Annotated in this window: 97 protein-coding genes, 1 tRNA gene and 1 pseudogene (1 of these 99 only partly in view); 53 read left to right on the top strand and 46 right to left on the bottom strand. The window is 35.4% G+C overall.

The annotated features are described in order from the left end of the window. The first annotated feature begins 114 nt into the window (after positions 1-114). The 5 genes from A8L32_RS08775 (at position 115) to A8L32_RS08755 (ending at position 5,107) form a co-directional block, all read left to right on the top strand. Positions 115-711, top strand: coding sequence for a TlpA family protein disulfide reductase (locus tag A8L32_RS08775; protein WP_075590411.1), 597 nt, complete (start codon positions 115-117; stop codon positions 709-711). A gap of 3 nt (positions 712-714) precedes the next feature. Then, on the top strand, positions 715-1,197 hold the full coding sequence (locus A8L32_RS08770; protein ID WP_075590410.1) for a TlpA family protein disulfide reductase: 483 nt from the start codon (positions 715-717) through the stop codon (positions 1,195-1,197). Continuing rightward, on the top strand, positions 1,194-2,651 hold the full coding sequence (locus tag A8L32_RS08765) for a DUF6029 family protein (RefSeq protein ID WP_075590409.1): 1,458 nt from the start codon (positions 1,194-1,196) through the stop codon (positions 2,649-2,651). The genes A8L32_RS08770 and A8L32_RS08765 overlap by 4 nt, the downstream gene beginning before the upstream one ends. A 294-nt stretch (positions 2,652-2,945) precedes the next feature. Next, the gene (locus A8L32_RS08760) at positions 2,946-3,323 is read left to right on the top strand and encodes a BlaI/MecI/CopY family transcriptional regulator (protein ID WP_075590408.1); all 378 of its coding nucleotides are present in this window, start codon (positions 2,946-2,948) and stop codon (positions 3,321-3,323) included. A 176-nt stretch (positions 3,324-3,499) separates the two neighbouring features. Further along, a complete protein-coding gene (locus A8L32_RS08755; RefSeq protein ID WP_158027215.1) occupies positions 3,500-5,107 on the top strand; it encodes a M56 family metallopeptidase in 1,608 nt (535 codons plus the stop codon). A 302-nt stretch (positions 5,108-5,409) separates the two neighbouring features. On the opposite strand, the gene A8L32_RS08750 is transcribed toward A8L32_RS08755, so the two are convergent. After that, positions 5,410-5,652 carry a putative signal transducing protein gene (locus tag A8L32_RS08750; protein WP_075590406.1) on the bottom strand — a complete coding sequence of 81 codons (243 nt, stop codon included), beginning with the start codon at positions 5,650-5,652 and terminating at the stop codon, positions 5,410-5,412. 16 nt (positions 5,653-5,668) lie between these two features. Continuing rightward, entirely contained in the window at positions 5,669-6,058 is a 390-nt protein-coding gene (locus A8L32_RS08745) for a DUF302 domain-containing protein (protein ID WP_075590405.1), read from the bottom strand. Between the two features lie 510 nt (positions 6,059-6,568). Between A8L32_RS08745 and A8L32_RS08740 the strand changes: the two genes are divergently transcribed. Then, the gene (locus tag A8L32_RS08740; RefSeq protein WP_075590404.1) at positions 6,569-7,297 is read left to right on the top strand and encodes a hypothetical protein; all 729 of its coding nucleotides are present in this window, start codon (positions 6,569-6,571) and stop codon (positions 7,295-7,297) included. Between the two features lie 344 nt (positions 7,298-7,641). On the opposite strand, the gene A8L32_RS08735 is transcribed toward A8L32_RS08740, so the two are convergent. The 3 genes from A8L32_RS08735 to pdxB all read right to left on the bottom strand — a co-directional run bounded on the left by A8L32_RS08735 (position 7,642) and on the right by pdxB (position 12,613). Continuing rightward, positions 7,642-9,519: a leucine-rich repeat protein gene (locus A8L32_RS08735; protein WP_075590403.1), complete on the bottom strand. Its 1,878-nt coding sequence runs from the start codon at positions 9,517-9,519 to the stop codon at positions 7,642-7,644. A 442-nt stretch (positions 9,520-9,961) separates the two neighbouring features. Next, complete coding sequence (gene gnd / locus A8L32_RS08730; protein WP_075590402.1) at positions 9,962-11,413, bottom strand: decarboxylating NADP(+)-dependent phosphogluconate dehydrogenase; 1,452 nt, start codon at positions 11,411-11,413, stop codon at positions 9,962-9,964. A 63-nt stretch (positions 11,414-11,476) separates the two neighbouring features. Next, complete coding sequence (gene pdxB, locus A8L32_RS08725; RefSeq protein WP_233145472.1) at positions 11,477-12,613, bottom strand: 4-phosphoerythronate dehydrogenase PdxB; 1,137 nt, start codon at positions 12,611-12,613, stop codon at positions 11,477-11,479. A 245-nt stretch (positions 12,614-12,858) separates the two neighbouring features. Here pdxB and A8L32_RS23715 point away from each other — a divergent pair, with 245 nt between their 5' ends. The 5 genes from A8L32_RS23715 (at position 12,859) to A8L32_RS08700 (ending at position 22,400) form a co-directional block, all read left to right on the top strand. Next, complete coding sequence (locus A8L32_RS23715) at positions 12,859-15,531, top strand: TlpA family protein disulfide reductase (RefSeq protein ID WP_083631237.1); 2,673 nt, start codon at positions 12,859-12,861, stop codon at positions 15,529-15,531. A 164-nt stretch (positions 15,532-15,695) separates the two neighbouring features. Next, the gene (locus tag A8L32_RS08715; protein WP_075590400.1) at positions 15,696-16,076 is read left to right on the top strand and encodes a hypothetical protein; all 381 of its coding nucleotides are present in this window, start codon (positions 15,696-15,698) and stop codon (positions 16,074-16,076) included. 183 nt (positions 16,077-16,259) lie between these two features. Further along, entirely contained in the window at positions 16,260-18,446 is a 2,187-nt protein-coding gene (locus A8L32_RS08710) for a TlpA family protein disulfide reductase (RefSeq protein WP_083631236.1), read from the top strand. 192 nt (positions 18,447-18,638) lie between these two features. Next, positions 18,639-21,617: a histidine kinase gene (locus A8L32_RS08705; protein ID WP_075590398.1), complete on the top strand. Its 2,979-nt coding sequence runs from the start codon at positions 18,639-18,641 to the stop codon at positions 21,615-21,617. Between the two features lie 36 nt (positions 21,618-21,653). After that, on the top strand, positions 21,654-22,400 hold the full coding sequence (locus A8L32_RS08700; protein ID WP_075590397.1) for a LytR/AlgR family response regulator transcription factor: 747 nt from the start codon (positions 21,654-21,656) through the stop codon (positions 22,398-22,400). A 4-nt stretch (positions 22,401-22,404) separates the two neighbouring features. On the opposite strand, the gene A8L32_RS08695 is transcribed toward A8L32_RS08700, so the two are convergent. Further along, positions 22,405-23,076, bottom strand: a complete 672-nt coding sequence (locus A8L32_RS08695) for a DNA alkylation repair protein (protein ID WP_198931745.1) — start codon at positions 23,074-23,076, stop codon at positions 22,405-22,407. Positions 23,077-23,231: 155 nt separating this feature from the next. On the opposite strand from A8L32_RS08695, the gene A8L32_RS08690 reads away from it, so the two are divergent. Together A8L32_RS08690 and A8L32_RS08685 are read left to right on the top strand one after the other, a co-directional pair. After that, positions 23,232-23,918 carry an SIR2 family NAD-dependent protein deacylase gene (locus A8L32_RS08690; protein ID WP_075590396.1) on the top strand — a complete coding sequence of 229 codons (687 nt, stop codon included), beginning with the start codon at positions 23,232-23,234 and terminating at the stop codon, positions 23,916-23,918. A gap of 21 nt (positions 23,919-23,939) precedes the next feature. After that, positions 23,940-24,584 (top strand): porin family protein, encoded by a 645-nt coding sequence (locus A8L32_RS08685; protein WP_075590395.1) that lies wholly within the window; start codon positions 23,940-23,942, stop codon positions 24,582-24,584. Positions 24,585-24,659: 75 nt separating this feature from the next. Here the strand turns inward: A8L32_RS08685 and A8L32_RS08680 are convergent, their stop codons facing one another. Next, on the bottom strand, positions 24,660-25,352 hold the full coding sequence (locus A8L32_RS08680) for a ComF family protein (RefSeq protein ID WP_075590394.1): 693 nt from the start codon (positions 25,350-25,352) through the stop codon (positions 24,660-24,662). 310 nt (positions 25,353-25,662) lie between these two features. On the opposite strand from A8L32_RS08680, the gene A8L32_RS08675 reads away from it, so the two are divergent. The 4 genes from A8L32_RS08675 (at position 25,663) to A8L32_RS08660 (ending at position 29,403) form a co-directional block, all read left to right on the top strand. Continuing rightward, positions 25,663-26,031: a carboxypeptidase-like regulatory domain-containing protein gene (locus A8L32_RS08675; protein WP_075590393.1), complete on the top strand. Its 369-nt coding sequence runs from the start codon at positions 25,663-25,665 to the stop codon at positions 26,029-26,031. Positions 26,032-26,273: 242 nt separating this feature from the next. Next, positions 26,274-26,735: a toxin-antitoxin system YwqK family antitoxin gene (locus A8L32_RS08670; protein WP_075590392.1), complete on the top strand. Its 462-nt coding sequence runs from the start codon at positions 26,274-26,276 to the stop codon at positions 26,733-26,735. 154 nt (positions 26,736-26,889) lie between these two features. Beyond that, on the top strand, positions 26,890-27,804 hold the full coding sequence (locus A8L32_RS08665; RefSeq protein WP_075590391.1) for a DUF362 domain-containing protein: 915 nt from the start codon (positions 26,890-26,892) through the stop codon (positions 27,802-27,804). Between the two features lie 3 nt (positions 27,805-27,807). Continuing rightward, the gene (locus A8L32_RS08660; RefSeq protein WP_083631234.1) at positions 27,808-29,403 is read left to right on the top strand and encodes a 4Fe-4S binding protein; all 1,596 of its coding nucleotides are present in this window, start codon (positions 27,808-27,810) and stop codon (positions 29,401-29,403) included. A gap of 50 nt (positions 29,404-29,453) precedes the next feature. Here A8L32_RS08660 and A8L32_RS08655 read toward each other — a convergent pair whose 3' ends face one another. Continuing rightward, positions 29,454-30,119: a DUF2461 domain-containing protein gene (locus tag A8L32_RS08655; protein ID WP_075590390.1), complete on the bottom strand. Its 666-nt coding sequence runs from the start codon at positions 30,117-30,119 to the stop codon at positions 29,454-29,456. 148 nt (positions 30,120-30,267) lie between these two features. On the opposite strand from A8L32_RS08655, the gene A8L32_RS08650 reads away from it, so the two are divergent. Continuing rightward, the gene (locus tag A8L32_RS08650) at positions 30,268-30,939 is read left to right on the top strand and encodes a 2-C-methyl-D-erythritol 4-phosphate cytidylyltransferase (RefSeq protein WP_075590389.1); all 672 of its coding nucleotides are present in this window, start codon (positions 30,268-30,270) and stop codon (positions 30,937-30,939) included. Here A8L32_RS08650 and A8L32_RS08645 read toward each other — a convergent pair. From A8L32_RS08645 to A8L32_RS08630, 4 genes are read right to left on the bottom strand one after another with little or no spacing between them, the layout of a single operon-like run. Beyond that, positions 30,920-31,753, bottom strand: a complete 834-nt coding sequence (locus tag A8L32_RS08645) for a metal ABC transporter permease (protein WP_075590388.1) — start codon at positions 31,751-31,753, stop codon at positions 30,920-30,922. The two genes, A8L32_RS08650 and A8L32_RS08645, sit on opposite strands and share 20 nt — an antisense overlap. Positions 31,754-31,763: 10 nt before the next feature. Then, positions 31,764-32,513, bottom strand: a complete 750-nt coding sequence (locus tag A8L32_RS08640; RefSeq protein WP_075590387.1) for a metal ABC transporter ATP-binding protein — start codon at positions 32,511-32,513, stop codon at positions 31,764-31,766. Between the two features lie 2 nt (positions 32,514-32,515). Further along, the gene (locus A8L32_RS08635; RefSeq protein ID WP_075590386.1) at positions 32,516-33,397 is read right to left on the bottom strand and encodes a metal ABC transporter solute-binding protein, Zn/Mn family; all 882 of its coding nucleotides are present in this window, start codon (positions 33,395-33,397) and stop codon (positions 32,516-32,518) included. Between the two features lie 24 nt (positions 33,398-33,421). Further along, on the bottom strand, positions 33,422-33,868 hold the full coding sequence (locus tag A8L32_RS08630; RefSeq protein WP_075590385.1) for a Fur family transcriptional regulator: 447 nt from the start codon (positions 33,866-33,868) through the stop codon (positions 33,422-33,424). A gap of 164 nt (positions 33,869-34,032) precedes the next feature. Here A8L32_RS08630 and A8L32_RS08625 point away from each other — a divergent pair, with 164 nt between their 5' ends. Then, positions 34,033-34,470: a DUF4395 domain-containing protein gene (locus tag A8L32_RS08625; RefSeq protein WP_075590384.1), complete on the top strand. Its 438-nt coding sequence runs from the start codon at positions 34,033-34,035 to the stop codon at positions 34,468-34,470. On the opposite strand, the gene A8L32_RS08620 is transcribed toward A8L32_RS08625, so the two are convergent. From A8L32_RS08620 to A8L32_RS08595, 6 genes are all read right to left on the bottom strand, one after another. Next, positions 34,467-35,324 (bottom strand): LytR/AlgR family response regulator transcription factor, encoded by an 858-nt coding sequence (locus A8L32_RS08620; protein ID WP_075590383.1) that lies wholly within the window; start codon positions 35,322-35,324, stop codon positions 34,467-34,469. The two genes, A8L32_RS08625 and A8L32_RS08620, sit on opposite strands and share 4 nt — an antisense overlap. 428 nt (positions 35,325-35,752) lie before the next feature. Next, positions 35,753-36,226, bottom strand: a complete 474-nt coding sequence (locus A8L32_RS08615) for an aminoacyl-tRNA deacylase (RefSeq protein ID WP_075590382.1) — start codon at positions 36,224-36,226, stop codon at positions 35,753-35,755. Between the two features lie 203 nt (positions 36,227-36,429). Beyond that, positions 36,430-37,116 carry an inorganic pyrophosphatase gene (locus A8L32_RS08610; protein ID WP_075590381.1) on the bottom strand — a complete coding sequence of 229 codons (687 nt, stop codon included), beginning with the start codon at positions 37,114-37,116 and terminating at the stop codon, positions 36,430-36,432. 130 nt (positions 37,117-37,246) lie between these two features. Then, positions 37,247-38,785 carry a YifB family Mg chelatase-like AAA ATPase gene (locus A8L32_RS08605; RefSeq protein ID WP_075590380.1) on the bottom strand — a complete coding sequence of 513 codons (1,539 nt, stop codon included), beginning with the start codon at positions 38,783-38,785 and terminating at the stop codon, positions 37,247-37,249. Between the two features lie 161 nt (positions 38,786-38,946). Beyond that, positions 38,947-40,254 carry an acetyl-CoA hydrolase/transferase family protein gene (locus A8L32_RS08600; protein WP_075590379.1) on the bottom strand — a complete coding sequence of 436 codons (1,308 nt, stop codon included), beginning with the start codon at positions 40,252-40,254 and terminating at the stop codon, positions 38,947-38,949. Between the two features lie 235 nt (positions 40,255-40,489). Then, a complete protein-coding gene (locus A8L32_RS08595; RefSeq protein WP_075590378.1) occupies positions 40,490-40,822 on the bottom strand; it encodes a TraR/DksA family transcriptional regulator in 333 nt (110 codons plus the stop codon). Between the two features lie 111 nt (positions 40,823-40,933). Between A8L32_RS08595 and rluF the strand changes: the two genes are divergently transcribed. Together rluF and larC are read left to right on the top strand one after the other, a co-directional pair. Beyond that, complete coding sequence (rluF, locus tag A8L32_RS08590; RefSeq protein ID WP_075590377.1) at positions 40,934-41,665, top strand: 23S rRNA pseudouridine(2604) synthase RluF; 732 nt, start codon at positions 40,934-40,936, stop codon at positions 41,663-41,665. Positions 41,666-41,684: 19 nt separating this feature from the next. Further along, positions 41,685-42,497, top strand: coding sequence for a nickel insertion protein (gene larC, locus A8L32_RS08585; RefSeq protein ID WP_075590461.1), 813 nt, complete (start codon positions 41,685-41,687; stop codon positions 42,495-42,497). A gap of 221 nt (positions 42,498-42,718) precedes the next feature. Here larC and A8L32_RS08580 read toward each other — a convergent pair whose 3' ends face one another. After that, positions 42,719-43,426: a Crp/Fnr family transcriptional regulator gene (locus tag A8L32_RS08580; protein ID WP_075590376.1), complete on the bottom strand. Its 708-nt coding sequence runs from the start codon at positions 43,424-43,426 to the stop codon at positions 42,719-42,721. A gap of 286 nt (positions 43,427-43,712) precedes the next feature. On the opposite strand from A8L32_RS08580, the gene A8L32_RS08575 reads away from it, so the two are divergent. Beyond that, positions 43,713-44,126: an OsmC family protein gene (locus tag A8L32_RS08575; RefSeq protein WP_075590375.1), complete on the top strand. Its 414-nt coding sequence runs from the start codon at positions 43,713-43,715 to the stop codon at positions 44,124-44,126. A gap of 51 nt (positions 44,127-44,177) precedes the next feature. On the opposite strand, the gene A8L32_RS08570 is transcribed toward A8L32_RS08575, so the two are convergent. Then, on the bottom strand, positions 44,178-45,248 hold the full coding sequence (locus A8L32_RS08570) for a cupin domain-containing protein (RefSeq protein ID WP_075590374.1): 1,071 nt from the start codon (positions 45,246-45,248) through the stop codon (positions 44,178-44,180). A gap of 110 nt (positions 45,249-45,358) precedes the next feature. Between A8L32_RS08570 and A8L32_RS08565 the strand changes: the two genes are divergently transcribed. From A8L32_RS08565 to pdxH, 4 genes are all read left to right on the top strand, one after another. Then, positions 45,359-46,156: a hypothetical protein gene (locus tag A8L32_RS08565; RefSeq protein ID WP_143525042.1), complete on the top strand. Its 798-nt coding sequence runs from the start codon at positions 45,359-45,361 to the stop codon at positions 46,154-46,156. Positions 46,157-46,237: 81 nt separating this feature from the next. Next, complete coding sequence (locus A8L32_RS08560) at positions 46,238-46,975, top strand: TylF/MycF/NovP-related O-methyltransferase (protein WP_075590372.1); 738 nt, start codon at positions 46,238-46,240, stop codon at positions 46,973-46,975. Positions 46,976-46,980: 5 nt separating this feature from the next. After that, positions 46,981-49,254: a patatin-like phospholipase family protein gene (locus A8L32_RS08555; protein ID WP_075590371.1), complete on the top strand. Its 2,274-nt coding sequence runs from the start codon at positions 46,981-46,983 to the stop codon at positions 49,252-49,254. Positions 49,255-49,306: 52 nt separating this feature from the next. Continuing rightward, complete coding sequence (gene pdxH / locus A8L32_RS08550) at positions 49,307-49,939, top strand: pyridoxamine 5'-phosphate oxidase (RefSeq protein WP_075590370.1); 633 nt, start codon at positions 49,307-49,309, stop codon at positions 49,937-49,939. Between the two features lie 72 nt (positions 49,940-50,011). On the opposite strand, the gene A8L32_RS08545 is transcribed toward pdxH, so the two are convergent. Together A8L32_RS08545 and gldA are read right to left on the bottom strand one after the other, a co-directional pair. Continuing rightward, the gene (locus tag A8L32_RS08545) at positions 50,012-50,533 is read right to left on the bottom strand and encodes a hypothetical protein (protein ID WP_075590369.1); all 522 of its coding nucleotides are present in this window, start codon (positions 50,531-50,533) and stop codon (positions 50,012-50,014) included. 45 nt (positions 50,534-50,578) lie between these two features. Further along, on the bottom strand, positions 50,579-51,484 hold the full coding sequence (gene gldA, locus A8L32_RS08540) for a gliding motility-associated ABC transporter ATP-binding subunit GldA (protein ID WP_075590368.1): 906 nt from the start codon (positions 51,482-51,484) through the stop codon (positions 50,579-50,581). A 105-nt stretch (positions 51,485-51,589) separates the two neighbouring features. Here gldA and ispG point away from each other — a divergent pair, with 105 nt between their 5' ends. The 5 genes from ispG (at position 51,590) to A8L32_RS08515 (ending at position 58,328) form a co-directional block, all read left to right on the top strand. Continuing rightward, positions 51,590-53,419 (top strand): (E)-4-hydroxy-3-methylbut-2-enyl-diphosphate synthase, encoded by a 1,830-nt coding sequence (gene ispG, locus A8L32_RS08535; protein WP_083631233.1) that lies wholly within the window; start codon positions 51,590-51,592, stop codon positions 53,417-53,419. A gap of 162 nt (positions 53,420-53,581) precedes the next feature. Then, positions 53,582-54,367, top strand: a complete 786-nt coding sequence (locus A8L32_RS08530; protein WP_075590367.1) for a hypothetical protein — start codon at positions 53,582-53,584, stop codon at positions 54,365-54,367. 202 nt (positions 54,368-54,569) lie between these two features. Further along, positions 54,570-56,018, top strand: coding sequence for an asparagine--tRNA ligase (asnS, locus tag A8L32_RS08525; protein WP_317044951.1), 1,449 nt, complete (start codon positions 54,570-54,572; stop codon positions 56,016-56,018). A gap of 245 nt (positions 56,019-56,263) precedes the next feature. Beyond that, the gene (gene rpoN / locus A8L32_RS08520) at positions 56,264-57,712 is read left to right on the top strand and encodes an RNA polymerase factor sigma-54 (protein ID WP_075590366.1); all 1,449 of its coding nucleotides are present in this window, start codon (positions 56,264-56,266) and stop codon (positions 57,710-57,712) included. A 10-nt stretch (positions 57,713-57,722) separates the two neighbouring features. Next, a complete protein-coding gene (locus A8L32_RS08515) occupies positions 57,723-58,328 on the top strand; it encodes a hypothetical protein (protein WP_083631232.1) in 606 nt (201 codons plus the stop codon). 50 nt (positions 58,329-58,378) lie between these two features. On the opposite strand, the gene trxA is transcribed toward A8L32_RS08515, so the two are convergent. The 11 genes from trxA to A8L32_RS08460 form a co-directional block, all read right to left on the bottom strand. Continuing rightward, positions 58,379-58,696 carry a thioredoxin gene (gene trxA, locus A8L32_RS08510; protein ID WP_075590364.1) on the bottom strand — a complete coding sequence of 106 codons (318 nt, stop codon included), beginning with the start codon at positions 58,694-58,696 and terminating at the stop codon, positions 58,379-58,381. A gap of 221 nt (positions 58,697-58,917) precedes the next feature. Then, a complete protein-coding gene (locus A8L32_RS08505; RefSeq protein ID WP_075590363.1) occupies positions 58,918-60,036 on the bottom strand; it encodes an endonuclease/exonuclease/phosphatase family protein in 1,119 nt (372 codons plus the stop codon). Continuing rightward, positions 60,036-60,929, bottom strand: coding sequence for a rhomboid family protein (locus tag A8L32_RS08500; protein WP_075590362.1), 894 nt, complete (start codon positions 60,927-60,929; stop codon positions 60,036-60,038). Before A8L32_RS08500 ends, A8L32_RS08505 begins: the two co-directional genes overlap by 1 nt. A gap of 45 nt (positions 60,930-60,974) precedes the next feature. After that, positions 60,975-61,733, bottom strand: coding sequence for a rhomboid family intramembrane serine protease (locus tag A8L32_RS08495; protein ID WP_075590361.1), 759 nt, complete (start codon positions 61,731-61,733; stop codon positions 60,975-60,977). A 90-nt stretch (positions 61,734-61,823) separates the two neighbouring features. After that, positions 61,824-63,752, bottom strand: a complete 1,929-nt coding sequence (gene mutL / locus A8L32_RS08490) for a DNA mismatch repair endonuclease MutL (protein ID WP_075590360.1) — start codon at positions 63,750-63,752, stop codon at positions 61,824-61,826. Positions 63,753-63,840: 88 nt separating this feature from the next. Beyond that, positions 63,841-64,161, bottom strand: coding sequence for a hypothetical protein (locus A8L32_RS08485; RefSeq protein ID WP_075590359.1), 321 nt, complete (start codon positions 64,159-64,161; stop codon positions 63,841-63,843). A gap of 140 nt (positions 64,162-64,301) precedes the next feature. Beyond that, positions 64,302-67,160, bottom strand: a complete 2,859-nt coding sequence (locus tag A8L32_RS08480) for an alpha/beta hydrolase family protein (RefSeq protein ID WP_075590358.1) — start codon at positions 67,158-67,160, stop codon at positions 64,302-64,304. A 120-nt stretch (positions 67,161-67,280) separates the two neighbouring features. Then, positions 67,281-67,661, bottom strand: a complete 381-nt coding sequence (locus A8L32_RS08475) for a hypothetical protein (RefSeq protein ID WP_075590357.1) — start codon at positions 67,659-67,661, stop codon at positions 67,281-67,283. A gap of 43 nt (positions 67,662-67,704) precedes the next feature. After that, entirely contained in the window at positions 67,705-69,738 is a 2,034-nt protein-coding gene (locus A8L32_RS08470) for a chemotaxis protein CheA (protein ID WP_075590356.1), read from the bottom strand. A gap of 91 nt (positions 69,739-69,829) precedes the next feature. Continuing rightward, positions 69,830-71,878, bottom strand: a complete 2,049-nt coding sequence (locus tag A8L32_RS08465) for a methyl-accepting chemotaxis protein (RefSeq protein ID WP_075590355.1) — start codon at positions 71,876-71,878, stop codon at positions 69,830-69,832. Positions 71,879-71,929: 51 nt separating this feature from the next. Further along, positions 71,930-72,415 carry a chemotaxis protein CheW gene (locus A8L32_RS08460; RefSeq protein ID WP_075590354.1) on the bottom strand — a complete coding sequence of 162 codons (486 nt, stop codon included), beginning with the start codon at positions 72,413-72,415 and terminating at the stop codon, positions 71,930-71,932. A gap of 420 nt (positions 72,416-72,835) precedes the next feature. Here A8L32_RS08460 and A8L32_RS08455 point away from each other — a divergent pair, with 420 nt between their 5' ends. The 5 genes from A8L32_RS08455 to A8L32_RS08435 all read left to right on the top strand — a co-directional run bounded on the left by A8L32_RS08455 (position 72,836) and on the right by A8L32_RS08435 (position 82,218). Continuing rightward, positions 72,836-74,278: a PAS domain S-box protein gene (locus A8L32_RS08455; RefSeq protein WP_075590353.1), complete on the top strand. Its 1,443-nt coding sequence runs from the start codon at positions 72,836-72,838 to the stop codon at positions 74,276-74,278. A gap of 21 nt (positions 74,279-74,299) precedes the next feature. Next, on the top strand, positions 74,300-74,947 hold the full coding sequence (locus tag A8L32_RS08450; RefSeq protein WP_075590352.1) for a response regulator transcription factor: 648 nt from the start codon (positions 74,300-74,302) through the stop codon (positions 74,945-74,947). A 14-nt stretch (positions 74,948-74,961) separates the two neighbouring features. Beyond that, positions 74,962-77,880, top strand: coding sequence for a hybrid sensor histidine kinase/response regulator (locus A8L32_RS08445; protein ID WP_075590351.1), 2,919 nt, complete (start codon positions 74,962-74,964; stop codon positions 77,878-77,880). Positions 77,881-77,996: 116 nt separating this feature from the next. After that, entirely contained in the window at positions 77,997-79,184 is a 1,188-nt protein-coding gene (locus A8L32_RS08440) for a hybrid sensor histidine kinase/response regulator (protein WP_075590350.1), read from the top strand. Positions 79,185-79,212: 28 nt separating this feature from the next. Then, entirely contained in the window at positions 79,213-82,218 is a 3,006-nt protein-coding gene (locus A8L32_RS08435) for an ABC transporter substrate binding protein (RefSeq protein ID WP_075590349.1), read from the top strand. A gap of 80 nt (positions 82,219-82,298) precedes the next feature. Here A8L32_RS08435 and scpA read toward each other — a convergent pair whose 3' ends face one another. The 3 genes from scpA to mutA form a co-directional block, all read right to left on the bottom strand. Next, a complete protein-coding gene (scpA, locus tag A8L32_RS08430) occupies positions 82,299-84,455 on the bottom strand; it encodes a methylmalonyl-CoA mutase (RefSeq protein ID WP_075590348.1) in 2,157 nt (718 codons plus the stop codon). A gap of 48 nt (positions 84,456-84,503) precedes the next feature. Beyond that, positions 84,504-84,857, bottom strand: a complete 354-nt coding sequence (locus A8L32_RS08425) for a four helix bundle protein (RefSeq protein ID WP_075590347.1) — start codon at positions 84,855-84,857, stop codon at positions 84,504-84,506. 66 nt (positions 84,858-84,923) lie between these two features. Further along, positions 84,924-86,789, bottom strand: coding sequence for a methylmalonyl-CoA mutase small subunit (mutA, locus tag A8L32_RS08420; protein WP_075590346.1), 1,866 nt, complete (start codon positions 86,787-86,789; stop codon positions 84,924-84,926). 307 nt (positions 86,790-87,096) lie between these two features. On the opposite strand from mutA, the gene A8L32_RS08415 reads away from it, so the two are divergent. Continuing rightward, positions 87,097-88,797: a PAS domain-containing sensor histidine kinase gene (locus A8L32_RS08415; RefSeq protein WP_075590345.1), complete on the top strand. Its 1,701-nt coding sequence runs from the start codon at positions 87,097-87,099 to the stop codon at positions 88,795-88,797. 3 nt (positions 88,798-88,800) lie between these two features. Here the strand turns inward: A8L32_RS08415 and A8L32_RS08410 are convergent. Further along, positions 88,801-88,968, bottom strand: a pseudogene (locus A8L32_RS08410) (helix-turn-helix transcriptional regulator); the annotation flags it as partial. 40 nt (positions 88,969-89,008) lie between these two features. Then, positions 89,009-89,452, bottom strand: a complete 444-nt coding sequence (locus A8L32_RS08405) for a DMT family transporter (RefSeq protein WP_233145471.1) — start codon at positions 89,450-89,452, stop codon at positions 89,009-89,011. A 295-nt stretch (positions 89,453-89,747) separates the two neighbouring features. Between A8L32_RS08405 and A8L32_RS08400 the strand changes: the two genes are divergently transcribed. Then, positions 89,748-90,623 (top strand): UDP-2,3-diacylglucosamine diphosphatase, encoded by an 876-nt coding sequence (locus A8L32_RS08400; RefSeq protein WP_075590342.1) that lies wholly within the window; start codon positions 89,748-89,750, stop codon positions 90,621-90,623. Between the two features lie 28 nt (positions 90,624-90,651). Further along, positions 90,652-91,665 carry a glycosyltransferase family protein gene (locus A8L32_RS08395; protein WP_075590341.1) on the top strand — a complete coding sequence of 338 codons (1,014 nt, stop codon included), beginning with the start codon at positions 90,652-90,654 and terminating at the stop codon, positions 91,663-91,665. A gap of 37 nt (positions 91,666-91,702) precedes the next feature. On the opposite strand, the gene arsC is transcribed toward A8L32_RS08395, so the two are convergent. The 4 genes from arsC to A8L32_RS08375 form a co-directional block, all read right to left on the bottom strand. Further along, the gene (gene arsC, locus A8L32_RS08390; RefSeq protein ID WP_075590340.1) at positions 91,703-92,044 is read right to left on the bottom strand and encodes an arsenate reductase (glutaredoxin); all 342 of its coding nucleotides are present in this window, start codon (positions 92,042-92,044) and stop codon (positions 91,703-91,705) included. A gap of 23 nt (positions 92,045-92,067) precedes the next feature. Then, positions 92,068-93,163 (bottom strand): peptide chain release factor 2 gene (gene prfB / locus A8L32_RS08385; RefSeq protein ID WP_143525041.1). Its coding sequence is split into 2 segments (ribosomal slippage): positions 92,068-93,099 and positions 93,101-93,163, totalling 1,095 coding nucleotides; the frame shifts between segments, so codons are not numbered across the junction. Between the two features lie 42 nt (positions 93,164-93,205). After that, a complete protein-coding gene (locus A8L32_RS08380) occupies positions 93,206-94,573 on the bottom strand; it encodes a S1 family peptidase (RefSeq protein WP_158027214.1) in 1,368 nt (455 codons plus the stop codon). 542 nt (positions 94,574-95,115) lie between these two features. Beyond that, positions 95,116-95,192 (bottom strand) — tRNA-His (locus A8L32_RS08375). A 133-nt stretch (positions 95,193-95,325) separates the two neighbouring features. Here A8L32_RS08375 and A8L32_RS08370 point away from each other — a divergent pair. The 5 genes from A8L32_RS08370 (at position 95,326) to lon (ending at position 101,949) form a co-directional block, all read left to right on the top strand. Further along, a complete protein-coding gene (locus A8L32_RS08370; protein WP_075590337.1) occupies positions 95,326-96,012 on the top strand; it encodes a DNA alkylation repair protein in 687 nt (228 codons plus the stop codon). Between the two features lie 96 nt (positions 96,013-96,108). Further along, a complete protein-coding gene (locus A8L32_RS08365; RefSeq protein ID WP_075590336.1) occupies positions 96,109-97,578 on the top strand; it encodes an aminotransferase class V-fold PLP-dependent enzyme in 1,470 nt (489 codons plus the stop codon). Between the two features lie 163 nt (positions 97,579-97,741). Further along, a complete protein-coding gene (locus A8L32_RS08360) occupies positions 97,742-98,950 on the top strand; it encodes a GNAT family N-acetyltransferase (RefSeq protein ID WP_075590335.1) in 1,209 nt (402 codons plus the stop codon). A gap of 144 nt (positions 98,951-99,094) precedes the next feature. Then, entirely contained in the window at positions 99,095-99,358 is a 264-nt protein-coding gene (locus A8L32_RS08355; RefSeq protein ID WP_075590334.1) for a type B 50S ribosomal protein L31, read from the top strand. Between the two features lie 167 nt (positions 99,359-99,525). Beyond that, positions 99,526-101,949 carry an endopeptidase La gene (gene lon, locus A8L32_RS08350; RefSeq protein WP_075590458.1) on the top strand — a complete coding sequence of 808 codons (2,424 nt, stop codon included), beginning with the start codon at positions 99,526-99,528 and terminating at the stop codon, positions 101,947-101,949. Positions 101,950-102,030: 81 nt separating this feature from the next. Here lon and A8L32_RS08345 read toward each other — a convergent pair whose 3' ends face one another. Further along, positions 102,031-102,837, bottom strand: a complete 807-nt coding sequence (locus tag A8L32_RS08345; protein WP_075590333.1) for an ADP-ribosylglycohydrolase family protein — start codon at positions 102,835-102,837, stop codon at positions 102,031-102,033. Between the two features lie 326 nt (positions 102,838-103,163). Between A8L32_RS08345 and A8L32_RS08340 the strand changes: the two genes are divergently transcribed. The 7 genes from A8L32_RS08340 (at position 103,164) to A8L32_RS08310 (ending at position 112,269) form a co-directional block, all read left to right on the top strand. Then, on the top strand, positions 103,164-104,282 hold the full coding sequence (locus tag A8L32_RS08340) for an AI-2E family transporter (RefSeq protein WP_075590332.1): 1,119 nt from the start codon (positions 103,164-103,166) through the stop codon (positions 104,280-104,282). A 174-nt stretch (positions 104,283-104,456) separates the two neighbouring features. Next, the gene (locus A8L32_RS08335; protein WP_075590331.1) at positions 104,457-105,596 is read left to right on the top strand and encodes a cytochrome c3 family protein; all 1,140 of its coding nucleotides are present in this window, start codon (positions 104,457-104,459) and stop codon (positions 105,594-105,596) included. A gap of 53 nt (positions 105,597-105,649) precedes the next feature. Then, entirely contained in the window at positions 105,650-108,634 is a 2,985-nt protein-coding gene (locus tag A8L32_RS08330) for a Fe-S-cluster-containing hydrogenase (RefSeq protein ID WP_075590330.1), read from the top strand. Continuing rightward, entirely contained in the window at positions 108,634-110,013 is a 1,380-nt protein-coding gene (nrfD, locus tag A8L32_RS08325; protein WP_075590329.1) for an NrfD/PsrC family molybdoenzyme membrane anchor subunit, read from the top strand. Before A8L32_RS08330 ends, nrfD begins: the two co-directional genes overlap by 1 nt. Continuing rightward, positions 110,003-110,542 carry a DUF3341 domain-containing protein gene (locus A8L32_RS08320; protein WP_075590328.1) on the top strand — a complete coding sequence of 180 codons (540 nt, stop codon included), beginning with the start codon at positions 110,003-110,005 and terminating at the stop codon, positions 110,540-110,542. Before nrfD ends, A8L32_RS08320 begins: the two co-directional genes overlap by 11 nt. Beyond that, on the top strand, positions 110,535-111,707 hold the full coding sequence (locus A8L32_RS08315) for a hypothetical protein (protein ID WP_075590327.1): 1,173 nt from the start codon (positions 110,535-110,537) through the stop codon (positions 111,705-111,707). Before A8L32_RS08320 ends, A8L32_RS08315 begins: the two co-directional genes overlap by 8 nt. After that, on the top strand, positions 111,691-112,269 hold the full coding sequence (locus tag A8L32_RS08310; RefSeq protein WP_075590326.1) for a c-type cytochrome: 579 nt from the start codon (positions 111,691-111,693) through the stop codon (positions 112,267-112,269). The genes A8L32_RS08315 and A8L32_RS08310 overlap by 17 nt, the downstream gene beginning before the upstream one ends. Positions 112,270-112,273: 4 nt before the next feature. Here A8L32_RS08310 and A8L32_RS08305 read toward each other — a convergent pair whose 3' ends face one another. Together A8L32_RS08305 and A8L32_RS08300 are read right to left on the bottom strand one after the other, a co-directional pair. Next, on the bottom strand, positions 112,274-112,951 hold the full coding sequence (locus A8L32_RS08305; protein ID WP_075590325.1) for a hypothetical protein: 678 nt from the start codon (positions 112,949-112,951) through the stop codon (positions 112,274-112,276). A gap of 109 nt (positions 112,952-113,060) precedes the next feature. Further along, entirely contained in the window at positions 113,061-113,672 is a 612-nt protein-coding gene (locus tag A8L32_RS08300) for an NUDIX hydrolase (protein ID WP_075590457.1), read from the bottom strand. A gap of 7 nt (positions 113,673-113,679) precedes the next feature. On the opposite strand from A8L32_RS08300, the gene pyrE reads away from it, so the two are divergent. Together pyrE and A8L32_RS08290 are read left to right on the top strand one after the other, a co-directional pair. Further along, entirely contained in the window at positions 113,680-114,312 is a 633-nt protein-coding gene (gene pyrE, locus A8L32_RS08295) for an orotate phosphoribosyltransferase (RefSeq protein ID WP_075590324.1), read from the top strand. A gap of 65 nt (positions 114,313-114,377) precedes the next feature. Continuing rightward, entirely contained in the window at positions 114,378-114,788 is a 411-nt protein-coding gene (locus A8L32_RS08290; protein WP_075590323.1) for an SRPBCC family protein, read from the top strand. Here A8L32_RS08290 and A8L32_RS08285 read toward each other — a convergent pair. Then, positions 114,766-115,343 carry the 3' portion of a biotin--[acetyl-CoA-carboxylase] ligase gene (locus A8L32_RS08285; protein WP_075590322.1) on the bottom strand. The gene runs 187 nt beyond the window's last position, so the window shows 578 of its 765 coding nt (coding positions 188-765); its start codon lies off the right edge, out of view; it ends in the stop codon at positions 114,766-114,768. The two genes, A8L32_RS08290 and A8L32_RS08285, sit on opposite strands and share 23 nt — an antisense overlap.

Here is a 115,343-nt window from a genome sequence, read left to right as displayed (position 1 = left end):
TATGTTTGGTGTTAAGGTTGCTTATTTAGAATCAATATAAAAAAGATGGTGTTTTTTGTAAGGAAATATAAATAGCTCCGACTCATTGTGTACAAATCTTAAAAACATACAACAATGAAAGCAATTAAATCAATTTATTTAGCACTTATACTCGTATTAGCAGTTACAATAGTATCATGTGATTCGGGAGATGACCCTAAGCCTGAAAAAACTTCAAATCCTACAACTGGAGGTGATGGCATGGGTGGAGGTGATACTTCTGGCGGTGATACTGGTGGTGGAACAACTGCTACAGCTGCCCCTGATTTTAGTCTGCAAAATCTAACTGGAGAAACAGTTTCTCTGTCTGCTTTAAAAGGTAAAGTGGTGGTGCTATTCTTTTTTGGTAACTCATGCCCGGCTTGTAAAGCGTCTGCTCCAAGTGTGCAGTCAAAGTTAGCCAATGCATATAGTTCAAATGATAAGGTGGTAGTTCTTGGTTTAGACCAATGGGATGGTACAAAGTCTGCGGTACAAGGTTTTAAAAATTCAACAGGCGTAGATTTTGATTTACTTTTAAATGCTTCAAGTGCGGCAAGTTCTTTTAGTACAACGTACGATCGTTTAATTGTGGTGGATAAAGAAGGATTTATCCGTTTTAAAGGAAGTCGTGCGGCCAGTAGTGATGCGAATGATGCAAAAGATACTGTAGAAACATACCTAAACAACTAGCTTATGCTGCTCAGACATATATTTATAGCACTAGTTGTAATGCTAGGCTTAAGCGCAAACGCCCAGGTAGTGAGAGATTTTAAAACCAACACCCTAAGTAATGAAGTACGTAGCTTCGAAGATTTAAAGGGTGATCAGTTAACAGTACTTGACTTTTGGGCTTCGTGGTGTAGGCCTTGCATTAAGGCCATGCCTAAGTTAGAGAAGGTTTATCAAGAGTATAAAGATAAGGGAGTGGCTGTAGTGGGGGTTAATATTGATGGTCCCCGAAGCTTCTCGAAAGCAGCTCCTCTGATTCATTCTTTAAAAATATCATATACAAATATTAGTGATATTGAAGGTAAATTGAAGGATGAGTTAGAAGTAAGCTCTATGCCCACCTTGCTCATCATCAAAGGGAATAAAGTAGTGTATCGCCACGAAGGTTATGCTGCTGGTGATGAAGAGGAATGGCGTAAAAAAATTGAAAAACTACTCGCACAATGAAAATCAGATTAGTTTTAGCATTCACCATTGTCATGTTTTCGTCGATGGTGAATGCTCAATTTTCAGGAACTGCCCTAACAGAATATCAGTATGGGAAATTACCTAATGAAAAGGCGGATGAATTTAACTCGATTTATAGTCGGGTAAATTTGAACTACACCTTAAACGAATTTAAGTTTGGAGCTGGTATGCAGTTGTATCAATCTCCTTATGGCGATCGTAACTACATTGACTTAGCTCAGGCACGAGCCAGTTATCAAACCAAACGTATCTCGGTTCAACTCGGAAATTATAGCGAAATTCTTGGTAAGGGAATTCTACTCAGGAATTATGAAATTCCAGGTGCTGTTATTGAAGATTTAAGCTTTAGATCGAAGCAATACTTTTATACAGATATGTTGGGTGGTGCTTTTAATTATAAGATGGATAAGTGGTCGGCAAAGGTTTTATGGGGTTATGCCTTAAATAATCTACAGCCTCCAACCGAAGAATGGGAGCAACGAAGGCCAGATGAGGTGTTGGGTGCAGAATTTACTTACAATATTGGTAAGCAAAAAGTAGAGCTGTCAGGGTTGAGCTTGAGCAATCAAGTAGAAGAAAGTTATTATGCCATGGGTGGTTTAACGGGTAATATTTTGCCCGACCTAAGCTACTATGTGGGATATGCGGATTATTTGGGTGGAACAGGTAAGTCGGTTGAAGAGCAAGATGCTTTTGCGATCTACGGAAATATTGGATGGTCTTTAAATAATTTTGGGCTAAGTTTGGAATATAAGAAGTATCAAAATTTTTTAATTGGCAATGGCATTAATGAGCCGCCTGCATTGGTGCGAGAGCATAGCTATAAGTTACTGAATCGAAGTACGCATGTGTTGCAACCAGTCAATGAGAGTGGTATTCAGTTAGAAGCATTTTATCAGCCAGGTTTATTTTCGTTAATCACATTTAACTACACCTATGCCAGAAACGATTTTGCAAAGATATTTGATTATAACGAATGGTTTCTAGAGTATTCTGGCGTTGTTTTTCAGGAAGGAGATATTAAGCTTTTTGCCGATTATGCTTTAGATCCTTTTAAAGATGAGGATAATCGTGTAACGGCTGGTTTCTACTTGGATAATCCTGTTTCGGATACATGGGGATTAATAATTGAAGGTGAAGCACAGGGTTTTGAGCGACCAGATGCCTATGTGAATAACTACTTGTTGGGTCTGACGGTTCGTAATAAATCTAAATTGTACTTTGGTTTAAATACCGAATGGAGTAACGATAGATATATTTCCGAAACCGATAAAATATGGATTGGAGGAAATGCGCGTTATAAGCTGAATTCGAAAAATACTTTTCAATTATTTGCCGGAGAACGTCGAGGTGGTCCTGCCTGTAGTGCAGGAGTGTGTTACGAAGTGCTCGATTTTAAGGGTGTAGAATTACGTTGGACAGCTAGGCTATAAGGGAGCAGGGAGAAAGGAAAAAGGGAATAAGGTTTATGGTGTAGGGTTAAGGGTTGATAGTAGTAGAGCATGTCAAAGGTTATTATTTATTGGCTTAATTAAAGAGAGTCCAATGGACGTAGTCTATAGCGCATAGCAACGATTTAGGACAATATTTATTTAAAATGCATGAAACGAGGGCCTTATTAAAAGTTCTCGTTTTTTATTTTCAACAAATACTACAAACATAGTTTGAATACTATAAAAATAGTATTAGGTTTGTAGTAGAGTAATTTTATCTTGAAATAAAAAAGGATGAAACAGTTAACAAAGGCCGAAGAGGAAATAATGCAGATATTATGGGATAAAGATGAAGCCATAATAAAGGATGTTGTAGCTGCATTTAAAGAAAAGAAACCAGCATATAATACCGTTGCCACTGTGCTTAAGGTGTTAAAAACAAAAGGTTTTGTTGATAATAAAGCGGTAGGCAATACTTATGTCTATTTTCCCATTGTGAGTAAGGAATACTATTCGTCGCACCAGGTAAAGCACCTTTTGCACAATTATTTTGGAGGAAGCTTTGCCCGTTTAGCCACCTTCTTTGCTAAAGATAATAATATGGATATTGCCGACTTAGAAGCTATGCTTAAAGAGGCTGAGGATAGTAATACCAATACTACCTTGAAATGAGTCTTATTCTTCCGTTATTTTTAATTCATACTTCGTTAAAAAATATCGCCGTAGCTATGGCTATGTCTCAATTTTTCGCCTTGTCTGAATTAAAAATATCCAAAACAATTCTAGGCTCATTCCAAATTAGAATTGGTATAAGTAGTAAAACCCTAATCCTTTCAAAAATTTGAATGATGGAACATATACAGGCCATATTGCTTAAATCATCCGTTGCCCTAGCTGCTTTTTTGTTGGTGTATTATACTTTTTTACGTAAAACTTCTGACTTTAATATTCACAGAGCTTTTTTAATGGTGGGCTTGGGACTTGCCATAGTACTGCCCTTTGTAAATATTACTTATCCAGTTTATGTACAGATGGAAATGCCCGAGTATCTAGAAATAGCAACAGATACTGGAGTAGAGACTATAGCGGTTGCAACACCCGATATTGTTTCTGTGGAAAGAACAGATTGGAGTAATATATTATTCTGGATTTATTGCGCTGTATCAAGTCTCTTTATAATTCGGCTAATGATTTCTGTGATATTTGGTATCAGACTAACTTATAAAGCCAAAAAAGTAAAATGGCGTGATACCTATTTGTATATCCACAGTAGCGTAAATAATCCGATGGTTTTTGGAAACCAAATATTTTTAAAAGATTCCACATATCTGCAGCCTGAGAAGGAACAGGTATTAATTCATGAACAAATTCATCAGCAACAAAGGCATTGGGTGGATATGTTAATGAGTGAATTATTATTGGCCATGGCTTGGTTTAACCCCTTGGCCTATATCTATCGAAAAACCGTACTCAATAATTTGGAGTACATCGCCGATCGTGGCGTATTAAATACCGGACTGCAGTTAAACACGTATATACAATCAATTTTATGTGAAACGATGGGAGCGGAAACCATTGTGCTAGCCAATCATTTCCGTACCTCCCAAAACAAACAACGACTAAAAATGATGAAAAATGTAAAACAATCCAAATACGGAAAATGGAAGTTATTGACCATACTCCCATTGCTGGGCATAATGCTTTGGGCCTTTAGTGAACCTGAGTATGTTTCCAAAGACGAAGTGCAAGCGCAAGTCTCTAACATTGAGCGAACAGAGCTTGTTAAAGGTAGGGCTTTACAGACCGATACTTTGGAAGTAAGACAAGAGGACGGTACATATCAGCAGCAAATTGTTGTGGGAGGTTTGCGTGATGTTAATGTTGTTATTAAAGGAACCAACTTGGGAACTTTTACTAATGACGATGGAAAATTTGAATTAAAGATGAATGTAGGAGATGTTCTTGTTTTTTCTCATCTTAGTTTTAAAACAAAGGAGATTAAATACACAGGCCAAGAGTATATTGGAGCAGCTTTAGCTGGAGCAAGTCCAAGAGTTTTAAAATCTGAAAAGTATAGAGCAAAGTATTTTGGTAAGGCTAATAATAATATCAAACTGAAAGAAGTAAATACGAAACCTTCAAATAGTAAAGGTGATGAAATGTTTATGGCAGTAGAGGAATTGCCTCAATACAAATATGGTATGGAAACGTATTTTGCCCAGCTATATAGTAAGTCTGCCAAAATTGCTAAGGAAAAAGGATTTAAAGGTAGTGCAGATGTTAGGTTTTATGTAGACCAAAGTGGAAATGTAAACTGGCCTGCTGTATCTGGAGATAGTGAAGCGGAGCTCAAGGAAGCTGCCGTTAAAATCGTAAAAGAACTCAATGATTGGATTCCAGCTAAACAAAGAGGGAACGCCGTATCTTACTCTTATTCTGTAAAAGTAGAGTTTTAAATAAATCAACAATCAAGGGTTTTACTTATGTGAAACCCTTGTGAAATATTCAATGATGAGGCTTGGGTAGTGCGATAAATCCTTTAGCTCTTGCTCCTTAAGAGCAAGATTTAAAGTCTCTTAGTTTCATCGGGCGTTGCCAAATGCTATTGCTTAAACCCCTTTGGGGTAGCGATTAGGAGTTTAGAAAACAAAGCCGATCTTTTAATAAAGTCCAAGGGAATTATAGCAATAACCCATCGCAACGCTATGGGAACCTAGCATAATACAAATCAACGCTCCAAAGGAGTATAAGCGATTTATTAAACCATTAAATCCTTGTATCCATGCTCTTTAATTACTTCACTAGCCTTAGCATAATCTGTCAGGGTAACGCTAATGGTAATATCATCCTGAGCGGCAGAGCCTATGTAAGTATTGATAAAAGAGGATGCCGGATTGCTGGATTCTAATAAGGAAAATATACCAGCTTCTTCAAGAATCCGTTTAATCTCTTCTGCAATTATTTTATCGCTGATTTGTAATAGAGGTTTTATATCTGTCATTGGAATATTGGTATTTTTACAGCTTCTCAATCACACGTTTTAGTTTATCAACTATGGTTCCTGCAATTTCTCCCAAGGATTCATTTTCTACTGCTTGCATAGAAGCAATGGGGTTGATAGCGGAAATGGCTACGTCGTTATCTTCGGTTTCTTGCACCACCACATTGCAAGGAAGCATGGTGCCGATGTTTTCTTCTGCACTTAAAGCTTTATAGGCATAATGCGGGTTGCAGGCTCCTAGTATGCGATATTGCCTAAAATCCTTATCCAGCTTCTTTTTAAAAGTAGCTTTTACATCAATATCTGTAAGTACGCCAAATCCTTCTTCCTTAAGTTCGTCAGTCACACGGTCAATAACCTCCTCAAAACTGACGTCTTTTAATGTTTTTCTGAAATAGTAGCTCATGGTTATATCTGTTTTTATTAGTGGTTTACTAAATGTACGGCTAATAATTACGAATCTCAAGGGCTAGATTGATTAATGGCTTTTTGTTTTCTGCTCATAGATTGTGAGATGTTTTGCTCTTGCTCCTTCGGAGCAAATGTTTATAGTGCTTCGCTTCATCGGGCGTTGCCCAATGCTGTTGCTTATACCTCTTTGGGGTAGTGTATAAATATTACAAGCATTCTGCACCTTTTGTAGAAAGGTCCAACAGAATTAGGGATGTAGCCCATTGCTACAGCTTAATCTCGTTTTTGGTGAAATTTGTACATTGCTTGATTTTTGTTCTTCTATCTCGGTCTCTTATAAAAAGTCCAACGGACTTATGGCAATAGCCCATAGCAACGCTATGGGAATCTAGCGGAATGCAAATCATCGCTCCAACGGAGCATAAGTCTTGTGTAAAAGCACATACAATTTTTGCCTATAATTAAGGATTAATTATTTTTATAGATAAATAAAAACCATCCTGTTATGAGCGAGTTATCCATAAAAGAACAATTACTACAAGAAGCCTTTGCTATACCACGCAAAGAGATTAAACGACTAGGAATGCCTTATGATACTTTTTTGCAAGAGAGTAGTGAGCTTATTCAGTGGGCAAAGCAGGATGCAGAACAGCTTCAACAAGTAGGTTTCGAATCATCAAAATTACTACAGGCCGAAATTCTTCTGGAGCTGGCAAAAGAAGAACATACCAGGTATGCAAATAAGAGTAAATACCCTAAGCAGTCAGTGAGCAATTGGGAAGCAGATAAAAAGCGAGGTGTTGAGCTGGTTAAGAAATTGATGCATGTGTTTAAATTTGCCTTTAGACATGATAAAGAAAAACTGGGTTCTATTTCTTACATAAAACAGCCTTATGCCAAATTTGAAATACGCTCGCACTTGGATTTTTTAACATTGATTGGCAGAAAGAGCATTCCTCTTTTGAGTGCGGTTAATTTTGATATAGCTCTTTTAGATGAGGCTAAGCAGCTAGCGGAAGAAATAACAGAATCTCATGCCCGGATGAATTCGGATACACTGGTTAATTTCGATAAACTGAAAAGAGATCAGTTAATCTATCTACTAAAAAACAAGCTTAAGGAGCTTCGCGCATGCGGAAAGTATGTATTTAAGTCTAAGCCAAATCGCTTAAAGGGTTATCAAAGTAACTATGTGAAAGTGCAGAATAATAAACGCCGTAAGAAACTCGACTAATATCATTTGTGTATCAATAATAAGTGTCAGTATTTCAATATTTAGGATAAGTAATTCAAAATAATTAGTTGGGACATCAACATAAATGTAATGTAGATCAGATAAAAAGTATGGTATATCTATATACCAATCAGTAAAAGTGATATACTAATAAAATATGATGATTTACAATATAAATAAAACGATTTACTGAAAGAATATAATGATATATGAATGAAATTATATGAATTGTAAAATATTCAAAAGTATATATCGAGCATCAAATCATGTATAAACTATACAAAAATACAACAAGGCTGCCCAAATTAATGAGCAGCCTTGTTGTATTTTATATGAGTATTGTTTTATCTGCGAATAATAGTCTTGCGAGTAGTATTTCCTATTTTAACAATGTAAGTGCCATTGTTTAAATCTCCGACATAGATAATTTCTTGAGCGGATGTGGCCATTAAACGTTTGGCCAATGCGCCTGTGGTTGAGAAAATATAAATATCTTCTAGGTTAATGTTTCCTTTAATGTTAATTCTGTTGGTGGCAATGGTTGGATATATATTAAGCTTGTTAGCTGAAGAGGATTCATCCATATTTGTTGTAATATCAAATTTAGCCCAAAGTTCAATATCTTCAATACTACCTTGTGGTATGGAAGTTATTTCGTTAGTAAAAGAGGCTTCTGTATACCAACCACTAAAGTCGTATCCTGCTTTACTTGCATCGGTAAGAGTAATTTCTTCGGTTTCAATATCATAATTGCTAGGGTTGCTGTGGCTGCCTCCATCTAAATGATAAGTAATTGTATATGTAATTAAATTTTCTCTTAAGTTAGCCGTCGAATATACATCTGTCAATTCAGTTACAGCTTCAGTGCCCCCATTAGTCCAATAGGTAGTATATCCTTCTTTGTTATTTACAGGCAAAGCTATACTGCTAACACCTGAAGCGCTAAAAGCCCAAGAGCCGATGTATTCCATGGTGTTGGGTAAAATAACCTCGGTAAGACTATTCACGTAAAAAGCTCTACGCCCAATTGATATGAGTTCATTTGGAAACGTAACGGATGTTACTTTGCTTGATTCAAATGCATATGTCATGATGTCCTTAACTGTATTGGGTATAAAGTCAATAACTCCTCCAGGGCCACCATAACTTACTAATTTGCTCGTATTGTCCGATCCATCTGTGTTACGAGCATAAAATAAGGCATTGGATGATAATCCATTTACGGTAGTAATTTCATTAGCAGTAAAAGATCCAGCACCTAAAGATGTAACCGTGGTGCCGATATTTACATTACTAAGCTTGTTTTTGAAAAATGCCATGTCACCTATGCTTTTAACGGAAGGTGGAATTGTAAGATTAGTAATTTCATTATTATGAAAACACCAGTCGTCAATTGTTTCAACTGAATTACCGATAGTTACCGATGTTAGTTCGTTATAAGCAAAGGCTGTGTTTCCTATAAATTTTACCGTGTTTGGGATGACAATCTCTGTTAGGTCGCACCAACGCAGCGCAGAAGCTTCGATGGTTTCTAAGGCTATTGGAAATACAAAACGATCCAAATGAACGCTGTTGAATATCCCTTCTCCTAAGGTAGTTACCGTATTGGGTATAAAATCTATTTCAGCACTAACACCTCCATAACTTACAACTTTTGTTACATCTTCGCTACCATCGGCATTACGAGCAAAAAATAGTCCGTTAGAAGGAGCACCATTTACGGTAGTAATTTCATTTCTATTAAAAGCACGTGAACCAGAATACTGAAAGGATGCTGGTAAAGTTACGCTTGTTATCTTATTGTATGAAAAAGCTTCACTGGCTATATTGGTTAATGAATTAGGCAACACTAAGGAGGTTATTAGGTTGGCGTGAAATGCACTGGAACCTACATAAGTTAAGGTGTTAGGAAAATCTATTTCGGTTAATTTATTGCTGTAAAATGCACGTGAGCCAATTGAGGTTAAAGCGTTAGGAAGTGTAACATTGGTTAGCTCTTTGTCATTAAATGCATTAGAGCCAATTTGTAATACGGTATACTCTACTTCATCAATGGTAAAGCTGTTAGGTATTTTAATGTTCTTCTCCGTTGTATTGTTGTAAGCTGTAATGCTTTTACTACTGGTGTTAAATGTTACGTCATTGGGTGTAAGTGTGTATTGGGCATAGGTAATACTAAATATAAAGCTTAATAGTACTAGTGATAGTAATTGTTTAGTCATAGTAAAATATTTATAGTTGATTTTTATGTGTGTTGAAAAGTGTTAATCAGAATTGTCTGGGCTCTTTATGTTAAGTTTTGTCCAGTATAATTATTCTAAATGTCGGCTATGTTACGCCGGAACAATAATAAAGTTGCGTATAAATAGAGTGATTGAAGAATAAATCATATTAGAATAGTATTTATCAATATAGTGCCGAGTTTCTCGCTTTAAGTGATACCTCTGAGTTGTTAATTTCTCCTCCTTTTTTGAAGGAGCAGTACAGCGAAACAAGAGTGGGGAGATGGTTTGAAACACCATTGTAATATTGGTATTACCAAATAAAGTACAAATACTACAAAGCTTTTACTATTGAATACAACAAAGGCTGCCCAAATGAATGAACAGCCTTTGTAAATATCTAATAATTTTAAGTCTAACGATCTATTGTCTATTGATCTAATTAAACATCATAAGTAGTAGAAGCTGTATCGCCTCCACGACCAGTCCAGTTGGTGTGGAAATACTCACCTCTTGCTTTGTCTACTCTTTCGTAGGTATGCGCACCAAAGTAATCGCGCTGTGCTTGTAATAAGTTAGCAGGCAATGTTTCGGTTCTGTAACCATCAAAATAACTTAAAGCGCTGGAGAAGGTAGGAACAGGAATACCGTTCATTACCGCTTGTCCAACTACCTGACGCCATCCTTCTAAAGCTTCAGAAACCTTACCTTTAAAATAAGGATCTAACAATAGGTTGGGTAATTCAGGATTGTTATCGAAAGCCTCTTTAATATTTTTTAAGAACGCAGAACGAATAATACATCCACCACGCCACATTAAAGCGATTCCACCATAGTTTAAATCCCAGTTGTTTTCTTTAGCTGCCTCGCGCATGAGTACATAACCCTGTGCGTACGATACAATTTTAGAAGCAAAAAGAGCATCTTTAATATACTTGATAAACTGCGTTTTGTCGCCTTCAAATTTTTTGATTGGAGAACCCAATACTTTGGCCGCTTCTACGCGCTCAGCTTTTTGAGCCGATAAACAACGTGCAAATACCGATTCGCCAATAAGGGTTAAAGGTACACCTAGGTCCAAGGCCGAAATGCCGGTCCATTTACCCGTTCCTTTTTGTCCTGCTGCATCTAATATTTTCTCAACTAATGGTTCACCATTTTCGCGGTAAGCCATAATATCGCGTGTAATTTCAATCAGGTAACTATCTAGGTCGCCTTTGTTCCACTCTTCAAAAATGTCGTGCATTTCGTCGTGGTTTAGTCCCACAAACTCTTTCATGATATGGTAAGCTTCGCTGATTAATTGCATATCGCCGTACTCAATACCATTGTGTACCATTTTTACAAAGTGACCAGCACCATCTTGTCCCACCCAATCGCAGCAAGGCACACCATTCTCTACCTTAGCCGAAATATTTTGGAATATATCTTTAACAAAAGGCCAAGCTTTATCGGAGCCTCCTGGCATTAACGATGGACCCGTTAAGGCACCTTCTTCGCCACCAGAAACACCAGAGCCTACATATAATAAACCTTTATCTTCTACATATTTAGTTCTGCGAATAGAATCTGGGAAATGAGAGTTTCCACCGTCAATAATAATATCTCCTTCTTCTAGGTGAGGAATAATCTGATCGATTAAGGCATCCACAGGAGCTCCTGCCTTTACTAGCATCATAACCTTACGAGGACGCTCCAAAGAAGCTACTAACTCCTCAATAGAATGCGTTCCGATAAAGTTTTTACCAGCACCGCGACCATTTACAAACTTGTCCACTTTTTCGGTGGTTCTATTATATACAGCTACAGTGTAGCCTTTGCTTTCCATGTTTAAAACCAGGTTTTCGCCCATTACGGCCAACCCAATTAATCCTATGTCTGCTTTTTTACTCATGTCAGTCTATTTTTATATGGGAGCTTAAAAGTAGTATTTTAAGCCATGATATATCTTGTTTTTTTAGATAAGATGAACAGCCTTAAAACCTATTTTGTTCAGGCATGTGGCCATTTCTTGTGTGCCATTTTTTAAGGATACCTTATAAGCATGAAATTCCCTGCGAATGGGGTACGATCCTCTCAGGTGCTCAAAAGTTTCAGGATGGGTTCTAAAGCGCGTATCATCTTCCTGTATCGAATAAGTATGAAGAACTGCTTTTATCCAAACCTCTTGCAAGTTTAATTCGCTAGCATCAATGTTTATGCATGCCTGCGCAGGTGCGGGAATGCTATCGGGATACCAATTTTTTAAAGGTAAATCGAAATGTTTACTGATGGCCTGAACGCTGTTGGCGGTTCCGTTGGCTTTTCCATCGGCCGAATATCCAGCAATGTGCGGCGTGGCTATGATGGTTTTGTCCAGTAATTCCAAGTTCATTTCAGGTTCATTTTCCCAAACATCTAAAACAGCATTACCAATCAACCCTTTATTTATTGCTTCCAGTAAATCGCTGTTGTTAATAATTTCGCCCCTCGAACTATTTATGATGATGGCATCTTTTTTACACTGCTTAAAAAGAGCCGTATTACCCAGGTGGTAAGTAACATCTTCTCCATCTCGCTGTAGCGGAACATGAAAAGTGATGAAATCTGATTTTTCAATTAACTCATCCAGCTCAACAAAACTCTGCGATCCTTCTTTTCTTGCTCTGGGCGGATCATTTAGTAAAACCTTTATGCCAACAGCTTGTGCAAAATCAGCTACTTTACTGCCTACGTTACCAACACCCACAATACCTAGTGTTTTATCGGTTAAATCAAACTTAAGTTGATGAGCAATGGTGGCCAATGTAGCTCCAATGTATTGCTTTACCGATCCTGAATTACAGCCAGGCGCATTGGTCCATGCTATGTTATTACTTTCGCAGAAGGCCGTATCAATATGATCAAAGCCAATGGTGGCTGTGGCAATCATTTTTACCTGACTTCCAGCTAAGTTTTCTGAACTACATTTGGTGCGTGTTCTGGTAATTAATGCATCCGCATTTTTTATAGTATCCGCATCCGTTTTTGCTCCTGCCAGGTAAGTGATATTTGCATATGGTTCAAGTATCCCTTCTAGAAAAGGTATTTTATTATCGGCAATAATATTAATCATTGAAAACTACTTTGTGCAAATGTAACAAATAAATATAGGGCTACTTAAATATTAACTATTGTTTGCAGAGTAAAACGGTAGGTTATAAGTAGAATAGGTAAAATCATACCAATTGCTCAATAAATCATACCGATTATACATTCCTTCGATTTACCCCCCTATAAAAGCCTTAATATTCATGCGTAATAATATTATGTTTGAGTACTTTCAGTGCTCAATTTTTAATGACCTAAAAAAAATAAATTATGAAACGACTTTCGTTGACCTTATTAACCCTATTGTGCTTTATGGGTATGCACGCCCAAAAAGTAATTAAAAACCCCAGCCAAAACTATTCTACTGCGCCTGGTTTAAGTATCGATCAGATACAGCTAAATGAAACAAGTACTGCTGTTAGCATTAGTTATAAAGGTAGACCTGGAGCTAGCTTTAATATTCCTAAGAAGACATATATATGCGATGTAAATGAGGAGGATAAAAAGTTATATATCCAAAGTTGTGATGGCTTAAACCTGGGTAAGTGGGTTAAAATACCTGAAAGCGGCACCTTTAAGTATACACTGCATTTTGCTGCGTTGGGAGATGACGTAAAAGCCATAGACCTACGTGAAGAGTTTGGCGGTTGGCACATATACGATATTCAACTGAGTGGAATTAAAGAAGCCTCGCTTATACCGGATAATATGCAAGGCGTTTGGTATAATAAAATAGGAGGCGATTTAAACATATGTTTGTACAATAAAGAGGCTTTTTACAAAGGTAAGCATTGGACTTATGGAGATGTTTCTATCGATAAAAAAGGAAATGGCTTTATAGAGTTAAAGAATAATGAAGGAGGTATTAAGCTATTAGTGAATAGGAAAAAAGGAAAAGCCAAATATACCATTACTAATCTATATCCATTAGAGACTTATTGGGAGGAAGAAGAAGAAGAAAATTCAAATATCACATCAAGATCTTCAAAAGCCAGTTTCAAATACCCCAGAGGTAAAGATGGTGAATTATTGATTGGAGAATCAATAGCTGAAATGACTACTCTTTGTGATTCAAAAAAAGAAGTTGTGTTTTGGGGAATAGCAGAGCGTGATTTTCCTTTAAATAGCATGAAATTTAACAAGGGCTCTTCCATATATTCTGGTTGTATAAGTGCATACAAAAAACGTTACGGTGAGCTCGAAATATTGGTTCATGTAAACAATATTCTTACAGGGAGTCAGGATGAGTATTCGGCCAAAGTAGGAGATGGAGGTTTATTTTCGGTTGAAGTACCTATGCTGCATGGCAATATCGTTTACGTGCGTTCTAAAGCTTGGAATGGATCTGTTTACTTAGAACCAGGACAACAAGTTTTTCAGATTCTAGGAAAGGGTAATCCTAAATATTTAGGTGAGCTAGGTAGAGTGAATAATGAATTGTTTGCGATGAGAAACTTGAATAGCCGTACTTATCAGGAAGTACTTAAAAAAGTGCTAAATATGTCGGTGAAGGAATTTGTAGATTTTCATCAGTTCTACCTAGAGAAGGATTTAACTAAATTGGATGCTTTTGTAAAGAAGAATTACATCAGCCCCAAGGCTGAGCAGATTAAAAGATACGACCTTATTTATATGCATAACTCTGCTAAGTTCGAATACAAATGGAAATATGATCAGGCCTATCGTAAAAAGCATGATATTCCGCGTAAGCAAAGAGATTTGGGTGTAGATATTCCGAAGTATACCAAGGAGGAAGTAAGCTTTATAGATAATGCTTTAGTCAATGATTCAATGGCTTTGATTGGTGGTAGCTATAGTTCGTTTATTAATAGAATTAAGTATTTCTCGTTTTTTGGAATCTTGCATTATAAATATGGAGATGTATACAATATTGCAAATGGAGTTAAAAAATATGGATATGAGTTAACGAACGAGGAAGAAGCTTTAATTGATTCTTTAGCTCCGTATCAAGATGTATTTAAAGAACTGGATATTTTTATGGAGAGTGATGCAAATACTCGTTTTGTTCGAAAATATCATAAAGAACTACGTAATATTTATAGGAAAACGAAGGGAAAACACAAACCCGAGGAGTTGCCTCAGTTGCTTAAGGATGAAGGTGCCACATTAGATGCCGTGGATGAAGGTTTTTGTAATGATAAACTGACTCTTTTTAACAGACCAGATGTTGAATATGCACAAGAACACCGCAAAAAATATGCAGATGAAATTAAAGCCTTTACTGATAAATATAAAAAACTAGACAAAAGACTTAATGTTGATGCAAAAATTGAGTTCAGAGATAATGGTTTAAAAGAAAATTTTGGGGTTGAGCCTGGCTTTGCTGCCGATATTATGACTAGTCAGGATATTTTGCGTAAAGTGGTGAATGAATACGAGCCGTTAGCTGAAGAGGACTTAGGTTATCGACTTGAGCATATTTCTAACCCTTTTGTTCAGCAATATATTCAGGATACTAACCAAGAGGTGATTGCTAAAATTGAAGAGAATAAGAAGAATGGAACGGTTGCGGTGAATGAGATGCCAGAAGTTGAAGATAATACCGAATTGTTTGATGCCATTATGGCTAAATATAAAGGTAAGGTAGTGTATGTAGATTTTTGGGCTACATGGTGTAGCCCTTGTCGCTCGGGTATTAAAAAAATAGCTCCCTTAAAAGCACAAATGGCCGATGAGGATGTGGTGTTTGTATATCTATCTGCAGCTTCTTCGCCTCAAGGTGCATACATGAATATGTTACCCGAAATAAAAGGAGAGCATTATAAATGTACCCAAGAGCAGTGGGACGCATTGTGTAAACAGTTTGACGTTGCTGGTATTCCGCATTACGTATTGGTAGATAAAAATGGAAAAGTGGCCAAGAATAACTTCCGTTTGCATAACAATCAGGCTATAAAACAATTGATCAATAAATATTTGTAATACATCATCTTGCTTGTCCAACGAGGCCCCTTCGTTGGGCAAGCATTTTCCCGAATAAACAGAGCTTGTAACCGTTGATGAGTTAAAATCAACCGTTTGTCGGAAACCCTTATTGGCATAATTTAATTCTATATATTTTTAACTCACAAATAATTTAACAAACCATGAATACCCATTCTTTTAACCCAGAAAGCGTCTATTTAGCTTTTTACGCCAGCATCTTTATGAAAATAGTTATTGCCGTAATTTTGGTATATGTTTTCGTAATTATTGTCAATTTTTTAAGAGATAAGTTTCTCTCCAAAGAACAAATTAGTAGTGACCCACAAATCATAGATTTGGTAAATATCTTACAAAAGCTCTTTTATTTTAGTGGGTTTGGATTTGTATTAGGTAATATTTTCCAGGTAGTGCTATCCGCTATTGTTAGAGAGCCTTCTGAAGATTGGAGCTGCTTGTGTTTTGGACTAATTCTTATTTTTATGGGTATTGGATTTAAAGCTTCTATTAAAATACTGACAAAAAATAAAGAGGAAAATAATTAAAATCACCATAACTACAGGGAAATCGCTTATAGTTTTCTAACACCTTTCATTTGCCTTTGCACACCCTTTTATTCCCTAAAGGGATCTGCGCACGAGGCTCCTTTAGGAGATTTAGAGGTGAGCGAAGGAAATAATTGTTTAAAAGCATTTTCCCTGATTATTTTTTAATCAAATTATTTAACCATGAAAAATCTAATTCTAACAGCCCTTGTTGTGCTGATGTCGGCAAGTATGCTGGCACAAAAAAACAAAACCATTGTTAACCCTTATTATGAGTTTAAAAAGTCGGGTATTTACAACGTATCTAAAATTGAATTATCAAAAGAAGAAACACGAGTTCACCTTCAGAGTAGATTCTTACCTAATTGGTGGGTGGTGATTAATGATGAGATGAAACTTATTGATGAGGAAAACAAGGAAACATATACCATAAAGTCGGTTGAAGGAGCTGAGTTTGGCGAACGCCTCTCTATGCCTGTTTCTGGAGACAGCACTGTAGTACTAATATTTCCGCCGTTAATTAAAAAAACCAAGCAGTTTAATTTTGATGAGGATATCTTTGGTATTTCCTTGGATGAAAAGAAAGCTGGCTTGCGACCATATTACTCTTTACTTCCTGAGGAAATAAATACTTGGTTAAATAAAGAGGTAGACAAGTGCAGTAATGCAGCGCTTAAGGATTTTAAATCGGATAACTTTTTTACCGAAGATAAAGGCAGGATTGTAGGGTATATTAAAGGCTATTCGGTAAAATCAAAACTTACAACAGGGGTTATATATTTAAGTAATTACTTAACTAGAGAGGATTACCCAATGGTTGTTGAGGTTCAGCCAGATGGTCGTTTTGAGGTAGAAATACCTTTAATTTCACCTTTGTATTCTAATATTCAATTTGATAGAAAATCAATCCCATTTTATTTAGAGCCAGGACAAACTTTAGGTATGATACTTAATTGGGAAGACTTTTTAAATGCAGATCGCTTTAGGCATAAAGATTATCATTTTCCAGACACGGGATATAAAGGCAAGTTGGCTAAGGTGAACAACCAATTGTTGCGATTTGAGTTTGAGGGCAAGCATTTTCATAAGTATTACTACATGAAAAAGAACATGAGCCTTGAAGAAAAAGTAGCTCTTTATAATCAGCAAAAGGATATGGAGATGGCTAAGCTGAAGTATTACGGTAAAATGTGGAATATAAATATGGAAAAAACATATACTATTTTACGAAACGAAATTATATTAACCCATGCCGAAGCAATGCTTGATATAGAGATGCGCAGAAGCATGGAGGCACGTAAAGATAAAGAAAACAAAGAACTACAGGAGCCTTTGCCCGATTCGTTTTACGACTTTATGGGTAATGTTCCTTTAAATGATCAATCCTTAATAATTAGCGATAAGTTTAAAGTTTTTATCAATCGTTTTGAGTATTCCAACTTGGTAATGAAGCATAGAAATGAAGTCGCGAAAAAGTATCCTTTGGAGTTAGGATTTTTTGAGTATCTCTTAAAAAATGAAGTGCTTTTATCAAAAGAGGATAGAGCCTACTTAGAATTAGCTGAAAAAAAAGATAAGACTCCTGAAGAAATGGAGCACTTAAAGGACATGCAGATAAGTTTTTCTGTGTTAAAAGATAGGTATAGCGATAGCTTTTCTACATGGAATACAATGGCGATTGCCCATTACGATAAGGTTTCTGACAAAATGTGGGAGTTGGCTAAAATTGAAATGACCGAGCAATATGGTGCTGAAGATAATTTAGTGTTGGATATAGCTACCTTACGAACCTTAAAGTATAAGTTTAAACAGATAAATGCTAGCAATGCTCAAGCATTATGGGGCGAATTAAAACAAAATATTGATAATGATTATTTAGTTTCTACAGGAGATGCTCTTTATAGCCGTACTTATGATGGAGCCAATGCTAATGCATACGCTTTACCACAAGGAAAGGCTGCGGATATATTCAATAAAATAATAGCGCCACATAAAGGTAAAGTATTGGTGGTTGACTTTTGGGCAACTTCGTGTGGACCTTGTGTAAGTGGCATAAAACGAATGAAAGAAACGCGCAAGCAATATGCAAGCAATCCAGATGTTGACTTTGTGTTTATTACCAACGATAGAAGTACGCCCTTAAGCAAGTATGATAAGTTTGTGAAGGAGCAAGATTTGATAAATACATATCGCATAAGCAATAATGATTACTTGTATTTGCGTCAGTTATTTAAGTTTAATGGCATTCCGCGTTATGTGGTTATTGATAAAGATGGTAAGGTGCTGAATGATAACTTTAATATGTATCAGTTCGAAAAAGAAATAGCAAAGCTACTGGTTTCGGACAAAGAGGATTTAAGCCAAAAATAATTGTGTGGATTTTTTTAGGTTTGGGGATAGTGTGTCTGCGGCACCTATCCCTTTTTTTGTTTTAAGGATTATAATTTTACCGCAAAATAACTCACTTACACCACTTATACATTTAAGCAATAAATAATGATTGCAAGCCCTTATTTTCATACTCGTTAAACAATATTATCTTCAAACGATAAATCCAAAGCTATGAATCGAGTATTGCTAATTTTAATTCTACTTTCTATAATTCCTCAATTAAAAAGCCAGCAGAGGCTGAAGAAGGGGGGTGTGTACACGTTTAAAACTAGTACTTATGAAAATTGGGAAAATGAAACTGAGCAAACGGAAGGTTTGTATACCTCCTATTCTACCTACAAAATATTAGATGTTTATAATAACCACTATAAAGTTCAATATTCTGATAGTACAATTTTTTCATACCAAAGGCATAAGAGTATAAAAAGTAATAAATGGTTTTCGTCTTCAGCAAACCATTCAGAATTAAGTCAAAACTCAAAACGAAAATACAAAAAGAATAAATACACCATAGCGGAGTTAGATACCATCAAGTTTGATATGTCATTTGCAGGAATAATTTCAAATGTTGAAATAAAGGATTCTTTGATTACCCTTTTTCCAGAGATGAAGGTTTCTATACAATCTGATATTGTAAAAGCAGTGAAATTTCCACTTTTAGAAACTCCTAAAAACCTTCATGTAAATGAGCAAATTACCATCGAGGAAAATGAACTTATAGTTACCGAAATTAACAAGAACTATATAACACTTTTAGAAAAGGAACAAACTGGTCAGGCCATAAATAGGGTTGAATATACGATAGATCCTTTAACAGGGATTATTATCGAGAAAACGGATGCTTATGATTTAAACGGTCAAAAGCATATAATAAACAAACAAGTATTTCTTCCTAATTTAATAGAAAGTCATCAAACAAAATGTGTTCATAATTTCTTGGAGAAAGATACAACCTTCGTCAATCCTAATGTGACCATCAAGGGGAAAATACTTAATCCTGAGATGGGTGAAAAGGTAGTTGTTGAATGGTTTAGTGATAATCCAGCTACGAAAGATATAATGCAAGTAATAAGCAACATAAATCCGGATGGAACTTTTGAGTTAAAATTTCAGGTCGATAAAATTCAAAAAGTTAAGTTCACTCATAAGAGGGATGCCAACTTTTATGTACTACCAGGTGACGATTTATATATAACGGCTGACTTAAACCAATTCAATAAAACTATAAGAGCAAATGGAGTTGGTAGTAATCATGTTAATTACTTTTTTAATGCTGCTCTTCTTAATAAAAAAGAAAAGCTTCCTTTTACTTCTCAAAATGAAAATACCAAACAATATATGGATATGTCTTATATGAGTTTTAAAAGCAAAGTGGAAGAGTATATCGATAAGCGAATAGAATTTCTTAATCTGTATAAAACACAATTAGCTCCTGAAGTATATCTTGCTGAATATTATGAAATAATAACAACGGGAGTTAGTAGTTTAATAGGTTTTAAGCTATCAAAAGAAGTCCTTAATTCTATTGCTTTAAAAGGGAGTGGAAAGCAATCTGCTCCAGAAGAATATCTTGAATTTGAAGAATGGATCCACCTTGATAATGATTTGATGTCCTTTTTCGAAGGGTATGATCGTTTTCTATGGAAATACGTCTTTTCTCATTTTGTAAAGAAAACGTATAAAGCTTCTGGAAAAGGAAATGTCCAAGATCCATGGGTTGGTAATAAATATGATTTTTGGCATCAAGCTAACTATGCTTACAGTTCAAAGTTCTTTAGTGGAATGACTCAACACACCCTTAAATACAAAATCGTATCGGGTGCCATTAAACATAGAAGCGTTAATACCTACACTCAACTTTACAATCGTTTTATGGAGGAATATCCTAATTCAAAAAATGCTATAATATTAACACAAGCCTTTGAAAATGCACAAAATTCTAGAGTAGGGAAACTGGCCTACAACTTTTCAATGGAGGATATTGATGGTAACAAGATAAAGTTATCCGACTTTAGAGATAAAGCGGTATACTTATCTTTTTGCGATATTGAATCTGATTTTTTTAAACCATCTGCCGAAAAATATAGGGATACCTTAAAGACTTTATTCGGAGGCCAAAATATCGAATTTTTGTATGTTTTTCTTAATGGAGATGATCCTTCCGTAAGAGAATATGTGAAAAAATTTAAGGTAGATGGCACAAAATTAATTGCAAGTAATAGAGATGAATATTTATTAAGGAATAGCTTTCTTTATAAAGGGACTCCTCAAAGCCAAATTATTGACAAGAATGGAACTCTTGTTAAGATATTTGCACCTGGTATATCTAAACTAGTAAAGCAACCTAACTTACTATTTGATTCCATAAAAGGAAAGGCAAAAATAGAAGACCCTGAGTATACCATCCGTATTCTAAAAGCCATATTAAGCATAATTGTATTTCTTCTAGTTGTTGTTTTTATTGCATGGGGTCTATACCGTCGTCGTACCAAGAGAAAAATTAGTGAAGCCGCCATTAATACCAAAGTCCGAGAGCTAGAGCTTACTGCCATTCGTGCACAGATGAACCCGCACTTTATGTATAACTGTTTGAATTCTATCCAAAATCTGGTGCAGAAAAAACAAAACGATGAGGCGCATCAGTATCTTTCAAAATTTGCAGAGCTGATTAGGAGTGTATTAAAAAATAGTGAGAAAGAAGAAATTTCCCTGGCAACGGAATTAGAAATTATCCATAATTATGTGGACTTGGAAAAGCTGCGATTTGATATTGATTTTATTGTGGATGTGGATGAGCTTGTGGATGCTTATTCCGTATTTATACCGCCGTTAATCCTCCAACCTTTAGTTGAAAATGCCATACTGCATGGTCTTGCGCCAAAACAAGGAGAACGCAAACTAGCAATTAAAATTAACAAAGAACAAGAGGATATCATTTGTGTATCGTTAACAGATAATGGTGTTGGCAGAAATACTGAACGGGAAAAACCCAAAACATCCAATGGCAAGGGTATTAAATTTAGTCAGGAACGTTTAGATTTACTGGCCGATAAATATGGAACCGCTTACCATATGCAAATTGAGGATTTAAAAGATGATAATGGAAAAGCACTCGGAACAAAAGTTCAGATTTGTTTTTCAGAGGAGTAGAGCATTGCTTTCAGGGTGAGTTGTAAAAAGAATATGATGGAAACGATAAAATCTATCATCGTTGACGATGAAATAAATGGACGAGAGAATCTTCGCGGAGTATTAAAGAAATATTGTCCTGAGGTGGATGTGGTGGCTGAGGCAGATTGTGCTATTGCTGCGGTGGATTCCATTAAAGAGCACAGTCCAGATCTAGTTTTTCTGGATATAGAAATGCCTGGAGGCAATGGTTTTAAGGTGTTGGAGTTTTTTAAGCGACCCGATTTTCAAATCATTTTTGTTACGGCGTACGATCAATATGCCATTCAGGCCATTCGGTTTTCTGCTTTAGATTATATACTAAAACCCATTGATGCCATAAAGCTAAAAGAGGCCGTAGATAGATTTTTGAATTATAAGGAGGAAGAGGATTTTCGTTTAGATCAGTTTATGCAAAACAAGGAACTTAAAGCGGAAAACAAAAAGATAGCCCTTCCGTTTTCGGATAAAATAGATTACGTGGAGGTGAAAAACATTATTCAATGTAAAGGCGAAGCCAATTATACACGCGTTTATTTAAGCTGCGGGAGAGAGCATTTGGTATCAAAACCACTCATTGATTTTGAAGAGATTTTGCAAGGCTATGGATTTATTCGAACACATAAAACGCATATGGTTAACTTGACTCAGGTTAGTGCCTTTATTAAGTCTGATGGCGGTTATTTAAAAATGACGGATGATTCTTCGGTTCCCGTTTCTCGCAGGAAAAAGGATTATGTATTGGACGAATTGAAGAAATTATAATGCTTTAGCGCATTAACCTTATCGCTTCTCTGCGACTCAAGGGATCAAGTGCTGTTTTATCGACATATTCGAGTACCCATTGCGGATTCGTTCGGCTGTATTGTCGTAGAATCCAACCAATAGCCTTGTTGATAAAAAACTCCTTGGTGCCTAATAACTGTTCAATTACATATGCCAATAGTTTTGTATCCAACTCATCTTTGTAAAACAATTGGAAGATTAGGCAAGTGCGTTGCAGCCATATATTACCTGAACTAATCCATTTATCTATGTACATATCTCTTTGTTCAGGAAACTTCTTAAAGTATTCGGCCACCAATTTAGGCGCAACACCATCAACTGTATCCCACCACGATTTATTTAGTATCAGATATTCAAATAACGCTATGTCATTAAACTCAATTTGTTTTAGGTATTTGTACGATAAATCCAGAGCAAAATGCTGAAACTCTCGTTGTGGTTTTTGCCAACACTCCTTTAGTATAGTGGCTAACTCTAATTTTGGAGGAAGATAATCCTTATGCAAGAATGCTTTCTGAATCTCGCGGCGTTGGGGTGTTTTAATACCGAAGAATTCAAATTGATTTTTTAGATATTTTTTTTGTGCCGACGCATTTACTTCGTCTGCATAGCGCATAAATTCTATCTCCAAAGTATTTATATAATCCTTCATCATCAATATCAAAAAATAGTTGTAATCATTTACCAAAATAAGGTTATTTTGAATGAGATAAGTAATTTTGAATAGAATACTTTTAAAGCATCTAAATCTATTCTGGTTTGATGTAAAAGCGTAAGTGATTATTCTAATTGCTAAAAACTAATGTTATCATGGATAAACAAAAAATAGTCGTCTTTTCAGGAGCTGGCATGAGTGCCGAAAGTGGCATCATGACTTTTAGAGAAATGGGCGGACTCTGGGAACAGTACGATGTAACAGAAGTAGCGAGTCCTATTGCTTGGGAGAACTCACCGCAGTTGGTAATGGATTTTTATAATCAACGACGAAAGCAACTATTCGAATGTGAACCTAATGAGGGACATCTATTAATAGCTAAGTTAGAGGATAAGTATGATGTAGAAATTGTCACTCAAAATGTAGATGATCTGCACGAGCGTGCTGGTTCAAGCAAAATACTTCATTTACATGGAGAATTGAAAAAAGCAAGAAGCACTGCGGATGAATCCTTGGTGTATGAAATGGACCATTGGGAATTGAAACTTGGTGATGTGTGCGAAAAAGGAAGCCAGCTGAGGCCACATATTGTTTGGTTTGGAGAAGCCGTGCCAGCCATGGACGATGCCATTGAGTTGGTGCGTCAGGCGGATATTGTACTGGTGGTTGGTACTTCGTTAAGCGTATATCCAGCGGCTGGTCTTTTAAGTTATATCGAAAATAATATTCCTATTTATGTAATAGACCCAGGTAGTCCTGCGTTTACACCAAAAGAAAATATTACTTTTATAGCAGAAAAGGCTTCGGTCGGTATGGAACAATTAACCCAAAAGCTATTTTAAAACAATTGATATACCAACACTATGAAAATTACCATCTTATTTATTGCACTTCTTATTATAACAAGTTTACATACTTCGGCACAAGATTTTAAGGCTGGAGCAGTTGGTGGAATGACCTTTAGTCAGGTAGATGGAGACACATACGCAGGCTTCAATAAATTAGGTGTAGTTGCTGGTTTATATGTAGAAAGAGAGTTTTCTGAATTGTGGAGTGCGCAATTTGAGATTGTATATAAGCAAAAAGGGAGCAGGCATAATCCCAACGAATCTATTGGTGACTACACAAAATATCAGCTTGATTTTGGATATGTTGAAGTGCCAATAATTGCCAAAATTCATGTAAAAAAGTTTTCTTTTGAAGCAGGTGTTTCTTTGGGTTCATTGATTCATTCCTACGAAGGTGACCAATATGGAGAATTACCTGAATCTATATATCCATTCGAAGATTTTGAATTTTCTAGTATTACTGGAATTAACTATCAATTTCATCCTAGAATGTATATGAATTTACGTTGGTCGTATGCATTTACCAGAGTGAGAAAGGCATATGGAGGAGATTTTGATGACCAAAAACCTCCGCATTGGGGCGATGGTAAATATGGGCAGTATAATCATGTAGCCAGTTTTTCTATTTATTACGAATTCGGAGATATCTTTAATAGATAGTGTTAATAGTTGATTCGTTTATAGTCATTGGTCATTAGTTGATGTGAATCGACTTGTAACTTTAAGAACTCTCTTTTAATTGGTGGCGTAGGCCAAAGTTGCCACATGTACGGTTATGCCAGGTATTGTTTCTAGCGTGTTAGCGCATCCCTCAATAGTGGCACCTGTTGTTAGCACATCATCTACCAGTAAAACAGTTTTGTTTTCTAAAGCATTAGCATCTCTTAAGTCAAAGGTGTTTTCTATGTTTTCCCATCTTTGATATCGACTCTTGTTGGTTTGAGTGGAAGTAAAAGTTTTCTTATATAAATTATCTGGCATAATCTCGCCGTTTAAGTTTTCACAAATACCTTTAGCAATCCACTCACTTTGGTTGTATCCTCTTATGGCTAGTTTTTTAGCATGTATTGGTACAGGAATTACCCAGTCTACTTCGTCAAAATAACTGATCTCGGCTAATTCTTGACTATATCGTTTTCCAAGTTCAAAGCCAAGCTCTTTCTGGTTTCTATATTTCAATGCATGCAAAATATGCTTAACCATATTTCCATGTGTATATAATAAGTATGAAACTACTTTGTCAATATTGGTTCTGCCCCAAAACAATTGATTTAAGGGATTATTATCTGCTAAGTGAAAGTGAGATTTCGGGAGGTCTTTATTGCATTTTCTGCAGATATAATTTTCATGAGTGAGTAATGCATTACCACATATTAAGCAAACACTAGGAAAGAATAGTCTTAAAAAATCGTTGATGTAATTTTTCATGGTTTAAGGTTTGAAAATGATACATTTAAGATAACTAAAAATCGTTTAAATTAAAAGGTATAGTAAATAATAAAATTGAAGTTTGGGAGGAATTATCGTATGGATACTAGAGGCGACACATGTTATAGATGGTGTGAGAATAACTAGATAAGGTAGTCTTTACAATTTATTAATTTAATTGTAATGAGGCCTTAATATTTGGGTAACATAGGGGCTGTATGTTTGTAGTGTAAGAAATAAGAATATAAATTTTAATAAAATAAGTCTAGCAAAATTTTAAAAGCTTGTTGGGCACTAAAGAATAGAAAATATGAAAATCAAGGTTTTAATTATAGCAGTTTTAGCAGTAGTATCTTTAAATAGTTTTAAAGGTGAGAAGTCAGCCAACAAAGCAGAAACAAAAGAAGTTGCAAGTGCTGCAGCAACAACTTCAGTAAATGGAGTTATTGTTGATGAACAAACAGGTGAGTCATTAGTAGGTGTTTTAGTAAGCTTGGAAGGTACAGGTTTAGAAACTTATACTGATTTTGATGGAAATTTTTCTTTTGATGATGTTAAAGCAGGTACTTACGCTGTTAATGCCGATTTAGTATCTTATTCAAAGGTCGAGTCTAAAAAAGTGGAAGTCAAAGTAGCTGATGCAAACAAGCTAAAATTAAAGATGAAGCTTAAGAATTAACATAGGATTAACGTTGTATATAAAAAGCCACTTCTGTTTAGGAGTGGCTTTTTTATTGATTATTAACAAGATATGGTTTTGGTGTTGAATTTGTTTTAAAACTTAACATTGGAAATTTGCATCGAATGTAAATTAAAGGTTAATTTGCTATTAACAAATGGATACACACCGAGTTTTTGTTAGCGTAGCCTTGTGCTACGTAAAGTTGGGAGGCTTTGTATAACACTTTAAATTTGGAAGCCATGAGAATATTGATGACATTATTGGTTTTAGTAGGATTAGTAACTGCGGGCCAAGCACAATTAGTATTAAACGAGGAAGACGGGTTATATTATACCCAAGAAGGAGAGCTTTACACAGGAACCTATGTAGAGTATTTTACTAGCGGCAATAAGCGTATTGAAATGGCTGTTGTTGACGGAAAAAAACAAGGCGTTTCTACTTATTATTTTGATAATAAGTTAAAACAAGAAATTCGTTCTTTTGATAATAACAAAATGGACGGTGTTTGGGAAACGTGGAATGAAAAAGGTGTAAAGATTGGTGTTGCCAGCTATAAAAAAGGCATTAAGCATGGTGTATGGAAAATATACGATGAAAAAGGCACACTAAGGTACGATATGGTGTATGTGGACGGAAAGAAATCGGGCGTATGGAAAATCTATAACGAAGAAGGAACGTTAACTGCTACAAAAGAGTACTAAGAAATTTCGTTTAAGAAAAAAGCATAAAAGATAAGGGAGGTGTATATACATCTCCCTTTTTTATTTATACGCTTTTTAAATTAATTGCCAATTATCCTATACTGCTATAAAAATCATAACTTTCCATTCAAATAAAACATTTAACAACTACAATATGGAACGTAGAGACTTTTTAAGGACTGGTGTTGGTTTAGGATTGTTAACAGGTGTTGGTCCGGTGTTTGGAGGATTGGATTCTTTAATGGCAAATACTACAAATGCTAAAACCGACTTGGCTGCTGTAAGAGGTGGAGAGCCCGATGAGATGTTTGACAAAGCCATAGAAGCTTTAGGCGGAATGAATAAATTTGTTTCTAAAGGACAATCTGTATTGGTGAAACCTAATATAGGATGGGATGCACCGCCTGAAAGAGCAGCTAATACTAATCCAAAGTTAGTTGGTCATATTGTAAAACGTTGTTTTGAGGCAGGCGCTTCTGAGGTCAACGTCTTCGATAAAACTTGTAATAAGTGGGATAGATGCTACAGCAATAGCCAAATTCAAAAGTACGTAAAAGAAGCAGGTGGAAAAATGGTTCCAGGTAATACAGAGAGTTATTACAAAGAAGCCAACGTGCCTAAAGGAAAAAGCTTAAAGGACACCAAGGTTCATGATTTAGTAAATACATCCGATGTTTTTATTAACGTACCTGTATTAAAGCATCATGCTTCTACCAAACTCTCTTTGGGTATGAAAAACTTAATGGGTGTAATTTGGGATAGAAAATTTTACCATAGCAACGATTTGCATCAGTGCATTGCCGACTTTGTTACTTATCGCAAGCCCGATTTAACCATTATTGATGGCTACAATATGATGACCAAAAATGGTCCTCGTGGCGTATCTACTGCTGATGTTGTGAACCTAAAAGCCTTAATTGCTTCTACCGATATTGTGGCTACTGATGCTGCAGCTACTAAAATGTTTGGAATGGAACCTGACGAGGTAGGACACATTAAAATAGCCCATGAAATGGGTTTAGGTAATAAAAATTTAAGTGAATTAAATATTCATAGAATAAAAATTTAGTAGATGAATTTTAAGATGCTAAAAAAAACAAGAGTGATACTGGCGCTCTTGTTTTTTGCTTTTACGTTATTCTCGTTTATCGATATTTACGAGATGCTACCTGACTCGGTAGTATCCAATATTATCTTTCTTCAATTTGCACCTTCAATCCTGAAGTTTCTGCAGATTTTATCTTTATCTGCAAGTGGCTTTATTGTCATTATTTTACTTACCTTTTTTTTGGGCAGAACTTATTGTTCGGTAATTTGCCCTTTAGGCATATTGCAAGATTTCTTTTCATATATCGCTCGCAAGAGAAATAAAAAAAAGATCCTATTTAAATTTAAGAAGGCTCATCCCATTATCCGCTATAGCTTATTGGCTTTAACTATTTTAAGCTTCCTGTTTGGCGTTACTTTAGTCATCAATTTACTAGACCCATATAGCAATGCAGGAAGGATTTTTACTTACATTTTTAAGCCTGGTGTGGTTTGGGTAAATAACATTATAGCTAGTATTCTGCAAGGTCAAAAGATTTATTCCTTACATATAATCGATTTGATTACAGCGCCTTGGTCAATCACGATTTACGTTATTCTGTTTTTTGCCATTATCGCTTACTTATCTTATAAAAGAGGAAGACTGTTTTGTAACTTGATATGCCCTGTGGGTACACTATTGGGGTTGGTGTCAAAAAAAGCTTTGCTAAAAGTAAATATTCTAACGGATAGCTGCACTAAGTGCGGTAAATGTGCAAGTGCTTGTAAAAGCGAATGCATTGATCTAAAAACGCAAAAAATAGATTACTCTAGATGTGTAGCTTGCTACAACTGTTTACCAGTGTGCGAAGATGATGCCATTAGATACAACAAGCTTACGTTTAAAAAGAATAGCGTTCAACCTACAGAGGGTGAAAAAAAAATAGATAGAAGAGGAGCAATTGCTACTTTATTAACAATTACGGCTAGTACTACAATTCTAGCGCAACATGGTAATGGACATGGCAAAAGGCATGGTGGTTTTGGAAACAGACCTGATTACAAATTAGCATTAAGAGAATTTCCTGTTACACCTCCAGGTTCAAAAGGTTTAGAACGATTTAATAGTTTGTGTACAGCATGTGGTTTGTGTATCTCAGCTTGCCCTACCAATGTACTTCAGCCTGCAATAACCGAATACGGCTTAGCGGGATTTATGCAGCCTCATATGGATTATGCACATGCGGGTTTTTGTAATTTCGATTGTAATCGCTGTAGCGAGATTTGCCCTACTGGCGCCATATTACCTATCCCAATGGAGGAAAAGCAATTGACCCAATTAGGAAAAGCTGTTTTTGTAAAAAGAAATTGTGTGGTACACAGAGACGGAACCGATTGTGGTGCTTGTTCAGAGCATTGTCCTACAAAAGCTGTGGTTATGGTACCTTACAGAGATGGCTTGGTTATCCCCGAAGTGAATCAGGATTTATGTATTGGCTGCGGTGCTTGTGAGCATCCTTGTCCTGTCGACCATCCGCATAAAGCGATTTATATTGAAGGCAGCCCAGAGCATCAAATGGCAGAAAAGCCCAAAGAAGAAGAGAGTAATCATAAAGCATTAGAGGAAGATTTTCCTTTTTAGTTAAAGAAATAAAGCGGGTTGTCAATTGATAACCCGCTTTTGTTTTATTCCTAGAGGCTGTTCTTTACAGCATGATTCATAAAGTCATTGAACGGCTTCATGGTGGTGAAGGTGGTTTTAATTTTATCTTCTAAACTTTTAGATTGTATTTGTTTATCGCTTAGCTTAATGGTTACAGCGTACGATTTATTCCTAATTAAGTCAATATTGGGGTCGGTTTTATCAAAACCTTTTGGAGCTGTTTTAAGCTTCTCACCCCAAATTTCAGGAAATGTCTTTGTAAAAGTTGGCTCATCCACAATAGCTTTATATTCATCTACATTTTCAATAATTGATTCCCGGATGCTTTTTAAAACAGCAGGCTGTGGCATATAAATTCCTCCACCCATAAAACTATTGTCTGGCTCTATATGAACATAATACCCGGCATAAGGGCTTTTCCTGCCACCATGTGCTATATATGCTCCCATATTATTTTTGTACGGCTCTTTATTTTTCGAAAACCTCACATCTCGATAAATCCTAAACGTACAGTCTTTAGCATGAGGATGCCCTATTGTTTTATCAATACTATGAATAATTCCGATTAGCTGATTAGTATATTCTTCAAACGATTCTTTGGCTTGTTGATATTTGCTTTTATTATCCTGAAACCATTCTCTATTATTGTTAATACTGAGTTCTACTAAAAATTCAAATACTTCTTTAGGTACCATATCTTAAGTGCTTTTAATGTATTTACCAATTTAAAACGAAAATACACTAAAAGCAAAATATCTTATTAGAATAGGATAGCTTAATGATATGCTTAGAATGTATTTGTTATTTTTGAGGATTCAGAAATGAACCTATCTAATACGACAAATGAAAAAAGCAGTAGTAATTGTGGCAGGAGGTAGCGGTACCCGCATGAAAAGCGATTTACCCAAACAGTTTATAGAATGGTGTGGCAAGCCCATTCTTATGCACACCATAGAGCGATTTTATAAATATTCCGAAGCAATGGAAATTGTTCTGGTTTTACCCAAGAATCAATTTACCCTTTGGGATGAGTTATGCCAAAAGTATGACTTTAATATTCCGCTTCAGCTTGCCAATGGTGGGGCTACACGTTTTGAAAGTGTAAATAATGGATTAGATATATTGGAGGAGGAGTGTTTGGTTGGAGTACATGATGGGGTTAGACCTTTGGTATCATTTAATACTTTGGATAATTGTTACAAAACTGCCGAAATGGAAGGTAGTGCTATCCCGGTTACCGAAGCCTTCGAATCCATTCGTGAGGTAGATGATAACATGAATAAAGCCGTAGATAGAACAAGGTATAAAATGGTTCAAACTCCTCAGGTTTTTATTCTATCTAAACTAAAGGAAGCGTATAACCAGCCCTTTAATAGCATTTTTACAGACGATGCTAGTGTATATGAATATGCAGGAAACAAGGTTTTTTTAACGGAAGGGAATCGTGAAAATATTAAAATCACCACACCTATTGATTTATTAATTGGAGAATCTCTTAAGGATTATCTGCATTAATTAGATTCCTAATTTTTTCACCAGCTTTAATCAAGGCCCATATTAAAATTAAAGTAAAAATAATGATAGCCCCTGAAGGGAGGTTAAAATAATATGAACCAATTAAACCAGTACTTATTCCTATAAACCCAATCCCTATAGATAAGAAAATCATCTTCTTAAAATCATGAGTAAAAATGCTCGCTGTGGCTTGAGGAATGGTGAAAAGAGACAGTACTAAAATGATTCCTGCAATACGAATGCTAAAAACTATGGTAAGCGCTACAAATATAGCAGTGATGTATTTAATGAGAGTAGTATTAAGATGTGTTGTTTTTGCATATTCAGCATCAAATGCGGTATAGAGTATAGGTCTGTAAAATACCACAATACAAATGCATACAATAATGCATAAAACTAACATATATAAGATATCAGTGGTAGATACGGTTAATATATTACCAAAAAGAAAACTCATTAGGTTGGGAGCGTATCCAGGCGTTAGAAAAACGAAAATTATTCCAATAGCCATACCTAACGACCATAAAATGGCTATGGCACTATCTTCTCGAATATTTGCTTTGTTGGTAGTCCATTCTATACCTACAGCCGACAGAATAGCAAAAACTGCAGCTCCTAAAAAAGGGTTTAATCCTAAAAAGTAAGCTAAGCCAATTCCTCCGAAAGAGGCATGGGTAATACCTCCGCTAATGAAAACAATTTTGCGCGAAACGATGTATGTTCCTGCTATTCCAGCAAGAATACTGGTTAACAAGCCTGCAATTAGTGCGTTGGTAAAAAATGAATATTGAAATATGCTGAATATATCTTGCATGAATATTGACTTAGTGGTTATGAAGAACTCTGTGCGGTACTTTGCCGTGTGAAATTAATTCTATGGGACAGCTGTAGGTCTGTAAAATTTCAGATGATATTTTATTACTGTTATGATAATGCAGTTCTTCATTAACACATGCTATTGTTTTAATAAATGAGGAGATGGTACCAATATCGTGAGATACCAGTAAAATTGCCATTCTTTTATTGAGCTCTTGCAATAACTCGTATAGTTCTGCTTCAAAATGTTTGTCTACAAAGTTATTGGGCTCGTCTAAAATTAAAACTTCAGGATTGTTGATGATTGCTCTGCAAAGATAAACGCGTTGCATCTGTCCCCCAGAAAGCTTGCCAATTGCATTATTCGCATGTTGGTCTAGTTTTACGAACTGAAGCAATCTTAAAGCCTCTGTTTTTTCTTCTTTAGTGTAACGTCCAAAAAATCCTTTAGATCCCATAAGCCCAGATAAAACCACATCTATAACCTTAATCGGAAATGACTTATCGTTGGCATTTATCTGCGGAAGGTACCCAATATTTATGTTGGTATGGTCACTCGTTCCTTTATATAAAATACTTCCTGAATAAGGTGCTATTAATCCAAGGATAACTTTTAACAGGGTAGATTTTCCTCCACCATTTGGCCCAATAATACCGATAAAGTCATTGGCTTTAACATCTAAGTGGATGTTTTTAATGACAGGCTTATTGGCCATGTAGCCAGCGTTAATATTCGAAAGAGTAATGAGTGAATTCATGCTTAGTTAAGTGCTCCTTCTAATTTAGTTAATAAATCCGTCATTTCGCTATCCCATTCTAAAGACAATGGATTGACCTGGATAACCGGAACGTTTAATTCTGAGGCAATGATTTCTGCGTTGCGCTTGTCAAACTCTTCTTGAATGAAAATAGCCTTGATGTTTAATTGCTCCCCATTGTCAATGAGTTTCTTTATCCACTGTGCGCTTGGCTCTTTTCCTTTGTGCTCTATCGATATTTGATTTAATCCATAGTTTTGAGCTAAATAAGTATACGCTGGATGGAAAATATAAAAGCTCTTGTTTTTAAAGCTATCGCATTTTTGTATGTACTGCTCATTGATAGCTTGGATGGTGCCTTTCAATTCTAGGTTATTTTTACGAATACTTGCTTCTTGCTTTGGAAAGCTCTTTATTAAAGCAGCGGTCGTATTTTCTAATACTTGGAGCATGGTTTTGGGAGATGTCCAAACATGTGGATCAATTCCACCTTTGTGCACATGATCTCCATGCACATGATCTTCGCCTCTAATAAAATCAATACCTGTAGAGGTATCTGAAATTTTTAAATTTGGATTCAAATCTATTATTCTGTCCATCCAAGCTTGCTCAAATCCAATATGTCCAATACGTAGGTACACCTTCGATGAGCTTAAACTTTTAATCTGCAGAGGTGAAGGAGAATATGTTGCCGGACTACTACCTGGAGGGATAAGAACATTAACCGAGATTGAATCCCCCATTAATTTATCGACCAAGTATTTTTGTGGTAATATGCTTACGGTAATATGATCTCCTTTATTTGTAGGTGTGTTACAGCTTCCCAATAAAATTGTGATAATTAAAGAGAGTGCAGTTATGATATTTAGTTGATTGTACTTCATAATTAGTATTCCTTTTTATATTTCTTATTCCTGTATAGTGGATGTGTTATTAATTTCTTTGTTGCATATATTACAAATGCCATCTACAATTAGTTTACATTTTTCTTGAATAAACCCTTCGGGTAAATTGTATGAGTTTATTTTGTGTTGGGGCATGCAAATCACTTTGTTGCATATGTTGCAATGAAAATGCAAATGCTCTTTATTTTTATTGACATCAGTTATACTATGGTTGAAGGCATACGAAACAGTTGAACCGTTAACTTCAATTTTATGTAAAACTTCAAGTTCTACTAGTAATTTAAGATTTCTATAAAGAGTAACTCTATCAGGCTCGTTTAGCTTACTTTCAATTTCCTTCGTATTTAAAGGGTGTTTTGAGTTGCTAAGGATATTTGCTATATCTAACCTGTTAGCTGTAATCTTTATTTTTTTATGCTTAAATATTTTATGGATATCAATTGTAATCATAAGCCTTATTCATTCTTCGAAGGCAAAGATAAGTTTATTCTTTTAAATGCAACAGCGTTGCATTTAAAAGAATAAATACTAAAACTATAGGATATATGGGGTTATTGAATGGAACTTTTTTTAATTACTTTGGTTTAATACATACATAAACTAAATGATAAGATATGAAAAGTATTGTATGTCCTATATCTCCTGATAAAATTGATGAAAATATACCTCGTATTGTTGGAGGCTTGGTAGTATTCATATTATTATTATATGTATTAACTAGTTGGGTGGTTTTGCCTTCTTTTTTAGTCGTAGATTTTTATTTACGAGGTTTTAGTAAAGGGAAGTATAGTTTATTAGCATTGACCGCTCAAAGAATTAGTAAGCTGCTTCCTGTTAAAGGTAAAAAGATTAATAAAGCTCCTAAACTATTTGCTGCCCGTTTAGGTTTTGTATTTACAATAACTATCGCCTTGCTATCTTTATTCGGAGCTCCCATCGTTTCTAATTATTTGGCAGCTATGTTAATTGTTTTTGCTTCGCTTGAAAGTTTAGCTAATTTTTGTGTAGGATGTATTGTGTTTACATTTTTTGTAAAGCCTTACGCAAGTTAAATATTTCCAAAAAGTTGAAATACTTCGTTCATGTAAGTTTTAGATAATGGAACTTCTATGGGTGGGTCAGTTTCCATCTCTAATACATGTATTCCTTTATCGCGACGTATGATTTTTATTTTCTCGAAGTTCACCATGTAGGAACGATGACATCGTGTAATAGGTAGGTCTTTAATCTGCTCTTCCAGATTTTTAATGGTGTTTCGCAATAGAAATGTTGATACAGATGATTTACTGCTGTAGTAAATTGATACGTAGTTATCGGCTCCCTTTAAGTAAAGAATATCATCTAGTTTTAATGAAATACGCATGGTTCCTTTTTCATCTTTAAAAGGAATCATTGTTTTTCCATCTCTGAAAGAGTCTTCGTCCGATTCAGTAAGTTCCTTTATTCTGTGGCTTTTATCCTGCCACGAAAAGTAGAGCCATAATACAGCATATGGTAATAACAATACCAAGGTTGTATTCTGAAAAGAAACTTTAAAGACCTCGTAGAACTCCCGACTATCATTTTTAATAAAGGCCGATTCGTAAATGGTGTAAAATAAGGACATAGATATTACCTCTAGTCCAATGATAGAAAGAAAGGCCCAAAGCTTTGTTCTGATTTCTTTTCTATTGTATTGATATAATATTACTCTAGAAATAACCGCTACAAGTACACCTGTAAGAATGACTAGGCTGGAATAAAAGAATAACTCTTCTGATTTTAAATCCAAACCAAACCAGTTTCTAACATCAAATGGAGAATACAGATTGATAAAAAGCAAAGCAAAACCAGCTGTAAATAAAATCAGCCGAATGATGTTCTTTTTTAATATTAAATACGCTGGTATTTTTTGGTTTAAATCCATTAACGACGAAAGTAAATATAAATATTATCAATTGAGCCATTTAAAAAGGTAAAATTTATTCATTTTCTAGAATCTTCAATCTTAAAAATTAATCCCTCATATGATTATTTCGTCCCTAAATGCCCATTTTAAGCCCGATTAGGTAGGTGTTGTACCATTTATTTGTAGAATGGACTTAGGTTTTGTTTGTTTGTATCGCTATCAAGAAAAACATACTTGTGTAGCTGTCGTTACTTACTCTACTAAACGTAATAGAGGAATTTAACGATGAGAATGATATTTAAAAAATAACTACTATTTTTTTACCCTTTTCGATTTTGCTAGTGCAAAAGAGCTGTTTCAAAACGTTGAAGCAGCTTTTTTGATTTATAGCACTAAAAAAAGCCTTACCTAAGCAGGTAAGACTTTTTCTCTTCAAATTTAGTTTTTTAATAGCTGGCGTGATAAGCAATTTTCATAATAGCTGGTTCAACAAGTCTTTCAAAATCTTCGTACTTCATTTGAATCAACAAGCTATGCGTACCTGCATTAAAAGCTATAAATACATCTTCGCGTAGTGCTTCAGCAACATAAACGGGCATGTCGTATAAATTACCAAATGGTGGCATAGCACCAACTTCACAATTAGGGAATAAATCTTTAAACTCCATTTCAGAAGCTAAACGAATATCCTTAGCTCCAGTCGATTCTTTTAGTAGGTTAAAGTCAACTTGCATGTCTCCAGGTAACACAATCATACACATTTGCCCATCTAATTTCATGATAACGGTTTTGGCTATCTCCTTACCTGAAATATGCGCATCTGCAGCAGTGTGCTGAGCAGTATAAGTTTTGTGGTGTACAATTTTGTTAAAAGAAACATCCTCTTTTCTTAAAAAGGACTCTAGTCTTGATAGTGGCATAATTACTTCCTCCAATTAACAATGATACAATGTATAAAAGTTAAGAAATAATTGCATTAAAGTAAAGAGCGAAGGCCAGTTTATACTTTGGGTGAAAATAAAAACTCCTTACAGTATCCTATAAAAAGGAAGTTGCAAGGAGTGTTATTTTATTGAAGCTAAACTCTTAATTGTGATTAAGAGCTAGGTAGTCTTTTATTGTTCTAATAGTTAGAAAGTGCAGTGCGCAGACTGTCAAACCTAGAGTCGTAATCTTGTGCCGCAAGTTGAATTATTTCTTTTGCTTCTGCTGCATTATAAGTATGTGTAATTTCGCAATCTGCATCTAAACCTGGCATATCTTTATAGGTTAAAAAATAGTGCTTTAGTCTATTTATAACCAGTTGCGGTAGCTCTTCAATGTCTTTCATATCGCCGTATAAAATATCTCCTTTTAATACAGCGATAATCTTGTCATCAGCCTGATTGCCATCAATCATTCTGAAACCACCTATTGGCCTTGCGTGGGCAATAATGTCGCCATGGGGTATTTCCTTTTCCGTTAAAACGCAAATGTCTAATGGGTCACCATCTCCCTTGATTGATTCTCTACCTGACTTTTGCGCACAAAACTCTCCAATTTTGTCGCCGCAAAAGGTTTGTGGAATAAATCCATAAAGGGCAGGGACTACGTTAGAGTATTTTTGTGGTCTATCAATTTTCAGATAGCCAGTTTCTTTATCTATTTCATATTTAATGGTATCCGTAGGAACAACCTCAATAAAGGTGGTTACAATTTCAGGAGCTTCGGTACCAATGTTGATACCATGCCAAGGATGTGATTTATAACGCAATCCCATTAACCTTCCAATAGGGTCCATCAGGCTGTTTGTTGTAAACTCGTCTGCCATAATGATATTAATATTTAGTTTTTAAGTGGCTGCAAAAATATACAAGTATTGATTACTTGATGCTGTTGTACACGAAAAAATCTCATAAATAGCTAATTAGTTAGTTTAACCCTTGATAACAGCAATTGTTTTATCCAACCCAACCTGCTTTATCTAAATTTCTGTATTGAACGGCTTCAGCAATGTGATGTGCTTGAACTTTTTCTGCTTGCTCTAGGTCTGCAATTGTTCTGGATACTTTTAGAATCCGATCGTACGCTCTCGCGGATAAATCTAGTTTTTCCATGGCATTTTTTAATATTTGCATAGCATCCTCTGTTGGTGTGGCAAATTTTCTTTGCAATTTTGAGTTCATTTGTGCATTGCAGAATACATTATTTATGTCATGATATCTTTCACTTTGAATTTTTCGTGCATTGATCACTCTTTGGCGGATTGAACCACTTTTTTCAGAGGAAGTTGCGTTGCTTAGTTCCTTAAAAGGAACAGGAACTACTTCTATTTGTAGGTCGATTCTATCCAGTAAAGGGCCAGATATTTTGCTTAAATATCGCTGCACAACTCCTGGACTACAAACGCATTTTTTTTCTGGATGGTTAAAATAACCACAAGGACATGGGTTCATGCTAGAAATAAGCATAAAGCTGGCGGGATAATCTACGCTAAATCTTGCTCTGGATATACTAATGACTCTATCCTCTAATGGTTGTCGCATCACTTCAAGTACAGTTCTTTTAAATTCGGGTAGTTCATCCAAAAACAAAACACCATGATGCGCTAACGAAATTTCTCCGGGTTGGGGAAAACTACCGCCTCCAACTAAAGCTACATCACTAATTGTGTGGTGCGGAGAACGAAAAGGACGCTGAGTAAGTAAGGCAGTGTTATTCTGAATTTTTCCAGCAACGGAATGTATTTTTGTGGTTTCTAAAGCTTCATCTAAATTTAATGGAGGTAAGATGGAAGGAAGTCTTTTGGCAATCATTGATTTACCTGCACCTGGCGGTCCTATCATCAATAAATTATGCCCGCCAGCAGCGGCAATCTCTAACGCTCGTTTTACTGACTCTTGCCCTTTTACATCTACAAAATCTAAATCATCATTTAATAATTGCTGATAAAATTCGTCTTCAGTATCAACTTTAGTGGGTTCCAGTTTTGAATCTCCATTTAAAAATGAGGCTACTTCTTCAATGTTCTCTGCGCCATAAACATCCAGGCCTTGCACTACAGCTGCTTCTCTTGCGTTTTCTACAGGCAATATTAAGCCCTTAAACCCTTCTTCTTTTGCCCTGACTGCAATAGGAAGTACACCTTTAACTGGTTTTAAACTACCGTCAAGAGATAATTCTCCCATGATAATATAATCCGATAATAGTTCGGAGGGAATTTGATTAGAGGCAGCAAGTATGCCTATAGCTAAAGGTAAATCATAAGAGGAGCCTTCTTTGCGTATATCGGCGGGTGCCATGTTAATAACAATTTTTTTGCCTGGCCATTTAAAGTGGCTTACACCCAAAGCGGATTGAATACGTTGCTGGCTTTCTTTTACAGCATTATCGGGCAAACCGACTAAAAAGAATTTTATACCTTGAGAAAAGTGGACTTCTATAGTGATGGTTACTGCATCGATACCAGTAACTGCTGCGCCAAAGGTTTTAACTAGCATAGGAGTAGGTTTTTGGATGTAATTTACATAAATATAGTAAATATTACTACCGTAGATGCTATTTTAAGAAAGAGATTTAATGAGGTTGACGAGAAAAAAAGGCATAAAAAAAGAGGTTGTTAGGGAAAACAACCTCCTGAAAATCTATAGAGTATTTATTCTTAAATATTCTTATTTACGAAGTGGTAATGAGAACCAAAACGATCGAAAGCAGCTTTGTCAAGATCTTCTCTGTGATCTGGATGAGCAACAGAGGTGATTAATCTAGCTCTTTCTTGCATTGTTTTTCCGTAAAGGTTAACCGCTCCGTGCTCAGTAACAAACCAGTGCATGTTAGCGCGAGTAGTTACAACACCTGATCCTGGTAAAAGGATTGGAGAAATTTTAGATAAACCTTTAGCAGTAACCGAAGGCATAGCAATAATTGGTAAACCTCCTTCTGAGTAACCAGCACCACGGATAAAGTCAATTTGTCCACCTACACCTGAATAGTGAGTTGTACCAATTGAATCAGCACAAACCTGACCAGTGATATCAATAGCTAAAGCAGAGTTGATAGCGGTTACTTTGTGGTTTTTACGAATTATGTCAACACTATTTGTGTGCTTAACATCCATCATAGCAACCATTGGGTTATCATCGATAAAATCGTAAAGTTTTTGCGATCCCATTAAGAAAGATGCTACCATCTTACCTGGATCAATTTGCTTACGCTTACCGTTAACTACTCCTTTTTCTACCAAAGGAAGGATTCCATCAGCAAACATCTCTGTGTGAACACCAAGATCTTTGTGGTTTCCTAACTGTGCTAATACTGCATTTGGAATACCACCAATACCCATTTGAAGACAAGCTCCATCTTCAATAAGCTCAGCAACATTTTTACCAATAGCAACATCAGTATCAGTTAATGCACCCATGTCGTGCGAATATAATGGGCTATCATCTTCAACAAAATAATCAATCTCGTTCATTGGGAAGATAGCGTCACCCCAAGCGCGTGGTACATTAGGATTAACTAATGCAATCACAGTATCTGCACATTCAATAGCAGCTTTAGTAGCATCAACAGAAGTTCCTAAAGAAACAAAACCATGCTTATCAGGAGGTGAAACCATGATTAAAGCAACATTTACTTTAAGGTATCCTTGACGGATCAACTTTTGTGTTTCACTCAAGAAAGATGGAATATAATCCGCGTAGCCAGCTTGTGTTTGCTTACGTAGGTTACCTCCAACAAAGAATTGTTCTGATACAAAAACTCCTTCGAATTCAGCATCAGCAAAATCAACTTTATCTTCAATGTGAATGTGTTGGATTTTTACATCGTAAAACTCCTTGTTACGACCACGTTCAACCATGGCCTTAATTAGTTTGTGAGGAGTAACAGCTACACTACTTAGATGTATCCTGTCTCCCGTTTTAATTACTTTTACAGCTTCTTCTGCACTTACACTTTTATACTGCATGTTAATTTATTTAGAGATATTTTTCTTTAATTTCTCGATGAGCTGCAAAACTAAAACAAATTGCTTAATATGTAGGGCTTCAAAAATGTATTCTACAACATATTAAGTGGCTATAAGTGTTGTGCTAATTACTGAGGAATGTGTTGTTTGTAAAGGGGGTTACCGGAAAAAAGAGAGAAGTGATATCAGATTAGAAACGGTATAAATAGGGTTTGGCTGAATTAAATCGTAAAATTTATTTTTGTGCGCATTTTATGCATTTTCTACTTTCTGGCATAAGTACCAATCTACCTGGCTGAATTGCACCTTTGCAGCTAACGCATATCCCAAAGTCAGGTTCGTTTATGTGATCTAAAGCATAATGTAGTTTCTGAAGCTTTGTTTCTGACTGTCTGAGTGCAGCATCGTTTACGCTCTTGTTGTTGATGGCGTCCATCCTACTTACTCGGCCTATAGCATCATCAGGGGCTATAGCTTGCGTTAAATCTTTTAACGAGTCAATTTTTCGCTCAACAACAGCTATTTGCTTTTCTATTAATTCTTTAATTTCTGTCTTGTTTACTCGCATGCCAATGGTTTCTTTTCTATAAAGCTATAAATTTCTTTAGCCTTAGCAATATCTTGTAAATTCTTATTGCATTAAGTTTTGTTACTTTTGCACCGAATAAAGAGATATGTTATGGCAGTGAAAGAGCCTACTAGAATAAATAAGTATTTAAGTGAAGTTGGTTATTGCTCGCGTAGAGCGGCGGATAAGCTCATTGAATCAAAAAAGGTAACCATTAATGGCAAGGTACCTGAAATGGGAACTAAGGTTTGTGACGGCGACGAGGTTAGGGTAAAGGGAAAACTGATTTCAGAACCTAAGGATAAACCCGTTTATATTGCCTTGAATAAACCTATTGGTATTGTTTGTACTACAGATACACGTGTAGAGAAAAATAATATAGTTGATTTTATCAATTACCCCAAGCGTATTTTTCCTATCGGAAGGTTGGATAAACCTAGTGAAGGTTTAATTTTTTTAACCAACGATGGCGATATCGTAAATAAAATTCTACGTGCTCGTAATAACCACGAAAAGGAATATATAGTAAAGGTAGATAAGCCGATTACGGATAGTTTTATTCAAAAGATGAGTGACGGCGTTCCTATTTTAGATACGGTTACCCGAAAGTGTAAAGTGGATAAAATAGGGAAGTTTGAGTTTAGAATTGTTTTAACGCAAGGGTTAAATCGCCAGATTAGGCGCATGAGTGAGTACTTGGGGTACGATGTTAAAAAGCTAAAGCGTGTTCGTATTATGAATGTGAAGCTGGATGTACCTGTTGGTAAATGGCGATATTTAAGTAAAAAGGAACTAAGTGAGATTAATCGTCTGGTTTCTGAATCGGATAAAACGCATGATTAAAAAAAATAAAAATATTTCTATGCAATTAATATTAGATCCAACAGGAGGAATAGCTGGCGATATGTTTGCCGCTGTATTAATTTCTGCAGGTGCTGATGAAGATCAAATGCTGTATGCACTGACTGCAGCTGCGGATAAAATAGGCAAGTCAAGCATCACGACGCAAACTACAAAAGATGGTTCAACCCGATTGTTGATGGATATTCATCACAATCATGGTCATTTGGCTGCGTCAAAAGCAAGGTTATTGATTGATGAACTATGTGAGGAATTGAGCATTGGTGGTGAGTATGTTGATTTTGCCAAGAAAGTACTAGAGGTTTTAATTGCAGCTGAAAAACAAGCGCATGCCGAAAATACCTTTTTAACAGATCATCACCATGGGCATCATCACCACGATCATGGTCATGAACACAATCATGATCACGGACATCATCATCATGAACATGAAGAAGAGGCTTGGTTGCACGAAGCTCAAGATATTATCATTGATATTGTTGGTGCGGCCAAGGGGCTGCAGTTATTAGGTGCTCCAGTGGTGGCAAGCTTGCTTAAACCAGTTTCTTTAGGGGGTGGAAGAATTAAGTTTTCTCACGGTGAAATGGCTGTGCCTGCTCCGGCTACCAAAATAATTATGGATAAATATGGCATTAGCAATGCCATGGGGCCTTTGGAAGTAGAGTTATGTACTCCAACAGGATCTGCTATTCTTGCGGCACTAGGTTCTGAAATAAACGATTCTTCAAGTGTTGATGATGCGAAATTTGTAGGGAATTCAAGAGGAGGTAAAGATTTAGAAATACCACCTTTAAAATTGTACTTAATAGCATAAGGAAGCTAATAATATAACAGAGCCACTTATGTAATTATTAGGTGGCTTTTTTTGATAGAAACGCTTGATTCATCATCTCTTCTGATAGCATAATTATTAGAATTTGTAGGGCGAAAGTATAGGTAAGATATAGCGGAGAGGATATGGGTAAGATGACTGTAACAACAACAAAAGGCTACCTAAAAATAAGTAGCCTTCTGAAGGTAATGTGTTCTAATATCTTAAACGTAAACGTTTCCTATCTTAATTAACTTAGGGATATTTAGTAGTTTAATTTTTCTACCGTTCAGCTCAATTAGCTTATCCGTTTTAAATTCAGAAAGTAATCTAATAACCGATTCCGTAGCCGTACCAACCATGTTAGCTAACTCTTCGCGGGTTAAACTAATTTGTAAAGTATGATCCTGATCAAGCTCAAAGGTATCCATTAATAATAGTAATACTTCAGCTAATCTTTCGCGTACTGTTTTTTGTGCAATATCCGTAAGGAACTTGTTTGATTCTCCTAGTTCTTTACAAGTAAGTTTCATCAAACCCATTGAAAACATAGGGTTCGATTTTAAAAGAGAAGCTAATACTTCACCAGGAAAATAACAAAGAATCGTGTCCTGAATAACCTTTGTGGTACTGCACGCAAGCTCATCACTAATAACCGACCTGAAGCCAATTAAATCACCACCTTTGGCAAAGCGTATTATTTGTTCCTTACCATCAAAGCCTGTTTTAAAAACCTTTAAAATCCCTTCAACAACTAAAAAGGTACCATTTATTCTGCTTCCTTCATGATAGATTGTACTCCCCCTTTTGTGAACGGTGCTGGTCATCGATTGATTCACCGTTTCAACCTCTTCTTCGGACAACCCTTTAAATATTTCAAAAGCACGAAGATCGACAGGCTCGTTGTATGGAACACTTTGAACATTCTTCATTCCTTATATTTTAATTTTATTTTAGTCTGTAAAAATAGTGTTAATTCACAATAAAGCTAATGTTTTCTTGTATGTCAGAAAACAATAATGGCTTAAAATTGCTTTTTAAGATGAAATAAAATCTCAGAGAGTTTTATTTGCACATTCTTATGGCACAAAGATATAAATAAAGCTGTATATTTATTGGATGTCACATGGGTATAATTTCCCTTAAAAAGAGTAAGTTTATTTTATGTGATATGTTTGTTTTAACTAAATAACCTGTTGAATTTAAAAGTTAGTGATTATGAAAACTACGATAGATCTAAAGTGGTTGGAGAATATGGCTTGGGAAACCGAAGTGAATGGGCATCAACTAAAGATTGATGTTGGCGAAGATAATGGAGGAAACGATACTGGGCCTCGCCCAAAACCCTTAATGTTAGTAGCTCTTGCGGGATGTACTGGTATGGATGTGGTTTCTATTCTTAAAAAAATGAGAGTAAACTATGAAAGTTTAAATATTGAAGTAGAAGCCAATATGCGGGAGGAGCACCCTAAGTATTACGACTCTATGAAAGTGATTTTTAAATTTAAGGGCGAAGATTTACCGATGGATAAATTGGAGCGAGCGGTTCAGTTGTCGGAGGAACAGTATTGTGGTGTTTCTGCTCTGTATAAAATGGCTATCCCAGTTAGCTTTGAGATAAAAGTAAATTAAGAATACGATATTTTAGGGCTCGGAATTTAATTCGAGCCCTATTTTTTTTACTTAAAAAGTCAGTCTTCTAATAATGTCTTTTTGAGATGGGAATTGTTGTACTAGTTCATCTCTTTTTCCAATTTCAAAATCTTCAAAATCGAAACCAGGGGCTACTGCACAACTCACTAAGGTATAGCCGCAACCTTCTTTTATTTCTGCCGAAAACCAGATGTTAGGTTCTACGGTATATTGCAATTTTCCATTCATCTCTTCAGAGAGTTCAATGTGATTATAATTTCCTTTTTCATCAATCATATGAATGATTAATGGCATTCCATCATGGAAATACCAAACCTCCGGCGATTTAATTTTGTGGAAGGATGAAATTTCCTCATTGACTAATAGGTAATGAATCGAAGTAAGCGCATCTCTATCTCCTGAGAAATCGGAGTTCATACTTGATATATCAAGTTTCATATTAGATCGATATACTTCTTTAAACCAACCTCCCTCAGGATGTTTATCCAGTTCAAGGCTGTTGATGTAATGCTGCGCTTTTTCTCCTATAAAGTTTTCGGAAACACTTAGGTGGTTATTGTCCACAAAGTTTTGCAATAAAACTTGTGCCTCTGCTAATTTATCTTCCCAATGTTTAATCGAGTTTTGTCCAATAATATCGGTAACACATTTAATGCCCACAAAAGGAATGTTGTGTACTTTACATACTCTGGCCACAGCAAATGATTCCATATCGAAAACATCACCCGTTCCATCGGCAGAAGTTAAAAACGTATCCCCTGTATTGCAGGTGCTATCGAAATTCCAACCCTTAAAAAAACTGCAATGAGTAATAGTATCGGTAAAATCCTCTTCAAATGGAACGCCAAAGTTTTGAAGTTTTTCCATATCTCTGTCCACAAATTTAGAGCAAAGATGGATAGAGCCAATCTCGTACTTTAGGGTTCCAGCTGTACCAATATTTAAAACAACATCTGGCTTGTGTATTGCTATAGATCGCTCCACAGCTAATGCTGCACTTACCTTGCCAACTCCAGTTCGGCAATAATGAAATTTGCATTGAGGCATTTGTACATGAACACGTTCTTCCTCTACGGCATAAACTATTAATACATTCAACATGGCTTCGTATTTTTTACAAAATTAGCATAATATTAAAAATGATAGGTCTGCTTTTTGTTAATTAAGATGCCTTGATTAAAAAAAAACTAAACAAGCAAAAAACTATAACCATGCTTAAATACCTAAATGTAATACTTACTATTTTAGTGACCATCCCGTGTTTTTCTCAAAATGATAAAGCTCAAAAACATTACATGGGAGTAAATGTAGGGTTAGATCCCTTTAATGTTCTAAAAGTAGCAGCTAAGTCGGTTTCCAATTATATCGATGATTCACCATATCAGTACAATGAAGATGATGAAATTGGTTTTATGATTATGGTGCTAGGAGGATATTATAAATATAAGCCATATAAAAAAGTAGATTTTGATGCAGGTTATAAATTGTGTATGTCTTCTTTGGGTAATGTTGATGGGGCCGATGATCAATTTGAATATAGATACAGAACAGGAGCGGACCATCTTTTATATACGCGAGTAAATTACAATTTTGAAAATGTGCATCAAGAGGGTGTTGGACATATATCAACCTCCTTTGAGATGGGTTGCATGTGGACGCCAGGTCAGTTGCGTATATACCCTAAAGGTGAGGAGACATACGAGCAGTTTAAAATAAGAGATAATAGCCTGTTTTATGAATTTAAGGTGGGCTATAAATACGGATTCGAAAATAGTACTTTGGCTTTTAATATTGCCATTAATAATGCACCATACCAAGATGGGGTTTTAGCAGATAGAAACAGTAGAGGTTTGGATAATCAATACGAAACTGGTCCTGCTATAATGCTTGGTATAGATTATGAATTTGGTTTTAAACGAAATAAAGCAAAAGCAAAGCAAGCTAAGCGAAAACGAAAGAACAGAGATATTATTAAACAATATGGAGGAGAGACCAATAGTTTATTTTAATTCGCATCATTTCTTTAGGATTATACCTGTTTGCATCTCAATTTTTAATATTTTGTGCTCTATACAAAAGTGAGCATTTTCATGAATACTATTTTATACATTAATCTACTTATTATAAATATAGTGGCTTGGTTGGCCATTAGCTATTTTTGGAGTTTCTGGAATTTTAAATTGTTCAAGCCTTTTCAATGGCTCGAATTAACCAAACAGAAGAAAGTTTCTGGTGAGATTAAAGCTATAGAGCGAAAGTTTAAGGATAGAAATCGTTTTTATAGTATTTGGTTTATTTTAGAGGGAATTAAAAATAGAAATATTGAAGGTTGTTTGGCCGAGGTGGGCGTGTTTAAAGGTGAGACAGCAAAAGTAATTCATCATTTATTGCCTCAACGACAATTATATTTATTCGATAGTTTTTCAGGGTTACCTGCTCAGGTAATAAGGGAAGATTGCGATGGTACAGTTCGTCCGCAAACGGTTAATTTTGAACAGACCAGCAAAGAAGGCGTAGAGAAATATATCAAGGGTAATGGAAACATTGAAATTCGAGAAGGAATTTTTCCAGATACAGCTCAGGACTTAAGCGATAAAACTTTTGCATTTGTACATCTCGATGCCGACTTATATCAATCTACATTAGATGGGCTGGAGTTTTTTTATCCGCGTTTATCGCCAGGAGGTTCAATCCTTATTCATGATTATAACCACAATTGGGAAGGCGTTAGAAAAGCGGTTGATGAGTTTGAACTTACAGTTCCTGAGCAGTTTGTGGAGCTGATGGATATGTATGGTTCTGTATTGCTGACTAAAAATAAATCTTAAATATCATGCTCAAAACTTTTACCATAGTTATCGTATTGAGTTTAGTTGTGATGTCGGGTTTTGCACAAGAGTTATTGCCAGAGGAAGAACGCCCTAAAATAGGACTTGTATTGAGTGGAGGCGGCGCCAAAGGAATAGCTCATATTGGGGTGTTAAAGATTCTAGAACAACTAAATATTAGACCTGATTATATTACAGGAACCAGTATGGGAAGTATTATGGGAGGTTTGTATGCTATCGGTTATTCGGCCGATGAGCTTGATTCTATTGTGCGCATAATGGATTGGGGTTCAATACTGGTAGATAAAATTCCATTGACTAATGTAATTCCTGAAGAAAAACACGGTTATAACCGATTTCTTTTAGAATTCGATTTAACAAAGAGTGGCCCGAAATTGCCCGCTTCAATGGTCAAAGGTCAGGGTATTATGGAGCAAATGAATTATCTCGCCTGGCATGTTAGTGAGGTCGAGAGTTTTGATGATTTTCCAATCCCGTTTCGATGTGTGGCGTCCGATCTTATTTCGGGTAAACCTTATGTTTTCGATTCAGGAGATTTGGTTACAGCTATGCGCGCTAGTATGGCTATTCCATCCGTGTTTTCGCCAGTGAGTATCGATACTATGTTATTGGTTGATGGTGGAGTTTTGGATAATATGCCTGTAGTAACCTGTAGAGAAATGGGTGCTGATATCATTATAACAGTAAATGTAGGTTTTAGAGAAAAGCCTAGTAAGGATGATTTTAAAACATTGGGTGATGTTTTAATGGGGGCAGCTATGATTAGAAGTAATTACGAGGCCGATAAATCACTAAGAAAAACAGATATCTTAATATCTCCTGATCTACAGGATTATGGTGCGGCTAGTTTCTTTGATGGACCTGCTATTATTGAATTAGGAGAAGAGGCTGCTCGAGAACGCTTTGATGAACTGGCTTCTTTGGCAGATTTCTTAAGCCTTTATCCTCAAAAGGAAATTGAAAGGCCTGAGTTAATCAAAGAAATTTTTGTAGAGAAGATAAAAATTGGACCACTTAAGTATTTAGATGAGAAATTTGTTCTAGGTAAGTCTGGTTTAGAAGAAGGGAAATCCTATACAAAGGATGAAATTAATGGTGCATTGCATCAGTTAATTGGAACCATGTATATTAAAAATATTGACTACAATTTAAAAATGGGCGAGCGAGGATATATTTTAACCTTGCTACCTACTGAAACTTATAGGAGTAGATATAATTTTTCAATTAATTACGATGATACTTATAAGGTTGGAGCGGTATTTAATTTTACCCTGAGAAACCGTATAGTAAAAGGCTCTAACTTAACACTGAAATTAAATATTTCTGAGTTTCCGATAGTCAGTGGAGAGTTTATTGATTATAGAGGAGAAAAGCAGTTGGTAGGTAATTATATAAGAAGTAGATGGGAAGCTAACTCCATCCCTTATTTTACCGATGACGGGGACGAATTAGGTCGATTTAAGCAAAGTTATCTGACGGCGGAAACAGGTCTTCTATTTGCTCCTAATACCAAACGAATTATAAGAACCGGTATTTTTTATAGACGGAAGGTAAACACCTCTGGAAAAGGATTATTGGATTTGGTTTCGGATGATGTAGATAGAGTAGGGCAGTATAATTGGGGGTTACGATTAAATTATAATAAAAACTCGCTCAATGAGCAATTTTATCCAACCAGAGGTAATTTATTTGATTTTGATATAGAATATCCGTTTGGTTTTCAAACAGTGTATCAAGGTTCTGCCGAAGGAATAGACAATTTTGCTGATTTAGTAGATGTGCCCAATAGCAATTATATTAAACTCAATGCTAAATTTAAACATGTTTTACCATCAAAGACTAATTTCAATTTTTCCTACATGCTATCTCTTGGTGGAGCTACTGCAGATTTAGGTAGTATGCAGCATTTTGAAATTGGAGGATTAACCACCACGGCGAGATTGGATGATATCCCATTTCCTGGGATGATGCCCAAAGAAATTTTTGCCAAGGAGTTTGCCATGGCTATCGCTAATTTTAGATATAAAATAGGAACCAGTTTGTACGCTCAGATTTCTACTGGGGCAATTGATTATTCTTCCAACTATCCTAGTTTTAATTTTCTTCCAACTACAGAGTATTTAAACGAAGATGTGGTATTTGGTGCAAATGCCATGCTGTCTTACGATTCAATTATCGGGCCGCTTAAGTTTGGATATGGTCGCTCAACCTTACATAGAGAAAGCCGTTGGTTTTTTGCAGCAGGATTTCCTTTTTAATAAACATTTGAATAGATGTAATGTTAATCTCTTACCAAAGAAATATAACTAAATGAACAGAGATTTATCGCAGATTAGGAAAGATTTTATAAAGGATGAACTACATGCTGCAGAACTTAATAGTAGCCCTTTTTTACAGTTTAAAGAATGGTTAAACGAAGCGATTGATAAAGGCGAGCACGAACCTACTGCTATGACCCTATGCACAGTTAATACAGAAGGTATTCCTTCTGCCAGAGTAGTTTTGTTAAAAAAACTGGAGGAAGAAAGTGGCTTTTGGTTTTTTACAAATTACAGCAGCAAAAAAGGTCTGGAGCTTGAAGAAAACAAAAATGCAGCGGTCAACTTTTTTTGGGCAGGAATGGAACGTCAGGTGCGCATTACTGGGGTGGTAGAAAAAGTATCTCCTAAAGAAAGTGATGAGTATTTTTATTCAAGACCCGAGGATAGTCAGCTCAGCGCCATTACATCTCCGCAAAGTCAAGTGATTGAAAGCCGCCAGCAACTTGAAGATTGGTACGAGGAAGCCAAACAAAAAGAAATTAAACGACCAGATAACTGGGGCGGTTATGCTTTAATACCTACAGAGATGGAGTTTTGGCAAGGCCGTTCAGGCCGTTTGCACGATCGTATTCGTTATCGTTGGATTAATTCAAATTGGCAAAAAGAAAGATTGGCGCCTTGATTAATTGGTGAACCTGCTATATTCTTTCTGTGCTTGAGTTCTATTTATATTTTTCGATTTGCAGTCCTGTAATTATTGATACTTGGGGATTCCATTTGTAAAAATATACCTTGTAATAGCAAGCCATAAAACTATAATCGAAATAAATAAGAGGTTTCGTGCCCCTTGTAAATGTAGTCCTTTAAAAAGTACACTTGTCCAGAAAAATATGTACCAGGCTATTTTTAATCTTTCAATTAATAAGTCATTTTTTATCGCTTTTAACCTTATTAATTGATCAATTAAAATGACCATTAACCCACCCGCCATTAAAGAATAACCTAGTATAACGGGAAGTTTAAAAATTATAATACCTGCTCCGACGATAACAAACAAGTCTCCAAGTCGTACCAAATTTCTCTTATGATTATCCTTTATTTTTGTGGTCATAATTAGGAAGGCAAGTCCTAATAATTGAAGAATAATGTATAATACAGTAAATATGTTCCAAATAATAACACTACTAGAACCTATCGACTTTAGGAATATTCCTAAACCAACGTATATAACAAGAATTAATAATGATAAGTAAGCTAATGTTTTATTTGAACCCATTATATCTAGTTTTATAATTAGCGATAGCGGCTTGTATTCAGAAATCTACTTTGTCAACTCCCTAAATACATCTTCCATGCTTTTTTGATCTTGCGTAAGCGTAATAATCTTCTGGTTATTATTAACGGCACTATCGAAGATTTGACTTCGGATATCTTTTTTGGCAGATATTTGGAATTTGCTGGAAGTAAGACTCTTTACTTCTATTAATCCATCAATGGCGCTAAATATATTTTTCTCTACAGGATTTAAAAATTCGCAGGTTATCTCGTAAGTGCTTTTTAATGTTGAGTTAGTCAGATTGCTCGCTTTTTCGTTAGCTACAATATTGCCTTTGTTAATGATGATAACCCTTTCGCAAATGGCCTGCACCTCCTGCATAATATGGGTCGAAAGCATCACCGTTTTTTGCTGCCCTACTTCTTTAATTAAATCTCGTACTTCAATAATTTGGTTAGGGTCCAAACCTGTAGTTGGTTCGTCTAATATTAAAACCTCAGGATCGGGAAGTAAAGCCTGGGCCAAACCTACTCGTTGCCTATAACCTTTAGATAAAGCCGATATTTTCTTGGTTCTTTCAGGAGTTAATCCTGTCATATCAATAATTTCCTCTACCCTACGCGAACTTTTTTTACCCAACTTATATATGCCTGCAATATGGCTCAGGTATTCTTTTACATACATATCTAAATAGAGAGGGTTGTGTTCTGGTAAATAGCCAATTTTTTTTCGATAGGCTAAGGAGTTATCCGCTACGTTAAGGCCACAAACCATTACTTCACCTGCTGTTTGAGGTAAATATCCTGTAATAATTTTCATCATGGTTGATTTTCCAGCGCCATTGGGTCCTAAAAATCCAACCACCTCACCCGAGGCAATTTCAAAGGATACATTGTTTAATGCCTTTTGTGCACCAAACTCTCGTGTGACTTGAGAAACAGATATCGACATATATGCTTTTTGTTTGAAGTGTAAAGTTAATGAACAAACATAAGTAGGCAAATAAAATTGTAAAGGGAAAAGCTTACTTTTGTGAGGTCGTAAAAATTAAAACTAATGAGCAGTTCAAATTATTGCATCAATATATTTAAGTATTCAAGGTATAAAACTTCTGAAGTTAGCATTGGTGATTTGCACTTGGGGAATAATCATCCTATTGTTGTGCAGTCGATGACTACAACCAATACCAATCATACCGAAGAAACTGTTGAGCAAATAAAAACAATTTTTGATGCAGGTGGGCAAATGGTGCGTATGACAACGCAAGGACAGCGCGAAGCATCAAACTTAGAAAATATAAAAAAAGAGTTGCGACAGCAAGGTTATGATGGTCCTTTGGTGGCAGATATTCATTATAATCCTAATGCAGCCAATATTGCAGCGCAACATATTGAAAAGGTGAGGATTAATCCTGGAAATTTTGTAGATGGAGCCAAGAAGTTTGAAACTTACGAATATACCAATGAGTCTTATTTTGAGGAGTTGCAGCAAGTAAAAAAGAAGCTGGTACCTCTGCTGAAGATTTGTAAAGAAAATAATACGGCCATAAGAATAGGAACAAACCATGGTTCTTTATCCGATAGGATAATGAGCAAGTATGGAGATACACCTATGGGTATGGTTGAATCGTGCCTAGAGTTTTTGCGAATTTGCAAGGATGAAAATTTCCACAATATCGTTTTAAGTATTAAGGCAAGTAATGCTCGAATTATGGTACATACGGTTCGTCTTTTGGTGCAAAAAATGAAAGAGGAGGATATGAATTTTCCTTTGCATTTGGGAGTTACAGAAGCCGGTGAAGGTGAAGATGGTAGAATTCGTTCTGCAGTCGGCATTGGCGCTTTACTAGCTGACGGAATTGGAGATACCATTCGGGTATCATTAACTGAAAATCCGGAAAATGAGATTCCTGTTGCGACCGATTTAATTAATTACACGTTGCAAAAAGAGGATCATCAGCCGATTAGATCTGTAGAGGATGCAGTATATCATCCATTTAAATATGTAAAAAGAAACTCGGTTGCAATAAAAAATATTGGTGCCAGTAATGTGCCTATAGTTATTGGCAACAAAAAAACTGGACAAGACACTCCTGATTATTTTGTTGGTGGAGGAAATAATGCTTCTTCAATTATTAAATTGGAAGATTGGAAAGGTATAGAAAATAAGGAAAGTAAATACCCATTATTTTCTGTTAAAGAATTAAATGACTTACCGAATTGTGAGTTGGCATTTTTAAAGCTTACTTATTCTCAAATGGACGATGCTTTTGCCGAGTCAATTAAAAATAAAAGCAATGTAGTGATAGTCCTCGATACAGATAATGTTAATAGTGTTGCTGAGCAAAGAGCTGCTTTTTTATGGTTAATGGATCAAGAAATAGTTAATCCAGTAGTCGTTTATAAAAAATATGCAGAAAGTTTTAATGAAGAGTCTCAATTAAAAGCAGCGTGTGATTTTGGGCCCTTGTTTTTGGATGGGTTTGGAGATGGTATCTGGATAGATTACGAGGAAGAGTCAGAGCTTGGTTTAGTAAATAAAACTGCTTTTTCAATTTTACAGGCTGCGAGAGTTCGCTTTGAAAAACCAGATTACATTTCTTGTCCTGGTTGCGGAAGAACACTTTTTGGATTGCAATCAACCACCGCTAAGGTAAAGGAACAAACCTCTCATTTAAAGGGCTTAAAGATTGCAGTGATGGGGTGTATTGTTAATGGACCTGGTGAAATGGCAGATGCCGATTATGGCTATGTAGGTTCTGGTCAAGGAAAAATTACGCTTTATCATCAAAGAAAAGTAGTTAAGCGAAACATTAATGAGGAGCAAGCTGTTGATGAGTTAATCAAGTTGATTAAGCAAAATGGAGATTGGAAAGAACAAGCTTAAGTGATGATAAAAATGGAAAGTATTTGATACTAAAAACCTTCTCATTCGTCAGGAACAAATTACGAATAGTGTATTTTTATAGATAGAGAGGTATCTTTTTTTGCACGGATGGTTATGTTTTTCTAAATTGCAAAACCTTAGATAAACCCCATACTGAATTCAATGAAACGACTGGTATACTTATTTTTACTTCTTACTCTCGTAGTTTCTTCGGTTAAATCCGAAGGAATTGTACTTACAGGAACCTTTCAGGGAGATAATTTATTTGTTAAAAATCCTTTTGCACCAAGTGGTGTTGGTTTTTGTGTATATGAGGTTACAGTAAACGGACTTACTTCAACGGATGAAATAAACTCAAGTGCTTTTGAGGTGGATTTATCTGTATACGGTTTTACCACTGGTCAGCCATTAACGGTTGAAATTAAGTACAAAGAAGGTTGTCAGCCTATGGTATTGAATCCAGAGGTGTTGAATGCCCGAGCAACTTTTGAAGTTACAAGACTAGAGGTGGCGGATGATAAAGTGCAGTGGGATGCGGTTAAAGAAGCAGGTAGTTTACCTTTTGTTGTTGAACAATTCCGTTGGAATAAATGGATTGAAGTTGGGACGATTAATGGTAAAGGAGTAGTTGGCAAAAGTACTTACGAAACTAAGGTTCGCTTTCATTCAGGAGAAAATAAATTTAGAATTAAACAAGTTGATTATACAGGTAAGGCAAAATATTCTGATGACGTAACTTATGTGTCCTCAAAATCAGAAGTTACTTATACGCCAAGCAGAGTTGATGATGTATTAAACTTTTCGGCTGAAACTTTGTATGAAATTTATGATGAGTACGGCGGAATTATTTTCAAAGGCTACGGACAATCGGTAAAAGTGTCAGGTCTTAAAAAAGGAAAGTACTATTTAAACTTAGATAATAGATTAGCTACGTTTACGAAGAAGTAAGTTGTAGATTACGTAAAATTATATGAAGCCAGATATTTATCTGGCTTTTTTTATGCCTAATAACTTGGAGGTAGAGTTATATCTATCTAATTTTTAAATTGTTTGTGGGTAATAGTTAAAAAACATCAATAAATATTGCTGCAGCTAACAGTTTATTAAACAATTCATTAATTTTGTGACCTTTAAAAAATAAGAATAACAAATGGAACAGATACGCAGATCAAAAGTAGCCGCTATTCTGAAAGAAGCAGAAGTTGGCAAGGAAGTAAATGTAAAAGGATGGGTTAGAACTCGAAGAGGAAATAAATTTGTTAATTTTATTGCACTTAATGATGGTTCATCTATTCATAATTTACAGATTGTAGCGGATGTTCCTAAGTTTGACGAAGGATTAATAAAAAGAATCACTACTGGTGCAGCTATTTCTGTGAATGGAGTTATAAGCGAATCTTCGGGTAAAGGGCAGAAAGTCGAAATTCAGGCTACTTCAATTGACGTACTTGGAGACTGTAATGCAGATGAGTACCCATTGCAGCCTAAAAAGCATTCATTAGAATTTTTGCGTGAGATAGCACATTTACGTTTCCGTACTAATACATTCGGGGCGATTACGCGTGTTCGTCATTCTATGATTTTTGCAGTGCATAATTTCTTCTCTCAAAAGGGTTTCTATAATATTCATACTCCAATCATTACTTCTTCGGATGCTGAAGGTGCAGGAGAAATGTTTAGAGTAACTACTTTAGATATGAATAAGCCTCCTAAAACAGAAGAAGGTGATGTTGATTATTCTCAAGATTTCTTTGGAAAAGGAACGCACTTAACGGTTTCGGGTCAGTTAGAAGGAGAGTTAGCCGCCTTAGCAATGTCTGAGATTTATACTTTTGGACCTACATTTAGAGCGGAAAATTCAAATACAACACGTCACTTAGCTGAGTTTTGGATGATAGAACCAGAGATGGCTTTCTATGATTTAGATGACAATATGGATTTGGCCGAGGAGTTTACTAAGTATATGATTAATTATGCCTTAGAAAACTGCATGGAAGATCTGGAGTTTTTAAGCAACCGTTTGCAGGAAGAGGAAAAAGGCAAAAAAGCCGAAGACCGTTCAATGGAGTTAATTGAGAAGCTTCGTTTTGTAGTTGAGAACGATTATATACGATTAACCTATACTGAGGCTATTGAAATTTTAATGAATTCGAAGCCACATAAAAAGGGTAAATTCCAATATCCAGTAAATGGTTTTGGTAGTGACCTTCAGGCAGAGCATGAGCGATTTTTAGTGGAGAAACATTTTAAGAAACCTGTGATTCTAACAGATTATCCAATGTCGATAAAAGCTTTTTATATGAAGCAAAGTGACGATGGAAAGACTGTTCGTGCTATGGATGTGTTATTCCCTCAAATTGGTGAAATTATTGGAGGTTCTCAACGTGAAGAGAGTTACGATAAGTTATTAGAGAGAATGAAGGCTTTAGATTTACCTGAAAAGGAAATGTATTGGTATTTAGATACACGTCGTTTTGGTTCGGTTCCTCATAGTGGATTTGGATTGGGTTTTGAGCGTTTAATGTTGTTTGTTACTGGCATGACTAACATTCGTGACGTAATACCTTTCCCTCGTTCACCAAAGAATGCGGAGTTTTAGAAAGAAATAATAGATAAAATATTTATGAGAAGCAGTTAGCAGAAATGTTAACTGCTTTTTTTACATCAAAAATCACGCCAATTCGCAGTGTTATATAAAGAATTTTCAAAAAAAGCACTTTAATGTAGTCTCTTTTTGGCATTTTATCTTAATTTTGTTGTACTAGTATCCATTAATGGATAGGAGAGCACCAATCAATAACCTAATGCCTTGTTGCATCAACAATAAGTTGAAGAAAGGAGAATATGTTAAAACAGAGCTTACAACAAAAGTTGCTTCAAAAATTATCACCTCTTCAAATTCAGGTGATAAAACTGTTGGAGATTCCTGCAGCTCAGCTTGAGCAACGTATAAAGAAAGAGATAGAAGAGAATCCAGTTTTAGAATTGGATGGGGAAGGTCGTGATAAAGATTCTGATGAGCCTGAGGTGAAAGAACAGGAGGTCGAGAAGGATGAGGTTTCTATTGATGACTATATTCAGAATGAAGATATTCCATCCTATAAATTGCAATCCAGAAATTTTTCCAAGGACGATAAACATGAGGATATTCCATTTTCGGATGGAATGAGTTTTCATGAGCATTTGACGAATCAACTAGGGTTACGTATGTTAGATGAACGTCAGCGTATGATGGCTGAGCATATTGTAGGTAATGTTGATGAGGATGGCTATTTGCGCAGAGAAATTGACGAGATTATTGATGATATAGCTTTTAGTCAGAATATTGAACTGGATGAACGAGAGGCGCTGGATGTATTAGAAATTGTTCAGGATTTTGAACCACCAGGTGTTGCTGCCCGTGACCTACAGGAGTGTTTATTACTTCAGTTAGATAAGAAGGATAAAACCTTCCCAGCGGTGAATGATGCATACAATATTATAAAGTATCATTTTGAGGAGTTTACTAAAAAGCATTACGATAAAATTACCAAACGATTACATCTTGAAGAAGAGGATGTAAGAGATGCAATGGAAGAGATTCTTAAGCTTAATCCAAAGCCAGGAAGTTCTTATAGTAATCCTATGCATAGGATGGTACAGCATATTATTCCTGATTTTATTCTTGAAATAAAAAATGGTAAGCCTGAGTTATCCTTAAATACACGAAATGTTCCTGAGTTAAGAATTAGCCAGACATACTCAAATATGTTGGAGGATTATTCAGGAAATAAGAAAAACCGTTCTAAGGATAAAAAGGATGCGGTTATGTTTGTAAAGCAAAAGTTGGACTCGGCAAAGTGGTTTATTGATGCTATCAGACAGCGCCAGAACACTTTGATGATGACCATGAATGCTATTCTGCAATACCAGAAGGAGTATTTTATTGAAGGCGATGATACTAAGCTTAGACCGATGATATTAAAGGATATTGCAGAAATGACCGATTTGGATATTTCTACTATATCACGGGTTTCAAATAGCAAATATATTCAAACCAATTTTGGTATTTTTTCCCTTAAATCATTCTTTTCGGAGGGTATGCAAACGGATTCAGGAGAAGAGGTTTCTACGCGTGAGATTAAAAAGATATTATCTGAATGTATTGAAGGCGAGGATAAGAAAAAGCCTTTGACGGACGATAAGTTATCTCAAATTCTGAAAGAGAAATCATATAATATTGCCCGTAGAACGGTTGCTAAGTACCGTGAACAATTAAATATACCAGTGGCTCGTTTACGTAAAGAGCTTTAATTTTTATTCTATGTCCCGTAAAGTTGCTACTGTTTTATCGTTGTTGTTACATCCTTTATTGATGCCAACTATTGGTTTATTGGTGATATTTAGCACGCAAAGTCATGTTACCTTTATTCCTTTTGAATACAGACGACTAGTGTCAATTATTGTGCTAATTAGTACATGTGTATTGCCTTTGAGTATAATGCCATTGTTTTTGCAAATTGGGGTTATTAAATCCATGCAAATGGAAACCCCTCGGGAGCGAATAATTCCTCTTTTATCCACTGCAGCATTTTTTATACTTGGGTATTTCTTTCTCAAAAAATTTCAGTTGCCTGCTTTTATTCCATTATTCTTTCTAGGAACACTGGTGGCTGTATTGCTATCCACTACTATTACTTTCTTCTGGAAAATTAGCATTCACATGATTGGAATTGGCGGGCTTTTGGGAGCATTAGTTTCAATGAGCTTAAGATATGGAGTGAATGTAAATGTTTGGATGCTTGGCGTAATTATGATTGCCGGTGTGTTAGGAAGCAGTAGGTTGTTGCTTGGGGCGCATAAGCCCAGTCAAATTTATGCTGGCTTTTTTCTTGGGCTAATTGTAGTTTCTACTATAGTACTGATATAAAAAAAGGCCACCTATAAAGGTAGCCTTCGAAAATATCTTAATCCATACTCCTACATAAGAGCATCTAACTTAGAAGCTAAAATAGTTTTTGGTACAGCGCCAACTTGTTTGTCAACTACCTCACCATTCTTAAAGAATAAAATAGTAGGAATGTTTCTGATACCAAATTTTGCAGATGTTTCTGCGTTGCTATCTACATCCATTTTAGTGATTACTGCTTTGTCGCCATACTCATCGGCCAACTCTTTTACAACAGGAGCAACCATTCTACATGGTCCACACCACTCAGCCCAAAAATCTACCAATACTGGTTTGTCTGAGTTTAAAACTACTTCTTCAAAGTTTGCATCTGTTACTTCAATAGCCATAATGTAATATTATAAAATTTATATTTTTAGTTTCGTTTAATGCTAAACACAAAAATAGCAAATAAGTTTGTCCACAAACAAATTTTGTATGTAATCTTTTGCTTATGCTAACTGCAATTATGCATCAGGTTTGTAGTCAATTATTTGCTGCTTGAATATACAAATAAAGTTTATCAAATGTTTAATTTACGCATTTGAAATTCTTAAATAGCTTGAGCTATTTATTTTATTGGTGTTAAATCTATGGTTGTTAATATAGGATAGTGGTCGCTATAATCTACTTTAAACTTCTCATAATTATACGATTTAAAATCCTCATCATGAAAAATAAAATCAATCCGAAAAGAAGGAAGGTTTCCGTTATACGTACCTCCTAAGCCACTACCTGATTCTTTAAAAGCATCCTTTAATTCGCCTTTCACTTTTCGATAAACGTAGGAAACAGGTGTGTCATTAAAATCGCCACAAACCACACTTGGATAGGGTGAATTTTCAATATGTCTACCAATGGTTTCTGCTTGCGTAGCTCTATGCTCAAAGGCTATGTTAAGTTTTTTAAAGATATCGTAAAGTCCTCTTCGGGTGGCTTCATCGTTTTTAAACTCTAAGGTATCGATGAACTTATAATTTTCTCTTTGCAGCCTGATAGATTCAAGATGATTATTGAAAACCCTAATCTTAGTCCCATTAACATCAATATCTGTTTGTGTACTAAAATTGGTGGTATTCTTAAATAATAAAGGTTTTTTATCTATAATCGGATATTTCGAGAAAGTGGCCAGACCATACTTTTTTCCCGATTTAGTCTCAATGTTATATTCTAAGTTTTTATACTTGAATTGTTTAAACTGTGACAGAATATTGTTTTCTGAATACTGATTATTCTTATTGTTGATATAAAACTCTTGTATACAAAGAATATCAGGATTTTGGTCTTTAATAAACTGATATATCTTTTGAGGTGTTTCTTTGTCTCCTGTCCACACATATTTATCGAACATTCGAACGTTGTACGACATTACAGTAACGGGATTATCCAACTCTTTTATATCTGCTTTTTTGCCTAAGTTAAAATTAAAAACTGAACTCCATAAAGTCCAGGTTAGGGCTAAGGCAGCCAAGGAAAAAACAATACGTTTTCTTCTTTTAATAGCCCAATGAATAACAAATAAAACATTGACTACCCATAATAATGGAAATGCAAAACCTATAAAAGAAACAAAGCTGATATGAACAGGACTAACGTGTGCTCCCAGATAGGCAAGACCAATAAATACCAATGCCAACAGGTTGAGCAAGGATATAAACGAGCGTGTTATTTTATTAAAGAATTTAGGCATTAGTTTTCGCTTGCATTAAACAGATCGTCTTTTTCTTTTTTAGTCAAGCTGTCGTAACCGCTGGTTTTAATTTTATCTAAAATACGGTCTATCTCTCCTTGTTTTTGGCGTTTGTTGCTGTTGTAATCCATGTCGCTCATAGGTCTTTTATTTCGCGAGTGGGTAACTTTCATTTTTGGTTTGCTCGAAAAGGCTGTTACCAACCAATCCATAAAACGATTAAAGCGCAGTGTCAAATCTTTTCCTTTGTTGGCTCTAGAGGCAAAGTACATACCTAACAAAGCACCACCAATATGCGCTAAATGCCCTCCTGTATTCGAGAAGGATTGAATACTGATTAAATCCATCACTAACATTCCAATGGCCAAATACATAATTTTTACAGGGCCTATTAAGATGAGGTGAACTTTATAATTGGGAGCGTAACTAGCTGCGGCAAAGATAATAGCCATAACCGAAGCCGATGCGCCTACCATGGTAGGTGAATAAGCATAATTGTTTAAGGCCGGAAGTAAGTTGTACGAAATAATATAAAGTACAGCACCTGCTAAACCACCTAAAAAGTATACACCTAGTAATTGTCGAGGATTAAAGTATCTTAAAAATATTTGACCATACCAAAATAACATGAGCATATTAAATAGTATATGCATGAAATTGGCATGCATAAACATGTAGGTAAATATTGTCCACGGACGAAATAATAAATCGCTTGGATATGCTGGAACAGCAAATAAATTTTTAATCCATATACCCAAGGCTTCTTGCTGAAACATACCAAAGAAAATATCTATAAGTATGGTTACTAAAAAAGCGCCAATATTAATATAGATAAGTCGGGTTAATACCCCACCCTGTCTAAAAGAATCTTTTATTTCGTCTACAATTGCCATATTTTAAAAGTAACTATTTTGAAGCTTATTGTAAATTAAAAAATATTAAAATTGTTTCTTTTTCCAGTATTTAATTAAGAAAAAACCAAATATCATACCTCCAAGGTGTGCTAAGTGTGCAACGTTATCGGTAGCGCTATTTTGTATCATTAGATATATTTCAATTGCCCCATAGCCCATAACAAAGAATTTAGCTTTGACGGGTAGTATCATATATAAATATATTTTTTCATTTGGAAATAACATACCAAAGGCAAGCAGTAAACCAAATACAGCTCCTGATGCGCCTACAATTGGAACATGTAGAATCCTTATTAATGAAATAACAGAGCTGTGATAAGCAACGTTTATCTTTTCATTATAATCGAATCCATACTCATATATGTTTGCAACAATTTCAGGAGGCAAATTATTAGCTAACATTTTTGCTCTAATGAAACCTACTAAAACATATATTAAGCCAGCTCCAATTCCTGTAACTAAATAATAAAATAGAAATTTTTGTGTGCCCCAAACTCTTTCTAAAACTCGCCCAAACATAAATACCGCAAACATATTAAAGAAGAGGTGGGTTAAATCACCATGCATAAAAATATAAGTGATATACTGGAAAAACTTAAATTGAGGACTACCTGGTGTGTATAAACCTAAAATCTTATTTAAGTCAAATTGAGTAAAACCGATACCCGGTATATTAACCCCAGCTGAAAAAATGTACATGGCAAAAAAAGCCAAGCCATTTATGATTAATAGGTTTTTTACGACTGGAGGAATATTGCTGAAAAAACTGTTTTGTTGATACATAATTAATTTTTCAAAATTGTGATGATAGCATAACAACCATCAAGCCAAAATGATTTAGGCAGAGATGAATATGTTTTTTGCGCCACTTTGTCATCTAAAACGTATCTCTATCTCATCGTTGGATAAAATGGATACGATAGACTTGCCATCAGGAGAATAGTTGGGAACTTGACAAGCAAATAATTGTCCTACTAATTCATCCATTTCAGCATTGCTTAATGTCTGTCCCGAGCGGATGGATGATTGCTTGGCCATTAAACGAGCAATTCTTTCTTTTACATCAGTTTGTAAATTAACTTCTCCCTTTTTATAGCTCTCTATGATTTCATCCAATAGCATTTTCGGATTCATCTTTTCCATATTAATAGGCATGCCCTTTACCTCAAAAGTGCTGCTGTTTATTTCTGCCATGTCAAGGCCAAATATTTGTAAATCGGGTAATAACTCATTTACAATAATAGCATCTTCGGCATTAAACTCAAGCTGTTCAGGAAACAAGCTTTGCTGTGTCATGCTTTGCTGTGTACTTACCGACTGCATTAATCGCTCAAATAAAATACGTTCGTGCGCTCGTTTTTGGTCTACCATCATTAAACCCGATTTGCCCGAAGTAAGAATGTATTTATTTTTGAACTGAAAACAAGAAGCTCCAGAAGAAACTTCAGCATTTGTAGATCCTGATAAAATGGTTTGTTGCTCAGCTTCAGGCTCCACATCCCAATTAGATGTAGTCACCGTTTCGCTGGGAGCGGGAGTTTCAAATGGCATATTTCCTTTATCTGATTCAAAATCGTTATATAACTGTTCCCAGCCTTTGGGAGAAGATGAACTACCTTTGTACGAACCTCCTCCAGCAGATGGTGAAGGTGATGTTGATGTACTATCAAAACTGGAGGTGTCAGGCGTTGGTGTTTCAAAAGGATTGAAAAAAGGGTTCACTTCTATTTCAGGAGCATCCTTTTTTTCTGCGTCATCCGCAACAGGAATATTTACCATGTCCGCTGTATCAAAATCAATGGTAGGAACCATGTTATGCTTACCTAAACTTTCCTTAATAGTAGCATTTAATATGTGCCAAATGGCTCTTTCATCCTCAAACTTAATTTCTGTTTTTGTAGGGTGAATATTAATATCGATAATTTTAGGATCAACCTCGAAATATAAGAAATAGGCAGGAACGGTATTAGGCAAAATTAAATTTGAATATGCTTCAGTTATGGCTTTGTGTAAATAAGGATGGCGCATGTAGCGCTGGTTAACAAAGAAAAACTGGTCGCCACTGGATTTGCGAGCAGACTCTGGCTTCCCTATAAATCCGCTAATTTTTATAAGGGTAGTATTTGTTTCTACTGGTACCAATTGGTTGTTCATACCTTTGCCCAGCATATTAATAATACGCTGACGAAAGTTTGATTCTGGCAATTGGAACAAGGGCATATTGTTATGCTCTAAACTAAAACCGATATCAGGATTAGCTAAAGCAATACGCTGAAACTCGTTAATGATATGGCGAAGCTCGGTGCTGTCTTTCTTTAAAAATTTACGACGAGCAGGTACATTAAAAAAAAGGTTTTTAATGATAAAGTTGCTTCCTGTTGGGCAGTTCACCACCTCTTGGCTTTCTACTTCTGATCCCGAAATAATTAGATGGGTTCCTAGCTCATCACCTTGTTTTTTAGTTTTGAGTTCAGTTTGTGCCACGGCAGCAATAGAGGCTAATGCTTCGCCACGAAAGCCCATTGTTCTGATAGCAAAAAGGTCGTTAACCTCTCTGATTTTAGAAGTAGCATGACGCTCAAAAGCCAGACGAGCATCTGTGGCAGACATTCCACATCCATTGTCAATCACTTGCACCAAGGTTCTGCCTGCATCTTTAATGATTATTTTAATTTCAGTACTTCCAGCATCTATTGCATTTTCAACAAGCTCTTTAACCATGGAGCCTGGACGTTGAATTACTTCTCCTGCTGCTATTTGGTTGGCCACAGAATCAGGTAGTAATTGAATGATATCTGACATAAACGGAACTTATATATATAACAAAACACCTGACGAGCAGATGTTTTGGGAATCAACTATTTGTAAAAAATTATTTAAACGAAGTAGATTACATGTATTTTAAAATCCACTCGGCGCTAGACATGAGTAAATGATAAAAGAGATACATTAAACCAATTAAAATAAGCACTAGCCTCAGGTTAGAACGCTTTTTCTCTTTTCTAACCACATCAAAATGACCAGCAATTTTACGCTTCATCTTGCCTCTAACCCTGTCTTCAGTAGACCTCTCATCTTCTTCTTGCTCAATGCCAAGGTCGCTTTTTATTTCCCTTGCTCTTGCCGCACGCTCCTCCTTCGCCTCGTCATAATAAATAGGTGTATGACTAAACGTTCTGTGTCCTGCTGTTTTAATGAATGTAAATTTCATGATGACTATAATTGGATGATTGCAAATAAGTTATTGTTAAAATATGCTTTTTTACTATCAAATATTATTCCACTGCGTAACTATGTTTTTATAAATGCAAAGATACAAGTAAAATCTCAATTTGGAGCAATTGTTAATAACTACTCCACTAATTCATAACCTTGGTTCTTTCCTTTCTCAACGGCAGGAATTCCATGCTCCATCCAAACTGGTGCAGCTTTATCTTTTAAATAGTGGTCGAAAAACTGCATCATACGAATACTTAAATCAATGGAATTAGCTCTGCGAGTTAAATTGTGGTCTTCATTATTGTATGTTAGCATCCATGCAGGCTTATTTAAACGTCGCATAGCTACAAACATTTCAATACCTTGATACCATGGAACTGCACCGTCTTTATCGTTATGCATCATCAATAATGGAGTTTCTATTTGAGGAACAAAAAATAAAGGAGAGTTTTCGATGTATTTAGGAAGTTTATCCCACAATGTACCTCCAATTCGCGATTGTGTATGTTCATACTGAAACATTCTACTCATACCACTACCCCACCTAATTCCTCCATAAGCACTGGTCATATTACTTACAGGTGCTCCTGCCATAGCGGCTTTAAACATATTGGTTCGCGTAATCATATAAGCCGTTTGGTAACCTCCCCAACTTTGTCCTTGAAGCCCCATATTGTCCGTATCGATAAAATCATATTGTTGGGTTATATTCATCACGCCTCCCATAATTGCTTCATATCCACATAAGCCAGGATCACCATCTCTATATGTAATATCAGGAATAAATAGTACATATCCATTGCTTGCATACATAGACCAGTTTACGGTGGAACGGCTTGGTTTTGGCAAATAATGTCTATGTAATCTATCTGAACTGCGCTCGTAATAATATACAATCATCGGATACTTCTTTGTTTTATCCAAATTTTCAGGAGTGACCAACAATCCTTGAAGATCTTCGCCATTTAAGCCCGTATATTGTACTAGCTGAATATCTCCCCAGTTATACTCACTTTGTTGTGGATTGGTGTTAGAGATAACTTTAGGCTTGGAGAAATCCATTTCGCTAATGTATAGCTCTGGATAGTTTTTAAAGTTCCCTTTTCTCCAGATTAGTTTAGTAGCATTTTTAGCTTTGTTTGTAGATGTAAACGAAGCAGGTTCATCCATGGAGGTAGTTAAACTACCATTTTTGTACCAAGTATAACCAGCATTTTTAGATTGATGATTAAAGGTAGAGAGTAACAAACCCTCAGTCTCATCCATAAACTTGATGTCTTTATCTAAATGGATATAGCGATAGCTGGTATTGCTTTTGCGGCCATTGCCATTGGTTATGCATATAGGGGCTTGCTTGTTGCTAGTGTCAAACTTCCAAATATCAAATCGATCGTAAATGTATACATACTTATCTTCCTGGCTCCACCCAGCTACACCATATGCTCTAGGGTGTATGGGTTCGTCATTTAATTCATCATAAAAAGGAATTTCTAAATTTTTGCTCAAGGCAAGCTTGGTGCCTTTTTCAATATTATTTAAATACCAGATACTATCGTTTTGATTGTACCAGCAAAGGAAGTTTCCATCAGCAGAAAAGCTATAAGAATTAGCTAGTTTCTTTTCAATCAAACTCCTTTTTCCCGATTTTAAATCAATTTTGTAAGCGTCGCGTGCCCAAATAGCATTCCAAGATGAGGCGCGTAGGTATGGTGAGTCGTCGTAACCAATGGCAAAATTCCAGTTGCCTTTGTCGTATATGCTAACCGATTTCATCTCCTCAGTTTCTAACTGGTGAAGAGTTTTTTCTTTAATCAAGTAAACAGCTTTATATGAACGATCCTTATCTTTCTTAAGGTTTTTGTTTTGCATGGGTTGAAGCCTCTTGTCCTTCCAGTTCCATATGTCTACAAATACTTTCTCTTCTTTTAGTAAAGTGTCCTTTGGTTCTTCCTGAGGTCTTTTACCTACACCAAAGAATAACTTATCTCCTTTTTCCGAAAACCATAACGAACCTTTAGTATGTGCACACCAGTCTTTACTTAAATTAGCATGAGAGGTATCTATAACTGTGGTCAGTTTATTTTTATGCTCGGTCCAATGAAACAAGGAATAGGTTTTAACTTTAACGGTATCATTGCTGAATAAAAAACCTAATTGTGCAGCTTGTTCGTCGGTACTTATCGAGTGAAGTTTTCCTGTCTGATGAAATAAACTATCTATTTTAAGATTATCCGTATCTAGCCTTTTAATTTTAGTTTCTTCGATGCTGTCTCCTATAGACTGAACGACAAATAATCCTTTTCCAAACCTAGGTACTGAATAGTTAATTACTTTTTCAAAACCAACACTGTCGTTGGTGCTGGGTTTAAAAAAGGCTAATGTGGTACCTTTGGATTTAAACTTTTTAGCTGATTTCTTTTTAGTCTTTACGGAGTCTCGCTTAGTAGCCGCTTTATCAAGTGTTTTTATAGTTAATGCTACTTTGCTTGAGTCTTGTTGGGTAGTATCATTCTTAGATTTAGCTTTCATTTCTTTCTCAAAATGAGCAGCTATCCAATTGCCTTCTTTTTCAGGAACGCTAAATTTCTTAATTCTAGGATATTTTTTGATGAAACCTTCTTTTAAATTCCAGACACATAAAGTATCCTTGGGCATTTTATCGCTTTTGGTCTTCTTAAGCTTTAGCGCTTTAATGGTATCTGCTTCTGGCGTAATTTTAAAAGCAATAAAATCATTCTCAGGAGAAAATATAGCCTGTTTGCCTCTGGCAATTGAATCTAATGATTGGTTTGAAACATTGTAAAGGTATAAGAAACCGTCTCCCTTTTGAGGATTAATTTCATAAGAAACCCATTGACCATCATTCGATATTTTTTGGTTGGATAAAGATTTCCATCCATCATAATCGTGATAGGAAAGCGTTTTTTTGGATTGAGCTAAGCATATGTTGGAGATGAGTAATCCTATTATGAGTGTGATAATGTTGCGCATCGTTGATGAATTATAATTAACGATGTCAATTTATAAAAATATTTTTCTTTTGTAGGAAGAGGCTTTTGTTAATTGGGCCTAGTTTTGTGAAATGAATGCAGAAAGTGTTATATCAATGGATTAGTTTGACCAATATGAAATATCGATATATGCACCGTACAGTACCATTTCCTCATTTCTGATATCGCTTCGTAAACGTCCTTTAATCTGAACAAGTCGTATCTCGTTGTTGCTGTCTACAATTCTAATTTGTGCGATAGGGGAAGAATTGCCATTTATCCACTCGTTAAATGTTTTTACAAACGTAGGTACATCAGCGCCAACAATTAATGATTTAAAGCTACTAAAAGCAAAAGATGTACATTGTTCTAATCCTAATGATTTTTTAATTCCCTCAGATAAATTGAGGACATCATCCTTCACATTGTAAATCCAATAGCCTACAGCTCCTTCAGAATGTGGAGAACTACTATGATCTTTCAGTTTATGAAAACCTGGCATTTGATATCATTTTTGTCCTTTTCAATACTAACTCACGAAGTTACTAATTTTTGGCTATAATCTCCTGATTAATATTAGTAGTATCTAATAAAAAGGCCACTTCTCCATTGCCTAAAACACTTGCTGCAGAGATTTCTTTATGACTTTTAACCAACTCTCCCATAGGTTTTAAAACAGCTTGGTGTTGTCCAATAATTTGATCGGCAAATATGGCAATTCGCTTTTTGTTTTTGGTGATAACAATCATCTTAGCCATCTTTTTGGTTTCCCCATTTAATTCAAAGAGACTGCGTAATGAAATAAAAGGAATTAATTCCTCTTCATAATCGACAGTACCAAACTTTATTCTTTTTTCAACATCGGAGTAGTATTTCTGAGAACATTCATCCACATCTGAAAGAGGAATTAGGAACTTCATTTTACCTGAAGCCACTAAAAGTGTATCCAGTATAGCGATAGATTGTTGTAGTCGTATTGTAAAAGTTGTTCCTTCTCCTTGCGTACTGCTTATTTCCAACTCACCTCGCATTTTGGATATTTTCTGCTTTACAACATCCATCCCTACTCCACGACCAGAGATGTTGGTTACTGCATCGGCAGTAGAAAAACCGGGCAAACATATTAGGTTATAAATCTCTTTGTCGGTAAGCTTTGCGTCAGGTTCAATAAATCCCTTATCGATAGCATGTTTAAAAATCTTATTCTTATCAAAGCCTTTTCCATCATCTGATATTTTTATGAAGATAGTGTTGCCCGAACTACCTGCTTTTAATGTTATTTTACCCTTAGCGTCTTTGCCTTTTGATATTCTTTCTTCAGGTGTTTCAATACCATGATCGAGCGCATTACGGAGCATATGTACCATAGGTTCAGCAATCATATCTATAGAACTTTTGTCAAGCTCTGTTTCCATACCTTCAGTAACAAACTCTACCTTTTTTTCAAGGTTAAGAGAAATATCTCTGACTAAGCGATTGAACTTAGGTACAATATCTCTAATGGGAATGAGTCGGATATCTAGTGCGTTATTCCTAAATTGTTTAGATAACCTATCCAGTTTCTCAATTTGTGGCCTAATGCTGGCACATGCAATTTCCGTAGAGCTTAGGTTTAATTGAGATGATGTGGTAATTAATTCGCTTACCAAATACATGAGGTAATCTAGCTTTTCTGATTCAACCGATACACGATTCATGTTTTGCTTAATTGAAGCAATCATAGTATCTGTGTTTGTTGCTTTAGTTTGCTGTGGGTTTATGATTGGTGCAATTGGATCTTTTATTTCCGGTGCTTCCTTTGCTTCTCGTGCTTCCTCTTCTAGTTGAAGCTGTTTTTGATTGAGGTCCAGCTGTCCATCTTTAAAAATATCAAAATCGGCCACTTTACGGATAATGCAGAACTCATATACAAACATGAGTGCTTCTTCAATATCGTTATTATCAAAGTTGCCTACTACAAAAATGCTCCATCGTTCTTCCTCATTGGAATCTACGGGTAAAGGATTGATTGAGCGAATTTCTCCAATTTCTGCTAAATCTTTGACAGCATAAAATATATTGATACGTCTATCTACCACACTCTGATTGGTATGCATGATGATATTGTAGGTAACCATATCTTTATCCGTCAACTGTTCAATATGAATTTCTTTTTGAGAAGACTCATTAGTTGCTTTAAGAGAATAGCTTTTGCACCAGTCAATAAGTTGTTCTTGTTTTTCCTTGCATTCGACACAATTATGATTTTCGTCTTTTAATAAAGCAAAAAGTTGATCTACAATAATCAACGTAGTGCTTAATATTTCCTTATCAACATTAAGTTTTCTACTTCTTATTAAATCGTAGATGTTTTCTGCTTGATGAGTAAGTTCGCCCATCGCTGTGTAGCCATACATGCCACTGACTCCTTTTATGGTATGCATAACCCTAAATACCTCTTGAATTAATTCGAGATTATTTGGATTTTCTTCCAATTGAAGAATGATACTTTCCATTGAGTTTAGCAGGTTAGTTGCTTCTTCAATAAAAAGATGTTTAAACTGAGAAATATTATTGACGTCTAAGTTATTGTTATCCATAACACACTATATTGAACAAAGTGTAAAAGAAGGTTGAAGAGAGCAGATTTTATTGGTCTGCTCTCGTTTGAAATTTATTTATGAGTGGCACTTACATCGATTCGTACCCTGTAATGTCAGATTCCAATCCTTTTAGATCTATATCAATAGCAGGAACATTGGTTTTTGCTTCGGTTGCAGGAGCTTTAGATTTGCCGTTTGTCTTTTTTTGAGCCTCTTCTGTTACATATGACTTTTGTCTCCAATTCTGACCGTTATTATCTTCAAGTTTAAAGAACTGAGTAATTCTTTCCAGATCTGATGCCTGGGCTGCCATTTCTTCTGAACTACCAGCCATTTCTTCGGATGATGAAGCATTTTGTTGAGTCACCATACTTAATTGCTGTACGGCTGTATTTACTTGGTTAACTCCAGATTCTTGTTCTCTACTGGCAGATGCAATCTCTTCAACTAACCTAGATGTTTCTTGAATATCAGGGACAATTGATTTTAGTAATGAATTTGATTCTTCTGTCATTTTTAGGCCGTTTTGGGCCAGCGAAACTATTTCGCTTGCGGCTAACTGACTTCTTTCGGCTAATTTTCTAACTTCTGCAGCTACTACAGCAAAACCTCTTCCCTGGTCACCTGCTCTAGCTGCCTCTACGGCTGCATTAATTGCTAGTAGATCTGTTTTTTCTGCTATTTCAACAACTACATTAATTTTTGCGAAGATATCTCTTACTGCATTCATGCTGTCTTCTGAAGCTACGGCCACCTGCTCTGCTGAGTTTGAGGCTTTGCCAGACATATCCATGGTTTTAATGGCATTTTCAGTATTCTGTTGAATGTTAGCAGCCATTTCTTCCATTGATGAAGAAACTTCTTCTGCAGCAGCTGCCTGTTCGCTAACTCCAGATGAAATTTGCTGTGCTCCAGAACTAAGTTGTTGACTGGCGCCTGCTATATTATCGGAACCTGTTTTAATATCGCTAACAATATTTTTAAGGCGTAAAATCATTTTTCTAAGAGAATTTGCTAATTCACCTATTTCATCATTTTGGTCTATATCAATTATTGCCATCAGGTTTCCTTCTGCAACTTTATTAGCAAAGCTTAAAGACTTATTGATTGGGTTAACCATACTACGTGTGATAAAAACGGCAAGTATAATGGCTATGATAGCAGCTAGTACAATAAAAATAATTACTCCTGTTCTTGTTCTTGCAGCCTCTCCCAACATCACATCATCGGTTAGAATAGAGTCTTCTGATTGTTTAACTGCCTTTTTAAATAAGCTCCCAACTTCATCTAAATGAACCATGGTTTCAGTTTGGTAAATCTTATTGGCTTCTTGCATCCCAGCTAAATGGTTTTCAAACCAATTACTAAACTCATCGATGTGGGATATAACATCTTGTGTATTAGGAAGGATTGTTGAAGTGTAAAACTGTCGTGCTTGGTTTCTATTTCCTTCTGAAAGAAAATTTTCAGCAGTATGAATACTGGTGTGTAATATATTGTGTGCAGCAGTAATTTCCTTTACCAAAATGTTAACATCGGAATGTAAATCGGCAAGTTCTTGTAACTCATCTGAGTGTAGCCATTTTCCAAAATTACACTGATTAGGGTCTTTAATTACATCAATAATATTACTGTTATTTAAAAATATAGCATCCTTAACTTTGTTTAACCAATTGGTATGGTCGAGCTCAGCCTGTCTTAGCATAACAGCTATTTTCCAGTCCATGTGCTCAAATACATCCGAAATTTTAATAGCAGACTTATGTAGGTTGATATGCGGTTCTTCAATATCATCAAAAATGTGTTTTAAATCTGGAGCTAATTCCTCTGCATGTGCTCTACCTTCGCCGTAATACCATTTACCAAATGCACATTTATGATGGTCCGTTTGTACGTCTAATGTGGTCACTTTTTCGTCGGTAAGTAACTTACTTACTTGATTAGCCCATAGCAAGTGATCTACATATTTTTCTTCTAGATCCGCTCTAAGCTTGTTACCATCAATTACTTCTTCGGCGTCAGATACAATTCCACCAATTCCAAAAATTGCCCAAAATCCAGTTACAACCATTACTAAAATAATTGCGCCAAAGGCAATGCCAAATTTTCTACCTAATTTTATATTATTCCAATTCATTTTTAATCGTATTAAGGTGATATTTGTTTTTAATGTGTGTAGTAAAGAGCTTTAACTAGCTTCTTCTTTTAGTTGAATGATTTCATCGGTTCCAATGGCGGCCTCAAGGTTGAGGAGCATAATAAATTTGCCGTCTCGGTGTACAACCCCTTTTATATATTCCGAGTTATAACCTTGTCCCACTTCAGGTACAGGCTTAATATCAGATTCCGTGATTTCTATTACATCTACCACTTTATCTGATTTAGCCCCAATGATGTGCTCTTTTTTGTTCAGTATTAAGTTTAACACTATAACTACAAATTTTGCCTTCTCAGGATAGTCATCCAGATCGAATTTTAATCTGGTGTTAACAACAGGAATAACATGACCTCGAAAGTTGACCACTCCAGAGATGGATGGAGGAGCTTTGGGTAAGTGGGTAATCGTGTGTTCATCTCCAGTTTCAATAATCTCCAAAACTTTATGTACACTTACTGCAAAAAGTTCTTCTTGTAAGCGAAACAAAAGGTAGGAGTTTGATGATTTTGAATCCATGATTAAGTTTTATGATTTATGGTCTGTTTATTTTACTAGGTCAAAGTTAATGGATGCCTATATTGGTTTGAATACCAATTATTACTGTTTGTAGAAGTAAATAGTACTGTGTTTTATAACCTCAAATACCTAGTTGACTATTGGGTTACTGAATGTGGTTTATCCAATTTGTTTTATGCTGATTGGTCTAAATGCTATTATATCAGTATAGTTAGTTCTGTTGGGTTGTATGTATGCCTAACCCTTTAGTATTATTATACGCATAACCCAATAGTACTGAATTAGATAATTAAGAGTATATTTTGAGTTTTAATGCGATTAATAAGTAACAACCTTCTATTTTTGACGTAGCCAAGATCAGTGGATGCTATTCCTAAAGAAAGGAAAATAAGCTATATTCATATATATTTAATATATTTCATGTCATACTCAGAAATTGATGTTTTAATTGTAGCGGAAAATCAGGATAACATTAAGTTGTATGATTTAATATTGCGCAATAATGATTATAGAATAAAGTCTGTGTCGAACGTGCTTGACGCTATTTCTGAGACGAAGGATAAACGAGTTAAAGTTGTATTGTGCGACAGTTTGGCTGTAGAGGAGCAAGTGATTGTTTTTTTTGAAAAACTAGAGCTCCATGATGCATGTATTCAAAAAATACTGGTGGCTGATTTTATTGACCACATTAATATTTCTGAGGTTATAAGCAGAGGACGGATTTTTAATTATATAAAAAAACCGATAGAGCCCAAACGTATAAATGTAGTTGTGCATAAGGCTTTGGAACAATATGGCTTGCTAAAGAAAAATGAGGAATTACTTATTAATGTTAGAGAAAAAAATTTAGAGTTAAGAGAGTTAGTTAATGAGCTAAAAGAAGAGGAAGAGAAGTTCCGAAATATATTTAATTCTAGTCCAGACCCCAAATTTATTATAGACGGTTCAGGCGTAATTTTAGAGACTAACCCTAAGGCAATTATCTTCTGCTGTAAAGATAAGTGTTCTTGTAAAGGAAGGACTGTTTTTGAGGTTGTAGCAAAAGATGATGTTATTAAGTTATCAAACTATGTTAATCAATTAAATTCTGGTAAGAACGAATGGTTAGAGATAAGAGGAAGGTCAGAAAGCGGAAATAAAAGACAATATGAATTAACAAGTAGCCCACTTAAGTATAAAGGTGCAAAAGCTTTTATATTGATTTTTCGAGATGTATCGGAAAGAAAGGAGATGCAAAAGAAAGTGATGCAGACTGTTATTCAAACAGAGGAAAAGGAAAGACGAAGGTTTGCACAAGAACTGCATGATGGAATAGGGCCGTTATTATCTACTACTAAATTGTACTTGCAGTGGTTTAATAAACCACAAGCTAAAATGGATAAGGGAGTTATTATTTCAAAAATGGAGGAAACCTTAGATGAAACTATTTTAAGTTTAAGGGAGATATCGAACAATATAAGTCCTAATACTTTAATGACGTTTGGCTTGGAAAGCGCATTAAGAAAGTTTATTAGTAGAATAAATAATGTAAGTAAAATTCAAATTAATTTTAATTGTGTTTTACAGCAAAGGCTAGAACAGCAGGTTGAAATAACGATATATCGACTGGTATGTGAGCTTATCCATAATTCATTAAAACATTCCAATGCTAAAACAATTAAAATATCTATTAAAGATATGGATATAATAGATGTTTGCTATATGGATGATGGAGATGGGTTTGATGTAGAACATGTAATAAAACAAAACAAAGGTTCTGGCTTGGTAAATATTATTAATCGTGTAGAAAGTTTAGGAGGAGAACATCATATTTCCTCCAAAAAAGGAGCAGGGACCAAAATAGAAATAGGTTTAAATAAATAATTCTTAATAATCATAATTTGTATGAGTAACGCAAAACTTTTTCTTGTTGATGATCATCTAATATTTAGAGAAGGACTTAAGAATCTTATTGAGATTGAAGGTATTGGGACTGTGGTTGGGGAGTCGTCTAATGGTAAGGATTTTCTTGAGAATTTTGAAAAGAGCAGCCCTGATTTAATTTTAATGGATATTTCCATGCCCATTATGGATGGCATTGAGGCTACCAAAAAAGCCATTAAAGTAATGCCCGACTTAAAAATTATGGCACTTTCGATGAATGGTGATGAAGAATACTACTACAAAATGATAGAAGCTGGTGTTAAAGGTTTTTTATTAAAGGATAGTGGTATTCGAGAGATTGAAAAAGGAATTAAAGCTGTATTGGATGGAGACTCGTACTTCTCAAATGAATTACTTAGAAGAATAATTACCAATCTTGGGAAGCCAGTTGAGAAAAAAACAGGAGAAAAGGAGTTGTTGTCATCCAGAGAACATGAAGTATTAGTTGAAATCTGTAACGGATTAACAAATGAAGAAATTGCCACAAAACTATTTATTAGTGCTCAAACGGTAAAGGGACATCGAAGTAGTTTGTTATCCAAAACAAATTGTAAAAATAGTGCCAGTTTAGTGATGTATGCTATTAAAAATAAATTAGTAGAAATATAAAAGATGCTTACTGGATGAATGATGATTTGATTGGTAATTGGAAAGGACAATTAAAAATACTTCAGGAATTAACAAAGGCCCTTAATGTTGTGCTATTGAAAGTAAATGGAGAAAGGCATGAGGTTGTAACCTCTGCATTTTCTATTGATGATAGTAGCGATAGCAGCATTGATTTAAACTTTGGAGAATCAAATGATAGATTAGTAAAATACCAAATTTTATCAGAGGATGATGTTTGGGGTTTATTAGTACTTATATTTAGGAATGGATTCGATATGGCTTCCATAACTCCCCATGTTAATACGATTATAAAGATAATATCAGATCAACTTCTTCTTGAGAAACTCAAAACTAGCACTTGTAATAATTCTCAAATAGAACCTATTGCTTTAGATTACTTTTTAGAGGCCATAAATGGCGTGCCGTGGAGACTAAATTTGCATACTAATAGATTTACATATATTGGAGATAATTCTGAAAAAATTCTAAGTTATACACTTAAAGATTGGCCTGATTTACAAAGTTGGAGTAAAACTATACACCATGACGATAGAGAGAAGGCAACCAACTATTGTTTTAAAAGGACAGTTGCTGGAGATGATCATGTATTTGAATATCGCTTAATTAAAAAGGATGGGAGTATCGTTTGGATAAGAGATATTGTAAAGTTAATTATTGACAGTAATAAAAAAGTCAGAGAATTATCGGGCTTAATGGTAGATATAACCCATGTAAAGGAAAAGGAACTTGAGTTAGAATTATTAAATAATAGATTAAAATTTATCTTAAAAGCCACTAATACAGAGCTCTCGATTGTAGATGAAAATGGTAGAATCATATTTCATAGTCATGAAGATGTACAAAAGATTACTCAAAAGTGCCATAGTTATTATGCAGGACTTAATGATAAATGTGATGAATGTCCCCGACGAAAGTCAAATAAATCACTGTCCGATTTTACTTACCAAACTGGAGACAAAACTATACAAGTGCTTGCATATCCGTTTGAGATAGGGCCTGGGATATGGCATATGGCCGAAGTTCGAATGGATGTAACTAAGAGGCATAATAACGAAAAACAGATAGAATTATTAAAAAATACATTAGAGTTTAGCATGGATGCAGGTCGTATTGCATTTATTGAATATGATTTACATAAAGGGAGTTTTAAATCTAATCAGGTTTTTAAGGAGATTACTGGTTTTGATTTTCAGAATGAAGAAGTGGCATGGGAATGGTTAAGGTCTAGGATTCATACTCAAGACTTAAAACGATTAAATTCAGCATTCAATCGGGCTTTGAAGTCCGAAGGCAAAAGAATAAATGCTGAGTTTCAGTTTTTAGATAAATCGAATGAGTATATATGGGTAAAATTTACTGGTCAATTATTACCTAAGGATAATAAGGAAATACATATAACAGGTGTATTAATAGATATTACGGATACGAAAAAACTAATGGCAGCATTGCTACTAGAGCGTAATAAGAGTTTGCAGGCGAGCGAAACTAAATCAATGTTTTTAGCCAACATGTCTCACGAAATTCGTACTCCAATGAATGCTATTACTGGATTTGCTGAGCTACTTACAAAGTATATAAAGAAAAACCCGTATAAAGATTATCTGGATTCTATTAAATCAAGTGGAAATGTTCTGCTCGCCTTAATAAATGATTTACTTGATTTAGAGAAGATCGAGGCAGGTAAAATGATTATTCGTAAAGAAAATACGAATTTTGTACTTCTTCTTAAAGAGATGGAACAAACATTTTCAATGCACTTTAAAGAGAAGAATCTTAAGTTTAAAATTAAAACACCTGAAGACTTTCCTAAATTAATATACATAGACTCGCTTAAAATTAAGCAGATACTTATAAATCTAGTAACTAATGCAATAAAGTTTACTTCAGAAGGATGTGTCGAAATTCAGAGTTCTTTTACAATGGATGGTGATAATACGCAGGGGATATTAACTATTCTGGTAAAGGATACCGGTATCGGAATTGAGCAAAGTAAACAGGAAAGTATTTTTGAACCTTTTGTGCAAGATAAAAGTCCAACCCAGAAGAATCATCAAGGAACAGGTTTAGGTTTATCTATTGTGCAAAACTTGGTTAAAATGATGGGTGGAAAGCTTGCATTAGAGAGTAGGGTAGGAGCAGGAAGTTCTTTTATTGTGAATATTCCTTATGTTAAAACAATAAATAAAGATGTTGATGTAGGCGAAGAGGATATAACGCTAGATATAAGGTTTAATAAACAAAGGGTTTTAATAATAGATAATGTAAAAACCAATCTATTATTACTATCAGCTATATGTGCAAACCTTAACTTAGAATGTTATGAAGTTCTGCGTGAAGAAGAAGCATTAGGTACAGCATTAGAGGTGCAACCTGATCTTATTTTTATGGATATTAGGATTCCTAAATCGAATGATTATAAGGTGTTGAAAAGCATAAGAGAAAAGGATGAACTTAAAGATACTCCAGTAATTGCAGTTTCTTCTTCGAGCAGTTTTAAGAGGCAAGTTGATGTTCTTGAAAAAGGATTTAATGGGTACATTTCTAAACCGATAGCACAACATAAGCTTATTAATGAAATTCAAAATTTCATCAAGTCTGAATCTGCATACGATTGTCAAGAAACACGTGAGGCTGAAAGTGTTTTATTAAAACCAGAAGATTTTTCCTACGTAAAAAAATATTTTGTTGATGAATTAGTGCCGCGTTGGAGAGATTTGCTTGATATGCTCTCAACGGATGAGTTGAATATATTTATTGAAAAGTTGGAGTTTTTAAATCATAAAGTTGAGTGGAGTGAGAACATTGTATATACTAAAAATATTAAGGATGCTTTTAGAGCATTTGACTTTGAAGAAATTCAAAAGTTATTAACGAATTTTAATAGCATTAACGATAAAGTAAATGAATTATAAACTATATGTAGCGTAGGGAATATTGGACATTCTAAAAAAAATTAGATGAATAAAATAGTAGCGCTATACTAGCTCATTAATAAACTTTCAAAAGATTAAGTATAAAGTAATTATCTATGAAAAAAAGAATACTCGTTGTTGATGATAACCCGAAGAATCTTCAAGTTATCGCAGCACTTCTTAATGAGAATAATTATGCGGTAGATATAGCCATGGATGGAAAACATGCCATTAGGTGGGTGAAACGTTGTTCTTTTGATGCTATATTATTGGATGTCATGATGCCAGAAATGAATGGTTTTGAGACTTGCGAAATAATAAAACAAGACCCTAGCAATAAAGATGTGCCCGTAATTTTTTTAACGGCACTTAATGATATAGATAGTATTTCGGAGGGCTTTGAAAAAGGAGGCGTTGATTATTTAACAAAACCATTCAATCATAAAGAATTGTTGATGAGACTAGGTACTCATGTGGAGTTGAAGCGCTCTCGCGAAAAATTGGTTGACCTTAATGGTTGGTTATTGGAAGAGGTGAATAAAAAAACAGCTGACTTGAAGGAAAGTAATGATAAGCTAACTAAAGCAAATACTGAACTAAAGGAATTTGATTTAGTGAAGAGTGATTTCTTAAATTCGATAAGTCATGAATTAAGAACTCCTTTGAATGGTATTGTTGGCTCAATGAATTTGTTAAGGTCATTTGATCATGATGATCATGTAAAAGAAGTATTGGATTTATTGGAATCTTCTGTAGTTAATTTAGAAAAGTATTCGTATTCAGCATTGCAAATTTCAAATCTACAGATTAAAGGAGAAAGTCAGTTAAATATTAAGGCCGTCGATATTAATGCTTTAATTAGGTCGATGCTACCTTCGTTAAAAAGGAAAACTGAAAGAAAGGATATTGAATTAGTTTTTACAACACATTGCAACCAAGCGGTTGTGAATGCAGATATTGAATATCTTCAGAATGCAATGGCGGCCTTAGTTGAGTGCTCCATTATTTTCACAAAAGAAGGCGAGGTAAATATTGATATCTCAGATAAAGATGAAGGGTATGTAGAGATATCGATTATTGATAAAGGAAGTCTTTATAATGGCACTGATTTAAAGCACTTTTTTAAGTCTATTACCGGTAAGAATTATCAGTTCCAACGTAATAATGCCATGGAATTATACCTGGCTAAAATGATCATTCTTTTACACAATGGCAAAATTGAGTTTAATAACCTCGAGAATGAAAGTGGAACCAAAACTTCGTTTTTTCTACCTCTTCAGTTGGCTGTATTGAATGAAGAATAGATAGTGATATACTTACATAAGTTTTAGGATGAATTATAAGGTTGTTTTAATAATTGTATTTCAACTACTAATAGGTGGTGAGTTGTTTGCAGAGAAGGGAAAGAGAATACTATTGGTTAGTTCGTACAACTCTAGCTATCCAACTTATTTTGATCAAATTAATGGAGTGAAATCCATACTTGATGAAGCAGGTGTTGCTATTGATGTTGAATCTTATGATAGTAAGCGGTTTAGACAAAAGGAATATAGGGATATATTTTATGATTTAATAGAATACAAAATCAATCAAGGTATCAAATATGATGCAATTTTGGCCTGTGACGATAATGCCTTAAAGTTTGTTAATGAGCATCAACTAAATCTTTTTAAGAATCTTCCTATTGTTTTTTGCGGTATTAACGATATAGAATTAGCTATCAATCAAAACAATAATCGTTGGATTACTGGAGTGGTTGAGGAAGTTTCGGTAAAGGATAATATTTGTTTAATGAAACAAATGTTTCCTAATGCGAAAAGATTAAATATTCTATCTGATAATACTACGACAGGGGTAGCCATACAGAGTCAAATCAGGCAAAATATGAAACGGTCTGACATCGTCGAATTAAACTTTATTTCGTTGGATACTTTGTCATTTGAAGAATGGGAAGTTCAATTATCATTACTGGAGAAAGAAGAGCCAAGTCTATTGGTTTCGGCATTAAGAGATAGAAATAGTAAATCGCTTGATTTTGATAGAAGCCTAGCGTTACTAAAAAGGAAAGCAAGTACTCCATTGTTTCACCTGTGGCATCATGGTCTGGGTAATGGTATTTTAGGGGGTAAATTAGTAAGTCTCTTCGAGCAAGGTAAATATGCAGCTTTGGTAATTAAAGAAATTATAGCAGGTAAGGATGTTGCTGAGATAAAGGTGCAGACTTTAAGTCCTAACTTCTACGAGTTTGATTATAATGAATTAGTTAAGTATGAAGTTGATATTGATAAATTACCTAAGAATTCAAAAATTATTAATAAACCAATTAGTATAATTTCTCAGAATAAAAAAGCCATTTTAGGTATTGTAATATTTATGTTAATTCAGGCTGTTTTGATAATTTATCTGCTTAGGAATATTAGAAAAAGAAAAAAGGCTAAGAATGAATTAGAATACAGTAATGGTGAGTTAAATGAAAAGAATAATCAATTACTAGCAGCGGAAGAGGAGCTTAGGGCAAATATAGAAGAGTTAGCTTCAAAGCGAAATGAGCTCGAAACTAGTGAGGAAAGATTTAGGTTGGCCATACTAGGATCAAATGATGGAGTGTGGGATTGGAACTTAATAAACAATCAGGTGTACTTATCTCCACGTTGGAAATCAATAATTGGTTATTTAGATAATGAACTTGTGAATGAATTAAGTACATGGCAGGATCTAGTTTTTGAGGAGGATTATCCAGAGGCACTTGCTCAGGTAAGTGGGTTTATAGAAGGTTCCTCCGAAACGTACGAGGTTCGATTTAGAATGAAACATAAAGATGGGCATTTAGTACCTGTTTTAGCGAGGGGTTATATGATGCGTAATTCTCAAGGTAAGGCATATCGTATTATAGGAACACATCAAGATTTAACTTCGAGCTATGAATATGAGCAAAAACTAAAAGAACAGTTAGAAGAGAATCTATCGTTATATGAAGAATATCGAACGATAAGTGAAGAGTTGCATGTAAAGAATGATGACCTTTCTGCGGCTGAAGAGGAGCTTAGGGCAAATAATGAAGAATTGTTTCATACGAACAAAAACCTTATTGAAAGTGAGGGGAGATATAGATTATTGTTTAATAATTTGAATGAGGGTTTTGCTTTGCATGAAATTGTGGTTGATGAAAATAATATCCCTGTTGATTATATTTTTAGAGATGTTAATCCTGTTTTTCTGTCACGTATTGGGATGGAATATGAAGATATAATCGATAAATCGGCTAAAGAATTATTTCCTAATACTGAGATTGAATGGATTGACAGATTTGGGGAAGTTGCTTTAACAGGGAATTCGGATAGGTTTATTAATTATGCCTCCACTATAAATAAGTACTATGAAACCCATGTTTTTTCTCCTAAAAAAGGATTCTTTGCAGCTATTTTTAATGATATAACAAATAGAAAAGAAGCTGAACTAGCTTTAAAAGGGAGCGAAGAAAGGTTCAAGAAGATATTTGACTCTAGTAAAACTGTAATGCTGATTATAGACCCTGAAACTGCTTCGGTGATTGACTCTAATGTGAGTGCGTGTGCGTATTATGGTTATTCTAAGGAAGAATTGAATCAAATGCCGTTAAAAAATATCAACCTACTTAGTGTGGATAAGATTAAAGAGAAAGTTGGCTTGTCTTTATCGAAGGGAAGAACCTATTATAGGTTTGAGCACATTCTTAAATCAGGAGAGATCCGAAATGTAGATGTTTACACTTCTCCAATTGAGATGGAGGATAGAAAACTATTGCACTCAATAGTAATAGATGTAACGGAATCTGTTGAAGCCGATCTTCAGCTTAAAAAAATAAATCAGCGATTTCAAGGTTTGGATAATATCGTGCATTATCAGGCCAAATCCATTAATGATCTTATGAACTTTACACTGAAGGAGATTATTAAATATACACATAGTGATACTGGGGCTGTGTATGAATATGATGATAGAAAAGGAATTTTCATCCTAAATGACTGGTCAGAAGCTGTTCATTTAACCCATGAAGCAGTGGCGGATGGTGCTTTAGAAAAGCTAGACTGTTTAAGTAGAGCTGTGATTACAAAAGAGGTTGTTATTGTAAATAACCCGTCAAAAAAATATTCATTTCAAAAAGGCGATATTCTTCAAGGTGATTTGATGAAATCTATTACAATACCAGTACTTGATAATGGAGCTGTAGTAGCTTTATTTTGGTTGGCAGGTAAGAATAGATTATACTCAAAATTTCATGCCGAGCAAATTAAGCTTTTATTGGATACTGCATGGATTTTAGTAGAAAAGCAACGCATGCAGGATACGAAAAATTAATCACAGACTAAAATACAAAAAAGCCATCCCGATTTCTCGAGATGGCTTTCTATTATCTGAATTTTAGAACTTCTATATATTTACTCGCCAGCTTGAAGCAATAAGCCCAAGATGTCGGTTGCAGCTTTTGATACTGAAGTACCAGGACCAAAAATAGCTACTGCACCAGCCTCGTAAAGGTAATCGTAATCTTGTGCTGGAATAACACCACCACAAATTACCATAATATCCTCACGACCAAGTTTCTTTAATTCAGCAATGATTTGCGGAACTAAAGTTTTGTGACCTGCAGCTAATGAAGATACACCAACTACGTGTACATCATTTTCAACAGCTTGTTTTGCCGACTCTGCTGGAGTTTGGAACAATGGTCCCATATCTACATCAAAACCTATATCAGCGTATCCTGTTGCAACAACTTTGGCACCACGGTCATGACCATCTTGTCCCATTTTTGCAATCATAATACGAGGTTGACGACCTTCTTTTTCGGCAAACTGTTTAGCTAAACCACAAGCTTTTTCAAACTCTTCGTCTTTTCCAGCTTCGCTAGAGTAAACGCCACTAATTGAACGAATCACAGCTTTATATCTTCCTACAATTGTTTCACAAGCATCAGAAATCTCACCTAAAGAAGCACCTTTTTGAGCAGCATCAACAGCTAACTCAAGTAAATTACCATTTTCTGTTTCAACAGCTTTGGTGATAGCAGCAAGAGCAGCTTGACACTCATCCTCATTACGCTCGTCTTTCAATTGCTTTAAACGATCGATTTGAGATAAACGTACAGCTGAGTTATCAATATCTAAGATGTCGATTGGATCTTCTTTCTCCAAACGATATTTGTTAGTACCAACGATAGTTTGTGAACCAGCATCAATTTTTGCTTGCGTACGTGCCGCAGCTTCTTCAATGCGCATTTTTGGTACACCACTCTCGATAGCCTTAGCCATTCCACCTAGTTCTTCAACCTCTTCGATTAAAGCCCATGCTTTTTCTACTAAGTCATTAGTTAACGACTCTACATAGTAAGAACCAGCCCAAGGGTCAACAGCTTTTGTGATTTGAGTTTCGTCTTGAATATAAATCTGCGTGTTACGTGCAATACGAGCAGAAAAGTCAGTTGGTAACGCAATAGCTTCATCCAATGCATTGGTGTGAAGTGATTGTGTGTGACCTAAAGCAGAAGCCATAGCTTCAATACAAGTACGACCTACGTTGTTAAATGGATCTTGCTCAGTTAACGACCAACCTGAAGTTTGCGAGTGAGTACGTAACGCTAATGATTTAGGGTTTTTAGGATTGAATTTCTTTACAATCTTAGCCCAAAGCATACGTCCTGCACGCATTTTAGCAATCTCCATAAAGTGGTTCATTCCGATAGCCCAGAAGAAAGATAAACGAGGAGCAAAAGCATCAATGTCCATTCCTGCGTTTGTTCCAGCACGTAAGTACTCTAATCCATCAGCTAAAGTATATGCTAACTCAATATCTGCAGTTGCACCAGCTTCTTGCATGTGGTAGCCTGAGATAGAAATAGAGTTAAACTTAGGCATCTTTTGAGAAGTGTACTCAAAGATATCAGCAATCACTTTCATAGAAAATTTAGGTGGGTAGATATATGTGTTACGCACCATAAATTCTTTTAAGATATCATTCTGGATAGTACCAGAAAGCTCTTCTAATTTAGCTCCTTGCTCTAAACCTGCAACAATGTAGAATGCTAATACAGGAAGTACAGCACCGTTCATTGTCATCGATACAGACATCTTATTCAATGGAATACCATCAAAAAGAATACGCATATCTTTGATTGAATCGATTGCTACACCTGCTTTACCTACATCACCTTCTACACGCTCATGATCTGAATCATAACCACGGTGAGTAGCCAAGTCAAAAGCAACTGAAAGACCTTTTTGTCCTGCAGCTAAGTTTCTTTTATAAAAAGCATTTGACTCCTCTGCAGTAGAGAAACCAGCATACTGGCGAACTGTCCAAGGACGCATAGCATACATACCTGAGTATGGTCCGCGTAGGTATGGAGGAAGACCTGCAGCATAATTCAAATGCTCCATTCCTTCTAAATCAGTTGCTGAATATGCACTTTTAACCGGGATACGCTCTGGAGTTACCCAGTCCTTCTTAATCCCATGTTTCTTCTCCCACTCTTTGGCTTTAACACCACCGCAAGGAGAACTTTTTTTGAAATCTATATTTTTAAAATCTGGTCGCATAATTAATTAGATAAAAGTATAAAGTATAAAGACAAAAGAATTGATCAGTTACTTTATATACTTTGATTTTAATGCAAATAACATTCTTTGAATTTCCTGAATTTGAGTTTGAACAGGTTCAAATTCCAATTCGGGAATATAATTTAGGTCAACACAAAGGATTAATTGTGTTTCTAGTTCAAAACAAGAACCGTATGCAATGTCTAAAAAGCGATTAAAGTCTTTGTCTGTCCCACGTCCTGCTCCTTCTGCTATGTTTGAAGGAATCGAAACGACGGATCGTCTAATTTGACTTGTTAAGCCAAAAGTTTCTTCATTTGGCAATTGCACAGTTAAACTATATACAGTTTTAACTAGTACTCTTGATTTTTGCCAAACTTTTAATTCTCTAAAATTATGCATTTTAAAGTCTTTGTACTTTTGTCTTTATACTTTTGTCTATTACTCGATACTTGTATCTCAGTGCTCTTATAGTCCTAATTGGCTACTAAATCCTTGAAGTGTTTCAAGAACGTTAGAACGAACATTGACGAAGTTAGTGATACCTTGAGCTTTTAGGTCGTCCGCGCATTTTGGTGCACCAGCAACAACGAAAATAGCCTCTCCATTAATTGCTTTGAAAGCAGCAGGAGCAGCATCAACATATTCATCATCAGAAGAACAAAGAACGATAATATCGGCACCGGCAGCTTTAGCAGCTTCTACACCTTCTTCTACTGTAGCGAAACCATTATTGTCAATAGTCTCATAACCCGCACACTCAAAGAAGTTAGCAGAGAATTGTGAACGTGCTAAACGCATATTTAAGTTACCATAAGTAAGCATAAATACTTTTGGAGTTTTAGCAGCTCTCTCTGTAGTTAAACGAAGTGCTTCAAACTCTTCTGCTCCACGGAATTTAACGATAGGCTCAATTACTGTATCGCCAGAACAACATTTAGCAGAACTTGAAGTAACATTACCTGCAACCTCAGCAACTTTTTCATTACCGTTAGGGAACTGGTTTGTTCCTAATAAGTTCTCACGACGAGTAGCGATAGCTTTTTTACGTTTGTCAGCACTTTCTTTAACTTTAGCCTGAACAAAACCTTCTTGTAAAGCAGCAAGGTATCCACCTTTTTCTTCTACCTCAACAAATAAAGCCCATGCTTGCTGAGCGATGCTGTTTGTAAGGTTTTCGATATAATATGAACCAGCAGAAGGGTCGGTTACTTTATCAAAATGCGACTCCTCTTTTAATAATAGCTGTTGGTTACGTGCAATTCTTTCAGAGAATACATCCGACTCCTTATAAATAGTATCGAATGGTTGAACAGTTAACGAGTCAGCTCCTCCTAGAGTAGCAGACATAGCTTCTGTTTGAGTACGTAGCATGTTTACATATGGATCGTAAATTGTTTTGTTCCACTGAGAAGTTTCGCAATGAATAGCCATTTTTGTAGGCTCTAAACCAGCTGGCTTGTACGATTTAACGATAGTTGCCCAAAGCATACGTGCAGCACGTAACTTAGCAATTTCCATAAAATAGTTTCCACCTACGCCAAAGTTAAACTTTAATGCGGAAGCAGCGTCATTTACTGAAACTCCTCTTTCGGTTAATTGAGTGATATACTCAGTACCCATTGAAAGAGCAAATGCTAACTCTTGTACGATAGAAGAACCTGCGTTGTTGAAAAGACGACCGTTAACGCAAATAGTTTTGAAGTTTGGAAGGTTAGCTCCTGCTTCAACCACTTCTTTAGCGTGATCGAACATAGCTTCGAAACCTTGGCATGTTTTACCAGAAGTAGTTAAGCATCCTAAAGTATCAAAGTTAATTGACCCTTTGACGCTAGCAAGATCGCGGTTGTTTTTCTTCAGGTTAGCAACAACAGCTTTTAAAAGCTTTTTGCTGCCGTGCTTAGTAGAAAAGTTAAGCTCTACTGCCTCCGAAATAATGTTTTTTAATACTGTGTCTACCTCAGTATCAAAATCCTCTATTTCGTTGCAAAAACAAAATCCTAGTGAAGTAATACCTTTTGTAAGAACATCTAAAGCCTTTTTGTTAGAGGCTACAGCATTAACTACTTTAATGTCTTGACGAACATACCAGTCGTTGTCTTTTTTTGTTCCTCTAATGTAAGGGAACTCACCAGGAAGGCTATCCAGGTACTTAACCCCTTCAAGATCTTCGGAACGATAAAAAGGATTAACATTGAAGCCCTCGTTTGTTTTCCAAACAAGCTTTCTTTCAAAGTCAGCTCCTTTTAAATCCGCTGTGATTTTGTCCATCCACTGTTCTGTGGTAATGGCTGGAAAATCACTTAATAACGGCTTTTTAGTTTTATCTGCCATAATATAACTGTATAACTGTTTGTTTTTTTCAGACCGCAAAATTAAGCCTTTTCAGTAAATTAATGAATTTATTAGGAGGTATTTATTTCTGTTATGTAGCATGATTATCAGTAATGTAACTTTTTACATAAGCAGGAAGAGAATGTATTTGTCTCTAATGTTCAGAAAAACAGTGTTATGAACTCTTTAAAATATAGAAAAGAATAAGGTTTTAATGTGTTTTTGTAGCAAATATATATTGTTGAAAAATTGTATATTGGAAAGATTAAGAAGGTCTTACTTATTTTTTCTAGAAACGGTAGCGTATATGAGTCTCAAAAAATCATATGATGAATTAGAACAAGAGTTAATTTTAGCAAAGCAAGCGATATCAAAACTTAAGGCAAATGTGATACCTAAGGCAAGTGCGCTTGCTGATGGGGAGGCAAAGTTTAAGGCCATGATGGAGAATGTTAGTGATGTTATAGGGATTATAGACGCTCAAGGTATTACTACTTATAAGAGCCCGAATGTAGAAAAAGTTTTTGGATGGAAACCTGAAGAGTTATTGGGTAAAGGAGCTGTAGATCATGTTCACCCAGAGGATAAAGAATGGGTGACTAAGGCTTTTATGGAGGTTATTGGAGGAGAAGCGGAAAGGTTAAATATAGAGTTTAGATACCTGAAAAAAGATGGCGACTATGCTTGGGTTGAATTTAACTTATTTAATAATCTTGATAATCCTTATATCCAAGGTTTGTTAATTAACTATCGTGATATTTCTGAGCGTAAAAAGGCAGATCAGGATTTGTTGGAAAGTGAAGAACGTTTTAGGATGTTGTTTACCAATATGGATGATACTTCGAGTTTATATGAGGTGGTGCTAGGTGAAGAGGGTGAGCCGATTGATTATAGGTTTCTGGCTATCAATCCAGTATTTGAGGCTGCTTTGGGAGTTAAGTCGAGTGATTTGAAAGGTAAAACTTTGTTAGAGGCATTTCCGAAAACGGAACAGATTTGGTTAGATACGTTTAGGAAAGCTTATAAAACAGGAAAGTCTCAACGGGTGGAGGATTATTCGCAAGAATTGGATATGTATTTTGAGATTATAGCCTATATTCCTCAGGAAGGTTTGCTTTCAATGATAGGAGTGGATATTACCGAACGTAAAAAAGCTCAAATTAAAGAGCGTGAAAATCAAGAAAAACTAAAAGAGCAAAACGAAGAATATTTGGCTATTAATGAAGAGCTGAATGAACGAAACGATGAATATTCAATATTAAATGCGGAATATAAAAAGCAAAATGAGGCTCTGCTTAAAGCAATGGATAAGGCAAAGGAGAGTGATATATTAAAATCGACTTTTTTGCAAATTATGTCGCATGAAATACGAACTCCAATGAATGCAATTTATGGTTTCTCTGAGTTGTTAACAGAGCCTGAGTTGGATGAAGGTATTCGAATGGAGTATAGTAAAATTGTAAGAAATAGTAGTGAGCAGTTATTGGCAGTTGTTTCTAATGTGTTAATAGTTTCTTCGCTAGAAACAAAGCAGGAGCAAGTAGTAAAAGAGGAAGTGTTGGTTGATAAAATGTTGGATGAATTACTCACTATTTTTATGGCAGATGCAAAGAGTTCTAAATTGAAATTGTCTTTGTGTAAAGATGAAGCAACTAATCAACTTAAATTAACGACTGACCGAACTAAGCTAATACAAATATTAACTAATCTGATTGCAAACGCCGTCAAGTTTACACATGATGGAGAAGTGGTTCTGGGGTGCAGTCTAAAGAAAGATTGTGTAAAGTTTGAAGTCAAAGATTCAGGTATTGGTATGAGTCAAGAAGAGTTGGAAGTAGTTTTTGAACAGTTTAGGCAGGCTAATAAGTCTATCCAGAAAACATATGGAGGAACTGGCCTTGGGCTAACTATTTCAAAAGCTTTTGTGGAATTGTTAGGAGGAACTATTGGGATAGAGTCAGTTTTGGGGCAAGGAACAGTTGTGAGCTTTACTTTGCCTTTAACTTAATCATTAGTCATCTTTTTCTTCAAGCGTAAATAAATAATTGATATCCACTTTCAGTGTACGGGCAATCTTAAATGCCAGTACAACTGAGGGAGTAAATTTATTTTTTTCAATGGCATAAATGGTTTGACGCGTAACGCCAACTCTTTCGGCTAAATCGGTCTGTGACATATCTAGTCTTGCTCTTTCAACTTGATATGATTGTTAATGCCCTTTAATATTTCTGAATAAGGAAGATCCCGCCTAATAGCAGGAGTATTCCTGCAATTCGTCCCATGCTAATTTGTTGCACGGTAACACCAAAAAATCCGAAGTGATCAATGATGGAAGCTGCAATAAGTTGCCCTGCAATAGACGCGGCTAATACGGTTGTTACACCAATTTTTGGTATAAAAAAGATGACTGAGGATACAAAAACAGCACCTAGCATCCCGCCTACAAATAAATACCATGGAGCTGTTTTTATAGCTGCCCAATCGGGAATTTGCGTTTTAAAAACTAAGTTAAGACCTATTAGGGCTATGGTTCCCACTAAAAAATTAACTAAGGCGCCTTGTAAAGGGTGCTTTAAATACGTGGTTAACTGAGTGTTGATGCTTCCTTGGATAGCCAAAAAGCAACCAATACACAAAACAGTTATAGTATAAATATATTTCACGATATCGATTTTGAAAATGCATTACGAAGTTAGATAATTGAAAGGGGCCTGCAAATAATTCTTAATAAAACAAATGTTGATTAATGTTGGATTAATGATGAGGTAAATTGAAGTTAAAGAAGGAAGGGTTGGGATGAGCTGGTAATCCTGGATGGATCATGTTACTTGGCTTGTTGGTAGCTTAAGGCGGTTTACAGTAAATTAATGTGGCGGATTAATTTACATTTTGTTTGTATTTAGTTGATTAGTAATTCTTATCGCTCAATTACATTTGACCATATAATTGTTGGAGAAAATGAAATTGAATAAAAAAGAGAATGTTAGAAAGGTTGAAGTTGTTGTAGTCTCGGATTTTCACTTAGGGACGCGAAGCTGCAAATCTAAAGAGTTGTTAGGGTATCTAAAATCGATAAAACCAAAGGAGTTATTGTTGAATGGTGATATAATAGATATTTGGCAGTTTTCAAAATCTTATTTCCCTAAAACTCAACTTAAGGTAGTTCGCCAAATCATTAAAATGATGGAGCAGGGTACTAAGGTATCGTACATTGTAGGTAATCATGATGAATCACTGAGGCGTTTTGTTGGGCTTAATTTAGGAAACTTATCTATTGTGAATAAAGTATTGCTGGAAATGGATGGCAAAAAAAGCTGGGTTTTCCATGGTGATGCTTTCGATGTGGTGATGCATCATTCAAAATGGTTAGCCAAGCTAGGAGCTACTGGTTATGCAATGCTAACTGCCATAAATAAGATGGTCAATGGTTTTTTAGCATTGTTTGGTCAACGCAGAATTTCATTATCGCGTGATATAAAAAGAATGGTTAAGACATCTAAGAATACTTCAGTTACAACTCGCTTTGAGAAGACGGTGAGTGATTTGGCCATCAAGAAAGACTATGATTATGCGATTTGTGGGCATATTCATTGGCCAGCTAAAAAAGTTATCCGCAATGAGCGAGGTTCTGTTTTGTATTTAAACTCTGGAGATTGGGTGGAAAACTTAACTGCTTTGGAATATAACGATAAAGAGTGGGATTTGGTCTACTATAATCATGAAGAGCCAACTCGAATTGAGGAGGAGAATGATCTTGCGGATGTGGATTATCTATTAGGTTCGGACAAAATGTTGTTTAAATCCATGTTCAGGGATGTTTTGAGTGATAATTAGAATTCTTTACACCGAGTAATATTTTGCTATGAATATATTATATGCCATACAAGGGACGGGAAATGGTCATGTTGCAAGGGCTTTGGATGTTATACCAATACTTAAAAAATATGGGAATGTAGATATTGCTTTAAGTGGTCACCAGAGCGATATTGTGCTGCCTTGGGAAATTAAATATAGACTTCATGGAGCAGGTTTTGTTTTTGGTAAAAAAGGAGGTGTAGATGTAGTTAAGACATTGAAAAATATAAACCTGTTTAATTTTATAAATGAAATGGTTAGAGTGCCCGTTAGGGACTATGATTTGGTTATTAGTGATTTTGAGCCCGTTATTGCATGGTCTTGTAAATTAAAAGCCAAAGCGTGTATTGGTGTTTCGCATCAATCGGCGGTTCTTCATCCATTGGCTCCAAAGCCAAAAAACAGAAGTTTATTGGGAAAGAATATCTTAAAATATTATGCCCCAACATCATGTAATTACGGCTTTCATTTTAAACCATTCGGAGATGGTTTTTTTGCGCCAGTTATTAGAAAGGATATCAGAGCATTGGAAATAGAAGTGAAGAATCACTTTACCGTATATCTGCCTGCGTATTCCGATGAGGCTATTGTGGCTTTTTTATCACAATATAATCAGGTTGATTGGGAGGTTTTTTCTAAACACAACAAGGAGTCATTTGTACATAAAAATGTTAAGGTAAAGCCAGTAGATAAGGAAGGCTTTGTGAATAGCCTAGCTTCCTCTAAAGGGGTACTGTGTAATGCAGGTTTCGAAACGCCTGCCGAAGCTCTGTTTTTAAAGAAAAAACTTTGTGTGTTACCGATGACTGGCCAGTACGAGCAGCAGTGTAATGCAGCTATGTTGCAATCGATGGGTGTTCCTGTTTACAACACCTTAAGTGAAATAAATGATACGGAGTTTACAGATTGGCTTAGTAGCGATGAAATTATTGAGGTGGATTATCCAGATGATACTAGCTGGATTATTTCATCTATAGTAAAGGCTCATGGTTCAGGTGTGAACGAGGTGCTTTGGGCTTAAAAAATGGAGTGCAGTTATTTTGTGCACTCCAAATTGATTATAATAGTTCGTCAATATTTTCAGCAGGACGACCTATAACAGCCTTATCACCATTGATAATAATAGGGCGTTCGATTAATTTAGGATTCTCGGCCATAGCATTAATTAATTCAGCATCAGAAAAATCATTTCCTTTAATTTCCTTTTTATAGAAATCTTCACCTTTTCTAATTAAATCAATTGGCTTTATATTAAGCTTTTTTATTATTTGCTTGATTTCTTCCGTATTTAAAGGAGTGTCAAGGTACTTAACGATGATAGGAGTTATTCCTTTTTCGCTAAGATACTCAAGTCCTAAGCGACTTTTGGAGCATCTTGGGTTATGTAAGTATGTAATCATGATAATAGTATTTGAATATGTCTTTAATTCTTTTTGCCACCAAATTCCATGAGGTAAGATTTGATGAAGCCGTCTAATTCTCCATCCATCACAGCTTGCACGTTCGATGTTTCAAAACTGGTTCTTAAATCTTTCACCATTTTATAGGGCTGAAAAACATATGAACGTATTTGAGAACCCCATTCAATTTTCATTTTATTGCTCTCAACTTTGTTTTGTTCTTCCATTCGTCTGCGTAATTCTAATTCGTAAAGCTGAGATTTCAGCAAACGCATGGCATTTTCTTTATTTCCTAATTGCGATCTAGATTCGGTGTTCTCGATAATAATTCCAGTCGGTGCATGACGTAAACGAACGCCAGTTTCTACCTTGTTTACATTCTGTCCACCAGCACCACCTGATCGAAATGTTTCCCAGGTTATCTCAGAGGCACTAATTTCAATCTCAATTGTATCGTCAATCAAAGGTGTAACAAAAACGGAAGAGAAAGAAGTCATTCTTTTGTTGGCAGCATTAAATGGAGATAGACGAACAAGTCGGTGTACTCCATTCTCACTTTTCAAATATCCATATGCAAAATCACCTTCCAATTGTAAAGTTACGGTTTTAATACCTGCGTCATCTCCTGCTTGGTAATTGACTTCCTTAATTTTGTATTTGTGTTTCTCGCCCCAGCGTAAATACATACGCATTAGCATTTCTGCCCAATCCTGACTCTCGGTACCTCCAGCGCCAGCATTTATCTTTAAAACAGCCCCTAGCTTATCTTCTTCTCTCTGAAGCATGTTTTTTAACTCCAGGTTCTCTGTCTTTTTTATGGTGTCTTTGAATAATTCGTCAATATCTTCTTGTTCTGCTTCTCCTTCTTTTAAAAAGTCAAATAGCACATTGAGGTCGTCAATTTGAGATTCAATAACTTCAAAATCAATCACCCAAGCTTTTAACTCACGAAGTACTTTCATGTGTTTTTCGGCGGCCTTTGCATCGTTCCAAAAATCTGGAGCTTGCGAGCGCATTTCCTGCTCTTCTATATCAATCTTTTTTCGATCAATGTCAAAGATACCTCCTTAACGCCAGCTGACGTTCCGCTAAATCCTTTAGCTGTTCAATAGTAGTCATGGTAAATTATTTGGGGCAAATTTAGTCTTTTTTACAAAACTTCTAGCGGCCTCTCGAAATTGGTGTTTTGTTGCAATAACGCGACATGTATTTAACCGATTTGTAGTGACCTAACTGGCTGGCTGCATCCCAATCTTCGCAGCACCTGTTTTTCATGCCAAGGTTATAGTGAGCAATGCCTCTATTAAATAGGGCGTGTGTATCATTTCGGTCAATATCTAATGCTTTATCAAAATCAGAAATAGCCTCAAGATAGTCTTCGGTTTGTATTCGTAAAGTGCCTCTTATTGAATAGGCGCCAGGTAAAAAATTGTTTAATTCAATCGCCTTGCTAATGTCTTCCATAGCTGTGCTATTGTTGTCAAGGTATTGGATTAGTAATCGACTTCGCTCATAATATCCTTTGGCATATAAAGGGGTTGTTTTGATGGCCTGATCGAAGCATTTTTTAGCTGTTTCAACATCGTTTCTGAGTTTTACAGCAAGCAAGCCAAACTCTATTAAAGCTGGAGAGTAATATTCGTTTTGCTCAATGCTGGCAATAAGACTTACGAATGCTTTGTTGTCCTCGTTTTTCTCTAGATGATTTAAGGCCTCGAAATACGAAACTAAAAAGTGTTTAGGTTCGTTTTGATTGACATATTCAAAGTCCAATTTCATGCCCATAAAGTTTTCGTATTGCCTTCGAGCTTCTCCTCTTAAAATATAAGCTTTAAGATTAGATGAATCACTTTTTATCTGGAAGGAAAATTTTTTAGCCGACTCTACCCAGTCCGTGTTCATAAAGCTAGAAATACCTTCGAGCATGTATGGGTATAATACATGTTTATGTTTGGTTTTTAGCGTTTTCTTCCAGTCAGACTCTTTGCTAAAGTTTATCCATAAACTATCGTTTAATATATGTGTGCTTAAAAAATGACGCATACGTCCCTTGTTGATGTAATTGGCAATTCCAACTAAATCACCATCGCTATTGATGACGGGAGCGCCTGCGCTTTGTGGTCCGTAGTTGGCATTGATCTGAGTCATTCTGTCTAAGTAAGGGGCTTGGTGTATTTTTGTAACAGTGCCTAGACTTAAGCCTCCCTCTGTTTCTTCTGGGTTACTGATAATTAATACTTCATTGTTGTCTCTTTCTGTTTTTTGAGAAGGAATGATATATTCAAAACCTTTTTGTCGATGGTCGATGGCTTTAAACATCGTGAGGTTGGCTAATTTATGTACAGAGAGGATTTTTCCTACTTTGTAATCTCGGCCATTTCTTAGGGTTATTGCTATGGAATCGGGATTCAATAATACATTTGCAGGGGCAATTCCTATGCCGTCGCTGCTGATAAAAAAACCTGTTCGTGAGGCAATTAAGTTTTCGTTTTTATCGTACGATGAAATGGTAAAAACAGCCTTCTCCATGCGCTCAATTTTATTCATTACATTTTGAGCACTTAATTTGGTGCCAAAAAGTAATACCAACAAACAACATATGAGCTGATAAGGGTATTGTCGCATATTAATATAGTTACGGCTCAATTTAATTGAGTTTTTAAAGGCTTACCTTGTAAAAGTAGTTAAATTCTATAAGTGGGGCAATATACGAAAATAGATAATTAGAGAGATTCAAATAGAATTGCAATGGTCAATAAAAATAAGGTGTTGGCAAAAAAAAATAGGTAGCATACTTGCTACCTAAAATCTTGTCACGGGCCAGTTGTGTAATCAATGCCGATACAATTCTTATCTGCAAGCAAATGTATGGCGCTTTTAGGAGGAAGTCAATGGTAAAAATTAAAAATCTATATTTTTATAAGTGTTGTAATTACTAAAAGGAAAATAATAAGAGCTTTTGTATAGGGGAATTAGGGAGTAACTGTGTAGTGCTCAATTTTTAAAATAAATTATAGCTAGCTGTTAAAAAAAAACGCAAGTATCATTTTATTAGATACTTGCGTTTTGAATGGGGTGAAAGACCGGGATCGAACCGGCGACCTCTGGAACCACAATCCAGCGCTCTAACCAACTGAGCTACAATCACCATTTTTGCTAAAAGCGATGCAAAGATAACATTAAAAAAACTAGACTTGCAAGTGTTTTCTTCAAAAAAAATAGAATAAATTGCGCAAGAAAATGATTTGTTATTGAAATTGAAGTAATTAAAAGAATAAAAAATGAAGTTTTATTTGCAAGATAATACTGCTGATAAGGTGGATGATATAATTAAGCGTTTAAATAAGTTGATGGATGGAGATGTTTCTTCCCAAATGAAGGATCATGGGATAGAGTATCGTTTAAACTATGGAGCTAGTATAGTTTGGTTACGTAGTTTGGCCAAAAAGTATAGGTATGATAATGAGTTAGCAGATAGACTTTGGCAAAGAGACATTAGAGAAACGATGATTTTGGCTTCTATGGTGGCAGATTCGAGTTTTGATATAAATGCGATGCTTGAAGAGTGGTCGGTACTGATTGATAGCAATGAGATTTCAGAACAACTAGGTGTAAATCTTTTGTGGCGTATTGATAATGTAGAGTTGCTCTGCCGAAGATGGTTGAAGGATTCGAACAAATATAAAAATGCAGCAGCATGGGTAGGTTTAGCTGTGTTTATGCAAAAAGGTAATGCTCTAGACGAAGGCGATTTAGATTCATATTTTAAGCTAATAAAGCAAAGTTTTTCTTCAACAGGCAAGTTTACTTTAAGGGTACAAGGGCGTTTTTTAAGGCAGTTGTGTCGTAAATCAAATGACTTGTTGTTACGTGTTGAACAGTTTATTAATGAGGTGTCTGATCAACCTAATTGTGCTTGGTTGGTTGAGGATGTAAAAACTGAACTTGATTTTATGAAACATTCCTAACTTATCATTCTAGTATTATTTATCTTGAGATAATATAAATCAGTTTTTATTTGGGCAGGGCTCTATATCTTTAGCCCAAATTATACTGTAGATGTTATGCTGAAGCACGAATCTTATTTTAAAAAGTATCGAGAGAATACGATTGGTTATAATACCCAAATTGAGACTCCTCTGGGAATGAAACCTTTATTGTATGCCGATTGGATTGCTAGTGGAAGGCTTTATGGTCCTATCGAGGATATTTTAAAAGATAAAATTGGTCCAATGGTGGCAAATACACATTCCGAATCAAGCGATACAGGAATGATTATAACCAATATCTATAAGCAGTCTCATCAAATTATCAAGTCTCATGTAAATGCTTCTGATGAAGATATAATTATTACAGCAGGTTCAGGTATGACCTCTGTTGTAAATAAACTTCAACGTATTCTAGGCATGAGAGTCCCGGAACAGGCACAGCAATATTATCATATGCCTCCAGAAAATCGACCTGTTATTTTTATAACTCATATGGAGCATCACTCCAACCATACATCATGGTTAGAATCAAATGCAGATGTGGTGGTTATTGAGCCAACGGATGATTTATTAGTGGATCCAGAATTGTTAAGAAGAGAAATTGTTAAGTACGAGAATCGAACGCTTAAGATTGGTGCTTTCTCAGCTTGTTCCAACGTAACGGGAATTGAAGTTCCGTATTACGATTTAGCAAAAGTAATGCATGAACATGGCGGTTTTTGTTTTGTAGACTTTGCTGCGTCGGCTCCATATGTAAATATCGATATGCATCCATCCGATCCTTTAATGAGTCTTGATGCTATATATTTTTCTCCCCATAAATTTTTAGGTGGACCAGGAAGTTCAGGAGTGTTGGTATTTAATCAATCTATATATCACAATCATTCGCCAGATAATTCAGGGGGAGGTACGGTTGATTGGACCAATAGGTGGGGTAAGTATAGATATATTGATGATATTGAAGCCCGTGAAGATGGAGGTACGCCTGGGTTTTTACAATCCATAAAAGCGGCGCTATGTGTTCGTTTAAAAGAAGAGATGGATGCGCAAAAGATAATTGAACGTGAGTCGGATCAGGTAGCTAAAATATTAAAGGCCTTTAGAGCAATTCCAGGCATGAATATTTTGGCCGATAATATGGATGATAGAATAGCTGCGATTTCCTTTTATTTAGATGGTATCCACTTTAACCTTGTGGTGCGATTGCTGAATGATTTTTTTGGTATCCAGGTGAGAGGAGGTTGTTCTTGTGCAGGTACCTATGGTCATTATTTACTGCATGTAGATTATTATACATCTAATAAAATAACCAGCAAAATTAATAAAGGCGACTTGTCAGAAAAACCTGGTTGGGTTAGGTTATCCGTGCATCCTACAACTTCGGAAGAGGAGATTGATTATATAATTGATGCCGTGCGTCAGGTAGCTGAAAATGCTCATGAGTGGGAAAAAGATTACAAATACGTTGCGGCTAAAAATGAATACTTTCATAAGAGTTCGGAGATAAAAGGCCCATCAAATTACGATTCATGGTATAAATTCTAGATTTCATCTATATTGACCTTTTGTTAGAAACGCATTTTTTATAGCTTTACACAAGTAAGTAAAAACTCTTCTCTTACTTCATCGCTTATATTTTTAATAGTATGAAGACTCAAAGTGTAGTTGGTTCCTTTTACTTATATCATAAAAAATAGCTTACTGTAATATGGAAATCATTGTAGTTGATGATAAGACATCACATTTCGATTTTTTAAATCTGGTTGATAAAATATATAAAAGTGATGAGCACTATGTTCGCCCATTAGATAAGGATATAAGTAATATATTTAATCCGAAAAAGAACATTTATTTTAAGTTTGGCGATGCTGTTCGATTTCTGTTAAAGGATGATAGTGGAGAAATATTGGGTCGAATAGCAGCTTTTGTTAATGAAAAGAAAGCTTATGGTTTTGATCAACCTACTGGAGGCCTTGGCTTTTTTGAATGTGTTAACGATAAAGCTGCGGCATTTCTATTATTTGATAAGGCGGTTGAATGGCTTAAGTCAAAAGGAATGGAGGCGGCAGATGGTCCAATAAATTTTGGTGAAAATGATAATTTTTGGGGCTTGTTAGTCGAGGGCTTTGATGATTCGCCCACCTACGGAATGCAGTATAATCCATCTTACTATCAGTCCTTTTACGAAGCTTATGGTTTTGAAAACTATTTTGAGCAAGTCACTAATCGTTTAGATTTAAAGAAGCCTTTTCCTGCTCGTTTTTGGAAAATTGCAGAATGGATTGGAAAAAAGCCTGATTATGAATTTAAGTATTTTAGGTGGACCCAAAAAGATAAGTTTATAGAAGATATGGTGGAAGTTTATAATGAGGCTTGGAAGTTTCATGAGAATTTTACACCATTAACCAAAGAGAAGGTAGAGCCATCTTTTATGCAAGCAAAACCTATTGCTATAGAAGAATTGTTGTGGTACGCCTATTATAAGGGAGAGCCGATTGGTTTTATTTTAATGTACCCTGATGTTAATCAGATTTTCAAGCACTTTAATGGTAAGCTTGGATTAGCAAATAAGTTGCGGTTTTTGTGGCTGAAACGAAAAAATGTAATGACACGTTTACGCGTGGTTGTTTTGGGAGTTAAACCAAAGTTTCAGAAGTCGGGTGTTGAATCGGGGTTGTTTTATCATTTGCGCGACCATGTTTTTTCGCGAACCTGGTTGGAGGAGATGGAGTTGTCGTGGGTAGGAGATTTTAATCCTAAAATGAGGGCGCTGCAAGATTCAATGGGTGCTGAATTTAGTAAAAGACACATAACGTACCGTTTGATATTTGATCCGGCCAAAAGAAAAAATGTGAGAGCTTCATCAATTCCACGTGATTCTAAGGAGAGTTTAAAGAAGTCAGATGTTAATAGCTAGATAGTGAAACTGTGCTAAGAGTAAGCGTATGAGCTAATGAGCTGAGTATTTTATTTCAAATAAATACTTTTTATTTTGCACATTTAAGATTTATATTTACCTTTGCAGTCCGTTAAGAAATTTGAATATTAAAGAGATAGTACAATGAAAAAGGAAATTCATCCGGATAATTATCGCTTGGTTGCTTTCAAAGATATGTCAAACGAGGAAACTTTTATTACTCGTTCTACAGCAAATGCCAAGGATACAATTGAAATCGACGGAGTAGAGTATCCATTGGTGAAACTTGAGATCTCAAACACATCTCACCCTTTTTATACTGGTAAGATGAAACTTGTTGATACTGCAGGACGTGTTGATAAGTTTAGAAATAGATATCAAAAGCACATGGATGGCAAAAAAAAATAAGCTCTTAGTAGCTTAACTTTGTAAAGCTTCGGTATAACCGGAGCTTTTTTTTTACACCAAATTCTGGTAGTAACCGTGTTTGGCATAGCTATTGACTAATAGAGGAGACGTGTTTTGTTGTGCATGAATGTGACAGTTTGACACGGTTCTATACTTATGTTATGATTATGAATGATATTAAAATCTCAATTGATAGTTTTGGATTAAATGAAGGGTACGATTCTGATGCGGAGTATATTCCAATTGTATCAGATGAGGACGAATCAGAAGTTGCTGATTTTGAGATGCCTGATGAATTGCCCATCCTACCATTACGAAATACAGTTTTATTTCCAGGAGTAATTGCTCCTATATCTTTAGGAAGAGAAAAGTCTCTGAAGTTAGTAAAGGAAGTTCAGAAAAACGGAGGTTTTTTTGGAACGATAGCGCAAAAGGAAGTTGAAGTTGAAGAGCCTTCGCTGGATGACTTATATAAAGTGGGTACTGTTGCTAAGGTAATAAAAGTACTAGAGATGCCTGATGGATCTACTTCTGCAATTATTCAGGGAAAAGCCAGATTTAAATTAGAGGAGCTGACAGAAACGGAACCTTACCTAAAAGCTAAGGTGAGTCAATTGCTAGATGTAACGCCAGATAGCGATGAGTCTCGTGATTACGAAGCTTTAGTGAGCTCGTTAAAAGACCTGTCGCTTAGGATAATTAAGTATTCTTCTAATCTTCCACCAGAGGCATCGTTTGCAGTAAAGAATATAGAAAGCTCAACTTTTTTAATCAATTTTATTTGCTCTAATACAGAGATCTCCGTAAAAGAAAAGCAAGGCCTTTTGCGTATTGATGAGCTTAAAGCTAGAGGTATGAAGTTATTGGAGCATTTGACCCGTGAGGTGCAATTGCTTGAGCTTAAGAATGACATCCAGAGTAAGGTTAAGCTGGACATTGATCAGCAACAACGTGAATATATGCTTCATCAGCAGATGAAGACGATTCAGGATGAGTTAGGGTCTAGCCCTATTGAGCAGGAAGTTAGAGAGCTAAAAGAGAAGGCTGAAAAAAAGAAGTGGGGTAAGGAAGTTGCTGACCTATTTTTTAAAGAAGTTGATAAGCTGGAACGATTAAATCCGGCTACAGGAGAGTATTCGGTACAATATAATTACTTACAAACTTTGCTTGACCTACCTTGGAATGAGTATACTGAGGATAAGTTTGATATGGTTTCAGCTGAAGAAATTTTAGATAGAGATCATTTTGGATTAGATGGGGTAAAGGAGCGTATTTTAGAGCATCTAGCAGTGCTAAAGCTTAAAGGTGATTTAAAATCACCTATCATCTGTTTATACGGCCCTCCAGGAGTAGGTAAAACTTCCTTAGGTAAATCGGTTGCAGATGCACTTGATCGTAAATATGCCAGAATGTCACTGGGTGGAGTTCATGACGAATCTGAAATCAGGGGGCATAGAAAAACATACATAGGTGCTATGCCAGGACGTATCATTCAAAACGTAAAAAAAGCGGGTAGTTCAAACCCTGTTTTTATTTTGGATGAAATAGATAAAATCGGAAGTAGCAACCATGGAGATCCTGCTGCTGCTTTATTGGAAGTGTTGGACCCAGAACAAAACGAGAACTTTCACGACAATTTTCTTGAGGTAGATTACGATTTATCTAAGGTGATATTTATTGCTACTGCTAACACTTTAAGCACCATTTCTCAACCATTATTGGATAGAATGGAGTTGATTGAAGTGAGTGGATATATTTTGGATGAGAAAACAGAAATAGCTAAGCGTCATCTATGGCCTAAGCAATTGGAAAATCACGGTATTCCTAAAAGTAAGCTGACGCTTTCTAAAAAAACTATGAGCTTCATTGTAGAGAATTATACACGTGAGTCGGGAGTTAGGGAATTGAATAAAAACTTGGCTAAATTAGCGCGTAAATACGCATTAAAAATAGCTACGGATAAAGAGTTTAAAAAAGCGATCTCTATTGATGACATAAAAGAGAATTTGGGTATTGAAAAATTCTCGAAGGAGAAATGGCAAGATCTTCATGTACCAGGAGTTGTTACCGGTTTAGCTTGGACAGCAGTAGGTGGAGAAATTTTATTTATTGAATCGAGTACATCAAAAGGTAATGGCAAGCTTACTTTAACAGGTAATCTTGGTGATGTAATGAAAGAATCTGCGGTATTAGCTTTGGAATATATTAAATCTAATTGCAAAAATTTTGGAATTGATGCGAAGATGTTTGATGAAAACAACATTCATGTGCATGTGCCAGAAGGTGCTATTCCTAAGGACGGACCCTCGGCAGGTATTACGATGGCCACAGCTTTAGTTTCTACTTTTACCGGTAGAAAAGTAAAAAAGCGAATTGCTATGACTGGTGAAATTACGCTAAGAGGAAAGGTGTTACCAGTTGGAGGAATAAAAGAGAAAATATTGGCCGCGAAAAGAGCTGGAATTAAGGAGATTGTTCTTTCTAAAACGAATATGAAGGATGTTTCCGAGATTAAGGATATTTATATTGAAGGTTTAGATTTTCATTATGTGGATAATATAAAAGAAGTACTCGACGTTGCAATAATGTAGAGACAATCTTATAAAACAAAAGAGGCCTGAAGTATTTTACTCTTCAGGCCTTTTTGTTATTCTGAAATATCAGAATATGATTTAATGTAAGTTGATAAGTATTTCTTTATTTTCATCTGTTGTTTGAAGATAAACATCCTCAAAGGAATCTATGATTCTTTGCATTTCAGGTGTTAATCTATTTAAGGCCCTTCGGATAATACTTCTCGGTATATGCTTATAATAAGCATGCGCAATTCCTCCAGTTATACTCGCAATAGTATTGCTCGGCCCACCAATAGAAATAGCTTTTCTAATGGCATCTTCGAAATTGTCTGAGTTAATAAAAATGCTTATAGCAATGGGTGCTGGAGACGTTAAATTTGGGTCAATCACTTGGTCGTGAAGCTCCGTTAACGAATGACTTAAATTGTAGTTGAAATTCTCGCTAATGTAATCGCTAATTTCTTGTTTGTTTTTACCGTTTTTAGCCAAAAAAATTGCTGCAGTTACAGCTTTGGATGCTTTAATTTTTTCTGGATTGTTATGTGTTAAATAAGTTGTTTCTTCAGCTTTAATAAGCGCTTCTTCCAAGGTTTTTGCAGCTAAACCAATGGGACTTATTCTTCTGGCTGCACCATCTCCACTACTAAAATATGGTTTTGGTGAATTTGAATCGACCCAGTCTATAAAATTACTTCTGTATCCTGCATAGGGATATTTTTTCACCCATTTTTTTAAGCTCTCTTCAAAACTTATTTGGTTCGAAATAGAATCTGCTGTTGATAAAGTAAGAATGGTGTCGTGAGTAAAAGAGGAGATGGGTTTAAATAATTGAAAATCGGTCGACGATTTGTTGTCATTAACAAATGCCGACCCAATTATATCTCCGATAATTGCTCCTTTCATTTTGCTTGGGATTTTGGTTGTTTAATAAAATGTTGTTCTAATGGTACTGTAAATGTAAGTTTTTATCTCGATAAATGTTAAAAAATATTAAACAAAAAAATTTAATTTAGTAGTTTGACCATTAATTTAAAATGTTCTGCTCTTTATTTTTGTAAACTTTCAAACACTTTAATTCACTAAAGTATTGTTGATTAATCTAATTCGGACTTGATGTTGACATTTCTTTTAATTAAATTTAAGAAGGGTTAGTTTTTCATATCTACATAAGTAAATGCTATATGTTAATAAGAGAAATGACCAATTAATATATAGGAATAGGAAGATTTATGAAGGAAAATTTAAAATACCTAATAGGATTTATAGCGGTGGTAATCGGATTATACTTGTTATGGTATTTTAAAGCAATTGTCTTTTTTATATTTTTATCTGCAATCTTGTCTTTGGTTACTCGTCCGTTGTTTAATTTTTTTAATGGTGAGCGTAAAACCAAAGTAAAACGTAAGGTTTTTTTATCTAAAGGTTGGAGTGCATTAGCAACAGTACTCCTAATATGGATAATGATTTTGGGTTTTATTAGTTATGTAGTTCCGTTTGTTGTTGAAGAAATTCAGTTCCTGTCTAAGGTGGATTTTTATTTAATGCTGGAAAGGCTAGAAGGAATCACCAACCCTATGATTACTCCTATTCAGGATTCTATTATTGGTAATGTTGGTTTGCCCATGCTAAAGGAGCAGATCAATGATTTTTTAGTATCTATTTTTGATATTGGTAAGATACAAACCATGCTCTCGTCGGTTGCTGATTTTGTGGGTAGTACTTTTATCGCCCTCTTCTCTATTTCGTTTATCACATTTTTTCTGTTAAAAGATGAATGGCTATTACTTGAAGGCATAAAAATGATGGTTCCCGAAGGTTATTATGTAGGAGTTGATCATATGTTGTGGTCTATTAATCGTTTATTAAGACGTTATTTTATAGGGATCATCATTCAGATTACACTCATATCTATACTTGTAGTTTTGGGTATGTTGATTATAGGATTAGAATTTAGGCATGCTTTAATTATTGGCTTATTTTCTGGAATCATAAATATAATTCCCTACTTAGGACCTATTATTGGAGCTGCTTTTGGCCTATTGGTATCTGTGGTAGTCTATTTGCAGATGGTAGCTCCTCCTGCATTATTTGTTTTTTTAGGTGGTATTGTATTACTGTTTACTTTAGTTCAGTTAGCAGATAATATCTTTTTTCAACCTATTATTTTTTCGTCAAGTGTTAAGGCACACCCTTTAGAGATATTTTTAGTGATCATTATGGCTGGATATATTGCAGGAATGCCTGGAATGTTTTTAGCTATTCCTGTTTACACGATTGTCAGAGTAGTGGCTAAAGAGTTCTTTTCTAAGTATAACCTAGTCCGTAAACTAACGGGAAAGCTTGATTAGGAGCGTAATAATCCTACCGTATTACTATAATAAAATAAAAAAAATGTTAAAAAAGTATGAACATTATTTCTAGTTCTTCCTTATTTAGTGTAGCAAAGACAAATTATTTGTTCTAGAACGTGCGTAGAGAAGGATTGAAGGGATTGGATAAACTGTTAAAAACCTTAATTAAAGATGAATATATTTTCCTTGTTTAAGTCTGTTAATGTCAAGGTTATATGGATGATGTTGTTTTTAGCATTTAATGTTAATAACGTATTTTCATCCGAAAACACTCAGCCATTTAACGAATCGGATGAGTTTAATTTGATGATGGGTGAAAGACTTTATCATGGTTTAGTATCTACAGGTGGTAATAATCCATCTTGTATATCGTGCCATGCAAAGTTTACTGGAGAAGAAATAAATTGGAATCCAACAGCTATGGAAGTTGTTAAGGCTGCAGGAGAGCTGACGGAAGAACAATTTAAGAATGCTGTTAATAGTCCAGAAGATGGATTTATTGCAAAAGTTCACCAAGGTTATAAATTATCCGATGAACAACTGAGTCAAATTCGTTTATACTTAAAACAGCTAGACGTTGAAGGAGTAGGAGAAAAGCCTAAGACTTATCCGCAATTAATGATGTTTTTGCTAGTGGGTGGCATAATGGCCTTAGCATTAGTTGATTTAATCTTCACAAAAAAAATAAGGTACAAAGCCATTCATATTTTAATTATTCTCGGAGGAATTTCGGTTCATTTAAATATGGCATACGTTGAGGCCGCTGAGTTAGGTCGCAGTGAAGGTTATATGCCTGATCAACCCGTTAAGTTTTCGCATCAAGTACATGCAGGTGATAATCAAATAGATTGTAAATATTGTCACTTTACAGCTGAAAAAAGTAAGTCGGCAGGAATACCTGGTACTGGGGTGTGTATGAATTGTCATATGGTAGTTCGCGAAGGAAGTCATTCTGGAAAATCAGAGATTGCTAAAGTGGTACAAAGCTTCGAGGAAGGCAAGGAGATTGAGTGGGTTCGAATTCATAACTTACCAGACCACGTGTTTTTTAGTCATGCTCAGCATGTAAATGCAGGTAAGTTAGATTGTCGAGAATGCCATGGAGCTGTTGAGGAAATGCATATTCTTAAACAGGAAAATGATTTATCTATGGGATGGTGCTTAGACTGTCATAAAAAGACAAATGTTCAGTTTGCAAATGATTATTATTCAATATACGATAAATACCATAATGAACTGTCCGAAGGTGTTCGCGACTCTATTAAAGCAGTTGATATTGGAGCTAATGATTGTATGAAGTGTCACTATTAATCTGGACACTTTAGAGTTAATTTCTGAATGAATCATCATACAAATCGTTTCGAATGAAATACTGGAAAAGCATAGAAGAATATAACCAAGGGCAAAAAGATGATCACGCCCATTTACCCAATAAAATTCAAGCACAGGAGGCATTAAAATCTAACCGAAGAGATTTTTTAAAATACTTTGGTTTTAGTGTTGCTTCAGCAGCTGTATTAGCTAGTTGTGAGCGACCTGTAAAAAAGGCCATTCCACTGCTTATTCAGCCAGAAGAAGTAAGACCTGGTATCGCCAATTTTTATGCATCTACATTTTATAATGGAGGCGAGGCTGTACCTATTTTAGTAAAAGTAAGAGATGGACGTCCTATTAAAATTGAGGGCAACGATCTTTTTACCTTAACAGAAGGTGGAACGTCTGCTCAGGTGCAAGCCTCCTTATTAAACTTGTATGATGAATCGAGGCCTAAAGTACCTACATTTAATGGTGAAGAAATAAGCTGGGATGAGGCAAATACAAATATTACTACAGGGTTAAAAGCGGTTGGCGAAAATGAGGATATAGTACTTTTAACACCAACAGTTATTAGTCCTACCCAAAAGTCGTTGATTAAAAAGCTTTCTGAGCAGTATCCTAATGTGAAACAAGTTAGCTTAGATGCTTATTCCTATAGTGGAATAAAAGAAGCACATCAGGAATTGCTTGGTGAGTCTATCATTCCGATGATTAACTTCGATAAGGCTCAAGTTATTGTTTCTTTTGGAGCAGATTTCCTTGGCTCATGGTTGATGCCAACGGTGTTTACCAGTCAATATGTTAAAAACAGAAAGTTAGATAAGGGACAAAAGAATATCTCTAAGCATATACACTTTGAAGGTTTTATGTCTTTAACGGGATCTAATGCTGATGATAGATATGTGATTAAACCTTCAGAAGAGGGACGATATATTCTTTCTTTATATAATGAAGTGGCAAAAGGCTTACATCTTTCCTCGCTAGAAAATGGTGGATTTGAGAAGGAAGTTACTAAAGTTGCTGAGGATTTGATTGATGCAAAATCTTCGTCATTAGTTGTATCAGGTTCTAACGATAAAAATATTCAATTGTTGGTAGCAGGTATTAATACAATGCTTGATACTTACAAAGAAATCATTAATGTTCAGTCAACAATAAACTTGTATCAGGGATCTGATAAGGCTTACGCCGATTTTCTGACAGATTGTAATGCAGGTAAAGTAGGAGCAGTAATTTGCTTAGAATCTAATCCTGCATACAATGCTTTAAATGGAGCTTCATTTGTTGAAGCCATTAAAAAAGTTGGTTTGACAGTTAATGTAGCTGCGCAAGGCGAAGAGACCAGTCAATTTTGCCAGTATGTGTTGCCTTCAAGTCATTTCTTGGAATCATGGACAGATGCTGAAATTATTACAGGCATGTATAGTTTAACGCAGCCCGTTATTCAACCTATCTTTAAAACCAAAAGTGTTAACGAAATATTATTAGGTTGGCTTGGTGATTCATCAAATGCATATGATTATTTATATAAGTATTGGGGAGATAATATCATTCCTCAATCAGAAGATGATAATCCATTTTTATCCACATGGAAAAAGACGCTAAGTGCAGGTGTATTAGTTGCCGCAAATTCTGAAAATAAAAGAACATTATCTGAAGTAGATTATTCTTCTACAGGCAAAGAGCTCAGCAAGGAAAAAAGTAATGGCGGATTTGAATTAGTCGCTTATCAATCAGTTCCTGTTGGAGATGGAAAGATGGCGAATAATCCTTGGTTACAAGAGTTGCCCGATCCTGTTTCTCGCGTATGCTGGGATAACTATTATTCAGTATCGCCTAATTTGGCTGATAAAAAGGGATGGAAACAAGGTGATGTAATTTCTATTTCAGATATAGAACTTCCTGTTTTTATACAGCCAGGTAATCATGACGAAGTAATTAGTGTTGCTTTAGGTTATGGTAGAGTCATGGAAGGTCCAAATCCTGAAGTGATTGGTAAAGATGTTAAGCCATTACTTGTAGGTGATGATTCTACAGTAAAATATTATACTTCTGTTGCTAACGTAAAAAGTACAGGAAGTACTTATGAGTTGGCAACTACGCAAACTCATCACTCTATGGAAGGACGTGCTATTGTTCGCGAAACTTCATTGAGTGAATATTTAAAAGATCCAGCATCAGGTAACGAGATGCACGCAGAGATTGAAAAGCTTCATACTTCTTTGTACGATAAACACGAATATAAAGGTCATCATTGGGCTATGTTTATCGATTTAAATTCTTGTACCGGATGTAATGCCTGTGTGGTAGCTTGTTCGGTGGAAAATAATGTGCCAGTTGTGGGAAGAGATGAGGTTCGTCGTTCGCACGAAATGCATTGGTTACGAATTGATAGATATTATACTGAGGCACCAGAAGATCCAAGTAGTTTAAGAGTTGTTCGTCAGCCTGTAATGTGCCAACATTGTGATAATGCACCTTGTGAAAATGTTTGCCCTGTCGCCGCTACCAACCATAGTTCAGAGGGTATTAATCAGATGGCTTATAACCGCTGTATCGGAACTAGATATTGTAATAACAACTGTCCTTATAAAGTACGTAGGTTTAACTGGTACGATTATACAGGAGCAGATGCTATTCCATTCAATCGTGTTGATCCAGCAGGTATGAGTACCGATTTAAAACGAATGGTACTTAATCCAGATGTTACTGTTAGAGCAAAAGGAGTCATCGAAAAATGCTCTTTCTGTATTCAGCGAATCCAAGAGAAAAAATTAGATGCTAAAAAAGAAGGTGAACCATTACAAGATGGCGAAATTCAAACAGCATGTCAACAAGGATGTCCTGCTAAGGCTATCACTTTTGGAGATATGAATGACAAAAATAGTGAGGTTAGCAAAATGATGAGAGATCCACGTAGATATCACCTATTAGAAGAATTGCATACATTACCAAGTGTGGCATATTTAACTAAGGTGAGAAATATTGAAGAGACAAAGAAATCAGAACCTGAACATAAAACGCATAGCTAATGTACGTATCACCATTAAGGGAGCCTTTGGTTACTGGGGCAAAAAGTTATAAAGACGTAACCGATGATATTACAAAACCTATGGAGGGTAAACCCGGCAAACTTTGGTATGTTGGTTTAGCTACAGCATTATTGGCATTGGGTTTTGGAGGATTTGCCATATATGTTACCGTTTGGGAAGGTATTGGAAGTTGGGGATTGAACAGAACCATTGGTTGGGGATGGGGAATCACCAATTTTGTATGGTGGGTTGGTATTGGTCATGCTGGTACTTTTATATCTGCCATCCTACTTCTTTTTAGGCAAAAATGGAGAACCAGTATTAACCGTAGTGCGGAGGCAATGACTATTTTTGCCGTAATGTGTGCTGGACTATTCCCCTTATTACATATGGGACGTTTACCATTGGGATTCTTTGTTTTTCCTTACCCAAATACGCGCGATTTATGGGTAAACTTTAACTCTCCATTATTATGGGATGTATTTGCCATTTCTACCTACTTTACAGTTTCTTTGCTTTTTTGGTATATGGGTTTAATTCCAGATATCGCTTCTATTAGAGATAGACTTAAAGACGGTATAAGAAAGCAAATTTATACAGTACTTAGTTTTGGTTGGACTGGTTCTGCAAGACATTGGTCGCGCCATGAAAGTATGAGTTTGATATTGGCAGGTTTGGCTGCGCCATTAGTGCTTTCGGTACACTCTATTGTAAGTATGGACTTTGCTACCTCGGTTATACCTGGTTGGCATACCACTATATTTCCGCCTTACTTTGTGGCAGGAGCTGTGTTTTCAGGGTTTGCCATGGTACTAACCTTAATGATTATCACACGAAAAGCGCTGAATCTAGAAAACTATATTACCGTTGGTCATGTGGAATCGATGAATAAGGTAATCATCGCAACAGGATCAATTGTTGGTATAGCCTATCTAACAGAGCTTTTTATGGCTTGGTATTCAGGAGTCGTCTACGAACGGTATGCTTTTGTTAATCGAGCCTTTGGTCCTTACTGGTGGGCCTACTGGATAATGATGACGTGTAACGTAATTACACCTCAGCTCTTCTGGTTTAAAAAGATACGACGAAATTTAGCTGCTACTTTTGTGATATCCATTTTCGTGAATATTGGAATGTGGTTTGAACGTTTTGTAATTATTGTAACCTCACTTCATCGAGACTTTCTGCCATCGAGTTGGGCTATGTATTCGCCAACTTGGGTTGAAGTAGGTGTATATATCGGAACCTTTGGTTTGTTCTTTACCATGTTCTTTTTGTTTATCCGTTTTTTCCCAGTAATTGCTATTTCTGAGATAAAGAGTGTATTAAAAAGTTCGGGTGAAAACTTCATAAAGAAAGGAGGTCGAAATGAAAAGTAATAAATTCATAACGGGTGTTTATTGGGATGATAAAGATCTGCTTACGGGAATTAAAGAGATTCAGGATAAAGGGATTTCTATTTTTGATGTAAGAACTCCTTTCCCTGTGCATGGTTTGGATGATGTTCTAAAAATAAAAAGGTCTAGACTGCCTCGATTAGGTTTTATAGCTGGCGCGTTAGGTGGTGTTTTAGCTTTTTATTTTCAGATGTGGGTGTTTACCCAAAGTTGGCCTATTAATTTTGGAGGTAAACCATATTTATCAGTTCCTTCATTTATTCCAGTAACTTTTGAGTTGGCGGTTCTATTTGCTGCAATTTCCTTGGTGTTTGGATTTTTAATACGCTCTGGAATTGGTCCTGGTGCTCCAGTCATCATTTTTGACGAGAGAACAACAGATGATGCTTTTTTAGTGGCTATTCAGGTGAATGATGAAAGTGAAGTTTCTAATATAACAGAGGTGTTGAGTAGTGCAGGAGCAGAAGAAGTAAAACAAGTTGAACCTTCAAAAACAGAGCAAGATGTATAAGGATTTTATCTTTTCTAAAAAGCTAAAGACCACGTTGATGGCGGCAGCCGTTGTTGGATTTGTTCTGACCCTTCTTGGGTATTTTACAGGAGGTGTAGATGGTCATAGGTTTTGGGCAAACATATTACTGAATGGTTTTATGGTTATTGGCCTAACCTTAGGAGCAGGGTTCTTTGTCGCAGTTCATTTAATTGCTGAGTCGGGATGGCAAACTTCTATTCAGCGTATTGCTGAAGCTATTGGTAGTAATATTTGGTTAGGAGCAATTATGATTGTGCCAATATTATTAGGCGCTCATTCATTATATCATTGGACACATACCGAGCATTTAGATCATATTTTACAGATGAAACAAGGCTATTTAAATATGCCGTTCTTCATCCTGAGAATGTTTATTTATTTGGCAGGTTGGATTTTCTTATTTCACAATATCCGCAAAGTGTCACTCATGAGTGATGTAAACCCCGACTTAAAGCTTTTTAATCGCTTACGTACTTTTTCAGGAATATTTATTGTGTTTTTTGCCATTACAAGTTCAACCTCAGCATGGGATTGGTTAATGAGTATTGATGCACATTGGTTTAGTACTTTATATGGTTGGTATACCTTCATAGGAATGTTTGTTAATTCTATTGCGGTTATCATTATCTTTTTGGTTTTGCTTCAAAAAATGGGTTATATGAATCATGTTAATGATGAGCATTTGCATGATTTAGGTAAATATTTGTTTGGCTTTAGTATTTTTTGGGCCTACCTATGGGTATCGCAGTATTTATTAATCTGGTATGCTAACATTCCAGAAGAAACCACTTATTATGTAACTCGCATAAAGGGCTTTGAAACCTTATTCTATGTAAATGTAATAGTTTGTTTTGTAGCGCCTTTCTTTGCTTTAATGGCCAGAGGAACAAAGCGTAAAACAACATGGTTATTTTATACTGCAATTATCGTTTTTCTTGGTCATTGGGTAGATTTATATTTAGCTATCATGCCAGGAGCAGTAGGAGCGGAGCATTCGCATATTGGTTTATTCGAAATAGGATTAAGCGTTCTTTACGTAGCCATATTTGCATTCTTTGTTTTTAAGGCATTAACAAAAGGCAGTTTAGTTCCAGAAAATCATCCATATTTTAAAGAAAGTTTTGACTATGAAAATATTAAATAGACTTATTCTTTTATTGATTGTTAGTATTGCTTTAGTTTCGTGCGATAATGATCGAAATAAGCCTGGTTATAGTTACTTCCCAGATATGGAACAGTCTAGGAGTTACGAAACCTATTCTGAAAATCCTGTTGTAGAGGGAGGAAAAACGAATTTGTTACCTGTTGAGAATAGTATTCCTCGTGGTGTAATACCATATCAGTTTGAAAAAACGGAGGAAAACAGAAAACTAGCAGGAGAAAAATTATTAAACCCATTTATGGGAGAAACACAAGATACTGAAGCTATTATCGAAGGTAAGCGCTTGTATAATATTTATTGTTGGCATTGTCATGGTGATAAAGGCGACGGTAAAGGCTTTTTGTATACAAGTGGGAAGTATGCTTATCCACCAGCTAGTTTATTAGCTGAAAAAGTGACAACCAATCCTGATGGAGAAATGTTTCATGTGATTTCTGTTGGATATGGTGTTATGGGCGCCCATCAAGGACAGATTATGCCAGAAGATAGATGGAAAATCGTTTCCTATATAAGAGAAGGATTAATCAATAAGAGTGTTGAATAAAATACTAAAGCTGAGTAGCTTCATTCTGCTCAGCTTTATCTGTTTGTTTTTTTGCAGTTGGAATTTTATTATTTTCCCTAACTTCTTTCGGGAGTTGATCTAACTGAATTCTTTTTCCATCTTTTGTTGCTAAAATAAAAGAATCTTTAAAGCCCATTTTTTTAATGGTTTTCGAAAAAGTAACAGCTTTTGAGTAATCATCAAACGAACCTAAGGTATACTGGCAAATGCTATCGTACGTTTCCTGATTAATAGCTACTAAATCATCTAAATATTCACTTAGATTAACTTCTTTGTAAGCACCAATTTGCACACGGTATTTATAGCCTTCTTCACCTCTTTCTACAATGTTTTTATCATAAAATTTATGGATACTGTCTCTATACATCACTAAAGTAGTAGATAGTGAACTTTGTTTTTTAGAGAGTAGCTCATATTTTTTAACTAACAATGCATAATCCTTACTTGACGAAGTACTTTTAAAGTTTATAATACCTTTAAAAATTAATACTAAGAATAGTGTGATAAAGAAGAATAACTGAAAGTATAGGGCTTTTCTTAAGTTAGTAATTTTCCCCGATTGTTTTTGACTTATTTTTCTTAAGCGTTGAACCTCTTTGTCTACAGCTTCCTGTCTAAGTCTATTTTTTTTGTTTTCAAATTCAAATTCTTGGGCCGTCATGTGTGTTGTGCTTGCTTGTACTTAATTCTTTTATAAATATAATAAAACGAAACTTGAAATTACATTCTTTGGCAAAATCAGTGGCTGAGTGCAAAAATAGATTAAAAATTTAACTTTCTACTTCAAAAAGTACCTCCTTAATGCTAGGATAGGTATTATCTGTTACTTTTTTAACATTATTTGAGGGAATCCAGCAAGCTTCAGTAATATCTTCCTCTAATTGAGGTTTAGGGATATCGTTTCCTGCATATTCCATTTTATACCAGTATGTCTTTTTTAGGATTAGTTTACCCTTTAAAGTATAAGTATGAAAAGTTGAATTTAAGGGTTTGATAATTTTTAGTGGAGAAATAGCACATTCTTCTTCAACTTCTCGAAGGGCAGTTTCTTCAATCGATTCGCCTTTTTCAGCTTTTCCCTTGGGTAAATCCCAAACGCCCAAACGATGAATAAAAAGAATCTCATTGTTGGAATTGTAAACTACACCACCAGCTGCTGTTATTTGCTTAAAGCAATTACCGAATAATACCATTAATTCATCCAAATCATGATGGTATATAAAGGCCTTTTTAATTTCTTCCTTCTTTTCAAAATTTGTAATAAAATCCTGAAGTTCCTTTGTGTTTGAATATTTGAAAATAGCCCCAAAATCCGGACTAAGATCTCGATCAATATTGTTGGTTAAAAAAACAATTCTATCCTTAAAAAAAACTTTATACATTTGCACCATGGAAAAAGTATCAGAAACTATAGCAAAACAATTGTTGCAAATTAAGGCAATTAAATTGCAACCAACAAACCCATTTACGTGGGCTTCAGGGTGGAATTCTCCTATTTATTGCGACAACCGAAAAACATTATCTTATCCAGAGGTTCGCGATTTTATTAAGTTGAAGTTTGTAGATTTAGTGAATGAATTATATCCAGATGCAGATGTTATTGCTGGAGTTGCAACAGGTGCAATTGCGCAAGGAGCTTTAGTGGCAGATGAGTTAAAAAAACCATTTGTATATGTTCGTTCTTCGCCAAAAGGGCACGGAATGGAAAATTTGATTGAAGGTGATATTGAAGCAGGTAAAAAAGTGGTTGTAGTTGAGGATTTAATCTCAACAGGGGGAAGTAGCCTAAAAGCTGTGGATGCTTTAAGAAAAGCTGGCTGTGAGGTAATGGGAATGGTAGCTATTTTTACATATGGTTTTCAAAAGGCTGTAGATAATTTTACTGAGAACAACGTTCAATTGAATACCCTAAGTGATTATCAAACGTTAATTGAAGTTGCTGCTTCGTCAGGTTATGTATCTGCTGATGATGTGAACGAATTGGGAGCATGGAGAAATGACCCAGCAAGTTGGGGGAAGTAATAAATATATAAAAATATAATGGCTCAATTGGGTTGCTCCCTTTTGAGCTTTTTTTGTTTTAAGATATGACTAAATACGAAAGTGAAATAAAAAAAACTGAGCACCCTGAAGAAAAGGTGTTTTCGTTTATCTCCAACTTTAATAATTTTCAGGAGCTAATTCCCCAAGATAAGATTAAGGACTGGCAAAGTACAGAGGATACTTGTAGGTTTAAGGTAGATGGAATTGGAGATGCAGGATTGAAAATTGTAGATAAGGAACCCTTTAAAACCGTAAAATATTCAACGGATGGAAAGGTGCCATTTAACTTTTATCTGTGGGTTCAGTTAAAGAAAGTTTCTGAAAGTGATACCAGAATTAAGTTGACCTTAAAAGCAGAGTTAAACCCGATGATGAAAATGATGGTGGGTAAGCAAGTCAATAAATTTTTAAATATGTTAGGAGACGCTATTGCTAATTATCAATATCCAAATTAAGTAGGAATTCAACTTCCTTAAAGGCGTAACTACGAATTGTTCCATCTGGAGTTTTTAATTCTAGGTGGCCGTAGTTATTAATTCCGTTAATAGAAGCCTCAAATTTCCCATTCTCATCTTTATACGCGTGTAATCCTACATTTCTATATAGGTGTTTCATATATAAATCATCAAGCTCTATATCTTTGCCTGCTTTAATTTTTTCTATTTGCTCAATAATGCTCGCTAAAATACGAACTAATATCTCATCCAAATTCATAGTTTTATTAAGAATGGATTTTATAGAAATTGGGTTTGGTGCATCGCTAATAAAATTAGTCTGATTAATATTTAATCCAATCCCGATAACGGATTCACTTATTTCGCTTTGGCAAAGTGCATTTTCTATTAATATTCCTCCTACTTTCTTATTGTGATAATATATATCATTGGGCCATTTTATCTTAAATCCTTCTTTGTAAGAGTTAAATACACTAATTATTCCAAGAGCAACCGCTTTTGAAATGATAAATTGGTCTTGGATTTCTACATAGTTAGGTTTGATATATAAGCTAA

Origin of the sequence: Labilibacter marinus (assembly GCF_001659685.2) — a bacterium.
GTDB classification, from domain to species: domain Bacteria; phylum Bacteroidota; class Bacteroidia; order Bacteroidales; family Marinilabiliaceae; genus Saccharicrinis; species Saccharicrinis marinus.
The sequence above is the reverse complement of the archived record's forward strand: the minus strand, read 5'-3'. Positions and strand labels throughout refer to the sequence as shown.

Bases quoted from the DNA above. Each gene is read 5' to 3' on its own strand.
- A8L32_RS08775 (WP_075590411.1), top strand. From the start codon at position 115: ATGAAAGCAATTAAATCAATTTATTTAGCACTTATACTCGTATTAGCA.
- A8L32_RS08770 (WP_075590410.1), top strand. From the start codon at position 715: ATGCTGCTCAGACATATATTTATAGCACTAGTTGTAATGCTAGGCTTA.
- A8L32_RS08765 (WP_075590409.1), top strand. From the start codon at position 1,194: ATGAAAATCAGATTAGTTTTAGCATTCACCATTGTCATGTTTTCGTCG.
- A8L32_RS08760 (WP_075590408.1), top strand. From the start codon at position 2,946: ATGAAACAGTTAACAAAGGCCGAAGAGGAAATAATGCAGATATTATGG.
- A8L32_RS08755 (WP_158027215.1), top strand. From the start codon at position 3,500: ATGGAACATATACAGGCCATATTGCTTAAATCATCCGTTGCCCTAGCT.
- A8L32_RS08750 (WP_075590406.1), bottom strand. From the start codon at position 5,652: ATGACAGATATAAAACCTCTATTACAAATCAGCGATAAAATAATTGCA.
- A8L32_RS08745 (WP_075590405.1), bottom strand. From the start codon at position 6,058: ATGAGCTACTATTTCAGAAAAACATTAAAAGACGTCAGTTTTGAGGAG.
- A8L32_RS08740 (WP_075590404.1), top strand. From the start codon at position 6,569: ATGAGCGAGTTATCCATAAAAGAACAATTACTACAAGAAGCCTTTGCT.
- A8L32_RS08735 (WP_075590403.1), bottom strand. From the start codon at position 9,519: ATGACTAAACAATTACTATCACTAGTACTATTAAGCTTTATATTTAGT.
- gnd (WP_075590402.1), bottom strand. From the start codon at position 11,413: ATGAGTAAAAAAGCAGACATAGGATTAATTGGGTTGGCCGTAATGGGC.
- pdxB (WP_233145472.1), bottom strand. From the start codon at position 12,613: ATGATTAATATTATTGCCGATAATAAAATACCTTTTCTAGAAGGGATA.
- A8L32_RS23715 (WP_083631237.1), top strand. From the start codon at position 12,859: ATGAAACGACTTTCGTTGACCTTATTAACCCTATTGTGCTTTATGGGT.
- A8L32_RS08715 (WP_075590400.1), top strand. From the start codon at position 15,696: ATGAATACCCATTCTTTTAACCCAGAAAGCGTCTATTTAGCTTTTTAC.
- A8L32_RS08710 (WP_083631236.1), top strand. From the start codon at position 16,260: ATGAAAAATCTAATTCTAACAGCCCTTGTTGTGCTGATGTCGGCAAGT.
- A8L32_RS08705 (WP_075590398.1), top strand. From the start codon at position 18,639: ATGAATCGAGTATTGCTAATTTTAATTCTACTTTCTATAATTCCTCAA.
- A8L32_RS08700 (WP_075590397.1), top strand. From the start codon at position 21,654: ATGGAAACGATAAAATCTATCATCGTTGACGATGAAATAAATGGACGA.
- A8L32_RS08695 (WP_198931745.1), bottom strand. From the start codon at position 23,076: ATGATGAAGGATTATATAAATACTTTGGAGATAGAATTTATGCGCTAT.
- A8L32_RS08690 (WP_075590396.1), top strand. From the start codon at position 23,232: ATGGATAAACAAAAAATAGTCGTCTTTTCAGGAGCTGGCATGAGTGCC.
- A8L32_RS08685 (WP_075590395.1), top strand. From the start codon at position 23,940: ATGAAAATTACCATCTTATTTATTGCACTTCTTATTATAACAAGTTTA.
- A8L32_RS08680 (WP_075590394.1), bottom strand. From the start codon at position 25,352: ATGAAAAATTACATCAACGATTTTTTAAGACTATTCTTTCCTAGTGTT.
- A8L32_RS08675 (WP_075590393.1), top strand. From the start codon at position 25,663: ATGAAAATCAAGGTTTTAATTATAGCAGTTTTAGCAGTAGTATCTTTA.
- A8L32_RS08670 (WP_075590392.1), top strand. From the start codon at position 26,274: ATGAGAATATTGATGACATTATTGGTTTTAGTAGGATTAGTAACTGCG.
- A8L32_RS08665 (WP_075590391.1), top strand. From the start codon at position 26,890: ATGGAACGTAGAGACTTTTTAAGGACTGGTGTTGGTTTAGGATTGTTA.
- A8L32_RS08660 (WP_083631234.1), top strand. From the start codon at position 27,808: ATGAATTTTAAGATGCTAAAAAAAACAAGAGTGATACTGGCGCTCTTG.
- A8L32_RS08655 (WP_075590390.1), bottom strand. From the start codon at position 30,119: ATGGTACCTAAAGAAGTATTTGAATTTTTAGTAGAACTCAGTATTAAC.
- A8L32_RS08650 (WP_075590389.1), top strand. From the start codon at position 30,268: ATGAAAAAAGCAGTAGTAATTGTGGCAGGAGGTAGCGGTACCCGCATG.
- A8L32_RS08645 (WP_075590388.1), bottom strand. From the start codon at position 31,753: ATGCAAGATATATTCAGCATATTTCAATATTCATTTTTTACCAACGCA.
- A8L32_RS08640 (WP_075590387.1), bottom strand. From the start codon at position 32,513: ATGAATTCACTCATTACTCTTTCGAATATTAACGCTGGCTACATGGCC.
- A8L32_RS08635 (WP_075590386.1), bottom strand. From the start codon at position 33,397: ATGAAGTACAATCAACTAAATATCATAACTGCACTCTCTTTAATTATC.
- A8L32_RS08630 (WP_075590385.1), bottom strand. From the start codon at position 33,868: ATGATTACAATTGATATCCATAAAATATTTAAGCATAAAAAAATAAAG.
- A8L32_RS08625 (WP_075590384.1), top strand. From the start codon at position 34,033: ATGAAAAGTATTGTATGTCCTATATCTCCTGATAAAATTGATGAAAAT.
- A8L32_RS08620 (WP_075590383.1), bottom strand. From the start codon at position 35,324: ATGGATTTAAACCAAAAAATACCAGCGTATTTAATATTAAAAAAGAAC.
- A8L32_RS08615 (WP_075590382.1), bottom strand. From the start codon at position 36,226: ATGCCACTATCAAGACTAGAGTCCTTTTTAAGAAAAGAGGATGTTTCT.
- A8L32_RS08610 (WP_075590381.1), bottom strand. From the start codon at position 37,116: ATGGCAGACGAGTTTACAACAAACAGCCTGATGGACCCTATTGGAAGG.
- A8L32_RS08605 (WP_075590380.1), bottom strand. From the start codon at position 38,785: ATGCTAGTTAAAACCTTTGGCGCAGCAGTTACTGGTATCGATGCAGTA.
- A8L32_RS08600 (WP_075590379.1), bottom strand. From the start codon at position 40,254: ATGCAGTATAAAAGTGTAAGTGCAGAAGAAGCTGTAAAAGTAATTAAA.
- A8L32_RS08595 (WP_075590378.1), bottom strand. From the start codon at position 40,822: ATGCGAGTAAACAAGACAGAAATTAAAGAATTAATAGAAAAGCAAATA.
- rluF (WP_075590377.1), top strand. From the start codon at position 40,934: ATGGCAGTGAAAGAGCCTACTAGAATAAATAAGTATTTAAGTGAAGTT.
- larC (WP_075590461.1), top strand. From the start codon at position 41,685: ATGCAATTAATATTAGATCCAACAGGAGGAATAGCTGGCGATATGTTT.
- A8L32_RS08580 (WP_075590376.1), bottom strand. From the start codon at position 43,426: ATGAAGAATGTTCAAAGTGTTCCATACAACGAGCCTGTCGATCTTCGT.
- A8L32_RS08575 (WP_075590375.1), top strand. From the start codon at position 43,713: ATGAAAACTACGATAGATCTAAAGTGGTTGGAGAATATGGCTTGGGAA.
- A8L32_RS08570 (WP_075590374.1), bottom strand. From the start codon at position 45,248: ATGTTGAATGTATTAATAGTTTATGCCGTAGAGGAAGAACGTGTTCAT.
- A8L32_RS08565 (WP_143525042.1), top strand. From the start codon at position 45,359: ATGCTTAAATACCTAAATGTAATACTTACTATTTTAGTGACCATCCCG.
- A8L32_RS08560 (WP_075590372.1), top strand. From the start codon at position 46,238: ATGAATACTATTTTATACATTAATCTACTTATTATAAATATAGTGGCT.
- A8L32_RS08555 (WP_075590371.1), top strand. From the start codon at position 46,981: ATGCTCAAAACTTTTACCATAGTTATCGTATTGAGTTTAGTTGTGATG.
- pdxH (WP_075590370.1), top strand. From the start codon at position 49,307: ATGAACAGAGATTTATCGCAGATTAGGAAAGATTTTATAAAGGATGAA.
- A8L32_RS08545 (WP_075590369.1), bottom strand. From the start codon at position 50,533: ATGGGTTCAAATAAAACATTAGCTTACTTATCATTATTAATTCTTGTT.
- gldA (WP_075590368.1), bottom strand. From the start codon at position 51,484: ATGTCGATATCTGTTTCTCAAGTCACACGAGAGTTTGGTGCACAAAAG.
- ispG (WP_083631233.1), top strand. From the start codon at position 51,590: ATGAGCAGTTCAAATTATTGCATCAATATATTTAAGTATTCAAGGTAT.
- A8L32_RS08530 (WP_075590367.1), top strand. From the start codon at position 53,582: ATGAAACGACTGGTATACTTATTTTTACTTCTTACTCTCGTAGTTTCT.
- asnS (WP_317044951.1), top strand. From the start codon at position 54,570: ATGGAACAGATACGCAGATCAAAAGTAGCCGCTATTCTGAAAGAAGCA.
- rpoN (WP_075590366.1), top strand. From the start codon at position 56,264: ATGTTAAAACAGAGCTTACAACAAAAGTTGCTTCAAAAATTATCACCT.
- A8L32_RS08515 (WP_083631232.1), top strand. From the start codon at position 57,723: ATGTCCCGTAAAGTTGCTACTGTTTTATCGTTGTTGTTACATCCTTTA.
- trxA (WP_075590364.1), bottom strand. From the start codon at position 58,696: ATGGCTATTGAAGTAACAGATGCAAACTTTGAAGAAGTAGTTTTAAAC.
- A8L32_RS08505 (WP_075590363.1), bottom strand. From the start codon at position 60,036: ATGCCTAAATTCTTTAATAAAATAACACGCTCGTTTATATCCTTGCTC.
- A8L32_RS08500 (WP_075590362.1), bottom strand. From the start codon at position 60,929: ATGGCAATTGTAGACGAAATAAAAGATTCTTTTAGACAGGGTGGGGTA.
- A8L32_RS08495 (WP_075590361.1), bottom strand. From the start codon at position 61,733: ATGTATCAACAAAACAGTTTTTTCAGCAATATTCCTCCAGTCGTAAAA.
- mutL (WP_075590360.1), bottom strand. From the start codon at position 63,752: ATGTCAGATATCATTCAATTACTACCTGATTCTGTGGCCAACCAAATA.
- A8L32_RS08485 (WP_075590359.1), bottom strand. From the start codon at position 64,161: ATGAAATTTACATTCATTAAAACAGCAGGACACAGAACGTTTAGTCAT.
- A8L32_RS08480 (WP_075590358.1), bottom strand. From the start codon at position 67,160: ATGCGCAACATTATCACACTCATAATAGGATTACTCATCTCCAACATA.
- A8L32_RS08475 (WP_075590357.1), bottom strand. From the start codon at position 67,661: ATGCCAGGTTTTCATAAACTGAAAGATCATAGTAGTTCTCCACATTCT.
- A8L32_RS08470 (WP_075590356.1), bottom strand. From the start codon at position 69,738: ATGGATAACAATAACTTAGACGTCAATAATATTTCTCAGTTTAAACAT.
- A8L32_RS08465 (WP_075590355.1), bottom strand. From the start codon at position 71,878: ATGAATTGGAATAATATAAAATTAGGTAGAAAATTTGGCATTGCCTTT.
- A8L32_RS08460 (WP_075590354.1), bottom strand. From the start codon at position 72,415: ATGGATTCAAAATCATCAAACTCCTACCTTTTGTTTCGCTTACAAGAA.
- A8L32_RS08455 (WP_075590353.1), top strand. From the start codon at position 72,836: ATGTCATACTCAGAAATTGATGTTTTAATTGTAGCGGAAAATCAGGAT.
- A8L32_RS08450 (WP_075590352.1), top strand. From the start codon at position 74,300: ATGAGTAACGCAAAACTTTTTCTTGTTGATGATCATCTAATATTTAGA.
- A8L32_RS08445 (WP_075590351.1), top strand. From the start codon at position 74,962: ATGAATGATGATTTGATTGGTAATTGGAAAGGACAATTAAAAATACTT.
- A8L32_RS08440 (WP_075590350.1), top strand. From the start codon at position 77,997: ATGAAAAAAAGAATACTCGTTGTTGATGATAACCCGAAGAATCTTCAA.
- A8L32_RS08435 (WP_075590349.1), top strand. From the start codon at position 79,213: ATGAATTATAAGGTTGTTTTAATAATTGTATTTCAACTACTAATAGGT.
- scpA (WP_075590348.1), bottom strand. From the start codon at position 84,455: ATGCGACCAGATTTTAAAAATATAGATTTCAAAAAAAGTTCTCCTTGC.
- A8L32_RS08425 (WP_075590347.1), bottom strand. From the start codon at position 84,857: ATGCATAATTTTAGAGAATTAAAAGTTTGGCAAAAATCAAGAGTACTA.
- mutA (WP_075590346.1), bottom strand. From the start codon at position 86,789: ATGGCAGATAAAACTAAAAAGCCGTTATTAAGTGATTTTCCAGCCATT.
- A8L32_RS08415 (WP_075590345.1), top strand. From the start codon at position 87,097: ATGAGTCTCAAAAAATCATATGATGAATTAGAACAAGAGTTAATTTTA.
- A8L32_RS08400 (WP_075590342.1), top strand. From the start codon at position 89,748: ATGAAATTGAATAAAAAAGAGAATGTTAGAAAGGTTGAAGTTGTTGTA.
- A8L32_RS08395 (WP_075590341.1), top strand. From the start codon at position 90,652: ATGAATATATTATATGCCATACAAGGGACGGGAAATGGTCATGTTGCA.
- arsC (WP_075590340.1), bottom strand. From the start codon at position 92,044: ATGATTACATACTTACATAACCCAAGATGCTCCAAAAGTCGCTTAGGA.
- A8L32_RS08380 (WP_158027214.1), bottom strand. From the start codon at position 94,573: ATGGAGAAGGCTGTTTTTACCATTTCATCGTACGATAAAAACGAAAAC.
- A8L32_RS08370 (WP_075590337.1), top strand. From the start codon at position 95,326: ATGAAGTTTTATTTGCAAGATAATACTGCTGATAAGGTGGATGATATA.
- A8L32_RS08365 (WP_075590336.1), top strand. From the start codon at position 96,109: ATGCTGAAGCACGAATCTTATTTTAAAAAGTATCGAGAGAATACGATT.
- A8L32_RS08360 (WP_075590335.1), top strand. From the start codon at position 97,742: ATGGAAATCATTGTAGTTGATGATAAGACATCACATTTCGATTTTTTA.
- A8L32_RS08355 (WP_075590334.1), top strand. From the start codon at position 99,095: ATGAAAAAGGAAATTCATCCGGATAATTATCGCTTGGTTGCTTTCAAA.
- lon (WP_075590458.1), top strand. From the start codon at position 99,526: ATGAATGATATTAAAATCTCAATTGATAGTTTTGGATTAAATGAAGGG.
- A8L32_RS08345 (WP_075590333.1), bottom strand. From the start codon at position 102,837: ATGAAAGGAGCAATTATCGGAGATATAATTGGGTCGGCATTTGTTAAT.
- A8L32_RS08340 (WP_075590332.1), top strand. From the start codon at position 103,164: ATGAAGGAAAATTTAAAATACCTAATAGGATTTATAGCGGTGGTAATC.
- A8L32_RS08335 (WP_075590331.1), top strand. From the start codon at position 104,457: ATGAATATATTTTCCTTGTTTAAGTCTGTTAATGTCAAGGTTATATGG.
- A8L32_RS08330 (WP_075590330.1), top strand. From the start codon at position 105,650: ATGAAATACTGGAAAAGCATAGAAGAATATAACCAAGGGCAAAAAGAT.
- nrfD (WP_075590329.1), top strand. From the start codon at position 108,634: ATGTACGTATCACCATTAAGGGAGCCTTTGGTTACTGGGGCAAAAAGT.
- A8L32_RS08320 (WP_075590328.1), top strand. From the start codon at position 110,003: ATGAAAAGTAATAAATTCATAACGGGTGTTTATTGGGATGATAAAGAT.
- A8L32_RS08315 (WP_075590327.1), top strand. From the start codon at position 110,535: ATGTATAAGGATTTTATCTTTTCTAAAAAGCTAAAGACCACGTTGATG.
- A8L32_RS08310 (WP_075590326.1), top strand. From the start codon at position 111,691: ATGAAAATATTAAATAGACTTATTCTTTTATTGATTGTTAGTATTGCT.
- A8L32_RS08305 (WP_075590325.1), bottom strand. From the start codon at position 112,951: ATGACGGCCCAAGAATTTGAATTTGAAAACAAAAAAAATAGACTTAGA.
- A8L32_RS08300 (WP_075590457.1), bottom strand. From the start codon at position 113,672: ATGTATAAAGTTTTTTTTAAGGATAGAATTGTTTTTTTAACCAACAAT.
- pyrE (WP_075590324.1), top strand. From the start codon at position 113,680: ATGGAAAAAGTATCAGAAACTATAGCAAAACAATTGTTGCAAATTAAG.
- A8L32_RS08290 (WP_075590323.1), top strand. From the start codon at position 114,378: ATGACTAAATACGAAAGTGAAATAAAAAAAACTGAGCACCCTGAAGAA.